The following is a 110,340-nucleotide window of genomic DNA, read 5'->3' as shown; positions in this document are numbered from 1 at the left end:
GGCGCCCGCCGCGACCACGCCTATCGCCGCACCGGCGATGCTCGCGCGGCGCCAGTTGCCCGTGGCCTCGGCCACGACCACCGCGGCAGCTTCGGCCACGTCCCCCGTGCTGGTCTCGTTCACCGTGCCGCTCTCCTACTCGTGGAAGCCCTCGGGGCCCTGGTCCTCGTTCACGTCCTCGTTCACATAGACGCGCGGAACCCGGGTTCCGATGCGCGTCACGATCTCGTACGCGATGGTGTCGGCGGCCTGTGCCCAGTCCTCCGCGGTCGGCTCGCCCCGGTCGCCGGGACCGAACAGCACCGCTTCCGTGCCCGCCGGAAGCGTCTGCCCGCCGAGATCCACGACGAACTGGTCCATCGCGACCCGCCCGGCCACCCGCCGCCACTCGCCCGCGACCAGGACGGGCCCTCTGCCCGAGGCGTGACGCGGGATGCCGTCCGCGTATCCGACGGGGATGAGCCCGAGGGTCGTCTCGTCGGCCGTGACGTAGTGATGCCCGTAGCTGACTCCGTGCCCCTCGGGAACGTGCTTGACGAGGGCCACGGACGCGGCGAGCGTCATCACCGGACGCAGCCCGAAGTCGGCGGGGGTGCCCAGCTCGGGGCTGGGCGAGATGCCGTACATCGCGATGCCGGTCCGCACGAGGTCGAAGTGCGCTTCGGGGATGGTGAGCGTCGCCGGGGAGTTGGCCATGTGGCGCACTTCGGGCTCGATGCCCGCCTTCTCGGCGTGGTCGAGCATGTCGTGGAAGACGGCCAGCTGCGCGGCGATCGAGGGGTGCCCGGGCTCGTCGGCGCACGCGAAGTGGGACCACAGGCCGGTGACGTCGACGAGGCCGTCGTCCTCCGCCGCTCGGGCGGCCGCGACCAGCTCGGGCCAGTCGGCGGGCTGGCAGCCGTTGCGGCCGAGTCCGGTGTCGGCCTTGAGCTGGATACGGGCGGGGCGGCCCGCCGCCTTCGCCGCGGCGGTGACTTCCTCGAGAGCCCACAGGCCGCTCACCGCCATGTCGAGGTCCGCCTCGATGCCCTCGCGCCATGGGCCGCCGGGGGTCCACAGCCAGCTCAGGATCCGGCCTTCGACCCCGGCGTCGCGGAGCGTGAGCGCCTCCTGGGGGGTGGCGGTGCCGAGCCAGGTGGCTCCGGCTGCACGGGCCGCGCGGGCGCAGGGCAGCATGCCGTGGCCGTACGCGTCCGACTTCACCACGGCCATCAGCTCGGCGTGCGGCGCGCGGGCGCGCAGGGTCCGCACGTTGGCGCGCAGGGCTGCGAGGTCGATCTCGGCACGGGCGCGCAGTGGTGCGGTTCGGCTGCTCGGTGCTGTGTGACTCATCGCGCCCAGTGTCTCAGAGCCGAACGGCCGGATTCGTACACCGGGCGGTCGTGTGCGTCACGGCGCGGACTGTCGTGGAATGGCGTGGCCCCGCAGGTACCGTCCCCGTTCGCCCCCGGGAGTCACACCGCCCGGACGTCGCGCCACGCGGCCGGGAGCGCCTCCGCCACCTCGAGCGCCGTGATCGGCGCGCCCCGCGCGGCCGCATGACGGGCCGCCAGGCCGTGCAGGTACGCGGCGGCCGAGCCCGCGTCGCGTGCGCCGAGGCCGGTGGCGAGCAGCGAACCGGCCAGGCCGGACAGCACGTCCCCGCTGCCGGCCGTCGCCAGCCACGAGCTGCCCATCGGATTGACCCGGACCGGTGACCGCTCACGGTCGGGCGCGGCGACCAGGGTCGTCGACCCCTTGAGCAGGACCGTGGCGCCGAACCGGGCCGCCAGCTCCCGTACCGAGTCGAGCCGCGCGGCCTCCACCTCCTCGCGCGGAACGCCCAGCAGCGCCGCCGCCTCCCCCGCGTGCGGCGTCAGGAGCGTCGGCGCGGCCCGGCCCCGTACGGCCGCGGCGTCCAGCAGGCGCAGCCCGTCGGCGTCGACCAGTACGGGCACGTCGGACGCGAGCACCTCCCGTACCGCGTCCGCGTTCTCGCCGAGTCCCGGGCCGACGACCCAGGACTGGACCCGGCCCGCCTTCTTCGGGGGGCCCGCGTGCACGAGGCACTCCGGGAAGCGGGCGATCACCGCGTCGGCCGCCGGGCCCACGTACCGCACCGCCCCCGACCCGCCGCGCAGCGCGCCCGCGACCGAGAGGACGGCCGCGCCCGGGTAGCGGGCGGAGCCGGCGACGACGCCGACGACACCCCGCCGGTACTTGTCGCTCTCCGCGGCCGGTACCGGCAACAGCTGGGCGAGGTCCTCGTGTTGGAGGGCCTCCAACTCGGGCACGGAGGGAAGGTGGTCCTCGAGACCGATGGGGACGAGTCGCACTGTGCCCGCGTACTCCTTGGCCGGGTCGACGAGCAGCCCCGGCTTGTACGCCCCGAACGTGACGGTCGCGTCGGCGCGGAGCGCCTCGCCTCGCACTTCGCCCCTGTCCGCCTCGACGCCGCTGGGCAGGTCGACGGCGACGATCACGGCATCGGATCCGCGGGCCGCCCGCGCGACGGGGACGGCCTCCGGTCGCAGGCCGCCGTGGCCGCCGATGCCGGTGATCCCGTCCAGCACCAGGTCTGCGGAGGCGAGCACCTCGAACGGGTCGTCGGCCACGTGCCCACCCGCGCGGAGCAGCGCCGCGAGACCGCCGCGGTGGACACGGTCGCCTCCGAGCAGCACGGCGACGACCCCGGCCCCGCGGCGCGCCAGCCCGGCGCCGGCGTACAGGGCGTCGCCGCCGTTGTCTCCGCTGCCGACAAGCAGTACGACCCGTGCGCCGTACACCCTCCCCAACAGTCCGGCGCAGGCTGCCGCCAGCCCCGCGGCGGCCCGCTGCATGAGCGCACCCTCCGGCAGTCCGGCCATGAGTTGTGCCTCGGCGTGCCTCACGGTCTCCACGCTGTACGCAGTACGCATGCCCCCGAGTCTGCCGCACCCGCCGCCGTACGGCGCGCAGTTGCCGCCGGGGCGGTCCCCCCGCCCCGCCGCTCCGCGCGGAGACGGGCTCAGGCCACTGGGGCCTAGCCCTCCGCGATGACCACCGCCGATGCCACACCCGCGTCATGACTGAGCGACACGTGCCAGGAACGCACACCCAGTTCGGCCGCGCGGGCCGCGACCGTGCCATGCACGCGCAGCACGGGGCGGCCGGAGTCCTCCACGCACACCTCCGCGTCCGTCCACAGCAGCCCGGCCGGTGCGCCGAGCGCCTTCGCGAGCGCCTCCTTCGCGGCGAACCGAGCGGCGAGGGAGGCGTACCCCCGCCGCTCACCGCTCGGGAGCAGCAACTCTCCTTCCAGGAAGAGCCGTCCGGCCATCGCCGGTGTCCGCTTCATCGACGCGGCGAACCGGTCGATCTCGGCCACATCGATCCCCACCCCGATGATCACGCGTTCACTCCACCGTCACGGACTTCGCCAGGTTGCGCGGCTGGTCGACCTCGTTGCCGCGGGCCGTCGCCAGCTCGCAGGCGAAGACCTGGAGCGGCACGGTGGCGACCATCGGCTGGAGCAGCGTCGGTGTCGCCGGAATCCATACGAGATGGTCCGCGTACGGCACGACCGCCTCGTCCCCCTCCTCCGCGATCACGATCGTCCGTGCGCCGCGCGCCCGGATCTCCTGGATGTTGGAGACGATCTTGTCGTGGAGCACCGAGCGGCCCCGCGGGGACGGCACGACGACCACCACCGGCAGGTCCTCCTCGATCAGCGCGATCGGGCCGTGCTTGAGCTCGCCCGCGGCGAATCCCTCCGCGTGCATGTAGGCCAGTTCCTTGAGCTTCAGCGCACCCTCCAGGGCGACCGGATAGCCCACATGACGGCCCAGGAACAGCACCGTGTTCTTGTCGGCCAGGGAGCGTGCCAGCTCCCGCACCGGCTCCATCGTCGCCAGGACCCGGTCGACCTCGCCGGAGATGTGCGCCAGGTCGCGGACGACGGCCCGGATCTCGTCGGCCCACTTGGTGCCGCGGACCTGCGCCAGATACAGCGCGACGAGATAGCAGGCCACAAGCTGGGTCAGGAACGCCTTGGTCGAGGCGACCGCGACCTCCGGACCCGCGTGCGTGTAGAGCACGGCGTCCGACTCGCGCGGGATCGTCGACCCGTTCGTGTTGCAGATGGCCAGCACCTTGGCGCCCTGCTCGCGCGCGTGCCTCAGCGCCATCAAGGTGTCCATGGTCTCGCCGGACTGCGAGATCGCGATCACCAGCGTCCGCTGGTCGAGGATCGGGTCCCGGTAGCGGAACTCGCTCGCCAGCTCCACCTCGCACGGGATACGGGTCCAGTGCTCGATGGCGTACTTGGCGATCATGCCCGAGTGGAAGGCCGTGCCGCAGGCGACGATGACGACCTTGTCCGCCTCGCGCAGCACGGACTGCGGGATGCGCACCTCGTCGAGGCTCAGTGACCCCGACGCGTCGATGCGGCCGAGGAGGGTATCGGCGACAGCCTTGGGCTGTTCGGCGATCTCCTTGAGCATGAAGTAGTCGTAGCCCCCCTTTTCCGCCGCGGAGGCGTCCCAGTCCACGTGGTAGGACCGCACTTCCGCCGGCTCCCCGGCGAAGCCGGTGATCGTCACTCCGTCCCGGCGGAGCTCCACCACCTGGTCCTGTCCGAGCTCGATCGCGGACCGCGTGTGGGCGATGAACGCGGCCACGTCCGACGCCAGGAAGGACTCCCCCGCTCCGACGCCCACCACCAGCGGCGAGTTCCGCCGGGCGCCGACCACCACGTCCGGCTCGTCCGCGTGCACGGCGACCAGCGTGAATGCGCCTTCCAGCTGCCGGCACACCATCCGCATCGACTCCGCGAGGTCGCCGCACGAGGAGAACGACTCCGCGAGCAGATGGGCGACGACCTCGGTGTCGGTCTCCGACTCCAGGTCGTGGCCCCGCTCGGCGAGCTCGGCGCGCAGAACGGCGAAGTTCTCGATGATGCCGTTGTGCACGACGGCGACGCGGCCCGCGTTGTCCAGGTGAGGGTGGGCGTTGGCGTCGGTGGGCCCGCCGTGGGTGGCCCAGCGGGTATGCCCGATGCCGGTGGACCCGCTCGGCAGCGGCCGTTCCACCAGCTCCTTCTCCAGATTGACGAGCTTGCCCGCCTTCTTCGCCGCGGCGAGTCCCCCGTCGGCGAGTACCGCGACTCCGGCCGAGTCGTAGCCGCGGTACTCGAGCCGCTTCAGGCCGGCGACGACCACATCAAGCGCCGACTGTCCGCCGACGTAACCCACGATTCCACACATGTCGGCAGCCTACGGCTCCTGCCGGTGGGGCACCGGTCGACCGAACCAGCCCGCACGCGCGTCGACGACGCCGCCCGGGACGGACCCCGTCGCCTGCGCAGCGGCCGCTCATGCGGACGTCGGACCTGCCGGCTCGCACCCGCCGCCGATGCCCTGCCGGTCTCCCGTCCCCGCCGTGGCACGTCCGGCGGGGTCGGCGAAGTGCCGTCGGACCGATGCGTCCAGAAGGGTCAGCTCGGCGCGGACCGCGTCGTGGTGACTGGCAGGCAGCGTGTCGAGCAGGCCCTCCAGCAGCGCCCGCAGCCGCCGGCAGGCCTGGGTGGAGGTCGCCCCGTACTCACGGATCTCGGTGACGGCAAGCTGGAGGTAGTTCTCCCAGGTCCGGCCGGGTACGATCACGAGCGGCCGGCCCCGCTCCCCGGCCACCACATGGCTGCGGCGCAGTGCGGACCGGCCCACCGCGTGCAGGAACACGTCGATGTGGTTGAGGACCTGAACGGCGGTGGTGGGGTCGTTCACGGCCGGGGAGAGCGCTCTGATGGCAATGTCCACGAGGATGCGCAGCGCGAAGGCGGGGTCCTGGTCGACGGTCCGTTCCGGCCCCAGGGCGATGTACCCCTGCAACTGGCGGGGGTCTGGCGCCGATACGCCGCCGCGTACCTCGATCAGAGGCGTGCCGGGCACCACGAAATCGCCCACCGGCGGGTGAGTACGAGCGTGCAGCGGTGGCGAGCCGCGGCATCCCGCAGACCCGCCACGTGGAACGCCTGGATGGCGCCCCCCCCGTTCGGACCGGATCACGGTCGTCTCGGCACCGGACATGGGCACCGTACCGCCGTCGCCTTCCCGGTCCCCGTGGCGGGCGCTCTCCGCGGCCCACCGGGCCGGCACGCACTGCCCGCGACGGACGACGAGGTCGGCGATCGCCACCGGCCTGAGGTTGTGGGTGAAGCGGTTGAGATGGACGAGCAGGAGCAGCAGGCTCACGGCCACGGCCAGGCCGGCCAGTGTGACGCCCAGGTCGGGGACGGAGTCGGACTCGATGGACCGCAGGAGGGAGAAGGCGAACGCGAACGTTCCGGTGAACGTGGCGAGTACGGCCTTCTGCAACCGGTCCCGGTACCAGAGCCGCATGTACCGGGGGGAGGGTGTCCCGGTCGCCTGCTGAACGACGAGCACGCCGATGGTCACGACGAAGCCGAGCAGGGCGATCATGGATCCCACGATCGAGCTGAGCACGCTGCTCGCCGTCGACGCGGAGTAGCGCCAGTCCGCCGGCAGCCGGCCCGCCCCGTCCACCTGCACGGCGAAATGGGCGAAGACCGTTCCGAAGATAATGCCGCCGAGCGGGACGATCCACAGGCTCGCCTTGATGTATTGCCGCAGCCGGAAGCCTGTCGCCCAGGACATCACGGCTCCCTCCCCTCCGGGCCGGTCGTCGGGGCGCCGAGCAGGACGACGGTGTCCCCCTCGGCGATCGAGGCCGGCGGCGTCGCGGTGACCGGGTCCAGCCGGCCGTCCGCCCGTACGACGAACAGCGGCTCGTCCTCCGGTCCCAGTGGTCCGGACGCGGGCTTCGCCCGGAAACGGGCGCCCTGCGCGTAGCGCTCCGACTGAGTGCGCCGGGTCGTCCCCCGGCCGAACAGGATGTCACCGCCGCCCGCGTAGGGGGCGACGGCACCGTCGTCGTCGGACAGCGGGGCAACGCGGTGGACGGGCCCGTCGACGGTGTCCCGCACCATCATCGAGACGACTGCGTTGAAGTCGTCGTCGGTGAGGAGGAGCACCGCCGTGATCCCTTCGAGCTGCGCCGGGTCGCCGGCCGCCGCCACCAGCTCTCCGGCGGCCAGCTCGATCCCTGCTTCCCGAATCCGCTGCCGCTGCTCCTGCGGCCCTGCCCACATCAGCACCTCGAGCCCTGCGGACCGCAGTGCGCGCCCGAGGTCGACGGCCCAGCCGTCGCCGCCGACCAGCAGGGGGCAGGCACGCGCCGATCGGGCGACGCCCAGCCGGCGGGCCACCGGGACGGCGGTCAGCGAGTAGATCAGGACCGTTCCCACAATGACGAGAAAGGTGATCGGCAGGATCTTGCCGGCCGAGTCGAGCCCCGCGTCGGCCAGCGGGGCGGAGAACGCGGCCGCCGTGGAGGCGGCGACGATTCCGCGGGGCGCCATCCATCCGATGAAGGCACGCTCTCCGGCGCCGAGGCCCGTTCGCGAGGTGGAGAGCCAGGCGGTCAGCGGTCTCACGACGAGGACGAGGACGGCGACCAGGGCCAGGGAGGGAAGGAGTACAGGCGTGACCAAGACCGGGGTGACGGTGGCCGAGATGGAGACGAAGAGAAGCCCGATGATCAGCTGGACGAGCGTCTCGAAGAACTGTCTCCGGGCCGGCAGGTCGAGTCCGGGCAGATTGGCGACCGCCAGCCCCATGACGATCGCGGCGATCAGCCCGGTGTCGTCGAACAACAGGTCGCAGCCCGCCGACACGGCGACCACGACGGCCAGTTGGGCGAGCGTGCCGAGCAGCTCACCAAGGCGGAGGACGCGCAGCGCCAGCCACAGCAGCCCGGTGCCCACCAGGCCGCCCGCGAGGCCGACTGCCGTGCCGGTGAGGAATCCGCCGATGGCGTACACGTCCGGTGGCTCGGACCCGGCGGAGACGAGCGCGTGGAAGGCGAGCGCACCCAGGATTCCGCCGACCGGATCGATCAAGGTCCCTTCTCAGACCAGGACGCGGCGCACCTTGTCCGTCGGCCGGACGTAGTCGAGCAGCGGGCCCACGACCGTGGGCCCGGACACCACGAGGATCACGGCGACCTCGAGCGGAACGCCGAAGAGCACCGGGCCGATCCCGGCCGTGGCACCCGCGGTGAGGACCACGCCGAGCAGCAGCAGTCTCGTGACGATCCGCCGGGTGCTGTCCCTGAGGTGTCTCAGGTCGAGCCCGAGCCCGGCGTCGTAGAGGATCACTGCCACGGACAGCGAGACCATGGGCGAGAAGGCCTGGCCCAGCAGCCGGTTCGGATCGATGTCCTCGGTCAGTGCCCCCGCGGCGAACCCGACCGGCAGCAGCACGATCAGCGCGGGTACGCGCAGTCTGCTCGCCAGGACCTGGGAGCCGACGGCGAGCAGGACGGTCAGTCCGATACCGAGAAAGATCTCGTCGTCGCTCAGAGCGGCTGCCTCCTCGGATTCCGCGCGTTCGCTCAGCCGGCGGCCGGCCGGCCGACGTCCGTCGGGCCGTCACCGCCCGGGCCATCGCCCCGCAGGTCGGCGTCGGTGAGGGCTTCCAGCTCGCCGTGGGTGTCGAGCCAGTACAGGAAGGCGACGGCCGGAGCGATCAGCACCACGGCGACCAGGGTGACCAGCGCCAGCCAGCGCAGTGTCGTCGAATCGCCCGCGCCTTCGGCGACGGTCAGCGACGTGGGAATCAGATAGGGGCGCTGCGCCATCCCCCAGGCGACGACGGCAGCGCCGACCACACCGACGGCGGTGACCCTGGACCAGTTGCCTGCCACGCGCAGGAGCCATCCGCTGGCGGCGGACAGCACGGCGGCCGCGACGACGAAGGCGAGGCCCCATCCGTGGGTGAGCCCGTGCCACACATGGGGTGCGTCGTAACGGGTGACGGCGAGCGTGCCCACGGAGAAGGCGGCGAGGACGGCGAGGCTGACGAGCGCCCGTCGGCGGAAGTACCCGACGAGGTCGGGAGCGCCGAACCGGGCCGCGTCGGCGGACAGGGACACGGCCCCCAGAAACGCCGCCGAGACGATGGCGAGCAGTCCGAAGAGGAGGGACGTCGGATTGGCCCAGGCATCCGAAGATGCCTCGGTGCCCGGTGCGACCCGGCCGGACGCGACCCCGCCGACGGCTGCGCCCAGGAAGAACGGGGTGACCAGGGACGCGACGGCGAACGCGGCGCCGTAGACGCGTCGCCCGGCGAGGCTGCGCGTGGGCTTGCGCAGCGCGAACCCGGCGCCGCGCAGGACCATGCCGACGGCGGCCAGCGCCAGGGGCAGCCACATCGCGGAGAACACCGTCTGGAACAGCGTCGGGAAGCCGGTCCACATGATGACGAAGATGAAGATCAGCCAGACGTTGTTGACCTCCCAGACAGGGGCCATGGCGTGGTCGATCAGCCGACGGGCGCGCGCGCCCCGTTCCGCTCCGCCGGCGGTCAGATCCCAGAAGCCGGCACCGTAGTCGGTTCCGCCGGCGCAGGCGTAGGCGGTCACGGCCAGCAGCAGCACCACGGCGATGAGGTCGGCGGTCACGGGCGCCCGCCGTCCTCTGCCCCGCTGCCCCCGGGCGCCGGCGCGTCTCCGGCCGGCACCCGTGCGCGGGGACCGTACGGGGTGGCGGTCTCGGGCTCCCCGCCCGGGTGGCCGGCCCGGTGCTCGTCGGCGAGCCGCCATCCGGTGCGCATCTTGAGCAGTACGGCGAGGAACGCGCCGAAGACGAGTACGTAGACCACGATCACCAGCCCGAGCATGATCCACAAGCTGGTGGACCGCGTCGACGTCACCGCCTCGGCGACCCGCATGTTCTGGTAGACGATCCAGGGCTGGCGTCCCACCTCGGTCGTGATCCAGCCGCATTCGACGGCGACGACCGAGGCGACGCCCGCGCAGGCCGCGCTACGGAAGAACCAGGGGGAGGCGGGCAGCCGTCGGTGCCTCAACCAGACCCACGCGTACCAGAGGGCGAGCAGAGCCAGCAGCGAGCCGATCAGCACCATGATGTCGAAGGCCCAGTGCGCGATCGTGGCCTGGACGGCCGTGGGCCGGTCGCTCGCCGGTACCGACGTCAGGCCGGTCACCTTCGTGTCGGCCCGGAAACCGGCCAGAATGGAGTCCAGTTGGGGGATCTTCAGGCCGCCCGAGATGCTCCCGTCCTCGTTGAGACGGCCGAAGAGATACTCGGGCACATGGGTGTCGGTCTCCCAGACGATCTCCATCGCGGCGAACTTCACCGGCTGTTCGTGGAAGACGGAGCGGGCGATGGAGTCGCCGAGGACGAACTGCACCGGGGTGAACACGGCAGCAACGGTGAACGGGACCGTGAAGCCGAGCCGGTGGTAGTGGTCTCTGCGCCCCCGCAGCCAGCCGACGGCGTAGACACCGGCCACGACGAATCCCGCGGTCACCAGCATCGCCACCACGAAGTGCCAGTACTGCGGACCGAACATCGGAGTGAAGATCGCCTTCCAGATGTCGACGTCGACAGGGTTGCCCTCGGAGTCGAGCGAGAACCCCCGCGGCGTGTTCATCCAGGAATTGGCGGCCAGGATCCCGAACGCCCCGAGCAGTGCGGCTGCCGGAAGTGGCAGCGCGAGCAGGAAGTGGGTACGGGGCTTCAGCCTGCGCCAGCCGTAGAGGTAGATGGCGATGAGCACGGCCTCCAGGAAGAAGGCCCAGGCCTCGACGCCGAATCCGATGCCGAACACATCGCCCCAACGCCCCATCAGCCCCGGCCACAGCAGTCCGAACTCGAAGGACAGCACGGTGCCGGTGACGACGCCGATGGCGAACTGGACCGCCATGACCGCCGACCAGCGTCTGGCGAGCAGCAGGGCAACCGGGTCGTTCCGGCGCAGCCCGCGCCAGTGCATCACCAGCGTGATGAGCGGCAGTGCGACGCCCATCGGCACCAGGATGATGTGCGAGGCCAGGGTGAACGCCATGAGTTGTCTGGCGGGAAGCAGTTGGGCGGGGACGTCCGCCAGCAGATGGACCGTGGTGTGCATGTGCGCCTTTGCTGCTCGGGTACGTCCTGGGGCGAGGGTCAGCCGCCGGTGGCGAATCCCGGGAAGAGGGTCATCCCGCCGTCCACGAAGAGCGTGGTTCCCACCACGTAGTCCATGAGGTCGGAGGCGAGACCCACGACGGCATGGGCGATGTCCTCGGGATCCCCGATGCGGTCGTAGGGGATCAGCTTCAGCAGGTCGTCGCGCGCCTCGGGCGTCTCCCATGCGCTGCGGTTGATCGGCGTCCTGATGGCTCCGGGGGCCACGGCGTTCACCCGGATTCCCATGGGCGCGAGTTCCTGCGCCAGGGTCTGCATCATCATCATCACGCCGCCCTTGGACGAGGCGTAGTTCACATGACCCGCCCAGGGGATGAGCTGGTGCACCGAGCTCATGCAGATGATCTTCCCGGCCGCGCGTGACACCTCGGGCACCACACCGCGCCGCAGGAATTCCTTGGTCACCTCGCGGGCACACAGGAACTGGCCGGTGAGATTGACGTCCAGCACCTTCTGCCACTGGGCGAGCGTCATGTCCGTGAAGCGGGCGTCGCGTTGCAGGCCCGCGTTGGCCACCAGGATGTCGATCGTCCCGAAGTCCTGGACCATCCGGTCGACCATCGCGGTGACCTGCGCCTCCTGGGACACATCGGCCTCGATCGCCGCGGCCCGCACCCCGAAGCCCTTGATCTCCTCAACGACCTGCTCCGCCGCGTCGCGGTCGGCCACGTAGTTGACGACCACGTCTGCGCCGGCCCGGCCCAGTCCGATCGCCGTCGCCTTGCCGATGCCGGAATTGGCGCCCGTCACGAGCGCTTTCTGACCCTTCAGCAGGTGTGCGGGGATCACTCCCCGCGGGGCACCGGCGGTGGAACTCACGATGGCCTGCCTCCTCGTACCGATATGAGCCGACTCGCCAGACAAGCACCGCCGCACGGCGGAAACGCGTATTCATGCGCCGTCTTGGGCCGTTGGGCAGAGGTTGTTCGCCCGGTCGGCCGATCGGTCAGCTCAGCCGATCGACGATGTGGTCGCCGACCCGCAGGGCGTTGGCCATGGCCGTCAGGGACGGGTTCACCGCGCCGATGCTGGGGAAGAAACTCGTGTCCACCACGTACAGGTTGTCCAGGTCGTGCGCCTTGCAGTGGACGTCCAGGGCCGAACTGCCGGGGTCGTCGCCGAACCGGACCGTGCCCGCCTGGTGCGCAGTGGCCCCGATGGGCATGCCCTTGTGGAGATAGATGCTGTGCGGCAGCAGATGCTGCTCGTGCATGCCCAGGTGCCCGAGCATGCCCTGCAGCTTGTGCCTCAGGCGCTTCAACCCGGCCGTGTTGTTCTTCTCGTCGAGGGAGAGGTGGATCCTTCCCTCTCCGTCCAGCGTGACGCGGCTGTCCGCAAGAGGAAGGTCCTCGCCGCACAGCCAGAAGTCCACGGCGTGATGGGCCAGCACCTCGAACGGCATGTCCGGCATCACCGCACCGGCCCAGCGCGGGGCCTCGCCGTGGATCTGCTCGGCGTCCGACTTGCCAAGCATCTGGATCCCGCCCAGCGGGTAGTCCCAGTCGTCCGCGCCCAGGTACCAGTCGTGCAGCGCGAGGGTTTTCTGGAACTGGGTGTCGTTGGGCTCCTGCGACACCGCCATGAGCGCGAGGTTGTTGTGCCGCATGTAGTGCCGGCCGACCAGGTCGGAGCTGTTGGCCAGCCCCCTGGGATGCCGGTCGTTCGCCGAGGCCAGCAGCAGTGCGGCGGAGTTCACCGCGCCGCACGCCACGACGACGATGTCCGCCTCGTACCGCGCCGGTGTCCCGTCGGCCAGCTGCGCCACGACCGTGCTGACGCTGCGTCCGGTGCCGTTGGTCTCCAGCCGCGTCACCCGGGCACCGGTGATCATCTCGACGCCCGGATGCGCCAACGCGGGCTCGACGCATACCACTTGCGCATCGGACTTGCCACGGACGAGGCAGGGGAAGCCGTCCACCCGGTTGCAGCGGATGCACACGCTGGAATGTGTCGCGCGGCCCTGTTCGTCCTGGCTGAGATTGACCCCGATCGGCAGGTGGAAGGGGTGCAGCCCCTGCTTCTCGAGGTCGTCGCTCAGCTGCTGGATCCGCGGCTCGTGCTCGACCGGCGGATACGCGTACTGCGCGCTCACCGCCCCTTCGCCCGGGTCCTCGCCGTGCCGGCCGTGCACGAGATAGAGGTGCTCGGCCTGCGTGTAGTACGGCTCCAGGTCCTCGTAGCGGATCGGCCAGGCCGGCGAGACGCCGTCGTGATGGCGAATCTCGCCGAAGTCCTCGGGGCGCAGCCGGAAGAGGGCGGCGCCGTAGAACTTGGTGTTGCCGCCGACGTAGTAGTTGACCTCCGGCGGGAAGGCGTCGCCGTGCTTGTCGATCCAGAACTCCGGGGCGCGGTACTTGCCCTTGACGAACACGGCCGTCGAGTCCCAGTTGTCCCGTTCGCGCGGAAGATAGTCACCGCGTTCGAGAATGAGCACCCGTTTCCCGGACGGCGCAATGCGGTGGGCCAGCGTTCCGCCGCCTGCTCCGGTACCGATGACAATCACGTCGTAGTGCGGGGCGTCGCCCACGGCGACCACCGTCCTTGCGTATCGTCCGTACAAGACGTCCCTCTTAAAACGTATCCCTCCTCCCGGCCCCCGGCGACCGGACCGGAGGCGGGAGCGCACATGCGGGCACGGCCGGACAGACGGACGCTGCAAGCAATCCGACCGGCATACGCAAGTTGTCCGGTCCGTCGGCCGTAACAAGCCGAGGGAACGCTCCATGGTCACTCATACGGCATGGGCGGGAAGGCAGCAGATCGCACGGCAGCGGCGCCGCCGAGGGGATGACGTTCGCGGGCGTCCTCATGGTGGTGGGCGGCATCGTGAGCGTCTTCTCGGACATCTCCGCCATCGCCGACGACGACGTGTGCGTCGCCACGCGCAACTGCATCTTCGGGCTCAGCCCGACCGGTTGGGCCGGCTCCACCTGATCCCGGGCGTCGTGCTCGTGCTCGCCGGATTCGCGTTGTTCAGGGGTGCCGTCCAGGTCCGTGCCCTCGGCATCGCGCTTGCCGGTCTCGGCCTGATCGCGAACTTCCTGTGGTTGCCCCACCACCCGTTCCGGGCACTGGCGCTGATCGCGCTCGACGTGTTCGTCATCCGGGCGTTGTGCCTCTCGCCCTGGCCGGGGAGGTTCCGGGCCGTTGTGCCTCTCGCCACGGCCGGGGAGGTTCCGGGCGTTGTGCCTCGCGCCACAGCCGGGGAGGTTCCGGGCGTTGTGCCTCGCGCCACAGCCGGGGAGGTACTGACACCTCGCCAGTCCCGGGCGACCGCTCCGGTCGCGGGATGAGGCGGGAGCGCTTTTCCTGGACGGGCGACGGCTGCTCCGCCGCCCGCGGGCCCCGTCGCACCTGACGAAGGAGCGCTCCATGGCACCCCACGCAGCTTCGGACCGGATCCGTCCGGCACAAATGGCGGTGGCTCGCGCCCGCCTGACGACCGGGAACGGCTGGAGGACCTGCAACGCCGCATCACGGACCTGGAAAGCTCCGGCAACCGCCGCCGGCACAGGGGGCGGTCGGTGCTCTCCGCCGTACTGGTGGTCCTGGCCGCCGTCCTGTCCGTGCTCTCGGTCGTCGCCGTGTGGGCCGACAGCATCGTGGAGGACACCGACCGCTACGTGGAGACGGTCGCGCCGCTCGCCAAAGATCCGGCCGTACAGACCGCGGTGACCAACCGGGCCACGACCGAGATCCTCGACCGGATCGACGTGAAGGCCCTGGTGGCGGACCTCTCGGCCACGGCGAAGCAGGACGGGGTGCCTCCCGCCGCGGCCGAACTGATCGGTGGTCTCAGCGGACCGATCGAGAACGGGCTGAAGGAGCTGATCAGCAGCACCGTCCGGCGTATCGTCTCCGGCCCCGCGTTCCAGACCCTGTGGATCGACGGCAACCGGGCCGCGCACAGGACGCTGAACAAGGCGCTGACAGGAAAGGGCGGGGGCACCGTCTCGTTGGAGAACAACGAGGTCGTCGTCGACCTGGGCCCCGTCGTCGACAGAGCCAAGGACGAACTGGTGAAAGCCGGATTCGCCCCTGCCGCGAATATCCCCGAAGTGCACACCCACTTCGTGGTGTTCGCATCCGAGGACCTCGGCGAGATCAAGACGTACATGCGGATCCTGCAGATCGTCGGCACATGGCTGCCGGTCGTGACCGTTGTGATCGCCGCCGCCGGTGTACTCCCTGGCGGCGCACCGCCGCCGGGCCCTCATCGCGGTCGCGCTGAGCATCGCGTTCGCCATGCTGGTCCTGGGTGTCGGCCGCACCATCTTCCGCAGCATCTATCTCGACCGCCTGCCACCGGGCGTCTCCCAGCCCGCGGCAACCGCCGTCTTCGACACACTCGTCAGATTCCTGCGTGCCTCGGTGCGCGCCCTTGGCGCTGTGGCCCTGGTGACCGCCATCGGCGCCTTCCTCACCGGGCCCTCCAAGACGGCGGGCACGGTGCGACGGGCCTGCGTCACCGGGATCGGGGCCGTGCGCGGGGTCGCCCTGTCGGCCGGGCTGCGGCTGGGCCCGGTGGGGCGGTTCACGCACCGCTACAAGCCGTGGACCGGCGGCGCCATCCTGCTGGTTGCGGTGCTGGTGCTGGTCACCTGGTCCTACCCGACCACGGCGGTGGTGCTCTGGATCGTGGTTGCGTTGCTCGCCGCATTCGCCATCCGTGAGTTCCTGGACGCCGCGGAGGACGGCGCTACCGCCCGCGACGCGGGCGGCGGAACCGGACCGCCCGGAGCCGACAGCATGCTCCGGCCGTCGTGACGGTACGCGCGGACAGCACGGCCGGGCACGGGCCGCGGCGTGCGCGGCCGCTGCCGGCGGTGGCGATCGGCGGGTCGTCCCGGCAGTGGCCGCGGGTACGGCAGCGGCGACGACGTGCGCCCCTGCGGCTGCCCGTCAGCAGCGTGGTCCTCGTGGTCCTGCTACTCGGGAACGCCGACTCGACACCCGTGGTGGTCCGGGCCGCCGTGGTCGCCTTCGCCACGACCGAGCTCCTGCCTACCGGACCGTCGGCCGAGCTGCCACCCCCGCGGAAGCCGGGCAAGCGGGACAGGTCCACGGGCGGGAGCGCGACGGCCTGACACGGGCGCCCCCCGCGACTGGCGGGGACCCGCGCGGGCGCCCGCGGCGCCCGGCGGTCTCACAGGATCGCGAGGGGATTCACCGGCGACCCGGTTGCCGCGGGAAGCCGGAGCGGGGCGATCACGCACAGGAACGACCAGCGGTCCTCCTCCTCGCAGAGGGGCACCAGGTCCTCGAACTGCAGATAGTCCAGCAGGTGCAGGCCCATCGCGTGGACCCCCAGGACATGTACGGGGAAGCCGACGCCCTCGACCGCGCTGGGGGCCGTGTCGTTGTTGCCGTCACCGCCGAGTACGGCCACTCGCCGGTCGGCCAGGAACGTCATGGCGGTGGGATGGAGACCGGCCCTCGCCTGCGCCGCGTTCCACGCCCCGAGGCTGCTGCGGCGACGGCGGTGTCCCACCCGGACGAAGAGCAGGTCCCCCGCGGTGACCTCGATGTGCTGGGCCTTCTCGGCAGCGGCCAGGTCCGCTCCGGTGACGTGGTCGCCCGGCTCCAGCCACGGGACACCACGCAGCCGGGGGATGTCGAGCAGCACCCCTCTGCCGACGATCCCGTTCCGTGCCAGGTCGACGGAGAGGGCGCCCGCTCCGTCGACGGTGAGCGTGTCCGCGGGGACCCCACCGTGCAGGGTGCCGTCGTAGACGACGTGGCACAGAGCGTCGATATGGCTGTCGGCGTCACCGTGCACGTTCATCGCGAATCGGTCCCGCGCGAACCCGAGCCCCCGCGCGGCGACCGCACCGGTCATCCGGTGGGAGCAGGCGTCGGGGTTGTCCGGTCCCGGCACCGCCTCCACGGCCGCGGCGAGCGTCACCGTCCGCCCCGACCTCACCTGCCGGGCAGCCTGCCGGACCGTGTCCGCGGTGATCCTGTCCAACGCTCCGCGGCCGGCCTCCGCCGTCGAACGGACGTCGCGCCGAAGCCGTTCGTACAGCCGCGCGAACGCGGGGCCGTCGAGTGGGGCGCCCCGACCAAACTCTCCCTCGTGTGCCATGTGCCGCGGGTCCTCAGATGAATACGGGCCGCACCGGCGGCACCACATGCCCCGATTGCTGATTGAGGGCGTCGTCGAGGGTGGTGGCGGCCATGATCAGGGACAGGTGGGTGAACGCCTGTGGGAAGTTGCCGAGTTGTTCGCCGCTCGGGCCGATCTCCTCGGCGAACAGGCCGACATGGTTGGCGTACGTGTGCATCTTCTCGAAGGCATACCGCGCCTGAGGGATGCGGTCGGCCCTGGCGAGCGCGTCGACATAGAGGAACGTGCACAGGCTGAACGTGCCCTCGGAGCCGCGCAGGCCGTCGGGGGAGGCCGCGGGGTCGTAGCGGTAGACAAGACTGTCCGAGACGAGCCTGCGGTCCACGGCGTCGAGCGTCTGCAGCCATCCGGGGCTCTTGGGTGCCAGGAACCGGAGGCGCGGGATGAGCAGCAGCGAGGCGTCCAGCACATCGTCGTCGTAGTGCTGGACGAGCGCCTTCTCCTTGGTGCTCCAGGCCCGCTCCATCACCTGCTCCAGGATCGCGTCGCGTGCGGCGGTCCATCGGACGGTGTCGGCGGGCCTGCTGAACTCCGCCGCGAGGCACAGTCCGCGGTCGAAGGCGACCCAGCACATCACGCGGCTGTAGGTGAAGTCCTTGCGGCCGCCCCGGGTTTCCCAGATGCCCTCGTCCGGCCGGTCCCAGTTCTCGGCGAGCCAGTCCAGCGTGGCGGCCAGCCCCTTCCAGCCGTGGTATCCGGTCTGGACCCCCACCTCGCGCCCCTCCGCCATGGCGTAGAGCGCCTCACCGTAGATGTCGAGCTGGACTTGGTCCATCGCGGCGTTCCCGGCCCGTACCGGGGACGAGCCGCGGTAGCCCTCGAGATGGCCAAGGATCTCCTCCGGGATGTCGGGATCCCCGTCGACCCGGTACATGATCTGAAGGCGTTCGCCCGGCAGGTCCGCCCGGTCGCGCATCCGGTCGCCGAGCCAGCGGGTGAACCGGGCGGCTTCCTCGACGAACCCCAGGTCCAGCAGTGCCCGCACCGACAGCGACCCGTCACGCACCCAGGTGTACCGGTAGTCCCAGTTGCGCTCGCCGCCGACCTGCTCGGGCAGCCCCATCGTCGCCGCGGCGACGGGAGCACCCGTGGGCGCGTAGGTCAGCAGCTTCAGCGTGATGGCCGAGCGGTTGACCATGTCGGACCAGCGGCCGTTGTACCGGGAGGTGTGCAGCCAGTCCTGCCAGAACGCACCTACGGCGAACATCCGGTCGGCAAGTCCGTCCACGGTGACGGGAGCCGGCAGTTCACCGTCCCGGTCGCAGACGGTGAACGCGGTCGCCGCCGCCTCGCCCGCCCGCAGTGTCACCTCGCCCCGGACGTCCGTCCCGTCGCTCTGCAGGGGGAAGGTGGCCTGGAGGTAGGCGGTCTGCTCCGGTGCCCGGAAGGCCGCGGCCTCCGGGCGCAGGTCGAGCTCGTGCGTTGCCCGGCCGTAGTCGAACCGCGGTCGGCACTCCAGCCGGAAACGCACCGTACCGCGTACCGACCTCACGACCCGCACCAGTGTGTGCCGGTCGGTCGGTGTGAGTGTGCGGTCCGGCTCCATGCAGTCGATGACCTCGCCGACGCCCTCGGGCGACATGAACCTGGTGACCAGGATTGCCGTGTCCGGGTAGTAGATCTGTCTGCAGGCAGGGTCGGATGCGTCCGGAGCGAGCACGAAGTATCCGCCGCGGTCGTGGTCGAGGAGAGCGGCGAAGACGCTGGGCGAATCGAACCGGGGAGCAGCGAACCAGTCGACGACACCCTGGAACGACACCAGCGCAGCTGTCTGCAGGTCACCGATCAGACCGTGATCGGCGATGAGGGGATAGCGGTCCATGGCGACTCCGACGGGGCCGGGGGTTCGTTCAGGAGTTGAGAAGGCGGCTCTTCTGGGCCTCGAACTCGGCGTCGGAGAGAACCCCTTGCGCCTTGAGGTCGGCCAGGTCCTTCAGCTGGGCGATCCTGCCTTCCATCGAGGACTCCGGCGGAGGGGGCGCGCCGTAGCCCGGCGGCGGCTCGGCGGGGGTCCCCGCACTGTCCTGCTGCGCCCATCGGCCGGCCTGGCGGCGCGACACTCGCTTGGACACCGCGGTGGCAGTGCCGGCGACGACGGCGGTGCGTGCGACTCCACGAAGTAGACCTGGCATGAGATGCGTCCTTGTCGTAGGGGCAGCCCCTGCGGGCCGCCTCAGGCGGCGGACCGGGCCTCGGCCGCGTCGAGGGAAGCCAGGAGGTCCTGGACCGGGATCCGTCCGTTGGCCACCATCCGGGCGCCGCTGCGCCGCAGCGCAGCCGTCAGGGGCCCGGCCCACACGTTCTCGTAGACGATGATGCCCGCGGAGTTCCCCGGTTCGAGGACGGATGCGGCGTCCTGGATGTCCTCCTCGTCCAGCAGTCCCGAAGAGGCACCGTCGAAGACCGCCAGGTCGAGTTCGCCGTCGCCGTCGAAGTCGGCGAGCTCCAGCCCTCTGACCGTCCCGTCCGCGTCCCTGCCGACGAACGTGAGGTCAAGGATCCGGATGATGTGCCGGTCCTCGAGCTCGAGGAGCAGCGGCAGTGCCTCGCCCGTCATCCGGTTTCCGGGAAACTCCAGGACCAGATAGTCGACAGGTCCCATTTCGGCGGATTCATCGACACTCATACCGACTCCTCGCGTGGCTCGGTTTCGGCTGGTGCGCGTGGCTCAGTTCGACGGGGTGGCCGGGAAAACCTCCGCTGTGCGGGCGGCCGGGCCGCCGGATCCACTGCGTCACCGCATTTCATTGCATCATCGCGGGGAACTCCACGCACCTCGGACCGGACCGGCGAGACCGGACGGCTGCGGCCCGTCGCCTCCCAACGGGCGGCCAATTCTGGCGCTCCCCCCGGGCTCGTGTCTCGCTGGGCTCGGGGCGGGCAGCGTCCCCACGCCAGGCAGGTGGGCCCGCCCGGGGGAACACGCCTCGAGCAGCTGGCGTGGATCGCGGGCTGGCTGCTCGTCGTTCTGGTCCAGGGCCCGCTGCACGACGGCTTCGGCGTCGGTCCGTGGCTGGGCATTCCCGTGACGACGATCGCGCTGACAGCAGTCTGGTGGTGGGCCCAGCATCTGCTGATGGCCGGTCGGGTGCGCTGGCTGCCGCTGCTGCCCGGTGCGTTCCTCACCGCGGCGGCGCTGACGGTCCTGTCGGCCACCGCCCGCATCTACATGCCGCACGCGCTCAACCGCAGCATCCAGGAGTACGGTTCGGTCGGCTCGGTCTTCACCATGCCCTCGTGGCTGATCGTGGTCTGCGCCACGATCGCCGTCTGCATCACGATCGGGGCCGTCCTGGCGGAGGAGCCGTGGTCGGCCCGGCGCCTGGGGCCCGGGCCGGGCACGGCCGCCGGCGGCTAGTTCCGTACGCCGCGTGTCGGTTCCCACCGAGCGGACCGGCCCGATCCGAATAAACTCCGCGGCCCGGCAACCCCGCCCTGATCACCCACAACGGTGACTTCCTCCCGGGTGACGGCATTCAGGACCTGATGGCCCGTATGCCGGACGGAAAGCTCTACATCTACCGGGGCGACGGCTACGGCAGCGTCGACGTCTCCAAGCGGGTCGAGGTCCGCATGCCGACGGGCGCTCCCGACACCGCCGCCCTGACACAGATCCTCGCCGCCGGCGACATCACGGGCGACAAACGCCCCGAGGTGTTCGCCACGGCAGGCGATGCCCTCTGGGTGTTCACCGGCTACACCGGCGGCGCTTTCGGCAGCGCGATCCGGCTCTCGGGCAGCGCCTGGACCGCACGCGACGTGGTCGCCGTGGGCGACTACAACAAGGACGGTGCCGCGGATCTGGTCTACCGCTCCTTCACCTCCGGCCGCCTGCTGCTCCGCCACGGCAAGCCGCACGCCGAGACGGTCACGGACCTGCCTTCCATCGGGAGCGCGGCGGCCTCGCTGAAGGGCGTCGACGCGGCACCGGCTGGACCAGCACCAACATCCTGATGATGACGGGAACGCCGGACGTCACCGGTGACGGCATCCCGGACATCTGGGCGCTGGAATCGGCGGGCAAAGTCCGGTTCTACAAGCCGTCGGCGACCGATACGGGCGCTGGCACCACCGTGATCATCGGCGGCTGGGAGGCGAAGAAGGCCTTCGCTGACCTCGCGCCGAACCGCATGACCGCACTCCGAACCGCAAGAAGTGGGCGCGTCCACCACACCCGGTGGGCGCGCCCCGCGCGTTTCCGCGCCCTACCGCATTGCAGCGCCCCGCGGCGACCCGGTCGCACCTTCGCCCGGTACGCCCGCGTCGCCGGCGGACAGAACACCAGCGAGATGCCGGCCGCCCGCACCACGGCCCGGCCACCGGCCCCATGGCTGTGATGCACACCACTGCATCCGCCGTGGAGCTCCCGGCCCCCGCGTGACCGAGCACACCACCCATAACCGAGCCGTACGCACGACAATGACCCTGTGATCACTTCGCCGCCACGAAGCGCCCACCGCCGGGCCGAGCACGCGTCGACGCCGTACGTCGACCTCACCCGCGCGGAGTGGAGCGCCCTGCGCGAGAAAACGCCGCTGCCCCTCACCGCCGAGGAGGTCGAGCGGCTCCGCGGGCTCGGCGACGTCATCGACCTCGACGAGGTGCGGGACGTCTACCTCCCGCTGTCACGCCTCCTCAACCTCTACGTCCAGGCCAGCGCCGGGCTGCGCGGCGCGCTCAACACGTTCCTCGGCGACGCCGGGAACGGGCACGGTGCGCAGCGCGGCACGCCCTTCGTCATAGGGGTCGCCGGATCCGTCGCCGTCGGCAAGTCCACCGTGGCCCGGCTTCTCCAGGCCCTGCTGGCACGCTGGCCCGAGCATCCGCGGGTCGAGCTCGTCACCACCGACGGGTTCCTGCTGCCGATGAAGGAGCTTCAGGCCCGCGGCCTGATGTCCCGCAAGGGCTTCCCCGAGTCGTACGACCGACGGGCACTGACCCGGTTCGTCGCCGACATCAAGGCCGGCAAGGACGAGGTCACCGCGCCCGTCTACTCGCACCTGATCTACGACATCGTTCCGGACGAGCGCCTGACGGTGCGCCGCCCCGACATCCTGATCGTCGAGGGGCTCAACGTCCTGCAGCCCGCGCTGCCCGGCAAGGACGGCCGCACCAGGGTCGGTCTCGCCGATTACTTCGACTTCAGCGTGTACGTCGACGCGCGGGCGGAGGACATCGAGACCTGGTATCTCAACCGTTTCCGCACGCTGCGGGAGACGGCGTTCCAGAACCCGTTCTCGTACTTCAGGAAGTACACCCAGGTCTCCGAGGAGGAGGCGCTCGACTACGCCCGCACCATGTGGCGCACCATCAACAAGCCCAATCTGCTGGAAAATGTGGCGCCGACGCGCGGCCGCGCCACACTGGTGCTGCGCAAGGGCCCTGACCACAAGGTGCAGCGGCTGTCACTGCGCAAACTCTAGGAGCTCCTGCGTGCTGCATCTGCGGCTGATCACCCCGGCCGACCGCACCACGGAAGTGGTCGACCTGCTCGAGAAGACCGTCGGCACGACGCATCTCGCGGTTGTCCCGGGTGCCGCCCGTGACCCCGAGGGCGACCTGGTCATGTGCGACGTGGCGCGTGAGGCGGGCGACGAGCTGCTCGCGGGGCTGCGGGCGCTGGGCATCGACGAGTGCGGTTCGATCGCCGTCGAGAACATCGACCTCTCGCTGTCGGAGCGCGCGGAGAAGGCCGAGAAGGAGGCCCCGGGCGAGGCCGCGGACGCGGTGCTGTGGGAGCAGCTGTCGGACGCGACGCACGAGGAGTCGACACTCAGCGTCACGTTCATCGCGTTCCTGGCGCTGGCGACGATGATCGCCGCCTGCGGTGTGGTGCTGGACAACGCGATCCTGATCGTGGGCGCCATGGCGGTGGGACCGGAGTTCGGGCCGCTGGCCGGCTTCTGCACGGCCGTCGTCCGGCGCGCGCCGCGCCTCGCGCTGCGGTCGTTCGTCGCCCTGATCGCCGGGTTCGCCGCGGCGATGCTGGTGACGGTGGGCTTCAGCTACTTCATGGACGCGGTGCATCTCTTCGAGGAGTCGAGGCTGCAGGCCGAGCGTCCCAACACGAACTTCATCTACCGACCCGACTGGTTCTCGTTCGTCGTCGCGCTCCTGGCCGGCTCGGCCGGGATGCTGTCGCTGACCTCGGCGAAGTCCGGCGCCCTGGTCGGCGTCGCGATCTCCGTCACGACGGTCCCGGCGGCGGCGAACGCGGCCGTCGCCTTCAGCTACGGCTCCTACAAGCAGGCGTGGGGCTCGGCCGAGCAGCTGCTGCTGAACATGCTGGGCATCGTCCTCGCCGGGACACTGACGCTGATCACGCAGAAGTACTTCTGGCATCTGAGCCGGAAGAGGGCCCGTACGTGACCGTACGAGCCCTCCACCCGGCGCTGTCCTTCGACAGGTCTGGCTCCTAGCCGAGCGCGGACTTCACCACGTCGGCCAGTCGGCCCGCCACGCTCCGCGCCTGCTCGATGTCGGCGGCCTCCACCATGACGCGCACCAGGGGCTCGGTGCCCGAGGGGCGCAGCAGGACGCGGCCGGTCGAGCCGAGCTCGCGCTCCGCCTCCGTGACGGCGTGCGCCAGCTCCACGGAGGTCTGCACCCGGGACTTGTCCACGTCGGGAACGTTGACGAGGACCTGCGGCAGGCGCTCCATCACGGCGGCCAGCTCGGCAAGCGAACGGCCCGTCGCGGCGAGACGGGCCGCGAGCATCAGTCCGGTCAGCGTGCCGTCGCCGGTCGTCGCGTGGTCGAGCACGATGACGTGGCCGGACTGCTCGCCGCCGAGGCCGAAGCCGCGGGCCTTCATGGCCTCCAGGACGTACCGGTCGCCGACCGCGGTCTGCACCAGCTCGACGCCCTCGCGCTCCATCGCCAGTTTGAAGCCGAGGTTGGACATGACCGTGGCGACGACCGTGTTGCCGCGCAGCGTCCCGGCCTCGCGCATGGCGAGCGCCAGGACGGCGAGGATCTGGTCGCCGTCGATCTCGTTGCCCTGCGCGTCGACCGCGAGGCAGCGGTCCGCGTCGCCGTCGTGCGCGATGCCGAGGTCGGCGCCGTGCTCGACGACGGCGGCCTTCAGCAAGTCCAGGTGTGTCGACCCGCAGCCGTCGTTGATGTTGAGGCCGTCGGGCTCTGCGCCGATCGTGACGACCTCGGCCCCGGCCCGCGCGAACGCCTCCGGCGACACGCGGGAGGCGGCGCCGTGCGCCTCGTCGAGGACGACCTTCAGGCCGTCGAGCCGGTTCGGTAGTACGGCGATGAGGTGCGCGACGTACTTGTCGAAGCCCTCGTCGTAGTCCGTCACACGGCCGACGCCGGCGCCCGTCGGCCGCTCCCACGGCTCGCCTGTCCGGTGCTGGTCGTAGACCTGCTCGATGCGGTCCTCGAGCTCGTCGGCCAGCTTGTGGCCGCCGCGGGCGAAGAACTTGATGCCGTTGTCCGGCATGGCGTTGTGGCTGGCGGAGAGCATCACGCCGAGGTCGGCGCCGAGCGCGCCGGTCAGGTACGCGACGGCCGGGGTCGGCAGCACGCCGACGCGCAGCACGTCGACGCCCGCGCTCGCCAGGCCCGCCACGACGGCGGCCTCCAGGAACTCTCCGGAAGCGCGGGGGTCGCGGCCGACGACCGCGGTCGGGCGGTGGCCCGCGAACGTACCCGCTTCGGCGAGCACATGCGCCGCCGCGACCGACAGACCGAGCGCGAGCTCAGCCGTCAGATCGGCGTTCGCGACACCGCGTACACCGTCCGTGCCGAAGAGTCGTCCCACAGTTGTCCTCCGAGAATGCTGAATGCTCGAACCGTTCTCGTCCGAGGCAGTCGATAAACGAACGCCCCGGCAGCACGAGTGCCGCCGGGGCGAACGAAAAGCCGTACAGGGATCTGCAGGCAGCCTGCGATTTAGCGCTTGCTGTACTGCGGGGCCTTACGGGCCTTCTTGAGACCGGCCTTCTTGCGCTCGACCGCACGGTCGTCGCGGGAGAGGAAGCCGGCCTTCTTGAGCGCGCCGCGGTTGTTGTCCACGTCCGCCTCGTTCAGCGCACGGGCCACACCGAGGCGCAGGGCGCCGGCCTGGCCGGAGACGCCGCCACCCGAGATGCGGGCGATGACGTCGTAGCGGTTGTCGAGCTCGAGCACCTTGAAGGGCTCGTTGACTTCCTGCTGGTGCACCTTGTTCGGGAAGTAGTCCTCGAGGGTGCGACCGTTGATCTTCCACTTGCCGGTGCCCGGAACGATCCGGACGCGGGCAATGGCGTTCTTGCGACGGCCCAGGCCGGCGGCCGGCTGGGGCTCGCCGAAGCGGGAAGCCATGGACTCGGAGGTGTACTCACCCTCGACCGGGGCGTCCGACTCGAAGGTGGTGACCTCCGCGTAGGTCTCTTCGCCCTCGACGGGGGTCTCAACAGTGGTCTCGGCCACGATTCTCCTCAGATTCTTTTCGTCTTAGGGGGTGGCCGGACTTACTGCGCGACCTGGGTGATCTCGAACGGGACCGGCTGCTGGGCAGCGTGCGGGTGGTTCTCGCCCGCGTAGACCTTCAGCTTCGAGAGCATCTGACGGCCCAGGGTGTTCTTGGGGAGCATGCCCTTGACGGCCTTCTCGATGGCCTTCTCGGGGCTCTTCTCGAGCAGCTCGTCGTAACGGATGGAACGCAGACCACCCGGGTAGCCGGAGTGGCGGTACGCCATCTTCTGGGTCCGCTTGTTGCCGGAGAGGTGCACCTTCTCCGCGTTGATGATGATGACGAAGTCACCAGCGTCAACGTGCGGCGCGTAGATCGGCTTGTGCTTGCCCCGGAGAAGGGTAGCGGCGGTGGTCGCCAGACGGCCCAGGACGATGTCCTGCGCGTCGATGATGTGCCACTGGCGCGTCACATCGCCGGGCTTGGGGCTGTACGTACGCACGGTCGTAGCCTTCGCTTCTTCAGTGAGTGTGGTCCTGACAAGGCCACCCGGACGATCACGACAGCCCTGGCCGCACGCGGGGACGCAACCCGAATGCCTGCCGCTGGTCATCGGCCCGGTGGACCGGCGTAAGGGCCCCTCACGTGAGATAGAGCAAGCCAATACGCATAACGAACCAGCAGAATACCCGCGCTGCACCCGGCGGGTCAAAACCGGGTCCGGCTCGCCCTCCGCGAACCCCTCCGGCAGCGGAACTACCGCGCCCGCTCGACCCTGCGCTCGTCCCACACCGGCGCCGGCGTCTCCCGGACCACGCCGTCCGAACCGAACACCAGATACCGGTCGAAGGAGCGCGCGAACCAGCGGTCGTGCGTCACCGCCAGGACGGTGCCCTCGTACGACTCCAGGCCCTCCTGGAGCGCCTCCGCGGACTCCAGGTCCAGGTTGTCCGTCGGCTCGTCCAGAAGCAGCGCGGTCGTGCCTTCGAGCTCCAGCAGCAGGATCTGGAAGCGCGCCTGCTGGCCGCCCGACAGCTTCTCGAAGGGCTGATCGCCCTGCCGTTCCAGCTCGTACCGGCGCAGGACCGACATCGCCCCGCCCCGGTCCTTTGCGTGCTCCGTCCACAGGATGTCCACCAGGGTGCGGCCCAGCAGCTCCGGGTGGGCGTGGGTCTGGGCGAAATGGCCGGGCACCACGCGGGCGCCGAGCTTCCACTGCCCCGTGTGCGCGACCGTGTCCCCCGCCAGCAGCCGCAGGAAGTGCGACTTCCCGGAGCCGTTCGAGCCGAGGACCGCGACCCGCTCGCCGTAGAAGATCTCCAGGGAGAACGGCTTCATCAGACCGGTGAGCTCGAGATCGGTGCAGGTCAGTGCCCGGACGCCGGTCCGTCCGCCCTTGAGCCGCATCGTGATGTCCTGCTCGCGCGGCGGCTCCGGCGGCGGGCCGGCCTCCTCGAACTTCTTGAAGCGCGTCTGCATCGCCCGGTACCGCGAAGCCATGTCGGGGCTGTTGGCCGCCTGCTGCCGCAGCCGCAGCACCAGGGCCTTCAGCCGGGCGTGCTCCTCGTCCCAGCGCCGCTTCAGTTCCTCGAAGCGGGCGAAACGCTCCCTTCGCGCCTCGTGGAACGTGGCGAAACCGGCTCCGTGCACCCACACGTCCGACCCGGCAGGACCGGGCTCCACGGCCACGATCCGCTCGGCCGCCCGCGCCAGCAGCTCCCGGTCGTGGGAGACGAAGAGAACCGTCTTGCGGGTCTCCTTCAGCCGGTCCTCGAGCCACCTCTTGCCCGGCACGTCCAGGTAGTTGTCGGGCTCGTCGAGCAGCAGCACCTCGTCGGGCCCGCGCAGCAGCGCCTCCAGCACGAGCCGCTTCTGCTCGCCCCCGGACAGCGTCCGCACCTGGCGCCACTGCGCCTTCTCGTACGGCACGCCCAGCGCCGCCATGGTGCACATGTCCCAGACGGTCTCCGCCTCGTACCCGCGCGCCTCCGCCCAGTCGCTCAGCGCCTGCGCGTACCGCATCTGCGCGGCCTCGTCGTCGACGGTCATGATCGCGTGCTCGGCGGCGTCGACCGCGGCCGCCGCCTCCGTGATCCGCGGTTGGGCCACCGAGACGAGCAGGTCCCGGACCGTGCGCTCGTCGCGGACCGAGCCGACGAACTGCCGCATCACTCCGAGCCCTCCGCTCACGGTGACAGAGCCACCGTGCGGCTGGATCTCCCCCGCGATGAGCCGCAGCAGCGTCGTCTTGCCGGCGCCGTTGGCGCCCACCAGGGCCGCGACCGCGCCGTCACCGACCCGGAACGACGCATCCGAGAGGAGCACCCGCCCATCCGGTAGGTAGTACTCCAGATGCGCCGCTTCCACATGTCCCATGGCCCGATTCTGACCGCAGACCCCGGTTTCGCCCAACAGGTTTAGGATGCGCGGCATGAGCTTTGGGCACGGGGGACCTCAGTGGGGTTCCGGCGGACAGAACCAGGACCCGTACAACCAGGGCCAATTCGGGCAGAACCAGTACGGCCAGGGACAGTACGGTCAGCAGTCCTTCGACCCCTTCGACAGCCGGTCCGACAGTGACGCGGGCACGCCGGACTGGGCCGCGCTCGCCGACGCCTCCGCCACCCGTGCGCGCCGCAGGCGTTGGCTCATGATCGGTGGCGGCGCGCTCGCGACCGCGCTCGTCGCCGGCGCCGTCGCGACCGCCATCGTCTCGTCCAACAAGGACAGCGACAACAGCGCCTCCGACAAGAGCTCCAGTCTTCCCGCGCCGCCCGAACTGCCCGCGGACACGACCCAACCGGAACCGTCCTTCTCCTCCGTGGCCCCGCTGCCCCCGCCGAACCCCAAGGAGTTCATCTCCGAACGGAAGAAGGACACGCTGCCACTGAGCGCCGAATCCCTCTTCCCCGGCAAGAAGTTGACGATGGGCGACCGCGTCTACGACAAGGGCGCCACGTCACGCACCGGCAACTGCGGCTCCGTCACCAAGGGCGCCCTCGGCTCCGTTCTCGAGAAGAACGGCTGCGACCAGGTCTTCCGCGCCACCTACAGCAAGGACGGCATCGCGGTCACCATCGGCGTCGCGACCTTCGAGAACGAGGCGAAGGCCAAGAAGGCCGTGGAACAGGCGTCGGGCAGCGTGGTGCCCCTGACGGGCTCCGGGGTTCCCGCATTCTGCAAGGGGGGCCCGGTCTGCCGGTCCACCTTCAATTCGTACGGGCGGTACTTCTACGCCACCATCACCGGCTACACCAAGGCCAAGTCCGTCACCAAGGGCGACACCGCGGCCTACGAGACCGGCGACGACCTGGGCGAGTTCACGTTCCGCCAGATACGGCGACGCGGCGAGGCGCAGGCCTCAGCCGCAGCCGGCGCACCCGCCCAGTAGCGGGACGGAACGAGCCCCCGGCAGCGAACGCCGGTTGCGGGCCTCCAGGTTGCGGGCGGCCAGCAGCTCGTCCGCCGGGTAGCCGACCTCCTCGAGCGTGAGCCCGTGCGGCCGCACGACATGGACGGCCGAGTCCCGCACCCCCGCGGCCAGCACCTTCGCGGGCCACTCCACCGGCCGGTGTCCGTCGCCGACGAACAGCAGCGCGCCGACCAGAGAGCGCACCATGTTGTGGCAGAAGGCGTCGGCCTTCACGGTGGCGGTGATGACCCCGGAGGCGTCCCTCTCCCAGGACAGTTGCTGCAGGGTGCGGATGGTCGTGGCGCCGTCGCGCTTCTTGCAGTAGGCCGCGAAGTCGTGCTCGCCGAGCAGCCCTTGCGCGGCAGCGTTCATCGCCGCCACGTCCAACGGCCAGTCGTGCCACAGGACATGACTGCGCAGCAGGGGGTCGACGCCGCCGGGGTTGTCCGTCACGCGGTACGCGTACCGCCGCCAGATCGCCGAGAACCGCGCGTTGAAGCCCTCCGGCGCCTCTGCCACGCTCCAGATGCGCACATCGCGTGAGAGCCGCCCTGCAAGCCTCTTGAGCAGCTTGTCGCGGTGCTCGGCCCAGACGTCCTCCGGCAGGTCCACGTGCGCCACCTGCCCACGCGCATGCACCCCGGCGTCCGTACGCCCGGCGACCGTCAGCTCGTACGTCCGGGACGAGCGCGTCACCGTGCGCAGCGCGTCCTCGATCTCGCCCTGCACGGTGCGCCGCCCGCCGGCCTGCTTCGCCCAGCCGGAGAAGTCCTTGCCGTCGTACGAAAGATCCAGTCGCACCCGGACGTGCCCGGGCTCCACCTCGTCGCTCACGCGATCCATCCTCTCAAGCAGAACGGGCCCGTACCCCCGAGGGGAATACGGGCCCGTCCGTCAGCCTTCAGAACGCGGTTCAGGCGTCCTTCGACTCGGCCGGAGCCTCGGCAGCCTCGTCGGCCTTGGTGTCCTCGGCCTTGGCCTCCTCGGACTCCTTGACCGCACGCTTGGTGGCGGCCTCGGCCTCGGCGACGGTCGCCTTCTTCGCGATCTCACCCTCGACCAGCTCGATCACAGCCATCGGGGCGTTGTCGCCACGACGGTTGCCGATCTTGGTGATGCGGGTGTAGCCGCCGGGACGCTCCGCGTAACGCGGGGCGATCTCGGTGAAGAGCGTGTGCACGATGCCCTTGTCCGTGATCGTCTGCAGCACCAGGCGACGGTTGTGGATGTCGCCCTTCTTCGCCTTGGTGATCAGGCGCTCGGCGACCGGACGCAGGCGGCGGGCCTTGGCCTCGGTCGTGGTGATGCGGCCGTGCTCGAACAGCGACTTCGCCAGGTTCGCGAGAAGCAACTTCTCGTGAGCGGCGCTGCCACCGAAACGGGCTCCCTTGGTGGGACGCGGCATGGGTTTCTCCTTGTGATCTGCACCGGCCGTATCAGGTACCGGTGTCAGTTACCGGCGGACGGGCGCCCGCCGGAAGTGGGGGCCGGGCCCGAAGGCCCGGCTCGAACTCAGTACTGCTCGGTCTCGACGAACCCGGCGTCCGCGTCGTCGTCGGCGCCGAAGGCGTCGGCGGCGGCGGTCGGGTCGAATCCGGGCGGGCTGTCCTTGAGGGCCAGGCCCATGCCGGCCAGCTTCGCCTTGACCTCGTCGATCGACTTCGCACCGAAGTTGCGGATGTCGAGCAGGTCGGCCTCGGAGCGCGCCACGAGCTCACCCACGGAGTGGATGCCCTCACGCTTGAGGCAGTTGTACGAGCGAACGGTGAGCTCGAGCTCCTCGATCGGCAGCGCCAGGTCGGCGGCAAGGGCGGCGTCCGTGGGGGACGGGCCCATGTCGATGCCCTCGGCGTCGATGTTGAGCTCACGGGCCAGACCGAACAGCTCGACCAGGGTCTTGCCTGCGGACGCCATGGCGTCACGGGGGCGCATGGCCTGCTTGGTCTCGACGTCGACGATCAGCTTGTCGAAGTCGGTGCGCTGCTCGACTCGGGTCGCCTCGACCTTGTAGGTGACCTTGAGGACCGGCGAGTAGATGGAGTCGACCGGGATACGGCCGATCTCCTGGCCCACCTGCTTGTTCTGCACGGCGGAGACGTAACCGCGACCGCGCTCGACGGTCAGCTCCATCTCCAGCTTGCCCTTGCCGTTGAGCGTGGCGAGCACCAGGTCCGGGTTGTGCACCTCGACACCGGCCGGCGGGGCGATGTCAGCAGCGGTGACCAGGCCGGGGCCCTGCTTGCGCAGGTACATCACGACCGGCTCGTCGTGCTCCGAGGAGACGACCAGCTGCTTGATGTTCAGGATGAGGTCGGTGACGTCCTCCTTGACGCCCGGCACGGTGGTGAACTCGTGCAGGACACCGTCGATGCGGATGGACGTGACCGCCGCACCCGGGATCGAGGAGAGGAGCGTACGGCGGAGGGAGTTGCCGAGCGTGTAGCCGAAGCCCGGCTCCAGGGGCTCGATGACGAACCGCGAGCGGTACTCGTCAACAACCTCTTCGGTCAGCGAAGGGCGCTGAGCGATAAGCATGGTGTTGTTTCCTTCAGTCGTGGACGCCCGCTATTTGACGTCCTACAGGTACTGCCTACAGCAAGGGTACGGGCGGCTCGGCACAGAAGCACCGAACCGCCCGAATCCGAACAAGCAGCCGTGCGTCAGACGCGGCGACGCTTGGGCGGACGGCAGCCATTGTGCGGCGTGGGGGTGACGTCCTGGATCGAGCCGACCTCGAGGCCGGTGGCCTGGAGGGAGCGGATCGCGGTCTCACGGCCGGAGCCGGGACCCTTGACGAAGACGTCGACCTTGCGCATGCCGTGCTCCTGCGCGCGGCGGGCGGCCGACTCGGCGGCCATCTGCGCGGCGAAGGGGGTGGACTTGCGCGAGCCCTTGAAGCCGACGTGGCCGGCGGAGGCCCAGGAGATCACGTTGCCGGTCGGGTCCGTGATGGACACGATCGTGTTGTTGAACGTGCTCTTGATGTGCGCGTGGCCGTGAGCGACGTTCTTCTTTTCCTTGCGGCGCACCTTCTTGGCAGCGCCCTGACGACCCTTGGGGGGCATCTATAACTCCTACGGGGAGGTGGTCGGTCCTACAGCGAAGACCGCTGGTAAAGCGTGTCCGCTGAGGACTACTTCTTGCCCGGCTTCTTCTTACCGGCGATGGCGCGACGCGGACCCTTGCGGGTGCGGGCGTTCGTGCTGGTGCGCTGACCGTGGACCGGCAGGCCGCGGCGGTGACGCAGACCCTGGTAGCAGCCGATCTCGACCTTGCGGCGAATGTTGGCCTGGATGTCGCGGCGGAGGTCACCTTCCGTCTGGAAGTTGACATCCACGTACTCGCGGATCTTGACCAGGTCCTCTTCGGCCAGGTCACGAACGCGGACGTTCGGGTCGACACCGGTGGCGGCGAGGGTCTCCTGGGACCGAGTGCGGCCGATGCCGAAAACGTACGTGAGGGCGACCTCGATGCGCTTGTCGCGCGGGAGGTCAACGCCTTCAAGGCGTGCCATTCATGGCTCCTGATGTATGCGGAGGTCTTCCGCAGAGTCGTTCCGTGGCCGCCGACCCTTGATTGAAGAGAGGGTGGTGCGGACCAGGTCCCCGGCCTCCACCGGGGGTGTCGCCGGCCGAAGCCAGGCGGACCCTGCGTATGTACATGTTTTTACGTGCGTCGCGCGAAGAACTGCGAGTGCAGGTGGTCGTGCGTCAGCCCTGGCGCTGCTTGTGGCGCAGGTTGTCGCAGATGACCATGACCCGGCCGTGACGGCGGATCACCTTGCACTTGTCGCAGATCTTCTTGACGCTCGGCTTGACCTTCATGGGATGTGAGGTTCTCCGGGTCAGTGCCGACACCCCGCGAGGGGGGTGCGACAAGATCTACTTGTACCGGTAGACGATCCGGCCACGCGTCAGGTCGTACGGAGAGAGCTCCACCACGACCCGGTCGTCCGGGAGGATACGGATGTAGTGCATCCGCATCTTGCCGGAGATGTGCGCGAGGACCTTGTGACCGTTCTGGAGCTCCACCTTGAACATGGCGTTCGGGAGAGACTCGATCACGGTGCCCTCGATTTCGATGGCACCTTGCTTCTTGGCCACGCTTCGCCTTTCGAATCGGCTACCTTGATCGACTCCCGTCACCGTGTGCGGACACACGGGTACACGAGAGCCGACGCATCAGTCTACGTCAGGGGCATCCAAAAGACGAATCCGCCAAGTCTGCCCATGCGTGAAGATCGTTAAGCCCCGCGGGTCAGGCGAGCGGATCCGGGGCGGCGGTGACGCCCAGCTCCGCCAGCTTCGCCTTGCCTCCGTCGGGGGCGGTCAGCACCAGCGGCCCCTGCTCGGTGAGCGCCACCGAGTGCTCCCAGTGGGAGGACCAGGTGCCGTCCGTCGTGATGACGGTCCAGTCGTCGGAGAGCACCTCGGTCTGCGCCGTGCCGAGGGAGACCATCGGCTCGATCGCCAGGCAGAAACCGGGCACCAACTTCGGCCCCTTGCCGCGCTTGCGCGAGACGTAGTTCAGCAGGTGCGGGTCCATGTGCATCTCGGTACCGATGCCGTGGCCGCCGTAGTCCTCGATGATCCCGTACTTGCCCGTCGCGGGCCGGGGCTGCCGGCGGATGTACGTCTCGATGGCACGGGAGACGTCGACGAGCCGATTGCCGTTCTTCATCGCGGCGATGCCCGCCCACATCGACTCCTCGGTCACCCGGGAGAGCTCCAGGAGCTCCGGCGCGTGGCCGCTGCCCACGAAGGCGGTGTACGCGGCGTCGCCGTGCCAGCCGTCGATGATCGCGCCGCAGTCGATGGAGATGATGTCGCCGTCCTTGAGCACGGTCTTGTCGTCGGGGATGCCGTGGACGACGACCTCGTTGACCGAGGTGCAGATCGTCGCGGGGAAGCCGCCGTACCCGAGGAAGTTCGACTTGGCGCCGTGATCGGCGATCACCTTGCGCGCCACCTCGTCGAGGTCCTTGGTCGTGGCGCCGGGCACCGCGGCCTCGCGGGTCGCCGCGTGGATGGCGGCGACGACCAGTCCCGCCTCGCGCATCTTCGCGATCTGCTCGGGGGTCTTGATCTGCACCATTGCGGCTCGTGCCTTTCTCGACAAGGGTTCGGGGCTTATCAACGATACGGCCGCGGCGTCCGAAGGACACCGCGGCCGTAACTGTCGGACTGTGCGAACAGGTCAGGCCTGTGCGGCCTTGTCGACCTTGAGCGCTTCCATCGCCCGGGCGGTCACGTCGTTGACCTTGCCGAGCGCGGAGATGGTGACCACCAGGCCCTGGGCCCTGTAGTAGTCGATGATCGGCTCGGTCTGCGTGTGGTAGACCTCGAGCCGCTTGCGGACGGTCTCCTCGGAGTCGTCGTCGCGCTGGTACAGCTCGCCGCCGCACTCGTCGCAGACGCCCTCTGCCTTCGGCGGGGAGTACGTCACGTGGAAGACGTGCGCGCTGTTGTTGCGGCAGACGCGACGGCCGGCGATCCGCTTGACCACCTCGTCCTCGGGAACCTCCAGGTCGAGCACGGCGTCCAGCTGGACGCCCTCGCCCTTGAGCATCTCGTCGAGCGCCACGGCCTGGCCCACGTTGCGCGGGAAGCCGTCCAGCAGGAAGCCGTTCACCGCGTCCGGCTGGGACATGCGGTCCTTGGCCATCCCGATGGTCACCTCGTCGGGGACCAGGGTGCCGGCGTCCATGTACGCCTTGGCCTGCTTCCCGAGCTCGGTGCCCTGGGAGATGTTGGCGCGGAAGAGGTCGCCCGTGGAGATGTGCGGGATCGACAGGTTCTTGGCAAGGAACGCGGCCTGCGTTCCCTTCCCGGCACCGGGCGGCCCGACGAGGACGATTCGCATCAGCGGAGGAACCCTTCGTAATTGCGCTGCTGGAGCTGGCTCTCGATTTGCTTCACGGTCTCCAGACCCACACCCACGATGATGAGGATGCTCGTCCCGCCGAACGGGAAGTTCTGGTTCGCGCCTCCGAAGCCTGCCAACGCCATCGTCGGAACAAGAGCAATCAGACCCAGGTACAGCGAGCCCGGCCAAGTGATCCTGTTGAGCACGTAGCTCAGGTACTCGGCAGTAGGTCGACCAGCCCGGATACCCGGGATGAAGCCACCATACTTCTTCATGTTGTCCGCGACTTCCTCGGGGTTGAACGAGATCGCCACATAGAAGAAGGCGAAGAACACGATCAGAAGGAAGTACGTGACGATGTAGTAGGGGTGATCACCCTTGACGAAGTGGGCTTCGATCCAGGTTTTCCAGGCCGACTGCGAGTTCGAGAACTGCGCGACGAGCGCCGGGATGTAGAGCAGCGACGAGGCGAAGATGACAGGAATCACACCCGCCTGGTTCACCTTGAGCGGGATGTAAGTGGACGTACCGCCGTACGACCTCCGCCCGATCATGCGCTTCGCGTACTGCACGGGGATGCGCCGCTGGGCCTGCTCGACGAAGACGACGAGCGCCACCATCACGAAGCCGATCAGGATCACCGTGCCGAACTCGATCCAGCCCTGGGCGAGCTTGCCGCTCTCCTTGATGGCCCACAGGGCACCCGGGAAGCCGGCGGCGATCGAGATGAACATGAGGATCGACATACCGTTGCCGATGCCGCGGTCGGTGATGAGCTCACCGAGCCACATGACGGCGGCGGTACCGGCCGTCATGGTGATGACCATCACGGCGGTGGTGAAGATCGACTGGTCCGGCACGATCTCGTTGCCGACCGGGCAGCTGGCGAACAGCGCGCCGCTCCGGGCGGTGGCGACGAGGCCGGTTCCCTGCAGCACGGCCAGCGCCACCGTCAGGTAACGCGTGTACTGCGTGATCTTCGCCGTGCCGGACTGACCCTCCTTCTTGAGGGCCTCCAGCCGCGGAATGACCACGGTCAGCAGCTGCAGGATGATGCTCGCCGTGATGTACGGCATGATGCCGAGCGCGAAGATGGTGATCTGCAGCAGCGCTCCGCCGCTGAACATGTTCACCAGCCCGAACAGGCTGTTATTGCCCTTCGTGGCCGCATCCACACAGATCTGGACGTTCTGGTAGTTGACTCCGGGAACCGGGATATGCGATCCGAGTCGGTACAGAACGACGATGGCAAGTGTGAAGAGCAGCTTCTTGCGCAGGTCGGGCGTCTTGAACGCCCGGGCGAACGCGGTGAGCACGGTGCCTCCTGCGACCCCCGCGCTACTGCGTCAGAGGTGACGGTATTGAGGATCGACGAATACGTAACAGGCAAATCCGCTCGGCCTGCCAGTAGGCACACCGGGCTGAAGTTAACAACTCACGACACCTTACCGGCGACGGTGCCCGCCTAGGAACGACCAACCGGGGATGCCCCGTTTAGGAGGCATCCCCGGTCGGATGTTCAGGCCATCGAGACGTCTCAGACGAGCTCGGTGACGGTGCCGCCGGCAGCGGCAATCTTCTCCTTGGCGGAGCCGGAGACGGCGTCGACCGTCACCTGCAGCGCCACGGAGATCTCGCCCTGGCCCAGGACCTTGACGAGGCTGTTCTTGCGCACGGCACCCTTGTCGACCAGGTCGGCGACGGTGACCTCGCCACCCTGCGGGTACAGGGCCGCGAGCTTGTCCAGGTTCACGACCTGGTACTCGGTGCGGAACGGGTTCTTGAAGCCCTTGAGCTTCGGGAGACGCATGTGGAGGGGCATCTGCCCACCCTCGAAGCGCTCCGGAACCTGGTAACGGGCCTTGGTGCCCTTGGTACCACGACCGGCCGTCTTACCCTTCGACGCCTCACCACGACCGACACGGGTCTTCGCGGTCTTGGCGCCGGGGGCGGGACGGAGGTTGTGGACCTTCAGCGGCTTCTGCTCCGCCATGTCAGTCGACCTCCTCGACCGTCACGAGGTGGCGGACGGTGTGCACCATTCCGCGGAACTCGGGGCGGTCCTCCTTGACAACCACGTCGTTCAGGCGCTTGAGCCCGAGCGAACGCAGGGTGTCACGGTGGTTCTGCTTGCTGCCGATGTACGACTTCGTCTGCGTGATCTTGAGGCGGGCCATTACGCAGCACCCGCTCCCGCACGCGCACGCAGCAGAGCCGCGGGGGCGACGTCCTCGAGCGGCAGACCACGGCGAGCCGCGATCTCCTCGGGACGCTGCAGACCCTTCAGGGCCTCCACGGTCGCGTGCACGATGTTGATCGCGTTGGACGAGCCGAGCGACTTCGACAGGATGTCGTGCACGCCCGCGCACTCGAGCACCGCACGCACCGGGCCACCGGCGATAACACCGGTACCGGGGGAAGCCGGCTTGAGCAGGACGACGCCTGCAGCCTTCTCGCCCGTGATCGGGTGCGGGATGGTGCCCTGGATACGGGGGACCTTGAAGAAGTGCTTCTTGGCCTCCTCAACACCCTTGGCGATGGCGGCCGGCACCTCCTTGGCCTTGCCGTAGCCGACGCCTACCGTGCCGTCACCGTCGCCCACCACGACCAGCGCGGTGAAGCTGAAACGACGACCACCCTTGACAACCTTGGCGACGCGGTTGATCGCGACAACGCGCTCAACGTACGCGGTCTTCTCGGCGGCAGCTGCGCCACCGTCGCGACCCTTCCGGTCCCGCCGCTCGCCGCCACCGGCACCGCTTCCGCGGCGCTGGGGTCCAGCCATTGGATTTACCTCTCTCTGTTACGTCCGTTAGTCCCGGAACCGGGGCTCAGAACTTCAGCCCGGCTTCGCGGGCGGCGTCAGCCAGAGCGGCAATGCGCCCGGCGTACCTGTTGCCACCACGGTCGAACACGACGGCCTCGACGCCGGCGGCCTTGGCGCGCTCGGCGACCAGGGCACCGACCTGCTTGGCCTGGGCGCTCTTGTCGCCCTCGCCACCGCGGATCGAGGTGTCCAGGGTCGACGCAGAAGCGAGCGTGTGGCCCGCGATGTCGTCGATGACCTGCGCAACGATGTTGCGGTTGGAACGCGTCACGACCAGGCGCGGACGCTCCGGCGTACCGGAGACGTTCTTGCGGACGCGGATGTGGCGGCGCTTGATGGCGGCGCGCTTGTACGCGTCACCCTTGGCGATCTTCACACCGTATGCCATGGCTTACTTACCCGCCTTTCCGACCTTGCGGCGGATGACCTCGCCCGCGTACTTGACGCCCTTGGCCTTGTACGGGTCGGGCTTGCGCAGCTTGCGGATGTTCGCGGCGACCTCGCCGACCTTCTGCTTGTCGATGCCCTCGACCGAGAACTTGGTCGGCGACTCGACCTTGAAGGAGATGCCCTCGGGCGCCTCCACCAGGATCGGGTGGCTGTAGCCGAGCTGGAACTCCAGGTTGGAGCCCTTCGCGGCAACGCGGTAACCGACACCGCTGATCTCGAGCGCCTTGGTGTATCCCAGGGTCACACCGGTGATCATGTTCGCCACCAGCGTGCGGGACAGGCCGTGCAGGGCCTTGTTCTGACGCTCGTCGTTGGGACGGGTGACGTTGAGCACGCCCTCCTCGCCCTTAACAATCTCGATCGGCGCGGCAACGGTGTGCGTGAGGGAGCCCTTGGGACCCTTCACCGCGACCGTACGGCCATCGATGGTGACGTCCACACCGGCGGGAACCTGGATAGGCAGCTTGCCAATACGCGACATTAGCTATTCCTCCGTTCCCGACTACCAGACGTAGGCGAGGACTTCCCCACCTACGCCCTTCTTGCCTGCCTGCTGACCGGTCAGGAGACCGTGCGACGTGGAGATGATCGCCACGCCGAGGCCGCCGAGGACCTTGGGCAGGTTGGTGGACTTCGCGTAGACCCGGAGACCGGGCTTCGAGATCCGCTTGATGCCCGCGATGGAGCGCTCACGGTTCGGACCGAACTTCAGCTCGAGAACGAGGTTCTTGCCGACCTCGGCGTCCTCGACCTTCCAGCCGGTGATGAAGCCCTCCTGCTGGAGGATCTCCGCGATGTGGGACTTGATCTTGCTGTGCGGCATGGTCACGGAGTCGTGGTACGCCGAGTTCGCGTTACGCAGACGCGTGAGCATGTCTGCGATGGGATCAGTCATGGTCATGAATTGGCCTTCGGCCTCTCTCGCCGGGGTTTCCTGTATGCGCCATCCCTCTCCCCACACAGGGGCGGGACGGGTGCGGCGCGGGGACCTACGGCGTAGTAAGTCGTACGGGCGGCAGACGCCCAACCCTCCTAGCCTAAGCCATGGAGAGAAGGGCCCCTGCCAACCCTCTGCTTACCGAGAGACTCCGGTCATCCCAAGTGAGGGATTACCAGGAGCTCTTGGTCACGCCCGGCAGCTCGCCACGGTGAGCCATCTCACGAAGGCACACGCGGCACAGGCCGAACTTGCGGTACACGGAGTGCGGACGGCCGCAGCGCTGGCAGCGGGTGTACGCACGCACACCGAACTTGGGCTTACGAGCAGCCTTGGCAATGAGAGCCTTCTTCGCCATCTCGCTTACGCCTCCTTGAACGGGAAGCCGAGGTGACGCAGAAGGGCACGGCCCTCGTCGTCGTTGGTCGCCGTGGTGACCACGGTGATGTCCATACCCCGGACGCGGTCGATCTTGTCCTGGTCGATCTCGTGGAACATGACCTGCTCCGTGAGACCGAAGGTGTAGTTGCCACGGCCGTCGAACTGCTTGGGGGACAGACCACGGAAGTCGCGGATGCGCGGAAGCGCGAGCGACAGGGTGCGGTCCAGGAACTCCCACATGCGGTCGCCACGAAGCGTGACGTGGGCACCGATCGGCTGGCCCTCACGCAGCTTGAACTGCGCGATGGACTTACGGGCCTTGGTGACGGCCGGCTTCTGGCCGGTGATCGTGGTGAGGTCCTTGATGGCACCGTCGATCAGCTTGGAGTCGCGGGCGGCGTCGCCCACACCCATGTTGACCACGATCTTGACGAGGCCGGGAACCTGCATGACGTTCTCGTAGGAGAACTCCTCACGCAGCTTGCCCGCGATCTCCTCGCGGTACTTCGTCTTGAGACGCGGAGTGGTGGTGGTAGCCATCAGATGTCCTCACCCGTCCGCTTGGCAACGCGGATCTTGTTGCCCTCGTCGTCGAAGCGGTAACCGACGCGCGTGACGACCTTGTTGCCGTCCTTCTCCACGACGAGCTGAACATTGCTCACGTGAACAGGGGCCTCGGTCGTGACGATGCCGCCGGTCTGCGAACCGCGAGCGGTCTGTCCGGCCTTGGTGTGCTTCTTGACCCGGTTGACACCCTCGACCAGGACGCGGTCCTCGCGGGGGAAGGCCGCGATGACCTTGCCCTGCTTGCCCTTGTCCTTGCCGGTGATGACCTGAACCAGGTCGCCCTTCTTGATCTTCATGCTTACAGCACCTCCGGCGCGAGCGAGATGATCTTCATGAACTTCTTCTCGCGCAGCTCACGGCCCACCGGGCCGAAGATACGGGTGCCGCGGGGGTCGCCGTCGTTCTTGAGAATGACAGCGGCGTTCTCGTCGAAGCGGATGTACGAGCCGTCCTGGCGGCGGCGCTCCTTGACGGTGCGAACGATGACCGCCTTGACGACGTCACCCTTCTTCACGTTGCCACCGGGGATCGCATCCTTGACGGTGGCGACGATGACGTCACCGATGCCCGCGTAGCGGCGACCGGAGCCACCGAGAACACGGATGCAAAGGATCTCCTTGGCACCAGTGTTGTCGGCGACACGCAGTCGCGACTCCTGCTGGATCACGTCTATCTCCTGATTGTCTGCCGGTTCCCGGCGGGGGCTCTCCTCCTAGGAGGTGAAGCCCCCACCGAGCCTGGCGGAACGAACTCGAGGGAAACCCCTCAAGTAATTACTTGGCCTTCTCGAGGATCTCGACGATGCGCCAGCGCTTGGTCGCCGACAGCGGACGCGTCTCCATGATGAGGACGCGGTCGCCGATGCCGGCAGCGTTCTGCTCGTCGTGCGCCTTGAGCTTGTTCGTACGGCGGATGACCTTGCCGTACAGCGCGTGCTTCACACGGTCCTCGACGGCGACGACGACGGTCTTGTCCATCTTGTCGCTGACGACGAGACCCTCACGGGTCTTGCGGAATCCGCGCGCTTCCTTGTTCTCAGTCACGTTGCTCTCGCTCATCAGGCGCTCTCCACCGTCTCGATGCCCAGCTCGCGCTCACGCATCAGGGTGTAGATCCGGGCGATGTCCTTGCGGACGGCCTTCAGCCGGCCGTGGTTCTCGAGCTGGCCCGTCGCCGCCTGGAAGCGGAGGTTGAACAGCTCTTCCTTGGCCTCGCGGAGCTTGGCAACAAGCTCCTCGTTGCCCAGCTCGCGCAGCTCGGACGCCTTGGTACCGGCCGACATCACGCTTCACCTGCCTCGCGCTTGACGATCCGGCACTTCATCGGCAGCTTGTGGGCCGCGCGAGTCAGAGCCTCACGTGCGATCTTCTCGTTCGGGTAGGACAGCTCGAACATGACCCGGCCCGGGTGCACGTTCGCGACCCACCACTCCGGGGAACCCTTACCGGAACCCATGCGGGTCTCGGCGGGCTTCTTCGTCAGCGGGCGGTCCGGGTAGATGTTGATCCAGACCTTGCCGCCACGCTTGATGTGGCGGGTCATCGCGATACGAGCCGCCTCGATCTGGCGGTTGGTCACGTACGCCGGAGTCATGGCCTGGATGCCGTACTCGCCGAACGCAACCGTCGTACCACCCTTGGCCATACCGCGGCGCTTGGGGTGGTGCTGCTTGCGGTGCTTGACCCTACGGGGGATCAGCATGTCGGTCAGGCCTCCGTTCCGGTGCTCTCAGCAGCCGGAGCGGCGGCGGGAGCCTCGGCCTTGGGGGCCTCGGCAGCCGGAGCCTGCTGCGGCTTGCGACCGCGACCGCCACGCTCGCCACCACGGCCACCGCGACCGGCCGGGCGGTCAGCGCCACCACGGGCCGGGCGGTTGCCCGCACGGGCAGCAGCGTTCTCGGCGCGGACCTCGGCGATGTTCTTGACGTCGCCCTTGTAGATCCAGACCTTCACGCCGATGCGGCCGAAGGTCGTCTTGGCCTCGAAGAAGCCGTACTCGACGTTCGCGCGCAGCGTGTGCAGCGGCACACGACCCTCGCGGTAGAACTCCGAGCGCGACATCTCCGCACCGCCGAGGCGGCCGCCACACTGGATCTTGATGCCCTTGGCCCCGGCCTTCATCGCCGACTGCATGCTCTTACGCATGGCGCGGCGGAAGGAGACGCGGGAGGACAGCTGCTCGGCAACGGCCTGCGCGACCAGCTGAGCGTCGACCTCGGGGTTCTTGACCTCGAGGATGTTCAGCTGAACCTGCTTGCCCGTGAGCTTCTCGAGGTCGCCGCGGATGCGGTCGGCCTCGGCGCCACGGCGGCCGATGACGATGCCGGGACGCGCGGTGTGGATGTCCACCCGCACGCGGTCACGGGTGCGCTCGATCTCAACCTTCGAGATGCCGGCGCGCTCCATGCCGGACGTCATCATCCGACGGATGGCGACGTCTTCCTTGACGTAGTCCTTGTACAGCTTGTCGGCGTACCAGCGGGACTTGAAGTCCGTGGTGATACCGAGCCGGAACCCGTGCGGGTTTACCTTCTGGCCCATTACCGGGTTCCTTCCTTGCTGCTGACGACCACGGTGATGTGGCTGGTCCGCTTACGGATCCGGTAGGCACGGCCCTGAGCACGCGGACGGAACCGCTTCAGGGTCGGGCCCTCATCGACGTACGCCTCGCTGATGACCAGCGAAGAGGCGTCGGTGTGGTCGTAGTTGTGTGCAGCGTTGGCAATGGCGCTGTCCAGCACCTTGCCAACCGGCACGCTCGCGGCCTGCGGGGCGAAACGCAGGACCGCCTGAGCCTCCGTGGCATCCATGCCACGGATGAGGTCCACCACGCGGCGGGCCTTCATGGGCGTGACGCGGATGTACCGCGCCTGGGCCCTGGCTTCCATGGTTGTCCCTTCGGTGTAAGTCATAGTCGTTCCACCCCGCGTTAGCGGCGCTTCGACTTCCGGTCGTCCTTGACGTGGCCGCGGAAGGTGCGAGTCGGCGAGAACTCGCCGAGCTTGTGGCCGACCATGGACTCGGTGACGAACACCGGGACATGGATCTTGCCGTTGTGCACCGCGATCGTGTGGCCGAGCATGGCCGGGATGATCATCGAGCGACGGGACCAGGTCTTGATGACGTTCTTGGTGCCGGCTTCGTTCTGGGCGTCCACCTTCTTGATCAGGTGGTCGTCGACGAAGGGCCCCTTCTTGAGACTGCGCGGCATCTAAACCCGCTCCTAGCGCTTCTTGTTCGTCTTGCGGCGGCGGACGATGTACTTGTTCGAAGCCTTCTTCGGCGAACGAGTACGACCCTCCTTCTGACCCCACGGGGAGACCGGGTGGCGACCACCGGAGGTCTTGCCCTCACCACCACCGTGCGGGTGGTCAACCGGGTTCATCGCGACACCGCGGACGGTCGGGCGAACGCCCTTCCAGCGCAGACGGCCGGCCTTGCCCCAGTTGATGTTCGACTGCTCGGCGTTGCCGACCTCACCGATGGTGGCGCGGCAGCGGACGTCGACCAGGCGGATTTCGCCGGACGGCATACGCAGGTGGGCCATCTGGCCCTCCTTCGCCAGCAGCTGCACGGAGGCACCCGCGGAACGGGCGAACTTCGCACCGCCGCCGGGCCGCAGCTCAATGGCGTGGATGGTCGTACCGACCGGGATGTTGCGCAGCGCCAGGTTGTTACCGGGCTTGATGTCGGCGGCCGGGCCGTTCTCGACACGGTCGCCCTGGCTCAGGCCACGCGGCGCGATGATGTAGCGCTTCTCGCCGTCTGCGTAGTGCAGGAGCGCGATGCGCGCGGTGCGGTTCGGGTCGTACTCGATGTGAGCGACCTTGGCCGGCACGCCGTCCTTGTCGTGACGACGGAAGTCGATCACGCGGTAGGCGCGCTTGTGGCCACCGCCCTGGTGACGGACGGTCACACGACCGGTGTTGTTACGGCCGCCCTTGCTGTGCAGGGGGCGGACCAGCGACTTCTCCGGCGTGGACCGCGTGATCTCGACAAAGTCGGCGACGCTGGAGCCACGACGGCCCGGGGTCGTCGGCTTGTACTTGCGGATACCCATGTTCTCTCAGTCCTCGGAAGAATTCCGGATCCTGGACGTCTCGACCTCCGTCAGGAGGTCGGGCCGCCGAAGATGTCGATACGGTCGCCCTCGGCAAGGGTCACGATGGCGCGCTTGGTGTTGGCGCGCTTGCCGAAACCGGTGCGGGTGCGCTTGCGCTTGCCCTGGCGGTTGATCGTGTTGACCCCGGTGACCTTGACCGAGAAGACCGCCTCGACGGCCTGCTTGATCTGGGTCTTGTTGGAGCCGGGCGCGACGATGAACGTGTACTTGTTCTCGTCGAGCAGGGCGTAGCTCTTCTCGGAGACAACCGGCTTGACGAGAATGTCGCGCGGGTCCGTGAAGGTCTTGCTGGTTACGGTCGCCTCGGACATCAGGCGTCGCTCCCTTCGGTCTCAGCGGCCTTGGGGCCAGACACGAAGGACTCGAAGGCGGCCTTGGTGAAGACCACGTCGTCGGAGACGAGCACGTCGTACGTGTTCAGCTGGCCCGGCTCCAGGATGTGCACCTGGGGCAGGTTGCGGGCGGAGAGCCACGCGGCCTCGTCGGCGCGGTCGACGACCAGGAGCAGGTTCTTGCGCTCACTGATCTTGCCGAACAGCGTCTTCGCGGCCTTGGTGGAGACCTCGCCCTCGACCACGCCGGAGACGACGTGGATGCGGGAGTGACGGGCCCGGTCGGTGAGGGCACCGCGCAGGGCGGCGGCCTTCATCTTCTTCGGGGTCCGCTGCGAGTAGTCACGCGGCACGGGGCCGTGGACGACGCCACCGCCGGCGAACTGAGGCGCACGGGTCGAACCCTGACGGGCGCGGCCGGTGCCCTTCTGGCGGTAAGGCTTCTTGCCACCACCGCGGACCTCGCCACGCGTCTTGACCTTGTGCGTGCCCTGACGGGCCGCGGCCAGCTGCGCGACGACGACCTGGTGGATCAGCGGGATGCTGACCTTGGCGTCGAAGATCTCGGCCGGGAGCTCAACGGTCCCGGACTTGTCGCCTGCGGGCGACAGAATGTCAATGGTGCTCATAGTCCTCAGGCCCCCTTGGCCGCAGTGCGGACCAGGACCAGGCCGCCGTTCGGACCAGGAACCGCGCCCTTGATCAGGAGCAGGCCCTTCTCCGCGTCAACGGCGTGAACGGTCAGGTTCTGGGTGGTGACCCGCTCGTTGCCCATGCGGCCCGCCATGCGGAGGCCCTTGAACACACGGCCCGGGGTGGCACAGCCACCGATGGAGCCGGGAGAGCGGTGCTTGCGCTGGGTGCCGTGACCGGCGCCGAGGCCCTTGAAGTTGTGACGCTTCATGACACCGGCGAAGCCCTTGCCCTTGCTCTTGCCCGTGACGTCGACCTTGACGCCGGACTCGAACACCTCGGCAGTGATCTCCTGGCCCAGCGTGTACTCGCTGGCGTCAGGCGTGCGGAGCTCCACCAGGTGGCGGCGGGGGGTCACGTCGGCCTTGGCGAAGTGGCCCTTGAGGGGCTTGTTCACCTTGCGAGGGTCGATCTCGCCGAAGGCGATCTGGACCGACTCGTAGCCGTCGATGTCGTTCGTACGGACCTGGGTAACGACACAGGGCCCGGCCTTGACGACGGTCACCGGGACGACACGGTTGTTCTCGTCCCAGACCTGGGTCATGCCGAGCTTCTCGCCCAGGACGCCCTTGATCTGCTTTGCCATCTCTTCCGCGCCTCTCAGAGCTTGATCTCGATGTCAACGCCGGCCGGAAGGTCCAGGCGCATCAGCGAGTCAACGGTCTTGGGCGTCGGGTCGAGGATGTCGATCAGGCGCTTGTGCGTGCGCATCTCGAAGTGCTCGCGCGAGTCCTTGTACTTGTGCGGCGACTTGATGACGCAGTACACGTTCTTCTCAGTGGGCAGCGGCACCGGGCCTGCGACCGACGCACCAGTGCGGGTCACCGTCTCGACGATCTTCTTCGCCGAGGAGTCGATGACCTCGTGGTCGTAGGCCTTGAGCCGGATGCGGATCTTCTGTCCCGCCATGGCTACTCAGTAGTCCTTTGTCTAGTGAAACGCTCTGGTACTCGGTGGGTCTTGCTCTCTTCTCCGACCCACGCGGTCGGGCGTGTCGCAGTCCCTCTACGAAGATCTCCCGAAGGATTTCCCAACCAAGGGGTGCGGGCCCGATGACCGCGGAACGGGGGAAGAGCTCCCGCCGAGTGCCTGGCCGGTACCCCGCTGACACTTCCCGGAAGATTCCCGTACGTCCGACCCGCGTGGGGTCGACGAGTACTGTGGGACTCGCTTCCGGTCCTCCCGGCGGGAGGCGCGCAGCATCGGCACTCAACCGAGCAACCCGGACAGTCTGCCACACGCTCCCGCGCCCTGGCCAATCGAGCCGAAGACATTACCCCGAGGGGGTTGCGTGTCAAACACGGGACGCGGAAGCCTGACCCGCTGACAACCCGGCGGGTTCGGGGCCCAGCCGGACCGCGCCCGCGCGCCAGGTGGCGGAGGCGTCCACTCCGCCGGCCGGCGAAACTGTCTACTCGCGATCCGGACTCGGCTCGGCAGCGCCACCCGACGTCGGTTCGGCTTTGGTGTGGAGGACCTCGCGGGCCTGTTCCGAGGCGCGGGTCATGCTCTCGGAGACGAAGTCGAGAAAGCGGGCGATGTTCTCGAGGCGGGCGGCGGCCGGCGTGTCGGGGCCGAGGATCCCGACACCCTGCCGTGCGGTCTCGATGATCCGGGCGTTGGCCTGGGCACTGGCGATCATCGCCTGGTACCAGATGTCGTCGTCGACGACGTAGCGCTCGCGACGGCGTTCGTCGCGTTCCCGGCGGACGAGGCCCTGGCTCTCGAGGAACGCGATCGCCTTGGAGATGGACGCCGGGCTGACCTGGAGACGCTGGACGAGTTCGGACGCGGTGAGGCTGCCCGCGTCGGTGATGTAGAGGCAGGCCATCACCCGGGACATCATCTTGGGCGTACCCGCCTGCATGAGGACCGTCGAGAACATCTCCTCGTACTCGCGCACGGCCTCGGCGTCGCGCCCGTGGGCCTGCGGGGGCGCCTCCGCCCCTCGGGGCGCGGCCCGGCTGCGCCGGCGGGCGCGCTGTTCGGTGGCGCGGTGGGCGAGGTCCGCCCGGTAGGCGGTGGGGCCACCGTTGCGCATCACCTCGCGCGTGATCGTCGAGGTGGGACGGTCGAGGCCTCTGGCGATCTCCGCGTAGGCGAGGCCGTCGGCCAGTCCCAGCGCGATCTGCTGACGTTCCTGCTGGGTGAGTCTGCCTCCCGGCATCGCGGTCTCCTTCTTGGGGCGTGAGTGCCTCCACCATAGCGTTCACGCCCAATCCATTGCAACGAACGAGCCCAGGGACGTTGCGTTAGCTTCGAAGCCATTGCAACAGTTCTCCGCGCTTGAACTGCACTTATGGCCTGACAACGCAACTACCCTGTTGCCGGACTCGTGAATGCAACGTAGCGTTTCCATCATCAGAAACGGCGGGCCGACGGAGTGCCACGCCGCTGGAGAAGGAGAACGCAATGCAGAAGTTCGACACCCCCGCCCCGGTCTCCGCCGTTCTCGACATCCCCGCGGGACGCATCCGGTTCATCGCCGCCGACCGGGCCGACACCACGGTCGAGATCCTGCCCGCGGACGCCTCGAAGGGCCGCGACGTGAAGGCGGCGGAGCAGATCACGGTCGAGTACCACGAAGGCGTCCTGCGGATCGAGGCTCCACCGGCGAAGAACCGGATCCTCGGCAGCTCCGGATCCACCGAGGTGACCATCCAGCTGCCCGCCGGCTCGCGCGTCGAGGCGAAGGCGGCCGCCGGCGAGCTCCGGGGCGTCGGACGGCTCGGCGACATCGCCTTCGAGGGGGCGCAGGGCTCGGTCAAGCTCGACGAGGCCGCGAGCGCCCGCCTCACCCTCCTCGCCGGCGACGTCTCGGTCGGCCGCCTGGGCGGCCCCGCCGAGATCAGCACCCAGAAGGGCGACATCCGCATCGCCGAGGCCGTGCGCGGCACGGTCGTGCTGCACACCGAGGCCGGCGAGCTGTCGGTCGGCGCCGCCCGCGGGGTCTCCGCCTCCCTGGACGCCGGCACCGCCTACGGCCGGATCCACAACACGCTCAGGAACACCGACGGCGCCGCCGCCGACCTGAACATCCACGCGACCACCGCCTACGGCGACATCGTCGCCCGCAGCCTCTGAGGAGCACCCACCATGACCAACTTGGCCATCGCGGCGAACGGGCTGCGCAAGTCCTACGGCGACAAGGTCGTGCTCGACGGCATCGACCTGGCGGTGCCGGCCGGCACCATCTTCTCCCTGCTCGGCCCGAACGGCGCCGGCAAGACCACCGCCGTCAAGATCCTCTCCACCTTCATCTCCGCCGACGCCGGCGAGTTGCACGTCGGCGGCCACGATCTGGCCGCAGACCCGCAGGCCGTGCGGGCCGCGATCGGCGTCACCGGGCAGTTCTCCGCCGTCGACGGCCTGATCAGCGGCGAGGAGAACATGCTCCTCATGGCGGACCTGCACCACCTGTCCAAGCGCGAGGGACGGCGGGTCGCCGCCGAGCTGCTGGAGCGCTTCGACCTGGTCGAGGCCGCGAAGAAGCCCGCAGCCAGCTACTCCGGCGGCATGAAGCGCCGCCTCGACATCGCCATGACGCTCGTCGGCAACCCGCGGATCATCTTCCTCGACGAGCCGACCACCGGCCTCGACCCGCGAAGCCGCCACAACATGTGGGGGATCATCCGCGAGCTGGTCTCCGGCGGAGTCACCGTCTTCCTCACCACCCAGTATCTGGAGGAGGCCGACGAACTCGCCGACCGCATCGCGGTACTGAGCAACGGCAAGATCGCCGCCGAGGGGAGCGCCGACGAGCTGAAGCGGCTCATCCCGGGCGGGCACGTGCGGCTGCGGTTCTCCGACCCGTCCGCGTACCAGTCCGCCGCCGCCGCCCTCCGCGAGGTCTTCCTGTCCCACAGCGCCTTGCGCAGGGGAGCTGCCCCCGTCGACGAAGCGCTGTCGCTGCAGATCCCCAGCGACGGCAGCCAGCGCGAGCTGCGCTCCATCCTCGACTGGCTGGACTCGGCCGACATCGAGGCGGACGAGCTGACCGTGCACACCCCCGACCTCGACGACGTGTTCTTCGCCCTGACCGCCGGCAATGTGCCGGCTCAGCCCGACCAGCCCAAGGAGACAGTCCGATGAGCTCCCTCTCCCTCGCCGTGCGCGACTCCTCCACGATGCTCCGCCGCAACCTCCTGCACGCCCGGCGCTACCCGTCCCTCACGCTGAACCTGCTCCTCACCCCGGTGATGCTGCTGCTGCTCTTCGTCTACATCTTCGGCGAGGTGATGAGCGCCGGCATGGGCGACGGCGCCGACCGCTCCGAGTACATCGCCTACGTCGTCCCGGGCATCGCGCTGATGACCATCGGCAGCACCGTCATCGGGGCCGCGGTGTCCGTCGCCACCGACATGTCCGAGGGCATCATCGCCCGCTTCCGCACGATGGCGATCCACCGCGGTTCCGTGCTCATCGGGCACGTCGTCGGCAGCGTCCTGCAGTCGATCGCCAGCGTGCTCCTCGTCGGCGCCGTCGCCGTGGCCATCGGCTTCCGGTCCACGGACGCCACGGCCCTGGAGTGGCTGGCGGCGTTCGGGCTGCTCGCGCTCTTCGCCCTGGCGCTCACCTGGATCGCGGTCGGGATGGGCATGGCAAGCCCGAACGCCGAGGCGGCCAGCAACAGCGCCATGCCGCTGATCCTCCTGCCGCTGATCTCCAGCGCGTTCACCCCGATCGACGCGATGCCGGGCTGGTTCCAGCCGATCGCCGAGTACCAGCCGTTCACGCCGGCCATCGAGACCCTGCGCGGCCTGCTGCTCGGCACCGAGATCGGCCACAACGGATGGCTCGCGGTCGCCTGGTCCATCGCCCTGGCCGCGCTCGGCTACCGCTGGTCGACGGCATCGTTCAGGCGCGACCCGAAGTAACCGGCAGGAGCACGCGGGCCACCGCCCACAGCTCGTCCCGCCCGAGGGCGGCGCACTCCGACACCGCGTCGGCGTACGCCGCCCCGTCGGCGTCCTCGGCCATCCGCCTCACTCGCTCCGCGGACATCGCCGGCTGGAACTCCCTGGGTACGCCCAGCCGTTCGGCCGACGCGAGCAATCGCATTGCGGAAGGGGCGCCACCGGCCAGGGACGACAGGGCGAGCCCGTGCAGGACGATGCCGCAACTTCCGCCACGCAGTTGTCACTCCCCACGCGGCAGGCGATCAGCGCGGACCCGCCCCCCTCCCCCTCCCCCTCACCCCGGTACCGACGTCCGCTCCCGGGGCAGCGCCGACAGGGCCAGGCCCAGTGCGAGAACGAGCCCGGCCGGGACGGCCAGCACCACCGCCGGATGGACCGACCGATCCAGCAGCCACGCGCCGAACAAGGCGCCGGAGAACATGGCGAGGATCGACGAGAGCCGCCGCGACTCCTCCCCAGCGCCCGAGCCGACCCGACTGTCGGCCGCCAACGGGTGGAGCACGACGAGCAGCCCGGTCAGGGCTGTGGTGACCACCGTGGTGGAGATGCCCGGCTCCTTCACCCGCAGCGTCGTCACATTGCGCACACCCATGGCACAGGCCACCATGCTGATCGCCGCGAGGTGGCGCCCGTCCACCGGGCCGCCGGAGCGCTCGATGCCGATGCGCCAGACCACGAATGCCGACGCGCTCAGCAGGAGGCCCTCCCCCACCAGGGCGGCGGTGAACCAGCGCCGGCCCCGGCCGTCGATCGCCGACTCCGCCCGCGAGCCACCGACCGCCCCCACCGCGAAACCCGCCAGGGAAGCCGCTGTCGCGGTGATCGAGATGCCGGCGGTCCCGGCGACGGCGAACCCGAGCAGCAGCAGGCTGCCGGTCTGAACGGCCGCGAAGACCGGACCGAGGACGAGGAACGAGACCGCCTCGATCATCCCGGTCGTCACGGTGAGCAGAACCATGACGACCGTCAGCGCCCGCCCCGGTTTGGGTTTCATACCGGGACGGTACGGTCGCCGGACCGCCCCGACAGAACAGCGCCGGACCCGCCTCACCCCTGCGGGTGAATGCTTCCGCGGGAGGAGAGCAGACTGAATCTCGAGCGTTTCCGCGACAGACCCCCAGGCGCGTAAATGCTTCGAAGCACCTCCCCGCCGCCACCTACAGTGACGGCGGCAGCAGCAGACACGGGGGGCGGCCACCATGCGTACGCACTATCCACGGACCCGGCATCTGCCGTGGTCGCCCGGTGCGACCGCGGACGATGTCCGGGTCACCGACCTGGTCGGGCTGCGCGGTCGCGAAGTCGTCGTCACCGAGAAGCTCGACGGCGAGAACACCACCCTGTACCGCGACGGGCTGCACGCCCGTTCGCTCGACTCGGCGCATCATCCGTCGCGGACATGGGTGAAGGCCCTCCAGGGGCGGATCGGGCACCACATCCCCGAGAGCTGGCGGGTATGCGGGGAGAACATGTTCGCCCGGCATTCGATTCGGTACGACGGTCTGGACAGCTACTTCTACGGGTTCTCCGTGTGGGACGAGCTCGGCTGGTGCCTCGACTGGGACCGGACCGTCCAGTTTCTGCGCGACCTCGGGATTCCCGTGCCGCGGGTGCTGTGGCGCGGCGTGTTCGACGAACGGGCGCTGCGGCGACTGACGCTGGACCTCGGTCGGCAGGAGGGGTTCGTCGTACGGACCGTCGACGGCTTCATGGCCCAGGAGTTCGGGCGGCGGGTCGCCAAGTGGGTGCGGGCCGGGCATGTGCGGACCGATACGCACTGGATGCACGCGGCCGTCGTCGAGAACGGGCTCGGGCCGGCGGCGGCGCTGTGGGACGTGCGGTCCGGGGCCGCGGCCGACGTGAAGGCACTCGGCCGGGCCGTCGGTATCGCCGACTGGGACACCGAGGCCCTCGCCGGGCTGGACCTGGGCGGGCGGACCGGCGACGACCGGCTCGCCGGGGTCCTGGCCGCGATGCTGCACCGCCACCGCCGGGCCGCGCTCGCAGCGAAGCTCGCCTCCCCGCTCGGGATGCCGCTCGCGCGGCACGTCGCGGACCTCGTCGGACTGCATCCGGCGCTGCACCGGCCGTACCCGGACGAGAGCAGGCGGGCCGGTCTGGTGCGGCTGTCCCACGCCGTCGACCTCGGTGTGCTGCACGCCGTCGCCCGTGCGACGGCGTACACGCAAGAGGCGCGTGAGCAGGTGGCGTGGTCGTCGCTGCACGCCGAGGACATCGGCGGGCTGGACGACGCCGGGCTGCGGGACGCGTTCGCCGGTCTTGCGCCGGATGCCGCCGACCGCTGCCGCGCCGAAGCACGCGAGGCGTATGCCCAGGGGCGGATCCGCACTGTCGAGGAGGCCGTCGCCGCGACCTGGCGCTGGCGGTCCGGCGACTTCCCGCGTCTGATCCAGATGGTCGGCCCGTCGGGCAGCGGGAAAAGCACTTTCGCCCGCGGGATCGCCGGAGTGGATGCGTACGTCAGTCTCGACGACCTGCGCGAGGCCCGCGGCTCCCGGGCCGACCAGAAGGCCAACGGGGCCATCCTGCGCGCGGGCCTGGACCGGCTCGACGCGGCGCTCGACGCGGGCGGCACCGTGGTGTGGGACGCCACGTCCCTCAACCGGCAGCAGCGCTCGCTGGTGCACACGGTCGCTCAACGCCGCGACGCCCTGGTCACGCATGCCGTCGTCCTCGTCGACGAGGACGAGCTGACCGGGCGCAACGAGCGTCGCGAGCACCCCGTCCCGCCACAGGTGCTCACCACCCAGCTGCACCGCTTCGGCCCGCCGTACCCGGGGGAAGCCCACCGCACCTGGTACATCGGGATGAGCGGAACCGTCGAGGAAGAGGCCTGACCGGTGCGTACGAGCGACGAGATCTACCACCGAGTGCGCTGGGACGCACGGTTCGACCCGGCCCGCTTCGTGATCGGCGTCCTGCAGCGCGGTGCCGCCCCCAAGCGCGTACCGCTGCCCGCGTTCGTGCCCGGCGGCGAGATTCCGTGGCACCGGGTCCTGTTCTTCGAGGCGGACGGCGAGCTCGTATGGGACCGGTCCACCGGCGTGGACCGCATCGACGACACCGACGCCGGGCGGGTACGGGAGGCGCGGCGGCTGCGGGCCCCGTTCTTCACCGCACGGACGCCGCACATCTGGGAGACGGACGGCTGGGTGCCCGCACGGACACCCAAAGGCGCGCGGGGAGGCCTGCGCGTACTGACCTGGAACACGCTCTGGGACCGCTACGACAGCGACCGCATCGACACCGTGCTGCGCCGGCCACTGCTGGTCGACGCCCTCCGCGACGCCGACGCCGACGTCATCGCCCTGCAGGAGGTGGAGCCCGCGCTCCTCACCCTGCTGCTGCGGGCGCCCTGGGTGCGCCGCGAATACACGCTCGGGACGGACCCCGCGGGGCGGGACGTCGACGAGTGCGGGCTGCTGCTGCTCAGCCGGCTGCCGGTTCGGGAGGTCGGCCACCACGTCCTCGGCCCGCACAAGGCCGTGACCGCTCTTGTCGTCGAAACCGGCCGCGGGCCGGTCACAGTCGCCGCGACGCACCTCAGCAGCGACCACTCCGAGGAAGGCGCGGCCCGGCGGGACACCGAACTGGCCCGTATCGCGGAGGGTTTGGCGAGTCTGGACGGGGACGTCGCCCTCGTGGGCGACTTCAACGACGGCGGCGACGGACCGACGACGGCCCTCGGTATGCGGGACGCCTGGAGCGATGTGCACGGAGCCGGGGACCGTACGCCGACGTTCGACCCGGTCACCAATCCCCTGGCCGCCGTCTCGTCGCTGTCGGGGCGGGTGTCGCGGCTGGACCGCGTACTGCTCCGGGCCGACGGCCTGAGGGCGGACTCCGCCGTCCTGCGCGGCCGGACTCCGACACCGCAAGGGCTGTTCATCTCCGACCACTTCGGAGTGGAGGTCGAGCTCGTTCCCGTCGGCGAGGGGCCGGCGGGCGGCGTCCTCGACGTACGGCCCACGGCCCGGACGGCCGTGGCATGGATCCCGCCCGCGGAGCTGTGGCCGCCGCTGCAGAACATCCGCCGCGACCACGACCCGCAGATCCTCCGCTGGCCGCCGCACGTCAACGTGCTCTTCGGCTTCGTCCCCGAGTCCGACTTCGAGGCGGCGGCCCCGCTGCTCGCCGAGGCGGCGACGGCGGTCGCACCGTTCGAGGCCCGGCTCGAAGGCGTGCACAGCTTCGGCCACCGGGAGGACGCGACCGTCTGGCTCGACCCGGCGGCGGCCGGGGAGCAGCCGTGGCAGGAGCTGCGCCGGACCCTTGAGCAGCGGTTCCCGCGTTGCCGGGGCCGCCGGGAGGGCTTCACTCCGCATCTGAGCCTGGGCCGGACGAAGGACCCGCAGCCGTTGACCGCCGAGTGCGCGGGCCGGCTGCCGTCACTGTCCGCCCGTGTGGGCGAGCTGGTCCTCCTGTCCCGCCGCGGCGACGAGCCGATGCGGGTACGGGCGACGGTGGCACTGGGCACGGGCGAGGTGCGGTGGATGCCGGACGAGGCTCCGCCCGTACACCGGGCCGGGGACGCGACCCGTACGGCGCGGCACGTCACGGAGGCGCTGTCCGAAGGGGCCGTCCATGTCGTCGGCTCACGGCGAATGGGCTGCGCTCTGCCGGGCGCCGACCTCGACCTGGTCTCGGCGCTGCCCGGCACACCGGAACTCGCGGATGTACGCGCCCGGTTGACGGCAGCCCTGCCCGAGGCGACGGACGTGCGGGAGGTGGTCGGCGCACGCGCCCCCGGGCTGCGGCTAAACGCCGGCGGGCTGAACGTGGACCTGGCCGTCGTCGCCACCGGGCCGGTCGCCCCGGACGAAGCGGTCGCCTTGCGGGATGAGTTGGGCGAGGACGCGGCCATCGCGCTGAGCGCGGTGAGCGACGCCGACGCGCTGCTCACCGCGGTCGGCGACCGTCGCGCAGCGTTCTCGCGGCTGGCGCGCGACGTCAAGGCGTGGGCGAGGGCCCGGGGCCTGGACTCGGCCCCGTTCGGCGGGCTGCCGGGCCTCGCGTGGTCCGTACTCGCGGCCCGTACCGTCCGGGAGGCCGATGACCCGGCGCCCGACGGACTGCTCCGCCAGTTCTTCGCGACGTGGGCGGCCTGGGACTGGCGCGAGCCGGTCGGCGGCGACGCGCCGCGTCCCGGCCTGCCGGTCACGATCTGGACCCCGACCGAGCCGGTACGCCCCTGCTCCGACCAGGTCACTGCCGGTATGCGCGACCTGATCGGCCAAGAGCTGTTCCGTGCCTGGGAGTTGCTGGAGTCACCCGCCCCCGCCGAACCGTTGCTCGCGCCACCCCCGCTGCACCGCCGCCACACGGCCTGGGCAGTGGTGACCGTCGCCGGCCCGGAGGAGGAGGGCCGGGTCCGCGGCCGGATGCGAGCCCTCCTGTCGGCGCTCCCCGAACCGGGCGTCCACGCCTGGCCCCGCTCCTTCGCGCACTCCCCCACCCGCTACGCCATCGGCCTCGGCCCGACCCCGCCGGACGCGGCCCGGCTCGCGGAACGCGCGGCCCCGTGGCTGCGGGGACTGGCGCGGACGACGGTGACGTACGCACCCGGCGGCGAGGTCCCGACGCTGCGCTGACGCACGGCGGACAAGCGCTGCCGCCCGGGCATAACACCGTGTTATGGCAGAACGCTATTACCCGACTCCGCCGTCCCTTGGCGATCCTGATGGCTCCTGGACACCCCCACGCGTCCCCGCGCGTGTCTTCGGAAATGAGGAGCCTTGCGAATAGCCAGGTTATTCAGGGCACTTGCGGCTGCCCTGCTGGCCGCCCTGACCATCGCGCCCACCGCTACGGCCGCCACGTCCTCGGCGCCCGTGCCCAGCGGCTCGCAGCCGATCATCGGCGGCGGCTATGCGCAGAACGCCCCCTGGGCGGCGCGCCTCTTCTCGAACGGCAGAGAGACCTGTTCGGCGACGATCACCGCGCCGACCTGGGTCCTGACCGAGCACTGCGTGACCGGCGGCGGACTGGCCTTCCGTATCGGCAGCCTCGACCAGCACAGCGGCGGCACCGTCGCGTACGGGACGCAGACCGTCACCCACGGCTCTGACCGGCGCTGGTCCGCCTCGACCACTCCGTGTCCGCGACCTACGCGCGGCTCGGGCAGCCGGGCTCGGTGTACGTCGGCCAGAACGTGCAGGTCTACGGCTGGGGCGCGACCTCCCGGTGCGGCTCCGAGGCCAACTGCCAGTCGCGCTACCTCAAGGTCGCGAACGTGACCGTCACCGGCGGATGCGGTGACGCCTACGGCGGCTCGGCGATCTGTGCCCGCCGTGGCGACGGCATCACCGCCGGCGGCGACTCCGGCGGCCCGATGATGGCGGGCGGCGTCCAGGTCGGCGTCGCCTCCACGAGCGACCGCCAGACCACTACGGCGTACACGAACGTCACGGCGTACCGCTCCTGGATCCGGTCCGTCGCGGGCGTGTGACCCCGCGCCCTGCAAAGTGGCCATCCGGCCCTCGCGTTGCCCCGCCCTCTCTCCCGGGCGGGGCAACTGCGGACTTTCTACTCCGATTCGAATCTTCCGTACGGCTGCAACTGCTCTCCAGAACCGCGCCATTCTCCGGGAGTCGGCTCGAAGGTGATCGGAACCTCGCTGTCCGTCTCGGCGATGAAATGCAGGTCCACCGTGTCCCAGACGAAGGCGTGTATGAAGTCGGCGAATCCTGCGTCAAAATGCCCGAGATCGAGACCTCGGCCGGGGCGGCCGGCGATCTTCCATTGGTCCGGATCTTCTGACGACACAACCCAATAGAGCACATCACCATTGCTCGTACGACCCCAAGGAAGCCAGCCGGACGGTTCAGGGTGAACAGGGAGGAGCACCGGAGTGCCGCTCAACTCACTCAGCGATGCGATCAACACCTGCTCATTGCGGAGGAGGCCACCCAGTTCGACATTAGCGTTCTCGATACCTGGGACCGCCACGAAAAGGTAGTCGTCGAAACAGCCTGGCCCGAACCAGTAGACGTACTCCTTGTAGTCAGCGGGAAGTCGGGTACCCAGCTCCCTCTCCGCTCGTTCCCAGTCCACGGCGTAACGCCGCGGGGCGGACAATCCGGCCGCCTCGGCCAGTTGGTCGATTCGCACAGCACCCCCCTTTAAGGCAGTCCATCCACCGATGGGCTGGACGGCCGGGACCAACGGCGACGCTTTCGGCATCGCACTGCCGCAACCGTAGTGGCCCTGATTCCGCAGCCGTGGTGGGGATCCGCAGTGGCTCCGATTCCGGCGCGGACCCCGCGCGGCGCGCCGAAGGGCAGCCGCCCCCGCGCCGCGAGTCAGATCGAACACATGGCAAACATCCAGGCAACCCCCCGCAGCCGCGCCCCGTCTAGTTGATCGCGGCTATCGGCTCGACCGACCCGGCCGCCACCTGGGGACATCACAGTACGCAGACGGGGGCACCGCCCGGCCGCTGCGGGGGGACCGGACGGAGCACCACACGTGGAAGACAGAGCTGTGTCAGGGCTGCGCGCAAGCAGGTCCCGGCCACGGCGGCGCAGTGTCGTCGCCGCGTTGACCGCCCTGACCGCGTCCGTCTCCGCCGCCGCGCTCACGTCGTGCTCGGTGCCCGCGCCCCGCCGCACCGGTCCGACCGCCGATCCCGCACCCGGCATGCCCATCGCCACCTCGCGGCGTGCGCAGCTGATGCAGATACTGGCGCACCCCGACGACGACCTGTACTTCATGAACCCGGACGCCCAGCAGATGCTGGATTCCGGCGTCCCCCTCGTATGCGTCTACGTCACCGCAGGCGAGCACAACGGTGTCAACCACATCCCCGGGCGGCCGGACGGCCCCGCCGACAAGGGGGCGTACTCCTCCGCCCGCCATCAGGGGCTGCGCCAGGCGTACGCGAGCCTGCTCGGCCTCGACAAGTTCACCGAGTGGCAGAAGGGCGTCGCCACCCTGCGCGGCGACCGGCGGGCCGAGATCAACACGCTCGCCGACGGCAACCGCCGCGTCGAACTGATCTTCCTGAACCTCTCGATGCACGCCCCTCGCCGCTGGACGGCCGTACCCAGCCTCTGGCAGGACCGTGCATCGAGCGTGCCGACCGCGATCACCGACGGCTCCCCCGTCCGGCGGGCCGACAGTTATGGCTACGACGACCTGACGGACGTCCTCGTCGGTCTGATGGAGCGGTACCGGCCCACCGTGATCCACACCCTCGATCCGGACCCGGACATCCAGTACAGCGACGAGGCGACCCGCAAGCGGGACAGCGAGCAGCCCGGCTACTCGGACCACGCCGACCACACCGCCGTCGCCTCGTTCAGCTGGGCGGCGATGGTGCGCTGGGTGGCTGCCGCCACCGAGGACGGCGGCGGCATACCGGCGTTCGTCGCCACCTCCTTCCGCGGCTACTACAACCGCCACTGGCCCAAGAACCTGCCGCCGCGGCTGATCGAGGAGAAGGCCGAGCATCTCGTCCCGTACGGCGGCGACCCCGCCTGGGAGTGCGGCAACAGCGGCGGCTGCGGCGACTACAACGTCGGCGGCCGGCGCCCGTTGACCAACAAGAAGGGCTGGGTGCGCTCGACCCACCACCGCTACCCGGGCGCCCGCCCCGCCGTTGCCACGGAGCCCGACGGCCGGCTCTCCGCGTACGGGGTCCTGGGCCTGCGGGCGGTCCGCTGGCGCGAGACCCTGCCGGGCAGCGGCCGGTGGAGCGAACCGGACGACCTCGGCGGCGGCCCGCTGGCGCCCGCGCTGGGAGCAACCGCCCTCGAGGACGGCCGCGAGCTCCTCTTCGCCCTGCGCTTCTCCGCGATCAGCGGACACGGCGGGAGCAACACCCGGGAGATCGTGCTGCTGGAGCAGCGCTCCGCGGGCGGCGCGTTCCGTGCCTGGCGAGGCCTCGGCAACCCGGAGCACACCGACGACCGGGGCCGGCGCATCGGCGTGCCGGTGGCCGTCACCGCACCCGACGGCCGTGTCCATCTGTTCGTGCGCAACGCGGACAAGGGCGTCAGCACCAGGGTCCGCGGCGCGGACGGCCGCTGGAGCGGCTGGCAGACACTCGACGGCGCCGCCGAGATACAGGACGGCCTGTCCACCGTGGTGGACGGCACCGGGCGGGTCCACGTCTTCGGCGCGGGCCACGACACCGTTCACCACTGGACCCAGGAGGCCCCCGGCCGTCCTCTGCGCCACCGGCCCGCCGGACGGCTGCCGGCCGCGGTCGGCACCCCCGCGGCGCTGGCCGACGCGGAGGGCTCCGTGCAGCTGCTGTACCGCACGGAGCTGCCCTGGAAGCGGGTCTCGAGCCGGGACTCGCGCGGCAGCGCCTCCCCGGAGCTGAGCCGGCTGAGCGCGGGCGGCGAACGGCTGCCCGCCGTCGCCTTCGAGGGGTACGGCCCGGTCGGCGCGGCAGGCGGCCCCGACGGGCTCGCCCTGCTCGGCAGGGACCTGCGCGGACGGATCCAGCTGCGCTTCGAGGGCCGGTTGTTGACGCGCGAGGCGGGGCCGGTGGCGCTCGACACCCCCACGCTGGACCTCACCGCCGCGGGGGTCACGGTCGTCGGCCTGGGACCGGACGCGCACCCGTGGATCTGGTCGCCGCCGACGGGCAGCGCGGCGGGATAAAGCCTCCCTGGGATGCTGCCGGGCTCGCGCGCCCCCGGCCGCAGGGCAGATGCGCGACCCGACCCCCCACCGACGCCACGCATGACGAAGGGCCCCGCACCTGACGGTGCGGGGCCCTTCTTGCAGCTCAGCGAGCTACCAGGTCAAACCACCGAACTACTTGGTGATCTTGGTGACCTGGCCGGCGCCCACGGTCCGGCCACCCTCACGGATGGCGAACTTCAGGCCCTCTTCCATGGCGACCGGCTGAATCAGCTGGACGGACATCTGGGTGTTGTCGCCCGGCATGACCATCTCGGTGCCCTCGGGGAGGGTCACAACACCGGTCACGTCAGTCGTACGGAAGTAGAACTGCGGACGGTAGTTGTTGAAGAACGGCGTGTGCCGGCCACCCTCGTCCTTGGACAGGATGTAGGCCTGGGCCTCGAACTCGGTGTGCGGCGTGACCGAACCGGGCTTGATGATGACCTGGCCGCGCTCGACGTCCTCGCGCTTGATGCCACGGAGGAGCAGACCGACGTTCTCACCGGCCTGGCCCTCGTCGAGCAGCTTGCGGAACATCTCGATGCCGGTGACCGTGGTGGTGGTCTTCTCCTGCTTGATACCGACGATGTCGACGGTCTCGTTGACCTTGAGAACACCACGCTCGATACGGCCGGTGACGACGGTGCCACGACCGGTGATCGTGAAGACGTCCTCGATCGGCATCAGGAACGGCTTGTCGACGTCACGCTCGGGCTGCGGGATCGCCTCGTCGACGGCGGCCATCAGGTTCAGGACCGACTGGCCCCACTCCTTGTCGCCCTCGAGAGCCTTGAGCGCCGAGACCTTGACGACCGGCAGGTCGTCGCCCGGGAACTCGTACTCGGAGAGGAGCTCACGCACCTCGAGCTCGACGAGCTCCAGGATCTCCTCGTCGTCCACCATGTCGGCCTTGTTCAGGGCGACGACAATGTACGGAACGCCGACCTGGCGGGCCAGGAGCACGTGCTCCTTGGTCTGCGGCATCGGGCCGTCGGTGGCCGCGACCACGAGGATGGCGCCGTCCATCTGCGCCGCACCCGTGATCATGTTCTTGATGTAGTCCGCGTGACCGGGGCAGTCGACGTGGGCGTAGTGACGCGACTCGGTCTGGTACTCGACGTGCGCGATGGAGATGGTGATACCGCGCTGGCGCTCCTCAGGAGCCTTGTCGATCTGGTCGAAGGCCGAGGCCTCGTTCAGGTCCGGGTACGCGTCGTGCAGCACCTTGGTAATGGCGGCCGTGAGGGTCGTCTTACCGTGGTCGATGTGACCGATGGTGCCGATGTTGACGTGCGGCTTAGTCCGCTCGAACTTCGCCTTCGCCACTGGGGTCCTCCTGGAGTGGTTCTGAACGCCTTGCTTCATCGGCGCCAGGTGATCTTTGCTGGGATGCCAGCCGCCGGGATCCGGTCCTCGGTTTCGGGGGCGAACCCCGGCGGATGGTGTCAAGCCTAAAGCGTGGGCTCGGAAGAGTTACTCGCCCTTGGCCTTCGCGATGATCTCCTCGGCGACGTTCCGCGGAACCTCGGCGTAGGAGTCGAACTGCATCGAGTAGCTTGCGCGACCCGAGGTCTTGCTGCGGAGGTCTCCGACGTAGCCGAACATCTCCGAGAGGGGCACGAGGCCCTTCACGACGCGAGCGCCGCTGCGCTCCTCCATGGCCTGAATCTGACCACGGCGGGAGTTGATGTCGCCGATGACCTCACCCATGTAGTCCTCGGGCGTGGTGACCTCGACGGACATCATCGGCTCGAGCAGTACGGGCGAAGCCTTGCGCGCGGCCTCCTTGAAGGCCTGCGAACCGGCAATCTTGAAGGCGAGCTCGGAGGAGTCGACCTCGTGGTAGCCACCGTCGAGAAGAATGACGCGAACGCCGGTCATCTCGTAGCCGGCCAGGATGCCGAACTGCATGGCCTCCTGCGCACCCGCGTCCACCGAAGGGATGTACTCCTTGGGGATGCGGCCACCGGTCACCTTGTTCACGAACTCGTACGAGGCGTCGCCGCCCTCGATCGGCTCGATCGCGATCTGCACCTTGGCGAACTGACCGGTACCACCGGTCTGCTTCTTGTGGGTGTAGTCGTGACGCTCGACGGTCTTGCGGATCGTCTCGCGGTAGGCGACCTGCGGCTTGCCGACGTTGGCCTCGACCTTGAACTCGCGGCGCATACGGTCGACGAGCACGTCGAGGTGAAGCTCGCCCATACCACCGATGATGGTCTGGCCGGTCTCCTCGTCCGAGTGAACCTGGAAGGAGGGGTCCTCCTCCGCGAGACGCTGGATGGCGACACCCAGCTTCTCCTGGTCACCCTTGGACTTGGGCTCGATCGCGACCTGAATGACCGGCGCCGGGAAGTCCATGGACTCCAGGATCACCGGGTTCTTCTCGTCGCACAGCGTCTCACCGGTGGTGGTCTGCTTCAGGCCCATGACGGCGACGATGTCGCCGGCGCCCACCGCGTCGATCTCCTCACGCTTGTTCGCGTGCATGCGGTAGATCTTGCCGATGCGCTCCTTCTTGCCCTTGACGGAGTTCAGCACCGAGGTGCCGGCCTCCAGGCGACCCGAGTAGACCCGGATGAAGGTGAGCTTGCCGAGGTGCGGGTCGCTCGCGATCTTAAACGCGAGGGCCGACAGCGGCTCGGACTCGGACGGCTTGCGCGAGACGACCTGCTCCGCGTCCTTCACGTCGTGACCCTCGATGGCCTCGACGTCCAGGGGGGAGGGGAGGTAGCGCACGACCGCGTCGAGCAGGGGCTGGACGCCCTTGTTCTTGAACGCGGTGCCACAGAACACCGGGGTGACCGTGGTGTCGCCGCCCTTGCCGGAGGCAATGGTGATGCGACGGATCGCGGCGTAGAGCTGCTCCTCGGTGGGCTCCTGGCCCTCGAGGAAGAGCTCCATGATCTCTTCGTCGTTCTCGGCGACGGTCTCGACCAGCTTGCCGCGCCACTCCTCGGCGGCCTCGGCGTGGGTGGCCGGGATGTCGACGACGTCGTACATCTCGCCCTTGGTGGCCTCGGCGGACCAGACAAGAGCCTTCATACGAACGAGGTCGACGACGCCCTTGAAGTCGGCCTCGGCACCGATCGGGAGCTGCATGACGATCGGGGTCGCACCGAGGCGGCTCACGATCATGTCGACACAGCGGTGGAACTCCGCACCGGTGCGGTCGAGCTTGTTGACGAAGCAGATGCGCGGCACGCCGTAACGGTCGGCCTGGCGCCACACCGTCTCGGACTGCGGCTCCACACCGGCGACACCGTCGAACACGGTCACGGCGCCGTCGAGGACGCGGAGCGAACGCTCCACCTCGACGGTGAAGTCGACGTGACCCGGGGTGTCGATGATGTTGATGGTGTGGTCGACGTCCTCGAGCGGCCAGTGACAGGTCGTCGCGGCGGACGTGATGGTGATGCCGCGCTCCTGCTCCTGCTCCATCCAGTCCATCGTGGCAGCGCCGTCGTGGACCTCACCGATCTTGTAGCTCACACCGGTGTAGAACAGGATGCGCTCGGTGGTCGTCGTCTTGCCCGCGTCGATGTGGGCCATGATCCCGATGTTGCGGACCTTGGCCAGGTCAAGCGAAGTGGTGGCCATAAGGCTCAATCTTCTCTCGGTCTCGATGTGGGTAGCGACTACCAGCGGTAGTGCGCGAAGGCCTTGTTGGACTCGGCCATCTTGTGCGTGTCCTCACGCTTCTTGACCGAAGCGCCGAGGCCGTTGGAGGCGTCGAGCAGTTCGTTCATGAGGCGCTCGGTCATGGTCTTCTCGCGGCGGGCGCGGGAGTAACCCACGACCCAGCGCAGCGCGAGGGTGGCGGCACGACCGGGCTTGACCTCGATCGGCACCTGGTAGGTGGCACCACCGACACGGCGGGACTTGACCTCGAGAGACGGCTTGACGTTCTCGAGGGCGCGCTTCAGCGTGATGACCGGGTCGGCGCCGGTCTTCTCGCGGAGGCCTTCCATGGCGCCGTAGACGATGCGCTCAGCGGTGGAACGCTTGCCGTTGAGCAGGATCTTGTTGATGAGCGAGGTCACCAGAGGAGAACCGTAAACCGGGTCGATGATGACCGGGCGCTTCGGGGCGGGGCCCTTACGAGGCATTCTTACTTCTCCTTCTTGGCGCCGTAGCGGCTGCGGGCCTGCTTGCGGTTCTTGACACCCTGGGTGTCCAGGGAACCGCGGATGATCTTGTAACGAACACCCGGCAGGTCCTTCACACGGCCACCACGCACGAGCACGATGGAGTGCTCCTGCAGGTTGTGTCCCTCACCCGGGATGTAGGCCGTGACCTCGATGCCGGAGGTCAGACGCACACGCGCGACCTTACGGAGGGCCGAGTTCGGCTTCTTCGGGGTGGTCGTGAACACACGCGTGCAGACGCCGCGGCGCTGAGGAGAACCCTCAAGTGCGGGCGTCTTGTTCTTCTCGACCTTGTCCTGCCGGCCCTTGCGGACCAGCTGCTGGATCGTAGGCACTACTTCTCCGGTTTCTGTGTGCCGTCAGTGAAGCTAACCTGGAACGTCGCCGACCCACGCGGTCGGGTGTGTCGAATACTGCGCACCCCCGCCGCCAGGGCGGAAAGGGCACAGATTGCGGTGGCCGGTCTAGGACTCGCCATGCGGCAGAGGACACGCACACGAGCCCAGGCACACCCCAGGCACAAGGTCTGAGCGTACCTACCGCATGGACTCCGGTCAAAACAAATGCCCACGCACGGCCGCCGTCTGCCCAGCGAGGACGTCCCGAGAGCCCCTTTCGGCCCTCTGCCAGGTGAAGGCGCGGGGCCAGGCGGGCCGTACCGGCACGGCCCGGTGCGGGCTCCACGGGTGGCGGAGGACGAGGTACGGGGTCCCCACCGGCTGCCGGGCCCGCGTCGGCTGCCAGCCGTACCCAGGCACCGCCGTCGTGCCGGAACGGCCTCACCGCACCGGTCCCCTGCCAACGCCGGAAGGGCGGCCACCCACGGGGTGACCGCCCTTCCTCACGCGCTTCTACTGGTTGTACGGACCGTAGTCGTAGTCCTCCAGCGGAACGGCCTGGCCGGAGCCCGTGCCGAACGGCGAGTAGTCGATGTCGTCGTAGCCGACGGCCGAGTACATCGCGGCCTTGGCCTCCTCGGTCGGCTCGACCCGGATGTTGCGGTAGCGGGACAGGCCCGTACCGGCCGGGATGAGCTTACCGATGATGACGTTCTCCTTGAGGCCGATCAGGGAGTCGGACTTGGCGTTGATCGCCGCGTCCGTCAGAACCCTGGTCGTCTCCTGGAAGGACGCCGCCGACAGCCACGACTCGGTCGCCAGCGAGGCCTTGGTGATACCCATCAGCTGCGGACGGCCGGAGGCGGGGTGACCGCCCTCGGTGACCACACGACGGTTCTCGGTCTCGAACTTCGAACGCTCGACCAGCTCGCCCGGCAGCAGCTCCGCGTCGCCGGACTCGATGATCGTCACACGGCGCAGCATCTGCCGGATGATGATCTCGATGTGCTTGTCGTGGATCGACACACCCTGCGAGTTGTAGACCTTCTGGACCTCGCCGACCAGGTGGACCTGGACCGCGCGCTGACCGAGGATCCGCAGCACGTCGTGCGGGTTGGTGGCGCCCACGGTGAGCTTCTGGCCCACCTCGACGTGGTCGCCCTCGCCGACCAGCAGACGGGCACGCTTCGAGATCGGGAACGCCGTCTCGTCGCTGCCGTCGTCCGGGGTGACGACGATCTTCTTGGTCTTCTCGGTCTCCTCGATACGGATGCGGCCGGCCGCCTCCGAGATCGGGGCGACACCCTTGGGCGTACGAGCCTCGAAGAGCTCGACGACACGGGGCAGACCCTGGGTGATGTCGTCACCGGCCACACCACCGGTGTGGAAGGTACGCATCGTCAGCTGCGTACCGGGCTCACCGATGGACTGGGCGGCGATGATGCCGACCGCCTCACCGATGTCGACCAGCTTGCCGGTCGCGAGCGAGCGGCCGTAGCAGTACGCACAGGTGCCGACAGCGGATTCACAGGTCAGGACCGAACGGGTCTTGACCTCCTCGACGCCGGCCGCGACGACCGCGTCGATGAGCACGTCGCCCAGGTCGACGTTGGCAGGCGCGATGACCTTGCCGTCGACGACGACGTCCTCGGCGAGCATGCGGGCGTACACGGAGGTCTCGACGTCCTCCGCCTTGCGCAGCACGCCGTCGGCGCCGCGCTCGGCGATCCGCAGCTTGAGGCCGCGGTCGGTGCCGCAGTCCTCTTCGCGGATGATGACGTCCTGCGAGACGTCCACCAGACGACGGGTGAGGTAACCCGAGTCGGCGGTACGCAGAGCGGTGTCCGCCAGACCCTTACGGGCACCGTGCGTGGAGATGAAGTACTCCAGCACGGACAGACCCTCGCGGAAGGACGCCTTGATCGGACGCGGGATGGTCTCGTTCTTGGCGTTCGACACCAGACCACGCATACCGGCGATCTGACGCATCTGCATCATGTTTCCACGAGCACCCGAGTTGACCATCATGAAGATGGGGTTGGTCTTCGGGAAGTTCGCGTTCATCGCCTCGGCAACCTCGTTGGTCGCCTTGGTCCAGATCGCGATGAGCTCCTGGGTGCGCTCGTCCTTGGTGATCAGACCGCGCTCGTACTGCTTCTGGACCTTCTCGTCCTGCTCCTCGTAGCCCTTGACGATCGCCTTCTTCGCCTCGGGAACGACGACGTCGGAGATGGCCACGGTGACACCGGAACGGGTCGCCCAGTAGAAGCCGGCCGCCTTCAGGTTGTCGAGCGTCGCCGCCACGATGACCTTGGGGTAGCGCTCGGCGAGGTCGTTGACGATCTCGGAGAGCTGCTTCTTGCCCACCGAGTAGTCGACGAACGGGTAGTCCTCGGGCAGCAGCTCGTTGAAGAGCGCGCGGCCCAGGGTCGTGCGCAGACGGAACGAGTCCCCCTGCTGCCACGTGCCCTCGCCGGCCTCGTCCTCGTCCGCCGGCGGCGTCCAGCCGCGCGGCGGGATGGTGCCGACCGGGAAGCGGATGTCGATCTTCGCCTGGAGCGAGAGCTCCCGGGCGTCGAACGCCATGATCGCCTCGGCGGTGGAACCGAAGGACCGGCCCTCGCCGATGACCTTGCGCTCCTCCTCGTCCGTGGTGAGGAAGAAGAGGCCCAGCACCATGTCCTGGGTCGGCATGGTCACCGGACGGCCGTCGGCCGGCTTGAGGATGTTGTTCGAGGACAGCATCAGGATGCGGGCCTCGGCCTGCGCCTCCGCGGACAGCGGCAGGTGCACGGCCATCTGGTCACCGTCGAAGTCCGCGTTGAACGCGGTGCAGACGAGCGGGTGGATCTGGATGGCTTTGCCCTCGACCAGCTGCGGCTCGAAGGCCTGGATGCCGAGGCGGTGCAGGGTGGGCGCACGGTTCAGCAGCACCGGGTGCTCGGCGATGACCTCTTCGAGGACGTCGTACACGACGGTGCGGCCACGCTCGACCATGCGCTTGGCCGACTTGATGTTCTGCGCGTGGTTCAGGTCGACCAGGCGCTTCATCACGAACGGCTTGAAGAGCTCCAGCGCCATGGCCTTGGGCAGACCGCACTGGTGCAGCTTGAGCTGCGGGCCGACGACGATGACGGAACGCGCCGAGTAGTCGACTCGCTTACCGAGCAGGTTCTGACGGAAGCGGCCCTGCTTGCCCTTCAGCATGTCGCTGAGGGACTTCAGCGGACGGTTGCCGGGGCCCGTGACCGGGCGACCACGACGGCCGTTGTCGAAGAGGGCGTCGACCGCCTCCTGGAGCATCCGCTTCTCGTTGTTCACGATGATCTCGGGGGCACCGAGGTCGAGCAGACGCTTCAGACGGTTGTTGCGGTTGATCACACGGCGGTACAGGTCGTTCAGGTCGGAGGTTGCGAAGCGGCCACCGTCGAGCTGCACCATCGGACGCAGGTCCGGCGGGATGACCGGCACGCAGTCGAGCACCATGCCCTTGGGGCTGTTGCTGGTCTGCAGGAACGCGGAGACGACCTTGAGGCGCTTGAGCGCACGGGTCTTCTTCTGGCCCTTGCCGGTACGGATGATCTCGCGGAGACGCTCGGCCTCCTCGTCGAGGTCGAAGGACTCCAGGCGCTTCTGCAGCGCCGCGGCACCCATCGAACCGTCGAAGTACGTGCCGAAGCGGTCACGCAGCTCGCGGTAGAGCAGCTCGTCGCCCTCGAGGTCCTGGACCTTGAGGTTCTTGAAGCGGTTCCACACCTCGTCGAGACGGTCGATCTCGCGCTGGGCACGGTCGCGCAGCTGCTTCATCTCACGCTCGGCGCCTTCGCGCACCTTGCGGCGCACGTCGGCCTTGGCACCCTCGGCCTCGAGCTCGGCCAGGTCCGTCTCGAGCTTCTTGGCGCGGGCCTCGAGGTCGGCGTCGCGGCGGTTCTCGACCTGCTGGCGCTCGACGGAGACGTGGGCCTCCAGCGAGGGCAGGTCACGCGTGCGGCGCTCCTCGTCCACGAACGTGATCATGTACGCGGCGAAGTAGATGACCTTCTCGAGGTCCTTCGGCGCCAGGTCCAGCAGGTAGCCGAGGCGCGACGGAACGCCCTTGAAGTACCAGATGTGGGTGACGGGAGCGGCAAGCTCGATGTGGCCCATCCGCTCACGGCGCACCTTGGCGCGTGTGACCTCGACGCCACAGCGCTCACAGATGATGCCCTTGAAGCGGACGCGCTTGTACTTGCCGCAGTAGCACTCCCAGTCCCGGGTCGGACCGAAGATCTTCTCGCAGAAGAGTCCGTCCTTCTCGGGCTTGAGCGTGCGGTAGTTGATGGTCTCGGGCTTCTTGACCTCGCCGTGGGACCAGGTCCGGATGTCGTCCGCGGTGGCAAGGCCGATCCGCAGCTCGTCGAAGAAGTTGACGTCGAGCACTGTGCGTCAATCCCTCTTTCGGGGTCGTGTCTCAATCAAGTGGTCTGATGGGGGTCCCTCCACGCCCGGGGGCGTAGGGGGAGGGTCCGGGGACGACCGGGGCTCCTTGGCGGGAGCCCCGGCCAGGCCCGTCAGACCTCTTCGACGCTGCTCGGCTCGCGCCGGGACAGGTCGATACCGAGCTCTTCCGCAGCGCGGAAGACGTCCTCGTCCGTGTCGCGCATCTCGATGGACATACCGTCCGACGAGAGCACCTCCACGTTGAGGCAGAGCGACTGCATTTCCTTGATGAGCACCTTGAAGGACTCGGGAATGCCGGGCTCGGGGATGTTCTCGCCCTTGACGATGGCCTCGTAGACCTTCACGCGGCCGGTCACGTCGTCGGACTTGATCGTCAGCAGCTCCTGGAGTGCGTAGGCGGCGCCGTACGCCTCCAGCGCCCACACCTCCATCTCACCGAATCGCTGGCCACCGAACTGGGCCTTACCACCCAGCGGCTGCTGGGTGATCATCGAGTACGGACCGGTCGAACGGGCGTGGAGCTTGTCGTCGACCAGGTGGTGGAGCTTGAGGATGTACATGTACCCGATCGAGATCGGGTCCGGGAACGGCTCGCCGGAGCGGCCGTCGAACAGGTTGGCCTTGCCGGAGGGCTGGACCATCCGGTTGCCGTCGCGGTTCGGGATCGTGGACTCGAAGAGACCGGCGATCTCGTCCTCGCGGGCGCCGTCGAAGACCGGGGTGGCGACGTTCGTGCCGGGCGCGACGTCGTCGGCGCCAATGGCCTGCAGCCGCTGCATCCACTCCTCGCTGCCCTCGACCTTCCAGCCCTGGCTGGCGAGCCAGCCGAGGTGGATCTCGAGAACCTGTCCCGGGTTCATTCGGGACGGGACACCCAGCGGGTTGAGGATGATGTCGACCGGGGTGCCGTCCTCCAGGAACGGCATGTCCTCGATCGGCAGGATCTTCGAGATGACGCCCTTGTTGCCGTGACGGCCGGCGAGCTTGTCACCGTCGGTGATCTTGCGCTTCTGGGCGACGTAGACGCGGACCAGCTGGTTCACGCCCGGAGGAAGCTCGTCGCCCTCCTCACGGTCGAAGACGCGGACGCCGATGACCTTGCCGGTCTCGCCGTGCGGCACCTTCAGCGAGGTGTCACGGACCTCGCGCGCCTTCTCACCGAAGATCGCGCGGAGCAGACGCTCCTCGGGGGTCAGCTCGGTCTCACCCTTGGGCGTGACCTTGCCGACGAGGATGTCGCCGGCGACGACCTCGGCACCGATACGGATGATGCCGCGCTCGTCGAGGTCGGCGAGGACCTCCTCGGAGACGTTCGGGATGTCCCGGGTGATCTCCTCGGGGCCGAGCTTGGTGTCACGGGCGTCGACCTCGTGCTCCTCGATGTGGATCGAGGAGAGGACGTCGTCCTGCACGAGGCGCTGCGACAGGATGATCGCGTCCTCGTAGTTGTGACCCTCCCACGGCATGAACGCCACGAGCAGGTTCTTGCCGAGCGCCATCTCACCGTTCTCGGTGGCGGGGCCGTCGGCGAGGACCTGGCCCTCGATGACGCGGTCGCCCTCGGAGACGACGACCTTCTGGTTGACCGAGGTGCCCTGGTTGGAGCGGGAGAACTTCGCGATGCGGTACGTGGTGTACGTGCCGTCATCGTTCGCGACGGTGACGTAGTCGGCCGAAACCTCCTGGATCACACCGTCCTTCTCGGCCTTGATGACGTCGCCGGCGTCGGTGGCACAGCGGTACTCCATGCCGGTGCCGACGAGCGGGGCCTCCGCCTTGATGAGCGGAACGGCCTGACGCATCATGTTCGCGCCCATGAGGGCACGGTTGGCGTCGTCGTGCTCGAGGAACGGGATCATGGCCGTCGCGACCGACACCATCTGGCGCGGCGAGACGTCCATGTAGTCGACCTCGGTCGGCGGCACGTAGTCGACCTCGCCACCACGGCGGCGGACCAGGACGCGGGCCTCGGTGAACCGGAGCTCGTCGTTCAGGGTCGCGTTCGCCTGGGCGATGACGAAGCGGTCCTCCTCGTCGGCGGTCAGGTAGTCCACCTCGTCGGTGACCTGGCCGTCGGTGACCTTGCGGTACGGCGTCTCGACGAAGCCGAACGCGTTGACCCGGCCGTAGGAGGCGAGCGAGCCGATCAGACCGATGTTCGGGCCTTCAGGGGTCTCGATCGGGCACATGCGGCCGTAGTGCGACGGGTGCACGTCACGGACCTCGAAGCCGGCCCGCTCACGGGACAGACCACCCGGGCCAAGCGCCGACAGACGGCGCTTGTGGGTGAGACCCGACAGCGGGTTGTTCTGGTCCATGAACTGCGACAGCTGGCTGGTGCCGAAGAACTCCTTGATGGAGGCGACGACGGGCCGGATGTTGATCAGGGTCTGCGGCGTGATCGCCTCGACGTCCTGGGTCGTCATGCGCTCACGCACGACGCGCTCCATACGAGCCAGACCCGTGCGGACCTGGTTCTGGATGAGCTCGCCGACGTTGCGCAGACGACGGTTGCCGAAGTGGTCGATGTCGTCGGTCTCGACAACGATCTGCGTGCCGGACTCGCCAACGGTCTCGGTCTCGCCGGCGTGCAGCTTGACCAGGTACTTGATGGTGGCGATGACGTCGTCGGTGGTGAGCACCCCGGCGTCCAGCGGCTCGTCGGCGCCGAGCTTCTTGTTCACCTTGTAGCGGCCGACCTTGGCGAGGTCGTAGCGCTTCGGGTTGAAGTAGAGGTTCTCGAGCAGCGTCTGAGCGGCCTCACGGGTCGGCGGCTCGCCCGGACGGAGCTTGCGGTAGATGTCGAGCAGCGCGTCGTCCTGGCCCTGGGTGTGGTCCTTCTCCAGGGTGGCGCGCATGGACTCGTACTCGCCGAACTCCTCGAGGATCTGCTCGGTGGTCCAACCGAGAGCCTTGAGCAGGACGGTGACGGACTGCTTGCGCTTGCGGTCGATGCGGACACCGACCATGTCGCGCTTGTCGATCTCCATCTCCAGCCAGGCACCCCGGGACGGGATGATCTTGGCGGTGAAGATGTCCTTGTCGGACGTCTTGTCGATCGAGGAGTCGAAGTAGACACCCGGCGAGCGGACGAGCTGCGACACGACGACACGCTCGGTGCCGTTGATGACGAAGGTGCCCTTGTTGGTCATGAGCGGGAAGTCGCCCATGAAGACCGTCTGGGACTTGATCTCGCCGGTCTCGTTGTTGGTGAACTCGGCGGTGACGAAGAGCGGGGCGGCGTACGTGAAGTCGCGCTCCTTGCACTCGTCGATCGAGTTCTTCGGAGGCTCGAAACGGTGGTCGCGGAAGGTCAGCGACATCGACCCGGAGAAGTCCTCGATCGGGGAGATCTCCTCGAAGATCTCTTCCAGACCGGACTTGGTGGGGACGTCCTGTCCGCTTTCGAGAGCCGCCTCGACACGAGCCTTCCATGCGGCATTGCCGAGCAGCCAGTCAAAGCTCTCGGTCTGCAGCGCGAGGAGGTTCGGAACCTCGAGGGGCTCCTTGATCTTTGCAAAGGAGATGCGCAGCGGGGCAGTGCTTGCGCCGTTGTTCGTATTCGCGGTCGAGGCGTTGCGCGAGGCGGCCAAGAGGGGGTCCTTCCGAGGGCTCGGACTCACTACGCGCGTACCGGTCCCATGCTGTGCACGGAGGGAGAAGCCCCAGCTGGGGGGTGTCTACATCCGATGCTCAAACGTGGGGGTGCCCCTGGTGACGGGCAGGAGGCAGCTAACAGGCAGCGCAAAGGGTCAGTGTAGCCACTCGGCACACTGATGTCCAGTGCGGGTTTTCGAGACCCTCGATACCCTCGTTTTTCTCAACTCCGCGAACCCCATGCGCCGTGAGGCGCACATCGATACTGCCCGTTCGGTCGTCGATCCATGCCTCGGAACCTGGATCGTCTCGACGACGCGTCCTGAGAATTGCGCGCTGCGTGCGGTTCGTCAAGGCCCCAGCCCCTGAGCTGCTGCTCCGGGGATCCTCGTCGGCCGCCGTGAGGGGCGCACGGCGAAGATCACCATACTCGCCGCTGCCCGGAGAGCAAGGCAAGCCGGGCGGGGGGCGGGCACGCCGAAGGGCGACCACCCGCTTGGGTGATCGCCCTTCAGTGTGTGCGCGTTACAGCGCGGGAGTCAGCGGACTCCGTGGGGTCACTTGACCTCGACGGAGGCGCCGGCGGCCTTGAGGGACTCGGCAGCCTTCTCCGCGGCCTCCTTGGCGACCTTCTCGAGGACCGGCTTCGGGGTGCCGTCGACGAGGTCCTTGGCCTCCTTCAGACCCAGGGAGGTCAGCTCGCGCACGACCTTGATGACCTGGATCTTCTTCTCGCCGGCGCCGGTGAGGATGACGTCGAACTCGTCCTGCTCCTCAGCAGCCTCGGCGGCGGCGGCCGGACCGGCCGGGCCGGCGACGGCGACGGCCGCAGCGGCGGTGACGTCGAACTTCTCCTCGAAGGCCTTCACGAACTCGGAGAGCTCGATGAGGGTCATCTCCTCGAACTGCGCGAGCAGGTCGTCCTGGGACAGCTTCGCCATGATGGCGTCCTTCCACTAATTCGGCAGGTGCCGGATGTACATGTAGGCGGGCGTACGTTCGGCCCGCTGCGACCGACGCCCTAGTGGGCGGCGATCAATGCGCGAGCCGAATTACTCGGCACCGCCCTGCTCGGCCTGCTTGGCACGAAGCGCCTCCGCGGTGCGGACGAACTTCGAGGGAAGCGCCTGGAAGAGCTGAGCAGTCTGGGTCTGCTTGCCCTTGAAGGCGCCCGCCAGCTTGGCGAGCAGAACCTCGCGGGACTCGAGGTCCGCAAGCTTCTTGATCTCATCGGCGGACAGCGCCTTGCCATCAAGGACACCGCCCTTGATGATCAGGTTCGGGTTGTCCTTGGCGAAGTCACGAAGACCCTTCGCCGACTCCACCGGGTCACCGGTGATGAAGGCAACCGCCGTCGGACCAGTGAACTGGTCGTCGAGCGAGGTGATCCCGGCCTCGTTGGCCGCAATCTTGGTCAGCGTGTTCTTCACCACGGCGTACTGGGCGTTCTCACCGAGCGAACGGCGCAGCTCCTTGAGCTGAGCCACGGTGAGACCCCGGTACTCGGTCAGCACGGCGGCATTCGAGCTGCGGAACTGGTCCGTCAGCTCGGCTACCGCGGCAGCCTTGTCGGGCCTTGCCATGAGCGTCGGCCTCCTTCCGGGTGATGAGGACCGCTCAGAAGGGGCTGAACAAAACGAAACGCCCCGGCGCAGGCGCACGGGGCTGAGCTCGACCGGAATCGCTTCCGGGAACTTGTCCAGAGTCACCTGCGCGGGTCGTCCGCTGCTGAGCGGATCCTTCGGCCACCGGACCCTCGGAAGGAGAGCACGGCAACGACCAGCGGTCTTTGGCTTCCTCGGAAGAGTACGCGACCGTATCGCCGCCAGGCAAATCCGCCCTTACGCCCTCGCGGGCGCCGCCGCCGGCCGGGAAGCGGCGCCGGGCGGATCCGCCTCTCCCGGCTGTCGTAGGGGCCGACGTACGGCTCCTGTGCGCCCCCTCGCGGCCGCTGGGCGCGGTGTGCGGGCCGACGCGCGCGGGCGGTCGCAGCGGAAACAGAAACGGCCCCCGCGGCCTCGGAAGAGGCGCGGGGGCCGTTCTCACAACACGCGGACCGGCAGGCCCTGAGCGTCAGGCTCAGACCGCGGCCGGGTCCTCCTCGACGAGGAGGTTGCGGGTGCGGTTGGAGTCCAGCGGGATGCCGGGGCCCATCGTCGTGGTCAGGGTCGCCTTCTTGATGTAGCGGCCCTTCGCGGCGGACGGCTTCAGACGGAGGATCTCCTCCAGCGCCGCCGCGTAGTTCTCGACCAGCTTCGTCTCGTCGAAGGAGACCTTGCCGATGATGAAGTGCAGGTTCGAGTGCTTGTCGACGCGGAACTCGATCTTGCCACCCTTGATCTCGTTGACGGCCTTGGCGACGTCCATGGTGACGGTGCCGGTCTTCGGGTTCGGCATCAGACCACGCGGACCGAGCACGCGGCCGAGGCGGCCGACCTTGCCCATGAGGTCCGGGGTGGCGACAACCGCGTCGAACTCGTTCAGGCGGTTGCCCTTGGAGATCTCGTCGATCAGTTCGTCGGAGCCGACGATGTCGGCGCCCGCGGCTTCCGCGGCCGCAGCACGGTCACCGGTCGCGAAGACCAGGACCCGGGCGGTCTTACCGGTGCCGTGCGGAAGGTTCACGGTGCCACGGACCATCTGGTCGGCCTTGCGCGGGTCAACGCCCAGACGGAAGGCGACCTCGACAGTGCCGTCGAACTTGGTGGCGGCGGTGTCCTTGGCGAGGCGGACGGCCTCGAGCGGGGCGTAGTTGCGCTCCCGGTCGATCTTTGCGTCCGCAGCGCGGAGAGTCTTGCTGCGCTTCACTTCTGCTCCTGATGTGTTGAGCGTGGAGTCGTGGTGCGGGCCAGCGCCGGCCCTACCACTGGGGGCTTTGGGGCTGTCAGCCCTCGACCGTGATGCCCATGGAACGGGCGGTGCCGGCGATGATCTTCGACGCGGCGTCCAGGTCGTTGGCGTTCAGGTCGGGCAGCTTGACCGTGGCGATCTCGCGGACCTGGGCGCTCGTGAGCTTCGCGACCTTGGTCTTGTGCGGCTCGCCGGAGCCCTTGTCCACACCCGCGGCCTTGAGGATCAGCTTGGCGGCCGGCGGAGTCTTGGTGATGAAGGTGAAGGAACGGTCTTCGTAGACCGTGATCTCCACCGGCACGACCATGCCACGCTGCGACTCGGTCGCGGCGTTGTAGGCCTTGCAGAACTCCATGATGTTGACGCCGTGCTGACCCAGCGCGGGGCCGACCGGCGGAGCCGGGTTGGCCGCGCCGGCCTGGATCTGGAGCTTGATAAGCCCCGTGACCTTCTTCTTCTTGGGAGGCATTGCTCTCTCCGGGTCCTAGTGAGAGTTATCCGCCTGCCACCCGATCATCCGGATGGAGGCATACCGCACAACGATAACGGGTATCCATGCGCGGCCAAAAACCGAGCAGGTCAGACAGCCTGCGAAAGGCGGTCTGACCTGTTCGGAAACCTGGTGCCCAGAAGCTGCTAGTTCTTCTGGATCTGGTCGAAGCTGAGCTCGACCGGGGTCTCGCGGCCGAAGATCTCGACGAGGCCCTTGACCTTCTTCGAGTCGGCGTTGATCTCATTGATCGTGGCCTGCAGCGTGGCGAACGGGCCGTCGGTGACGGTGACGGAGTCGCCGACCTCGAAGTCCAGCACCTGGACCTCGACCTTGCGGGCCGGAGCCGGCTTGCCCTCGGCCTCGGCGGCCTCGCGGGCGGCCTTCTCCTCGGCCTCCGGGGCGAGCATCTTGACGATCTCGTCCAGGGTCAGCGGGTACGGGTCGTAGGCGTTGCCCACGAAGCCGGTGACACCGGGGGTGTTGCGGACGACACCCCAGGACTCGTTCGTCAGGTCCATGCGGACGAGCACGTAGCCGGGCAGCTTGTTCTGCCGGACGTTCTTGCGCTCGCCGTTCTTGATCTGGACGATCTCTTCCTCGGGGACCTCGGCCTGGTAGATGAAGTCCTCGACGTTGAGCGAGACGGCACGCTGCTCGAGGTTCGCCTTCACGCGCTTCTCGTAGCCCGCGTAGGTGTGGATCACGTACCACTCGCCCGGGAGGCCGCGCAGCTCGTCGCGGAGGGCCGCGATCGGGTCGGCCGGGGCCGCGGGGGCCTCTTCGGCCTGCTCCTCGGCGACGTCCTCGTCACCTTCGGCAGCCTCGGCGGCGTCCTCGTCACCTTCGGCGGGCTCGGCGGCGTCCTCGACGTCCGCCTCGTCCTCAACGCTCTCGACGTGCAGGGCCTCTTCCTCGGCCGGCTTGCCCGCCGCGGAGTCGGCAGCCTCGGCCTGGTCCGGCTCCACAGCGTCCGCCGCCTCGACGATGTCGAGCTCGTCCTCGGCGGACTCGAAGCTCTCGCCGGAACGGTCGGCGTCGTTCAGGTTCGGGTCAGACACGGTGGCTGCTTCTTCCTGGATACAGATGGGGTGGAACATGCGAAAGGGGCGCCGAGTACGGCGCCCTCCGCGGATCAGCCGAAGACGTACTTGACTGCTTCCTGGAAGCCATAGTCAATCACGGTCACGAGGCCGATCATGATGACGACGAAGATAATCACCACTGTGGTGTACGTCGTCAGCTGATGACGAGTCGGCCAGACGACCTTGCGCAGTTCGGCGACGATCTGGCGGTAGAAGAGGGCCAAGCGACCCAGCGGGCCCTTCTTGCCGCGCTTGCCGCCCTTGCGGGCCTTCTTCTTCGACTCCGGGCTCTCGTCCTCGGCGTCAGGCATGTCGATGGAGCCTACGGCGTCCGTCACGATCTCTCACCTGATTCCCGGGTCGTGGCCGTGCCGCGCCCGGTGGAGCCGCACGGCGGTGCATAGAAGACTTACATGCGCTGCGCACACAACCTGGCGAAGGTGTGTGTAGCAGGGCCGGAGGGACTTGAACCCCCAACCGCTGGTTTTGGAGACCAGTGCTCTACCAATTGAGCTACGACCCTTTGTGGTTCCCCCAACCTACCGCATCCGTCCGGGTGCACTACGTGCCCGGCTCCGACGTGGCTGGTGAGGGCCAACAGCCAGTGAGTGTACGTGTTCCCAGGCCCGGCGTCGAACACAAAGCCCCGCGGTCCGCTTCCGGCCCGTCGTACCGTCCGCTCCCAGCCGGTCGAGGACGCGGCGGCCGGCCGGAGATGTCCGGTCCGCGAAACCTGTGTGCCGCGTGTCTTCGGCGTCTGGGAGCATGGGCCGCATGAGCGCTGCAACCCCTCCCACCGAGCGCCGGGTCTCCGCGCGCATCGGCGCGATCTCCGAGTCCGCAACCCTCGCCGTCGACGCCAAGGCCAAGGCTCTCAAGGCCGCCGGGCGTCCGGTGATCGGCTTCGGCGCGGGTGAGCCCGACTTCCCGACTCCCGACTACATCGTCGAGGCCGCCGTCGAGGCCTGCCGCAACCCGAAGTTCCACCGCTACACGCCGGCCGGCGGCCTGCCCGAGCTGAAGAAGGCCATCGCTCAGAAGACGTTGCGCGACTCCGGCTACGAGGTCGACCCGGCCCAGATCCTGGTGACCAACGGCGGCAAGCAGGCGATCTACGAGGCGTTCGCCGCGGTCCTGGACCCGGGTGACGAGGTCATCGTCCCGGCGCCGTACTGGACCACCTACCCCGAGTCGATCCGCCTCGCGGGCGGCGTCCCGGTCGAGGTCGTGGCGGACGAGACCACCGGCTACCGCGTCTCCGTCGAGCAGCTCGAGGCGGCGCGTACGGAGAAGACCAAGGTCGTCCTCTTCGTCTCCCCGTCCAACCCCACCGGCGCCGTCTACAGCGAGGCCGACGCCCTGGCGATCGGCGAGTGGGCCGCCGAGCACGGTCTGTGGGTGCTGACCGACGAAATCTACGAACACCTGGTCTACGGCGACGCGAAGTTCACCTCGCTGCCCGCACTCGTCCCGGCGCTGCGCGAGAAGTGCATCGTGGTGAACGGCGTCGCGAAGACGTACGCCATGACGGGCTGGCGCGTGGGGTGGATCATCGGCCCGAAGGACGTTGTGAAGGCGGCGACCAACCTGCAGTCACACGCCACGTCGAACGTCTCCAACGTGGCGCAGGTCGCCGCGCTGGCCGCTGTCTCCGGCGACCTGGCCGCCGTCGCGAAGATGCGTGAGGCCTTCGACCGCCGCCGCCAGACGATCGTGCGCATGCTCAACGAGATCGACGGCGTGCTCTGCCCCACCCCCGAGGGCGCGTTCTACGCGTACCCGTCCGTGAAGGGCCTGCTGGGCAAGGAGATCCGCGGCAAGCGCCCGCAGGACTCCGTGGAGCTCGCGGCCCTGATCCTCGACGAGGTCGAGGTCGCGGTCGTCCCGGGCGAGGCCTTCGGCACCCCGGGCTACCTGCGTCTTTCGTACGCCCTGGGCGACGAGGACCTGGTCGAGGGCGTCTCCAGGATCCAGAAGCTACTGGCCGAGGCCCGCGACTGATCCCCTCCTGCGCGGGACGGGCCTCCGGCTTCGGCCGGGGGCCCGTTTCTGCGTTCGGGCAAGGACCCGATCGGGGAAAGGGGCTGCCCGGGACGGGTTTCGTACGGCAGGATCCCTGAATGCTGCACTCTTCAGACCCCCCGCACGTACGAGACGTCAGCCTGCTGCCGAAAGCCCATCTGCACCTGCACTTCACCGGGTCGATGCGGCCCGCCACCCTCCTGGAACTCGCCGACAAGTACGGCGTGCACCTGCCGGAGGCGCTCACCGGCGGCGAGCCGCCCAAGCTGCGCGCCACGGACGAGCGGGGCTGGTTCCGCTTCCAGCGGCTGTACGACATGGCCCGCTCCTGCCTGCGCGAGCCGGAGGACATCCAGCGGCTGGTGCGCGAGGCGGCGGAAGAGGACATCAAGGACGGCTCGGGCTGGCTCGAGATCCAGGTTGACCCCACCTCGTACGCGCCACGGCTCGGCGGTCTGCTCCCGGCACTGGAGATCATCCTCGACGCCGTGGACAGCGCCTCGCGGGAGACCGGTCTCGGGATGCGGGTGCTCGTCGCCGCGAACCGGATGAAGCACCCGCTGGACGCCCGTACGCTCGCCCGGCTCGCGGTGCGCTACGCGGACCGGGGCATCGTCGGCTTCGGCCTGTCCAACGACGAACGGCGGGGCATGGCCCGCGACTTCGACCGCGCCTTCGCGATCGCCCGCGAGGGCGGACTGCTGGCGGCCCCGCACGGCGGCGAGCTGACCGGCCCCGCGTCCGTACGGGACTGCCTCGACGATCTGCACGCCTCCCGGATCGGCCACGGCGTGCGTGCGGCGGAGGACCCGCGTCTGCTGCGGAAGCTGGCCGAGCGCGGCGTGACGTGCGAGGTCTGTCCGGCGTCGAACGTGGCCCTCGGCGTCTACGAGAAGCCGGAGGACGTACCGCTGCGGACACTCTACGAGGCGGGTGTCCCGATGGCCCTCGGTGCGGACGACCCGCTGCTCTTCGGCTCCCGCCTCGCGGCCCAGTACGAGTTCGCCCGCCGCCACCACGGTTTCGCGGACGCCGATCTCGCCGAACTGGCCCGCCAGTCGGTGCGCGGTTCCGCGGCACCGGAGGACGTCAGGCGAAAGCTGCTCTCGGGCATCGACGACTGGCTGTCGGGACCGGTCGTCCGAGAGGTGACGGACCGGTGAGCCGGCGGCGCCTTTGACGAGGAGCTCGGGCAGGTGCCCCGGGCCCGGGCAGGACCTCGGCGAGGATCTCAGGCCGGGGAGATGCCGCGCAGCAGTGTGCGCGCGAGGGCCGCTGCGAAGTCGTCGAGCTGGGGCGGTCTGCCGTCCGCAGCCATCTCGTAGGCGAATGCCCGCTGTGCGCAGGCGCCGAGCAGCAGGGAGGCGGCGGCCCGGGTGTCGGCGTCGGCGTTGATGCGGCCCGCGTCGCGCTCGGCGCGCAGATAGGCGTCGAGACCCTCGATCGGCTTGTGCGGCCCCACGTCCAACTCGCGCATGGCCGCCTCGTGGCGGCGTTTGAGCTGGGGGTCCGCGTACAGGGACGCGGCCATCGGAAAGGTCTGCTCGTAGAAGAGCGCGGCCTGTCGGGCGATGTCGGTGAGGTTCTGCTCGACGCTCGCGCCGCCGGGGTCGGCGGCCAGTGTGCCCAGCAGTGCGCCGAGCCTCGGCAACCGCTCGCCGAGCACCGTCACGAACAGCTCCTCCTTGCTGGAGAAGTGCTTGTAGAGCGCCGCCTCCGAACAGCCGGCGGCCTTGGCGATCTCCTTGGTGGTCGTGCGCGCCAGGCCCAGGGAGAGCATCAGTTCGCGGGCGGCGTCGAGGATCCGTACGCGGGTCGGCTTCTGTTCCATGCACGCTCCAGAGCGGGCTTGACGGGCGGGTGAGTGCACACTCACTGTAGAGGTGAGTGAACACTTACCCACCTGAGGAGGGTGTGCACGATGAAGCTCACAGTGTTCGGCGCGACCGGCGGGATCGGCCAGGAGATCGTCAAGCAGGGGCTGGCGGCCGGCCACCAGGTCACGGCCGTGGTGCGCGATCCCGCGTGGTTCACGGTGACGGGCCCAGGGCTCGAGGTCTTCCGCTCGGACTTGGCGGACCCGCCGGCGCTCCGCCCGGCCGTAGCCGGACGGGACGCTGTGCTCTCCGGTCTCGGCGCCCGGAAGAAGACCGATGCGGGGATCGCGGCCAGGCTGACGCGTTCGGTGCTGGAGGCGATGGAGGCCGAGGGGGCCCAACGGCTGCTCGTGGTGAGTGCGGGACCGCTCGGACCGGTGCCGGAGCGAGCGCCGCTGCTCGACCGGGCCGTGCTCTCCGTCGTCAACTCCGTGTTCAAGGACATCTACGCGGATCTGCGGGTCATGGAGGACGAGCTGGCCCGCAGCGCCACCGACTGGACCTCCGTACGGCCGCCCAGGCTGCTCGACAGGCCGCTGACCGGCAGCTACCGCACGGTTGTCGGCGGCACCCCGCGCAGTGGCCGGACCATCGGCCGGGCGGACGTGGCGCACGCGATGATCGCGATGATCGACGACCCGGCGACGCTCAAGCAGGGCGTGGGCGTCGCCTATTAGGGGCTGCCCGGCACCGCCCGGCACCGGGGACCGCCCGCATCAGGGCCTGTCCGGGTATCTACAGGCTGACGCCGAGTATCTACAGGCTGACGCCGACCGTCACCGGCTCGTTGACCAGGGTCACTCCGAAGGCGTCCCGCACTCCCGCAACCACCTCGCGGGCCAGCGCGAGCAGGTCCTCCGTGGTGGCCTCGCCCCTGTTCGTCAGAGCCAGGGTGTGCTTGGTCGAAATGCGGGCCGGGCCGGAGCCGTACCCCTTGGTGAAGCCTGCCTTGTCGATCAGCCACGCGGCCGACGTCTTCGTAAGGCCGTCGCCGGACGGGTAGGCGGGCGGGGCGATGCCGTCGCCGAGCCGGTCGCGTACGCGGACGAGGAAGGCCTCGTACTCGGCGGCCGTGAGGATCGGGTTGGTGAAGAAGGACCCGGCCGACCAGGTGTCGTGGTCCTTGGGATCGAGCACCATGCCCTTGCCGGCGCGCAGCCCGAGCACCGTCTCGCGAGCGGTGGCGGCCGGGACGCGGTCGCCCACCTCGACGCCGAGGACGCGCGCGGTCTCCGCGTACTTCACCGGCGCGGACAACCCGCCCGCGTCCTCCAGCAGGAAACGGACACGCAGCACGACATAGCGGTCGGGGTCCTGCTTGAAGCGGCTGTGGCGGTAGGAGAAGCCGCATTCGGCGTTCGCGAGGGTGACCGTTTCGCCGCCGTGGCGGTCGTAGGCGATCACCTCGGTGATCGTCGAGGAGACCTCCTGGCCGTACGCGCCGACGTTCTGGATCGGGGTCGCGCCCGCGGAGCCGGGGATGCCGGCCAGGCACTCGATGCCCGCGAGGCCCGCCTCGACGGTCCGGGCGACGGCGTCGGTCCAGGTCTCCCCCGCGCCCAGCTCCAACCGGGTCCCGTCGAGCTCGAAGCCGCGGGTCGCGATGCGCAGTGCGGTGCCCTCGAAGCCCTTGTCGCCGATGACCAGGTTGCTGCCGCCGCCGATGATCAGCAGCGGCGTACCGGCCTCGTCCGCCTCGCGCACGGCGGCGATCACCTCGTCGTCGGTGGTGGCCGTGACGAGGCGTGTCGCGGGACCGCCGAGCCGGAAGGTGGTCAGGGGGGCGAGGGGGGCGTCGTGAAGTTCCTGCACGGGGACAAGAGTACGGTCCGCGCCCCCGCCGCTCGGGCGGGGCCGCGGACCGAGGTACCGGCCGGGCTCGGACAGCGAGGTACCGGCCGGCTCGGATCGCTGAGGACGGCCGACTCGGACCGCGACCGGTGCGCGTTCGCCGTCGACGGCGGCGGACCCGGGGGTGTCGGCCGCCGTGGACAGCGGTAAGGGGACAGCGGTAAGGGGCACCCCGCCCTTGGCGGAGCACCCCTTGCAACGTCCGTCCGCCGCGCCCGTCAGACGAGCTGCACCACCGCGCGGGACATGCCCAGAACCTTCTGGCCGTCGCTCATCGCGACGAGGTCCACGCGCACTCGGTTGTCGTCCAGCTTCACCGCGACCTTGCCGCTGACCTCGATCAGCGCACCCTTGTCGTCGTTCGGCACGACGACCGGCTTGGTGAACCGCACCCCGTACTCGACGACCGCGCCCGGGTCGCCGACCCAGTCGGTCACCACGCGGATCGCCTCCGCCATGGTGAACATGCCATGCGCGATCACGTCCGGCAGCCCGACCTCCGTGGCGAACTTCTCGTTCCAGTGGATCGGGTTGAAGTCGCCGGAGGCACCCGCGTACTGCACCAGCGTGCCGCGCGTCACGGGGAAGCTCTGGGCCGGCAGCTCGGTTCCGACCTCGACGTCCGCATAAGAGATCTTCGCTGCCATCACGCCTCCTCGGCGGCGCGCGCCACCAGCTTCGTCCACGCCGTCACGACCAGTTCACCGGTCTCGTCGTGGACCTCACCGCGGATGTCCATGATGTCGTTGCCCGCAAGGGACTTGACGGCCTCGATCGTCGACGTGACCGAGAGCCTGTCCCCCGCTCGCATCGGCCGCGCATACGCGAACTTCTGGTCGCCATGCACCACACGGCTGTAGTCCAGCCCCAACTGAGGGTCCTGGATGACCTGCTCGGCAGCCTTGAAAGTGATCGTGAAAGCGAAAGTCGGCGGAGCGATCACATCGGCGTGCCCGAGGGCGCGCGCAGCCTCACGGTCGGTGTAAGCGGGATTCGCGTCACCCACCGCCTCTGCGAACTCGCGGATCTTTTCCCGGCCCACCTCGTAGGGCGCGGTGGGCGGATAGGTCCGCCCCACGAAGGACTGGTCGAGCGCCATGGACTGGCTCCCTTCTGATATTGACCACAACGGAATGACGGCACGACAAACGACACGAGGCCGCCCCCAGTGGGGGCGGCCTCGTATACGAGCCTGATTCAGCGCGTTTCGCGGTGCGCCGTGTGCGAGTTGCAGCGCGGGCAGTGCTTCTTCATCTCAAGACGGTCCGGGTTGTTACGCCGGTTCTTCTTGGTGATGTAGTTCCGCTCCTTGCACTCCACGCAGGCCAGCGTGATCTTCGGGCGGACGTCGGTGGCAGCCACGTGAGTGCTCCTTGGACGGATAGGACGGATGAACGCATAAAAGAGTAGCCGATCGGAGGACCGACCCCACAATCGGCTACTGTGTGTAGCGGTGACCGGACTTGAACCGGTGACACAGCGATTATGAGCCGCTTGCTCTACCGACTGAGCTACACCGCTGCGATGCTGGATCTCCTCACCCGAAGGTGAGGATCACCGAACACCAGAGCCCCAATACGGAATCGAACCGTAGACCTTCTCCTTACCATGGAGACGCTCTGCCGACTGAGCTATTGGGGCGAGCGATGAAGACATTACACGGTCGGCCGCCGTTCGCCCAAATCCGTTTCCACGCGCCCCGTCGGCCGCCTTCCGGCCCGCTCCCGTCCCACGCACCGGCCTTCGCCGCGGCCCTCGCCGGCCGCCCGCTGCCGTCCGCTTCCGCCCGGCGGACGGACGTGCGCCGCCGGGCCGCCACCCGGGCGCCGGGCTGGTGCGGCACGCCGTTCTCGACGGCACCCCGCGCGTGACGCGTACCGTTCCCGGTGGCGCCCCGCGCAGGACCCACAGCGTTTCGACGGCACCACGCCCGCCCCGCACGCCACTTGTGACCACACCGGTACGACTATTGCGCTCCTCCTCGAAGCTCATCGCGTGCGCCCCTACGCTCGACTCACGCTGTGTGATCCTTTCCGGCTCCCACGCCGCGGCTCCCACACCCGCCCGGGCGCCGCTCGCCGTCCGAGCCCGACCGCCCCACCCAGGAGCGCGATGCCCGACAGCCAGCCGCAGCCCCCCGACGGCGCCACCGGCGACTCTGCCGCGCTGCTGCTCTGCGGCGCCCGGCTCACGGACGGCCGCACCGTCGACGTCCGGCTCAGCGGCGGCCGCATCGAGGCGGTCGGCACCGCGGGAAGCCTCCCGCCGCACTCCTCCCGCCTGGATCTGACCGGGTTCCTGCTGCTGCCCGCCCCCGCCGAACCCCACTTCCACGGCGACACAGCTCTCAGCGCGGAGACCCCCGGGCCCGTCTCCTACGACACGGAGGACGTCCAGCGGCGCGCCACCGAGGCAGCGCTGCTGCAGCTGGGACACGGGGCGACGGCGCTGCGCTCGCACGTGCGGATCGGGGACGTACAGGGCCTCGACTCCCTGGAGGCGGTGTTGCAGGCGCGGCGTTCCCTGCGTGGCCTGGCCGATCTGACCGCCGTGGCGGTGCCCCGGCTGCTGACAGGCCTCGCGGGGGCCGACGGCCTGTCGGCCCTGCGGGACGCGATGAAGATGGGCGCCGGCGTGGTGGGCGGCTGCCCGGACGCCGACCCCGACCCGACCGGTTATGTCGAGGCGGTCCTCGAGATCGCCGCCGAACACGGCTGCCCCGTCGACCTGCACACCCACGGCGACGACCCCGCACGGCTGGCGCGCCTGGCCGCGATGGCCGGCGGGCTGCGGCCGGGCGTGACGATCGGGCCGTGCGCCGGGCTCGCCCGCCTGCCGCGCGACATCGCCTCCAGAACCGCCGACCAGCTCGCGGCAGCCGGCGTCACCGTCGTCTCACTGCCCCAAGGCGGCTGCGCGGGCGTCGATCAGCGCGGCAACGCGCCGGTGCGGCTGCTGCGCTCGGCGGGCGTGCGGGTCGCGGCGGGCAGCGGTGCGCTGCGGGACGTGTGCAACCCGGTGGGCCGGGGGGATCCGCTGGAGGCCGCGTACCTGCTGTCGTCGCAGGCGGGAATACGGCCTTCCGACGCCTACGGATGCGTGGCCGGCACGGCCCGCGAGGTGATGGGGCTGCCCGAGGTGCGGGTCGAGGCCGGTTTCCCGGCCGAGCTGCTCGCGGTGCGCGGCGAACGGATCTCGGGCGTGCTGTCGCTCGCGTACAGCCGGATCGTCATCCACCGCGGGCGGGTGGTGGCCCGCACGAGCGCGGTGCGCGAGTACTGCGACTCGGCAGCCGAGGTCGCCTTCGAACTGCCGCGCCAGGGGCGCCCCGACCCCGGGCCCGGATCCGGCCCGGGGGCGGGCGCGGGACCCGGTCCTGGCTCCGGGCCCGGCTCCGGCGCCTGATTCCCTTGAGCGCCGTCCCCGGTTCGGACGTACCGTCGTAGGCATGCGCATTGTCATCGCTGGAGGACACGGTCAGATCGCTCTCCGTCTCGAACGGTTGCTCTCGGCGGGCGGGCACGAGGTCGCGGGCCTCATCCGAAATCCGGACCAGGGCAACGACCTGCGGGACGCGGGCGCCGAACCGGTGCTGCTGGACCTGGAATCGGCGTCGGTGGAAGAGGTCGCCGCCGTACTGCAGGGCGCGGACGCCGCGGTCTTCGCCGCGGGCGCGGGGCCGGGCAGCGGCGTCGGCCGCAAGGACACGGTGGACCGCGGCGCAGCGGTGCTCTTCGCCGACGCGGCCGAACGGGCGGGCGTACGGCGGTACATCGTCGTCTCGTCGATGGGCGCCGACGCCGAGCACGAGGGCGACGAAGTGTTCGACGCTTACCTGCGGGCGAAGGGCGCCGCGGACGACTACGTACGGTCCCGTCCCGGCCTCGAGTGGACGATCCTGCGCCCCGGCGTGCTGACCAACGACGCGGGCAACGGCCTTGTACGGCTGGAGGCCTCGACGGGACGCGGCCCGGTGCCGCGCGACGATGTGGCGGCGGTGCTCGCGGAGATGGTGGAAACCCCGGCGACGGCGGGGCTGACGCTGGAGCTCGTCAGCGGTTCGACGCCGGTCACCGTCGCGGTGAAGGACATCGCGGGGAACTGACGCCTCCTCCCCCGCCCCCGTTCCGCCCTCCGCTGTCTTCTCTCGTCCGATGAATTCCTTTCGTCCGTGGAGTCATTGAGGTCATGAGCAATCACACACAGGACGTCCGGCCGGTGATCGAGGAGCGCGAGGAGCAGCTCTACGCGTACATCCGCGGGTCCGTGCGGATGGACGCCTTCGCGCTGATCGCCGACCGGCTGCCCGAGCTGGTCAACTGGCTGACAGGCAAGGGTGCGGAGTTCGCGGGCGCACCCTTCTTCCGGTTCAACGCGTTGGACATGCAAGGGGAGTCGGTGGTCGAGGCGGGCATACCGGTCGCCTCGACCCCGGAGCCGGAGGGAGACATCGGGGTGGCCGTACTCCCCGCCGGCCGCTACGCGACGGTCACCCACGTCGGCCATCCCGACCAGCTTTTCGCGGTCGTCACCGCGATGCGCGAGTGGGCGGCGCGGGAGGGCCTGGAGTGGGACATGACGATGGTCGACGGGGTGGAGCACTGGGGCTGCCGGACCGAGTCGTACCTGACCGATCCCCGGGTGGAGCCTGACATGTCGAAATGGGAGATTCAGCTGGCGTTCCGGTTGGCGGACTGAGTCGCGGCCAGTCCAGGGGTGTGCCCGGAGTGCGGCCTGTTTCGTCCACGCTCCCGTGACCTGCGTCGTTCACGCTCCCGTGACGACTGCGCCCTGGCACATCGGGCACCGGTCGGGCCCGCCTCGGCGCATGCCTCGACCTGGTGACGGTAGACGGCGACGACAAGATCCGACCGGGGCGGGAAGTGACGGTAGATCGTCCCCGTCCCGACGCCGGCTCTGGCCGCGATCTCACGGATCGGCGCATCGACGCCGGAGGTGACGAACACGTCGGCGGCCGCGGCAAGCAGCGCCTGCGCTACGCAAGGGCAGCCGGCGCCGCCTCTGCTGACTGCGAGCGGGCGCAGCGTCCTGGCCACACTTACACAGAACGGCCCCTGATCGGCGTTTCCGCAGATCAGGGGCCGTATCTATCGCGTGGCGGCGCCAGGATTCGAACCTGGGTAGGCTAAGCCGACGGATTTACAGTCCGCTCCCATTGGCCACTCGGGCACACCGCCATGGGATGTCGCGCGGGAGGCAACCGCTGTGGGGCGGCGCTCCGTGGCAACGACGTAAACGATACCTGATGCGTGGGGGTGCTTCGCCACCGGATTGATCAGCGCCCTGGGCGGGCACGGGTGGCTAGGCTTGCCCGAGCGGTCCGGCTCGCGGGCCGCGCCTCCACGCACCCGATACAAGGAGCCACAGGACATGGCCGACTCCAGTTTCGACATCGTCTCGAAGGTCGAGCGGCAGGAGGTCGACAACGCCCTCAACCAGGCGGCGAAGGAGATCTCGCAGCGCTACGACTTCAAGAACGTCGGTGCCTCGATCGCCTGGTCCGGCGAGAAGATCCTGATGGAGGCGAACTCCGAGGACCGCGTCAACGCGATCCTGGACGTCTTCCAGACCAAGCTCGTGAAGCGCGGAATCTCGCTGAAGGCGCTGGACGCCGGCGAGCCGCAGCTCTCCGGCAAGGAGTACAAGATCTTCGCGTCCATCGAGGAGGGCATCTCTCAGGAGAACGCCAAGAAGGTCGCGAAGGTCATCCGTGACGAGGGCCCCAAGGGCGTCAAGGCGCAGGTCCAGGGCGACGAGCTGCGGGTCAGCTCGAAGAGCCGGGACGACCTGCAGGCCGTGCAGGCGCTGCTCAAGGGCCAGGACTTCGACTTCGCGCTCCAGTTCGTGAACTACCGCTGACGTCGGCGGGCGCGCCGGGGCACCCGGGGGCGGAGCGGCTTGGGCGCTCCGCCCCCGCCCTGTGCCCGCCGATGCGGGGTCGCATCGGGCACCGCCGGGCGTGGTGTCCGATTTCCGCCAGCTTCACGAGCGCCGCAGACGCAGACTCGTAGGAGCGGGACGGACGGAACCTCCCGCGAGAGGCAACATCCGCAAGGAGGGACGCACGCCATGACCAGGCTGTACGACACCGTCGCCAGTCCGCTGGGCGAGCTGCTGCTGGTCGGCCGGGCCTCGGCCACGGCGAAGGGCGGCACAGCACTGGCTTCGCTTTCGCTGCCGGGGCAGAAGGGCGGCGCCGTCATCGAGGACAGCTGGCGGCGCGATCCGGAGGCCTTCCAGGAGATCAACCGTCAGCTGTCGTCGTACTTTGCCGGCCGGCTGACCCGATTCGACATCGAGTACGTCGATGCCGGGACCGACTTCCAGCGCCGCGTCTGGCAGGCGCTGGAGAACATCCCTTACGGAGCGACGACCACGTACAAGGAGATCGCCGACCGGGTCGGCACCTCCGCGGTGGGCGTCCGGGCGGTGGGGACGGCGATCGGGCGCAATCCGCTGCTCGTCGTGCGTCCCTGTCACCGGGTGATCGGCGCGGACGGCGCGCTGCGCGGATACGCGGGCGGTCTTGAGTCCAAGGCGCGGCTTCTTGGGCTCGAGGGCGCGCCGGCACTGTGAGCGGAACAGCCTCATGAGCGGTGCGCTGTTCCCGCGCGAACGAGCCGTCGTCTCGCCCGGCGCCGTCCATGTGCCCGACTGGCTGCCGGTGGAGCGTCAGCGGGAGCTGGTGGTCGCCTGCCGTGACTGGGCCCGCGGGCCGGTACCGATCCGGCACACGGTCCTGCCGGGCGGCGGCGTGATGTCGGTACGCACCGTATGCGTGGGCTGGCACTGGCAGCCGTACCGGTACTCCCGCACGGCGGACGATGTGAACGGCGCCCGGGTGGCCGGATTCCCGGACTGGTTGGTGCAGTTGGGCCGCGAGGCGCTGGTCGAGGCGTACGGCGACCATCATGGGTACACACCGGACACGGCACTGATCAACTTCTACGACGGTGCGGCACGGATGGGGATGCACCAGGACAAGGAGGAGCGGTCCAGCGCGCCTGTGGTCTCGTTGAGCATCGGCGACTCGTGCGTGTTCCGGTTCGGGAACACCGAGACACGGGGCCGCCCCTATACGGACGTGGAGCTGGCGTCCGGTGACCTGTTCGTCTTCGGTGGCGTCTCACGTTTCGCGTACCACGGCGTGCCGAAGGTGCTGTCCGGTACGGCCGACCCGGCGACGGGCATGAGCAGCGGGCGGCTGAACATCACCCTGCGGGAGACCGGACTTCCGCGCTGATCCGACCCGTCGGCGCGGCTGCCCTCAGCGCGAGCGTGAGTGGCCGAAGAATATGCGGTAAGCGATCAGCAGGACGAGCGAGCCGCCGATGGCCGCGATCCACGTAGGTCCGTCGTAGAACTGGTTGGCGATCTCCCGGTCCAGGAACCGGGCGGACATCCATCCGCCGAGGAAGGCCCCGGCGACGCCGATGACCGTGGTGCCGATCAGCCCGCCCGGGTCCCGGCCCGGGAGCAGGACCTTGGCTATGACCCCGGCGATCAGCCCGAGAATGATCCAGCTGATGATGCTCATGCCGTGAACCTGCCTTTCTTACGGTGTCGTTGTCGAGGACGCGAGCCGCCCTGTGTGCGGTTGCGCTGCCATTGTGGTGCGACGCATGACACGTGAACTGCGGCGATCGTGGCGGCGCGCCGTCGCGGCGGCGCTGGACCAGGTGCCGCACCGCGGGGAGGTCGCAGGGGCGCCGTCGTCGCGGTGGTGGCGGCAACGGTGGACCTGCGCGGGGCGATCGGCTTCTCGTCGTTCGTAGCGCTCGTCTACTGCACAATCGCCAACGCCTGGGCTTGGACACTGAGTTCCAGCCGAGGCGGTGATACACACGTTCGCGTGACGGGGTCTCCCACCTGCCGTCACGGAGCGCGTCGGGCCGGATGCCGACCGAACGGGGAGCCGCGCTCAGCGCGTTGCGAACGGCTGCTCAGTCGGGACGATTTCCCTGCCCAGCGGCATCAGGGAGACGGGGATCAGCTTGAAGTTGGCGATGCCGAAGGGGATGCCGATGATCGTGATGCACAGCGCGAGGCCGGTCACGATATGGCCGAGCGCGAGCCACCAGCCGGCCAGGATCACCCACAGGACGTTGCCCACAAGTGAGGGCGCGCCGGAGTCGCGGCGGTCCACTGTCGTGTAGCCGAAGGGCCAGAGGGCGTAGACGCCGATCCGGAATGCCGCCAGGCCGAACGGGATGCCGATGACGGTGATGCAGAGAATCACTCCCGCCAGCAGGTACCCCAGAAACAGCCAGAAGCCGCTCAGGACCAGCCATATGACGTTCAGGATTGTCTTCACGGGCGACGACCTGCCATCTGCTCGAGTCGGGTGATTCGTTCCGCCATCGGCGGGTGGGTCGAGAACAGTTTGGAGATCCCGCGGCCGGGGCCGAAGGGGTTGGCGATCATCATGTGGCTCGCGGTTTCGAGCCGCGGCTCCGGCGGCAGGGGCAGTTGCTTCGTGCCGGCGTCGAGCTTGCGCAGGGCGCTGGCCAGAGCCAGTGGGTCGCCGGTGAGCTGGGAGCCGGACGCGTCCGCCTCGAACTCCCGGGAGCGGCTGACCGCCAGCTGGATCACGGAAGCTGCCAGGGGGCCGAGCAACATGATCAGGAGCATGCCGATCAGGCCGGGGCCTTCGTCGTCGTCGGAGCGGCCGATGGGGATCAGCCAGGCGAAGTTGACCAGGAACATCACCACGGATGCGAGCGCTCCGGCGACCGAGGAGATCAGGATGTCGCGGTTGTAGACATGGCTCAGCTCATGGCCGATCACACCGCGCAGCTCGCGCTCGTCGAGGATGCGCAGGATTCCTTCGGTGCAGCACACCGCCGCATTGCGCGGGTTGCGGCCCGTCGCGAACGCATTGGGGGCCTGGGTCGGGGAGATGTAGAGACGCGGCATGGGCTGTCGGGCCGCTGTGGAGAGCTCGCGGACCATGCGGTAGAGCGCAGGGGCCTCGAACTCGCTCACGGGGCGGGCGCGCATGGCCCGCAACGCCAGCTTGTCGCTGTTCCAGTAGGCGTACGCATTGGTGCCGAGCGCCACGACGAGCGCGACGAGCAGCCCTGTCCGGCCGAAGAAGCTGCCGATGACGAGGATGAGTGCGGACAGTCCCCCGAGGAGTACGGCGGTCTTCAGCCCGTTGTGCCGGCGGTGCACGGTACGCCCTCCAAGTGGTGCGGCAGGGGACCCTTTACGTGGTGGTGCTCCACTCTCCAGTGGACCCTTCTGTACTGGTCAACGCCAGGCGAAGGACACTGGTTCCCTTGCACGCCACGGCCCCGGCATGGGCCGTTCGGGTGGGGCGTCAGAACAGGCTGGTGGCGGCGAAGCGCAGGACCAGCTGGGGGTATCCGGAGAGCACGACACCGGCGGCCGCCGCCAGGGCCACGGCGACAGTGACCGAGGCGGGGGTGCGCCTCCTGGTGGGTTCCGCCGCCGTTTCCGCCGCCTCGGGGGCGCGGAACAGGACCGCCGTCCACTGCAAGTAGTAGTACAGGGCGATCACCACGTTGACGCCCATGACGACGGCCAGCCAGCCGAGGCCGGCGTCGACGGCCGCGGAGAAGACGGTCACCTTGGCGAAGAGGCCCACGATGCCCGGCGGGAGTCCCGCCAGGCAGAGCAGGAAGAAGCCCATGGCGAGGGCCGTGAGCGGGCGTGTGGCGTACAGGCCCCGGTAGTCGGAGATCCGGTTCAGCGGCCGGGTGCGGGCCACGAGGGCGGCCACCGCGAAGGCGCCCAGGTTCACCACGGCGTACATCAAGGCGTACGCGACCGTCGCACCGATCTGGACATCGCTGGAGTAGGCAGCGGCGGCGATCGGGACCAGCAGGTAGCCGGCCTGCGCCACGGAGGACCAGGCCAGGAGGCGGACCGCGCTCCACGCGCGTGTCGCCGACTGGCGCAGGGCCGCGACATTGCCGGCGGTCATCGTCAGGGCGGCGAGGACGGCGAGGGCGGGGCCCCAGATGTCGGCGTATCCGGGGAAGGCGATGACGGTCACCAGGATGAGCCCGGTGAAGCCGACGGCCTTGCCCACGACGGACAGGTAGCCCGCGATGGGCAGCGGCGCTCCCACGTAGGTGTCGGGCACCCAGAAGTGGAAGGGCACCGCGGCCGTCTTGAAGGCGAAGCCGACAAGAGTCAGCGCGACACCCGCCTTGGCGAGCGTGTCCAGCTGGCCGGGCACGTCCTCGAGACCCGCGGCGACCTGGGTGAGGTGCATGGTTCCGGTCGTGGCGTACACGAAACTGACGCCCAGCAGCGTCACGGCCGTCGCGGCGACGGATGACAGGAAGAACTTCAGCGCGGCTTCGCTGGAGAGCCGGTCGCCCCGCCTGAGACCGACCAGCGCGAACGCCGGAAGCGAGGCGACCTCCAGCGCGACCACCAGGGTGGCGAGGTCGCGTGAGGCGGGCAGCAGCGCCGCTCCCGCCGCGGAGGAGAGCAGCAGGAACCAGAACTCTCCTGCCGGGAGCTTCCTCCGCGTCTCGGTGAGGGAGAGCAGTGCAGTCAACAGTGCGCCGCCGAACACCAGGAACTGGATCACCAGGGTGAAGTGGTCGGCGGTGTAGCTGCAGGCCGCTGCGTTGTCGGTCAGGCAGAAGGTGGAACGGTCGCCCTTGCGGAGCGGCACGAGCGCGAGCAGCGAGGCGACAAGACCGGTGACGGCGGCGACGCCCAGCAGCGGCTTGCGCCGTTGGTCGATGAAGAGATCGGCGACCAGGACGATCAGGGCGACGACCGCCGTGATCGTGGGCGGCGCGACGGCGGCCCAGTCGACGGACTGGACGAGGCTGGTGACGCTGTCTGCTGCCACGGTCACGACTTGCCTCCTGCGAGGAGCTTCTGCACGGCCGGGTCGGTGAGGCCGAGGAGGGCCGCGGGCCACAGGCCGGCGAGGACGGTGAGGGCGACGAGCGGCGTCCAGGCGGCGAACTCGTACCCCCGGACATCGGAGAGCGGCTCGGCCTCGGCCCGGTCCGCCGGCGGCCTCGCTCCCATGCACACACGCCGCACGACGACGAGCAGGTACGCGGCCGTGAGCAGGGTGCCGAAGGCGCCGACCGCCATGAAGGTGAGGAACGCGGGGCGGCTGAGGCCGTCGGCAGGATCGAACGCCCCGAACAGGGTGAGCATCTCGCCCCAGAAGCCCGCGAGTCCCGGCAGCCCCAGCGACGCGACCGCGGCGAAGGCGAGCAGACCGCCGAGGCGGGGTGCGCGGCCGTACAGCGCGGCGCCCGTCGCACCGGCGAGGGCATCGAGGTCGGCAGTGCCATAGCGGTCCTTGACCGCGCCGACGAGGAAGAACAGCAGTCCGGTGATGAGGCCGTGGGCGATGTTGGCGAAGAGGGCACCGTTCACGCCGGTGGGCGTCATCGTCGCGATGCCGAGCAGCACGAAGCCCATGTGGCCGACGGACGAGTACGCGATGAGCCGCTTCAGGTCGCCGCCCGCGCCGCTCCTCGCGAGGGCGAGGCAGGCGAGGGAGCCGTAGATGATGCCGACGACGGCGAACGCGGCGAGGTACGGCGCGAAAGCGCGCATGCCGTCGGGCGCGATCGGCAGCACGATACGGACGAAACCGTACGTTCCCATTTTCAGCAGGACGCCCGCGAGGAGGACGGAGCCAACCGTCGGAGCGGCGGTGTGGGCGTCGGGCAGCCAGGTGTGCAACGGCCACATCGGCGTCTTCACCGCGAGGCCGAGACCGATCGCCAGAACGGCGATGACCTGCACGGATGCTGTGAGTCCCCGACCGTTGTCAGTGGCGAGTGCCACCATGTCGAATGTGCCGGCCTTCAGCCCGATGAGCAGGAGGCCGAGCAGCATGACGACCGAGCCGAGCAGTGTGTAGAGGATGAACTTCCAGGCGGCAGGCTGCCTCGCCTCTCCGCCCCAGCGGGCGATGAGGAAGTACATCGGGATGAGCACGATCTCGAAGGCCAGGAAGAACAGCAGCAGGTCGAGGACGGCGAAGGTCGCCAGAGTGCCGGACTCCAGGACGAGAAGCAGGGCGACGAACGCCTTCGGGGACGGGCCCGCAGGCATTTTGAAGTAGCTGTAGAGCGCGCAGAGGAAGGTCAGCAGCGCCGAAAGAACCAGAAGGGGGAGCGAGATGCCGTCGACGCCGAGGTGGATCCGCACATCGAGTGCCGGGATCCAGCTGATGTCCGTCGTGGCCTGCATCTTCGACGGTTGGTCGTGGTCGAAGCCGAGCGCCAGGACCACGGCCGCGACCAGGACCGCGCCCGTGACGGTCACGCCGTGCCGTAGAACCGCCTGGTCCGGACCGCTGCCGCGCAACCCGGGCGGGGCGGGCAGCAGGGCGGCGGCGGCTCCGACGAGCGGGCCGACGACGATGAACGCGAGAAGGAACTGCATCACGGACGCGCTGATATCGATCACGGCTCACGATCCGGCGTTGACGTTGGAAAGGACGACGGCGGCGATCGCCAGGACGACGGAGCCGGCGAGCAGCGCGCTCAGGTAGGTCTGCACGTTGCCGGTCTGCGCGCGGCGGACCGCCGCGCCGAGCCAGCGCGTGCCCGTGCCGGAGCCACGTACATAGGTGTCGACGACCTCACGGTCCAGGAAGCTGACCAACTGGGCGGCCGCCCGGACGGGACGGACGAACATCGCGGTGTAGAGCGCGTCGACGTGGAAGCCCGCGGCGGCGTGCCGGTGGAGTGGGCCGAGCAGCAGCCGGGCCGGGTCGGCCGGATCGGGGGCCGCGGCGATGTCGCCGTAGGCGGGCTTGTGGGTGGCGATTGCCTCTGCCTCGGAAACGGCAGGTTCGGCGTCCGGGTGCGCCGCGACCGCGCCGATTGGGGGAGGGGCGGTGACCGCGGTGGAGTGCCGCCAGGCTGCGTAGGTGATCAGCCCACCGACGAGGGCGACACCGGTGCCGAGGACGGCGGTGGTGAGGGTCGGGGCGAGTTCGTGGCCGTCGAACCAGCGGGGCAGACCGCCGGCGGTCAGCCCGAAGGCGAGCGACGGGACGGCGAGCACCCACAGCACGCTGGTCATCGCGATGGGCTGCCGGCCGTGGTCGGGGGCCTCGGTGCCGCGTCCCCGGAAGGCGAGCAGCCACAGCCGGATCGCGTATGCGGCGGTGAGAAGGGCGGTCACCAGAGCGGCGACGAGCACGAACCAGCCGGCGGCGGTGGGCGCGACGACCGAGTCGCCGAGAGCGGTGTGCTCGGCGGCCACGAGGACGGCTTCCTTGGAGAAGAAGCCGGCGAAGGGCGGGATCGCGGCGAGGGCGAGAAGCGCGACGGTCATCGTCCAGTACGCGTCGGGGACGCGCTTGGCGAGTCCGCTCATACGCGACATGGCGGCGAGCGAGTTGGTGCCGGCGGCGTGGATGATCACGCCGGCGGCGAGGAAGAGCAGCGCTTTGAACGCACCGTGGGACAGGAGGTGGAAGACAGCGGCGCCTCGGTCTCCGACGGCCAGGGCACCCGACATGTAGCCGAGCTGGCCGATGGTCGAGTAGGCGAGGACCCGCTTGATGTCGTCCTGGGCGAGCGCGGCGAGCGCCGAGCCGACCATCGTCACGGCAGCCATCACGGCAAGCACGGTCATGGCGGCCGCGGAGGCCGCGAAGAGAGGAAGGAGCCGGGCCACGAAGTAGATACCGGCCGCGACCATCGTCGCGGCGTGGATCAGCGCGGAGACGGGGGTGGGGCCCGCCATCGCGTCGGGCAGCCAGGTGTGCAGCGGGAACTGCGCCGACTTGCCCGCCACGCCCGCGAGGAGCAGCAGGGCGATGAGAGTGGGGTGCTCGACGGCGCCGGCGGCGACGGCCCCGAGGATCCCGGTGATCCGGAAGGTGCCTGCGTCGGCCGCGAGCGCGAACAGACCGATCAGGAAGGGGACATCGCCGAGCTTGGTGACCAGGAACGCCTTGAGGGAGGCGGCGCGTGCCTCGGGCGTCTCCCAGTAGTGGCCGACGAGGAAGTACGAGCAGATGCCCATGATCTCCCAGCCGACCAGCAGCACCATCAGGTCGCCGGAGTAGACGACGAGCAGCATCGCGGAGGTGAACAGCGAGACGAGAGCGGCGTACGAGGGGTAGCGCGGGTCGTCGCGCAGGTAGCCCGTCGAGTAGATCTGCACGCACGAGGCGACGACACCGACCAGGACGGCCGCGAGGACGGCGAAACCGTCGAGGTACAGGGCGAGGTCGATCGGGATCGAGCCGGTGGGCGTGAGCTGCGTCGAGGCGGCGATCGCCTTGCCGCCGTCCTGGCGCACGGCGACGAGGACGGCGAGCACGGCCGCGGCGAGCGTCGGCAGCACGGCCAGCGGACGCACGAAGCCCGGTGCGCTGCGACCGAGCAGCAGTCCGGCGACGGCACCCAGGAAAGGAAGGAGGGGTACGAGGACGGCGAGGGTCGTGGTGGTCACGCGGTGGCCTCGGCCTTCTCCTCGCGGTCTGGGGGTGTCTCGCCGGCATCACCGTGGCCGGCGCCGGGGCCTTCGGGACCGTCCGCCGTTTCCGCGGTGTCGCGGAGACGGTCGACGTCCGAACTGCCGCGGTTGCGGTACACCATGAGCACGATCGCCAGGCCGATACCGATCTCCGCCGCGGCGATGGCGATGGTGAACAGAGTGAGAGCCTGGCCGGCGTGCAGGGTGTCGCGCAGCCACACGTCGAAGGCCACGAGGTTGAGGTTGACCGCGTTGAGCATCAGCTCGACGGACATCAGGACGAGGATCGCGTTGCGGCGGGCGAGCACCCCGTACAGGCCGACGCTGAAGAGGAGCACGGCCAGCACGGCTGGATAGGCGAGGTGCATCAGCTGTTCCCCTCTCGGGCCGTTCGGTCCGCACCGCCGGTGGGGGGCGTGGCGGCCGGCTCTGCGTCCCTGCGGGACAGGACGATCGCGCCGACGAGTGCGGCGAGCAGCAGTACGGAGAGCGCCTCGAACGGCAGCACCCAGTGCCGGAAGAGGATCTCACCGGACACCTTGGTGGACCCCTGGACCGGCCCGTCGAGGTCGATCCAGGTAGTGCGGAAGGCGTCGACGACGACCCAGACCAGGGACGCCGCGGCGGCGAGCGCCACAGCGAGAGCGACCACTCGGTTGCCGGAGTCGGCATCGGGTGAGCGGCCGATGGGTGCCTTGGTGAGCATCAGCCCGAAAAGAAGGAGGACAACCACCGAACCGACGTAGATCAGGACCTGCACCCACGCGATGAACTCGGCGGTGAGCAGGAGGTACTCCACGGCGAGGCCACCGAGCGCCACGACCAGCCACAGGGCGGCGTGCACCAGTTGCCTGGTCGTGACGGTGATGACCGCCGCGCCGAGCGTGGCGATGCCCACGAGCAGGAAGGCGATCTCGACCCCCGTGGGGGACAGGAACCCGTGCGTCGCGGCGGCGGCGAGCGTCATGCCGGACCTCCCTGACCCGAGGCCGGGCCGTCTTCGTCCCCGGTGGGGCGTTCGCCGGGCGGCGGCGTGTCCTCCCGGGCCTCCGGGACGGACGGGGCCGCGTGGCCCGGCGTGCCCTGCTGGGCGGACGGGGCCGTCGGAGGCGTGGCGTCCGCTTGCGCAGCTGCCAGCTTCTCCGCCGCCTTGCGGGCCGCGGCGATCTCCTTCGGCTCCTCCGCGCCGGGGTCCAGCGCGGGCGGTGCCGGAACGGTCCACATCCACTCGCGGAGCTTGTCGCGCTCGTGGGTGAGTTCGCGGATGTCCGTCTCCGCGTACTCGAACTCGGGCGACCAGAACAGCGCGTCGAAAGGACACACCTCGATGCAGATACCGCAGTACATGCAGAGGGAGAAGTCGATGGCGAACCGGTCGAGGACGTTACGGCTGCGCTCCCTGCCGCCAGGGGCGGCGGCCGGGACCGTCTCCTTGTGGGAGTCGATGTAGATGCACCAGTCGGGGCACTCGCGGGCGCAGAGCATGCAGACCGTGCAGTTCTCCTCGAACAGCCCGATCACGCCGCGCGTGCGGGGCGGGAGTTGGGGCTGGACGTCGGGGTACTGCGCGGTGACGGTCTTCTTGGTCATCGTCCGCAGGGTGACGGCCAGGCCCTTGGCGAGACCGGATCCGGGGATCGGGGACACGACTAGATCACCACCTTGACGATGCCGGTGAGGGCGATCTGGGCGAGGGCGAGTGGGACGAGGACGGTCCAGGCGAGCTTCTGCAGCTGGTCCTCGCGCATCCGGGGGTAGGTCACGCGCAGCCAGATGACGATGAAGGCGAGCACGGCGGTCTTGAGGAGGGTCCACACCCAGCCGAGACCGTCCGCGCCGAACGGACCGTGCCAACCGCCGAGGAAGAGGACGGTGGTCAGACCGCACAGCACGACGATTCCGGCGTACTCGGCGAGCAGGAAGAGCGCGAAGCGCAGGCCGGTGTACTCGGTGTACGCGCCGAAGATGATCTCGGAGTCCGCGACCGGCATGTCGAAGGGAGGGCGCTGCAGCTCGGCGAGGCCGGCGACGAAGAACACGATGGCACCCACGATCTGCCAGGGCAGCCACCACCACTCGAAGGCATTCAGGATGCCCGGCAGGGAGACCGTGCCGGCCGCCATCGCGACGGAGGCGGCGGTCAGCAGCATCGGCAGCTCGTAGGCGAGCAACTGGGCCGCCGTGCGCAGACCGCCCAGCAGGGAGAACTTGTTGGCCGAGGCCCAGCCCGCCATGAGCGAGCCGAGCACACCGACGCCCATGACGGCCAGGACGAAGAAGATGCCGGCGTCGACGACCTGACCGACCGCGCCCTCGTCCGGTCCGATCGGGATCGCGACGAGTACGAGGAGGTAGGGCAGGAGCGCGACGGCGGGAGCGAGTTGGAAGACGCGGCGGTCGGCGTCGGCCGGGACCACATCCTCCTTCTGCGCGAACTTCACACCGTCCGCGACGAGCTGGGCCCATCCGTGGAACCCGCCGGCGTACATGGGGCCGAGACGGCCCTGCATGTGGGCCATCACCTTGTGCTCGGTCTGCCCGATGACAAGGGGGAGAACGAGGAACACGGCGAAAACGACGATGAGCCGGAGGGCGACGTCCAGTGCGTCGTTCACGCGGGCTCGCCTCCGGCAGGTCGGTTCGGCTCGCCCTCGGGCCCATCGGTGGACCCGGTCGCGGGCCGGGGGGTCTCGGTTTCTGGGGAGTCGCCCTCGGGGGCGGCGGGTTCCTCTGCCGCGGCGGGGACAGCGGGTTCCTCTGCCGCGGTGGGCTCAGTGGCTTCGGCCGCCGTCTCGGGGGCAGGGGGTTGCTCGGGCGCCTTCGGGGCACGGGGCTGCTCGGGTGCCTTGGGGGCACGGGTTTCGTCCGCCGGCTCAGGGCCGGCGGCTTCGTCGGCCGCCTCGGGCGCAGTGGCGTCGTCGGCCGCCGCAGGGCCGGCGGGTGCCGGCGGTTCCGCTGCGCCTGCGTCGGGGGGCGTCGCTGCGGAGTCCGAGTCGTCGAACGCCGGCCGGGCGTGGTGCCAGGGCGCGTCGGCGCTGCGGGAGCGTGACGGCGTGGCCGGGGTCGGGGTCGAATCCGTGGCCCCGGCCTCCGAACCGGAGGGCTGCGACGCCTTGGACGCCTCGCTGGACGGCGGCGTGGCGGCCGCGTCCGGCGCCGGGGACGCCTGGGACGCCTCGGGCTTCTCCGGCGTTTGCGACGGAGTCGTTGCTTCCGCGTTCTTCGTCTGCGAGGGAGTCGGCGTCTCGGGCGTTCCGGCCGGCTCGGCCGGCGTCGTGTCCCGCGGGCTGCGCAGGCTCGCCGACCCCTCGCCCGCGCTCTGCGCGCGGCGCGGAGCGGCCGGGGCCTGCGGCTCCCCAGCGGCTGCCCCACTCTGCGACGCCGAGCCCTCACTCGCGCTGCGGGAGCGGCGTGGAGCGGCGGGAGCCGCCCCACCCTGCGACGCCGAGCCCTCGCTCGCGCTCCGCGTGCGACGCGGCGGGCGTTCGCCCGCCGCTGCCGCGGCTCCGGCGGCGCGGGGTGTGCGGGCGGGGCGGGCGGGGGCGGGCGGGAGCTGGCCCTTGAGGGGGCCCCACTCGTTCGGGTCCGGGACACCCGGCGGCAGCATCTGGCGGCGCTTCGGCCCGCCGTGCCCCGACTCACCCGGTTCCTTCGCGCCCGGCCACGCCTTGGCGACCCGGGCGGCCAGCACGAAGTCCTTGCGCAGCGGGTGGCCTTCGAAGCCGTCCGGCAGCAGCAGCGGTGCCTGGTGGGGGTGGCCGGTGAAGTCGACACCGAACATCTCGTGGGTCTCGCGCTCGTGCCAGCTCGCGCCCGCGTAGATCTCGACCGCGGTCGGCAGCGACGGAGCCGTGTGCGGAACGGTCGTGCGCACCAGCAGCCGCCGCACGGCGCGGCCCTCCAGCGAGACGACGTGCGCGCAGACGCGGAAGCCGGTACCGGGCTCGTCGACTGCGCTGAGCCAGTCGAAATAGGTGCAGCCCAGCTTGTCGCGTGCGATCTCCAGGGCCGCGATCCAGGAGCCGGCGGGGACGTCGACCGTGAGCAGGTCGTAGGCCCGCTCGGCCGTCGCCTCCTCGCCGAAGATCTCGGTGACGGCGTCGGGAAGCCGGTCGTACTGGTTCACCGCGTCGCCCCCTCGGCGTCGCCGGGCGTCGGAGGCGGCGTGACCAGCCCGCTTGTCAGGGCCGTGGCGGAGGGGCGGACGCCGGCGTTCTTCCCACCGTGTCCGTAGCGCTCCCCGAGCGACTCTCGAGCGATCTTCTCCTGGAGCTTCAGGATTCCCTGCAGCAGCGCCTCCGGGCGGGGAGGGCAGCCGGGTACGTAGACGTCGACGGGGATGATCTGGTCGACGCCCTTGGTGACGGAGTACGAGTCCCAGTACGGGCCACCGCAGTTGGAACAGGCGCCGAAGGAGATGACGTACTTGGGCTCGGGCATCTGCTCGTACAGACGCTTCACCGCCGGCGCCATCTTGTCCGTCACCGTGCCGGACACGATCATCAGGTCCGCCTGGCGCGGTCCCGGTGCGAAGGGGATCACCCCGAGCCGGATGAAGTCGTGGCGTGCCATCGAGGCCGCGATGAACTCGATGGCGCAGCAGGCCAGTCCGAAGTTGAAGACCCAGAGGCTGTAGCGGCGGCCCCAGTTGAGGACCACCTTCATCGGTTCGGGCGCCAGCCGCGCGAGTGCTCCCAGTCGCCGCGGCTCCGGAAGCAGCTCCGGAGCAGGAGCCGGGGCCGTGTTCGGCTCGGTGGGCGGGGTCGGGGTCACGTCCATGTCAGGACCCCCTTCTTCCATGCGTAGAGCAGTCCCACGGCCAGGAAACCGAGGAAGATGAACATCTCCACGAGAGTTGTCGCGCCGTATCCGTCGGCGGCGAAGACCGTCGCCCACGGGAAGAGGAAGATCGAGTCGATCGCGAAGATCACGTACAGGAAGGCGTAGACGTAATAACGGACCTGGGTGTGCGCCCAGCCCTCGCCGACCGGGTCGACTCCGCACTCGTACGTGAGCATTTTCTCGGGCGTCGGGACGACGGGCCGCAACAGCCGGCCGGCGGTGAAGGCAACGGCGACGAACAGCACGCCGATCAGCGCGAGCAGCCCGACGACTGAGTAGCTCTCGAAGTAGTCCGCCGCGAGGACGACTACGGTCGGTTCCGGCACGTCCGCCCCTCGCTCCCTGTCGATCGGTACGCACGGGAGTCTAGGCCCTGCTAAAGAGAGGGTAAGCAGTTGTGTCACGCATCGGTCGACCCCGGGTGGGGTTATCCCTACTTCGCCCCCACCCATGTACCCCATGGCGTGCGACGGCCCCGCCCGGCAGGCTGGCCTCCATGACCGCGAGCATCACCGCCCCCGACAACGACCGGCCGCCCTCTGCGCGCTTCGTCTTCGACCGCCATACGCGGAAAGAGATCGCGCATCTGCTCGGCAACCTCCCGGCCGCTCTGCTCGCGTTCGTCTATGCGACGGTCACGGTCAGCGTCGGCGCCGGGCTCTCCGTGACGGTGATCGGCCTGCCCCTGCTGGCACTCGGGCTCGCGGGTGCACGCATGCTCGGACGGGCGGAGCGGGCACGGGCCCGTGCGCTGCTCGGCGTACGGGTCGACGAGCCGAGCCCGTTGTTCGGGCCTTCGCGCGGCAGGGGCCTGATCACCTGGGTGTGGTCCCACCTGAAGGATCCGGTGGCCTGGCGCACCGTGCTGTACTCGGTGATCCGGCTGCCCTGGGGCGTCTTCACCTTCACCGTCATGGTGGTGAGCCTGTTCGTGCTCTGGCCCGTACTGCCCTTCATCGCGCGGGGGCTGTCCAACGCCGACCGCGCGATGGTGCGGGGGCTGCTGTCGCCCTCCGACGATCTGGAACGGCGCATCGCCGAGCTGGAGTCCGACCGTGGCGTGGTCGTCGACACGGCCTCCGCGGACCTGCGCCGTATCGAACGCGACCTGCACGACGGCGCCCAGGCCCGGCTGGTGGCCCTGGCCATGGGGCTGGGCCTCGCCAAGGAGAAGCTCCTGGAGGACCCGGACGCAGCGGCGACCATGGTGGACGAGGCGCACGGCGAGGTGAAGCTCGCGCTCAAGGAACTGCGTGACCTGGCCCGTGGGATCCACCCCGCCGTACTGACCGACCGCGGCCTGGACGCCGCGCTCTCCTCCGTCGCGTCGCGCTGTACTGCTCCGGTGACGGTCACCGTCGACATGGACACGCGACCCGCCGCGGCAATCGAAGGCATCGCCTACTTCACCGTCTCCGAGCTGCTGCAGAACGTCAGCAAGCACGCTCGCGCCACGCACGCCTCCGTTGACGTGTGGCGGTCGGCCGACCGGCTCATGCTCCAGGTCGTGGACGACGGCAGGGGCGGGGCCCGGCTGGACGGAGGCACGGGCATGGCCGGGCTGGCGGAGCGTTTGGGCGCGGTGGACGGAGTCTTCGCCCTGGACTCGCCCGTCGGCGGGCCGACGACGGTCACGGCGGAGCTGCCGTGGCGGGAACGCGAGGAGCTCCGGGCCCGCGCCTGAACGCGCCGTGGCTCGTCCTTCCCGCCCCCGCCATGAACGCGTCCGGCGCCCCGGCGATCCGCCGCCCCGCCTGCCCGACCCGGCCGCGCCCCCGCCGCCCCGCCACGAACGCGACCCCGGCAGGCCGCCCCGCCACCCCGCCGCCCCCGCCATGAACGCGATCCCGACGCCGGGCGCCACCCAGCCCCCGCGGCGTGGTGGGGAAAACCCCCCGCCCAAGACGGCTACCGGCCGCATGGTGCACGTCGCCCCGTCACAGCAGGCTTGAGGACATGACAGCGCGCCCCCCAGAACGCCGCCCCGCAGAACGGACGACTTCGATGGCCAGCACGGATTACGGATACGGTCCCCCGGTACCCCGGGAACACTTCTTCCCTCCCGTACTGCGCGCTCCCTTCGAGGGCCGGGCCTGGCGCGAGTTCGGGTATCTGGTGCTCAGCCTGCCCCTCGCCACCGCGGTCTTCACGTTCGCGGTCACCATGACCTCGTTGGGCGCCGGACTGCTCGTCACGTTCCTGGGGATCCCCGTATTCGCGGCCGGCCTTGCCGGCCTGCGCGGTTTCGGCGCCCTGGAGCGGGCACGAGCTCGGGCGCTGCTCGGGCTGGACGTTGCCGCGCCGGAGCCGGTGCGGAGCACTCTGGGCCCCAATAACAAAGGCGTCGCGGCCTGGATGGGCGGCATCCTCAAGAGCGGGGCGTCCTGGCGTCACCTTCTCTACGCGCTCATCCACTTCCCGTGGGCCGTCTTCGGCTTCTGCGTCGCCGTGACCCTGTGGGTGACCGGCTGGGCGCTGCTGCTGTACCCGCTGTGGCAGTGGGCGTTCCCGATGTGGGGCGGCGTGGACGGTCTGCAGCTGTACGGGGACGGGACGCACAACTTCTACCTCGACACCCCCCTCGAGATCGCCGCCACCAGCGCCGTCGGCCTCGTGCTCACGATCGCCACCCCGTGGATCATGCGTGCTCTGACCAGCGTCGACCGCCTGTTCGTGGCCGGGCTGCTCGGGCCGTCCCGCCTCGCGACCCGTGTCGTGGAGCTGGAGTCGGACCGTGGCGTCGTCGTGGACACGGCGGCCGCCGACCTGCGCCGTATCGAACGCGACCTGCACGACGGCGCGCAGGCCCGGCTCGTCGCCCTCGCCATGGATCTCGGGCTCGCGAAGGAGAAGCTGGCGCAGGACCCGGAGGCCGCCGCACGGATGGTGGACGAGGCGCACGGCGAGGTGAAGGTCGCCCTGCAGGAGCTCCGGGACCTGGCCCGCGGAATCCACCCCGCCGTACTGACCGACCGCGGCCTGGACGCCGCACTCTCCTCCGTAGCGTCACGCTGCGCCGTGCCCGTGACGGTCGAGGTCGACCTGGACCGGCGGCCGGCGCCCGCCATAGAGGGCATCGCCTACTTCACGGTCTCCGAGCTGCTGCAGAACGTCAGCAAGCACGCTCGCGCCACCCGCGCCTCCGTTGACGTGTGGCGGTCGGCCGACCGGCTGATGCTCCAGGTCGTGGACGACGGCAGGGGCGGGGCCGACACGGCGGCCGGCAGCGGGCTGGCCGGTCTCGCGGAACGGCTGAGCGCGGTGGACGGCGTCCTGGCCGTGGACTCCCCTGCCGGAGGCCCGACGACGGTGACGGCGGAACTCCCCTGGCGCGGCTGAACCGCACGGCCGTGCCTGAACCGCACGCCGTGTCGCACGGCCGACACGGGCGAACACCGGACCGGCCGCACCGGCCGGCTGCCCCTCGTGGCAACCCGCCGAACCCGCAGCAACCAGGGCAACCCCCACCCCCGTTTCTGCGTCCCCCGGCGCGGTGACCGGGAAAACCGCGGCCCGGCCCCGAGCCTGTCCTGATCCTGGAATGCTGGTGGGCTCAAGGCTCGGGAAGCACATCTACAGGGGGGCTACAGGGTTGTGGAGGACAGAGTGCGGGTGGTCATCGCCGAGGATTCCGTACTGCTTCGGGAGGGCCTGACCCGGCTGCTGACCGACCGGGGACACGATGTGGTCGCCGGAGTGGGTGACGCGCAGGCCCTGCTCAAGACGGTCGACGCCCTTGCGGCGCAGGACGCGCTGCCGGACGTCGTGGTCGCGGACGTACGGATGCCACCCACGCACACCGACGAGGGCGTGCGGGCCGCTGTGCAGCTGCGGCGGGAGCATCCCGGCGTCGGCGTGCTGGTCCTGTCGCAGTACGTGGAGGAGCAGTACGCCACGGAACTGCTCGCCGGCAGCACCCGGGGCGTGGGCTATCTGCTCAAGGACCGGGTGGCCGAGGTGCGCGAGTTCGTGGACGCCGTGGTGCGGGTCGCCCAGGGCGGTACCGCGCTCGACCCCGAGGTGGTGGCGCAGCTGCTGGGCCGGAGCCGTAAGCAGGACGTGCTCGTCGGCCTCACGCCCCGCGAGCGGGAGGTGCTCGGGCTGATGGCCGAGGGCCGCACGAACTCGGCGATCGCCAAGCAGCTCGTGGTGAGCGACGGGGCCGTGGAGAAGCATGTAAGCAACATCTTCCTGAAGCTGGGACTGTCCCCCAGCGAGGGCGACCATCGTCGCGTGCTCGCGGTGCTGACTTATTTGAATTCGTGACCACCCACCTACACGTCCTGATGTCCCGAGTCACCCGAATGCCACGAAATGACCGACCGGATCCACTCGGTGGCGGAGTGGATACGGGGGCTCCACCGACACACCGTCGGCCGTCGAGTGGCGCATTAGCCCCAGGCCCAAAGAATGAACCGGGAACGTCTTCCCGGAAGTCCGGGTTACACAGAAGGCAGGACAAGACAGACGTCGCGGCGTCTCGGCAGGACGTCCGACATGTGAGCGGTCCGGGGAAGGCCACCCTTACCGTCGTAGGGTTGCCAATGGGCCGGCCGGTGGGCCGGTCGGGCCCGAGGAACCGCCTCGAGGGAGGTCCAGTTCAGTGACCAGCCAGGTCAGTAGCCCGGCCGAGCAGGCCGATGAGGTCAACGGGTCCGATGAGGCCCTCGTCGGAGAGCAGCGCAGGCGCGCCGGCGACAAGGAGATCCGCCGTCTGGACCGGGTGATCATCCGTTTCGCGGGTGACTCCGGGGACGGCATGCAGCTCACCGGTGACCGGTTCACCGCGGAGACGGCATCCTTCGGCAACGACCTCTCCACCCTTCCGAACTTTCCGGCCGAGATCCGGGCGCCTGCCGGGACGCTGCCGGGTGTCTCGAGTTTCCAGCTGCACTTCGCCGACCACGACATCCTGACCCCCGGCGACGCACCGAACGTGCTGGTCGCGATGAACCCCGCCGCGCTGAAGGCGAACATCGGCGATGTGCCGCGCGGCGGCGAGATCATCGTCAACACGGACGAGTTCGCGAAGCGGGCCATGGCGAAGGTCGGATACGAGACCTCCCCACTCGAGGACGGGTCGCTGTCCGCCTACCAGGTGCACCCGGTGCCGCTGACGACGCTGACGATCGAGGCGCTGAAGGACTTCGGGCTGTCCCGCAAGGAGGCGGAGCGCAGCAAGAACATGTTCGCGCTCGGCCTGCTGAGCTGGATGTACCACCGGCCCACGGAGGCCACGGAGCGCTTCCTGCGACAGAAGTTCGCCAAGAAGCCGACCATCGCCGAGGCGAACATCGCCGCCTTCCGGGCCGGCTGGAACTTCGGCGAGACCACGGAGGACTTCGCGGTCTCCTACGAGGTCGCTCCGGCGAGCACGGCGTTCCCGACGGGCACCTACCGCAACATCTCCGGCAACCTGGCCCTGTCGTACGGCCTGATCACCGCAAGCCGGCAGGCGGATCTGCCGCTCTACCTGGGCTCCTATCCGATCACCCCGGCCTCCGACATCCTGCACGAACTCAGCCGCCACAAGAACTTCGGCGTGCGGACCTTCCAGGCGGAGGACGAGATCGCGGGCATCGGGGCGGCGCTGGGTGCCGCGTTCGGCGGCTCCCTCGCGGTCACCACGACCTCCGGTCCGGGCGTGGCGCTGAAATCGGAGACCATCGGTCTCGCCGTTTCCCTCGAGCTTCCCCTGCTGGTCGTCGACATCCAGCGCGGCGGCCCGTCGACGGGCCTGCCGACGAAGACGGAGCAGGCTGACCTGCTCCAGGCGATGTACGGCCGCAACGGCGAGGCACCGGTGCCGGTCGTGGCGCCGCGCACGCCGGCGGACTGCTTCGACGCGGCCCTGGACGCAGCGCGGATCGCGCTCACGTACCGCACACCCGTGTTCCTGCTCTCCGACGGCTACCTGGCGAACGGTTCGGAGCCGTGGCGGATCCCGGATCTCGACGAGCTGCCCGACCTGCGGGTCCAGTTCGCGACCGGCCCCAACCACGAGCTGTCCGACGGCACCGAGGTGTTCTGGCCCTACAAGCGCGACCCGCAGACCCTGGCCCGCCCCTGGGCCGTGCCGGGCACGCCGGGGCTCGAGCACCGCGTCGGCGGCATCGAGAAGCAGGACGGCACGGGCAACATCTCGTACGACCCGGCGAACCACGACTTCATGGTCCGCACCCGCCAGGCCAAGATCGACGGCATCGAGGTGCCGGACGTCGAGGTCGACGACCCGGACGGCGCCGACACGCTCGTGCTCGGCTGGGGCTCCACGTACGGGCCGATCACCGCCGCGGTGCGTCGTCTGCGTGCGGCCGGCATCGCCATCGCGCAGGCCCATCTGCGCCACCTCAACCCGTTCCCGAAGAACCTCGGCCCGATGCTGAAGCAGTACGACAAGGTCGTCGTGCCCGAGATGAATCTCGGCCAGCTCGCCACCCTGATCCGGGCGAAGTACCTGGTCGACGCACGCTCCTTCAACCAGGTCAACGGCATGCCGTTCAAGGCGGAGCAGCTCGCCACCGCGCTCAAGGAGGCCATCGATGACTGAGGCGCTCAAGCTCGTGCCCAAGGCCGAGGCCAAGCAGTCGATGAAGGACTTCAAGTCCGACCAGGAAGTGCGCTGGTGCCCCGGCTGCGGCGACTACGCGGTCCTCGCCGCGGTGCAGGGCTTCATGCCCGAGCTGGGCCTGGCGAAGGAGAACATCGTCTTCGTCTCCGGCATCGGCTGCAGCTCCCGCTTCCCCTACTACATGAACACCTACGGGATGCACTCCATCCACGGTCGCGCGCCCGCCATCGCTACGGGGCTGGCCTCTTCCCGGCGCGACCTGTCCGTCTGGGTCGTCACAGGTGACGGCGACGCGCTGTCCATCGGCGGCAACCACCTGATCCACGCCCTGCGCCGCAACGTCAACCTGAAGATCCTGCTGTTCAACAACCGGATCTACGGGCTCACCAAGGGCCAGTACAGCCCGACCTCGGAGGTCGGCAAGATCACCAAGTCCACGCCGATGGGCTCGCTCGACGCGCCCTTCAACCCGGTCTCGCTGGCGATCGGCGCGGAGGCGTCGTTCGTCGCCCGCACCGTGGACTCCGACCGGAAGCACCTCACCGAGGTGTTGCGCCAGGCCTCGGAGCACCAGGGCACGGCGCTCGTGGAGATCTACCAGAACTGCAACATCTTCAACGACGGCGCCTTCGAGATCCTGAAGGACAAGGATCAGGCGCAGGAAGCCGTCATCCGTCTCGAGCACGGGCAGCCCATCCGCTTCGGGGCCGACAGGGACAAGGGCGTCGTGCGTGACCCGTCCACGGGCGACCTCGAGGTCGTCGCCGTCACGGCGGAGAACGAGTCGCGGATCCTGGTCCACGACGCGCACTCGACCTCGCCGACCACGGCCTTCGCGCTCTCCCGCCTGGCCGACGCCGACACGCTGCACCACACCCCGATCGGCGTGCTCCGCAGCGTCGAGCGCCCGGTCTACGACGTCCTGATGTCCGACCAGCTCGACACCGCGGTCGAGAGGGATGGCAAGGGCGACCTGGCCACGCTTCTCGCCGGTAACGACACCTGGACGGTCGTCGGCTGACCCACAGCGGGCCCTGACGGGAGGCGGCGAAGGATGCCGCCTCCCGTTTGCGTGCCCCGGCCTGTTCCCGGACTCGTGGCCCACCAAGATCGGTCATGACCGTATGGCGATACGGGCATGACACCCCGGCCCCGCTCGGCGTACCTTCTCACAAGACGTGCGTGGGACAGGAGGGCCAGTGAAGTCGCAGAACGAACAGCGGGCAGGGCTGCTGTACGGGATCGGCGCCTACGGGATGTGGGGGCTGGTCCCCCTTTTCTGGCCGCTGCTCAAACCGTCCGGCGCCGGCGAGATCCTCGCCCACCGGATGGTGTGGTCACTGGCCGTCGTGGGGGTCGCGCTGCTCGCGCTCAGGCAGTGGGGCTGGATCCGCGAACTGCTGCGCAGCCCCCGGAAGCTGGGCCTGATAGCCGTCGCCGCTACGGTGATCACCGTCAACTGGGGCGTCTACATCTGGGCCGTGAACTCGGGCCATGTCGTCGAGGCCTCGCTGGGCTACTTCATCAACCCGCTGGTCACGATCGCCATGGGTGTCCTGCTGCTCAAGGAACGGCTGCGGACGGCCCAATGGGCGGCCGTCGCCATCGGCTTCGCGGCCGTGCTGGTCCTGGCGATCGGCTACGGCAGGCCGCCGTGGATCTCGCTGACGCTCGCGTTCTCGTTCGCGATCTACGGTCTGGTGAAGAAGAAGGTCAACATCGGCGGCCTGGAGTCGCTGGCGGCCGAGACCGCGATCCAGTTCCTGCCGGCCCTCGCCTTCCTGCTCTGGCTCGGCGCCGACGGCACGGCGACCTTCGGAGCGCACGGAGCCGGGCATGCCGCGCTGCTCGCCGCGACGGGCATCGTGACGGCCGCGCCACTGGTCTGCTTCGGGGCGGCGGCGATCCGAGTGCCACTGTCCACTCTGGGGCTGCTGCAGTACCTGGCGCCGGTGTTCCAGTTCGCGCTGGGCATCCTGTACTTCCGTGAGGCGATGCCCGCCGAGCGGTGGGCCGGGTTCGCGCTGGT

At 69.4% G+C, this 110,340-nt stretch carries 117 protein-coding genes, 4 tRNA genes and 3 pseudogenes (2 of these 124 running past the window's edge); 33 read left to right on the top strand and 91 right to left on the bottom strand.

All coding sequences use genetic code 11. The features are described from left to right. The 12 genes from ACIQ7Q_RS01185 to ACIQ7Q_RS01130 all read right to left on the bottom strand — a co-directional run. Window positions 1-123 carry the 5' portion of an alpha/beta fold hydrolase gene (locus ACIQ7Q_RS01185; RefSeq protein WP_403854965.1) on the bottom strand. It extends 1,119 nt beyond the left edge of the window, so 123 of the gene's 1,242 nt are visible here — the first part of the coding sequence; the start codon lies at window positions 121-123; the stop codon falls past the left edge of the window. Window positions 124-135: 12 nt separating this feature from the next. Further along, complete coding sequence (alr, locus tag ACIQ7Q_RS01180) at window positions 136-1,332, bottom strand: alanine racemase (RefSeq protein WP_403854964.1); 1,197 nt, start codon at window positions 1,330-1,332, stop codon at window positions 136-138. 122 nt (window positions 1,333-1,454) lie between these two features. Further along, window positions 1,455-2,897: an NAD(P)H-hydrate dehydratase gene (locus ACIQ7Q_RS01175; protein ID WP_403854963.1), complete on the bottom strand. Its 1,443-nt coding sequence runs from the start codon at window positions 2,895-2,897 to the stop codon at window positions 1,455-1,457. Window positions 2,898-3,001: 104 nt separating this feature from the next. Then, window positions 3,002-3,370, bottom strand: a complete 369-nt coding sequence (locus ACIQ7Q_RS01170; RefSeq protein WP_403854961.1) for a holo-ACP synthase — start codon at window positions 3,368-3,370, stop codon at window positions 3,002-3,004. Between the two features lie 4 nt (window positions 3,371-3,374). Then, on the bottom strand, window positions 3,375-5,222 hold the full coding sequence (gene glmS / locus ACIQ7Q_RS01165; RefSeq protein WP_403854959.1) for a glutamine--fructose-6-phosphate transaminase (isomerizing): 1,848 nt from the start codon (window positions 5,220-5,222) through the stop codon (window positions 3,375-3,377). 108 nt (window positions 5,223-5,330) lie between these two features. Next, a complete protein-coding gene (locus ACIQ7Q_RS01160; protein WP_403854957.1) occupies window positions 5,331-6,632 on the bottom strand; it encodes a DUF2254 domain-containing protein in 1,302 nt (433 codons plus the stop codon). After that, window positions 6,632-7,936, bottom strand: a complete 1,305-nt coding sequence (locus ACIQ7Q_RS01155) for a sodium:proton exchanger (protein WP_403854955.1) — start codon at window positions 7,934-7,936, stop codon at window positions 6,632-6,634. The genes ACIQ7Q_RS01160 and ACIQ7Q_RS01155 overlap by 1 nt, the downstream gene beginning before the upstream one ends. Window positions 7,937-7,945: 9 nt before the next feature. Next, a complete protein-coding gene (locus tag ACIQ7Q_RS01150) occupies window positions 7,946-8,356 on the bottom strand; it encodes a cation:proton antiporter (RefSeq protein WP_403856377.1) in 411 nt (136 codons plus the stop codon). A 74-nt stretch (window positions 8,357-8,430) separates the two neighbouring features. Continuing rightward, window positions 8,431-9,498: a cytochrome d ubiquinol oxidase subunit II gene (locus ACIQ7Q_RS01145; RefSeq protein ID WP_403854953.1), complete on the bottom strand. Its 1,068-nt coding sequence runs from the start codon at window positions 9,496-9,498 to the stop codon at window positions 8,431-8,433. Next, window positions 9,495-10,970 (bottom strand): cytochrome ubiquinol oxidase subunit I, encoded by a 1,476-nt coding sequence (locus ACIQ7Q_RS01140; RefSeq protein WP_403854951.1) that lies wholly within the window; start codon window positions 10,968-10,970, stop codon window positions 9,495-9,497. Before ACIQ7Q_RS01140 ends, ACIQ7Q_RS01145 begins: the two co-directional genes overlap by 4 nt. Before the next feature lie 38 nt (window positions 10,971-11,008). After that, window positions 11,009-11,848 (bottom strand): SDR family oxidoreductase, encoded by an 840-nt coding sequence (locus tag ACIQ7Q_RS01135; RefSeq protein ID WP_403854949.1) that lies wholly within the window; start codon window positions 11,846-11,848, stop codon window positions 11,009-11,011. A 127-nt stretch (window positions 11,849-11,975) separates the two neighbouring features. Next, window positions 11,976-13,556, bottom strand: coding sequence for a GMC oxidoreductase (locus tag ACIQ7Q_RS01130; RefSeq protein WP_403854947.1), 1,581 nt, complete (start codon window positions 13,554-13,556; stop codon window positions 11,976-11,978). A 260-nt stretch (window positions 13,557-13,816) separates the two neighbouring features. Here ACIQ7Q_RS01130 and ACIQ7Q_RS01125 point away from each other — a divergent pair, with 260 nt between their 5' ends. Both ACIQ7Q_RS01125 and ACIQ7Q_RS01120 read left to right on the top strand, forming a co-directional pair. Further along, a complete protein-coding gene (locus ACIQ7Q_RS01125; RefSeq protein WP_403854945.1) occupies window positions 13,817-13,963 on the top strand; it encodes a hypothetical protein in 147 nt (48 codons plus the stop codon). A gap of 11 nt (window positions 13,964-13,974) precedes the next feature. After that, window positions 13,975-14,322: a hypothetical protein gene (locus ACIQ7Q_RS01120; RefSeq protein ID WP_403854943.1), complete on the top strand. Its 348-nt coding sequence runs from the start codon at window positions 13,975-13,977 to the stop codon at window positions 14,320-14,322. 326 nt (window positions 14,323-14,648) lie between these two features. Here ACIQ7Q_RS01120 and ACIQ7Q_RS01115 read toward each other — a convergent pair whose 3' ends face one another. After that, entirely contained in the window at window positions 14,649-15,038 is a 390-nt protein-coding gene (locus ACIQ7Q_RS01115) for a hypothetical protein (RefSeq protein WP_403854942.1), read from the bottom strand. A gap of 170 nt (window positions 15,039-15,208) precedes the next feature. Here ACIQ7Q_RS01115 and ACIQ7Q_RS01110 point away from each other — a divergent pair, with 170 nt between their 5' ends. Together ACIQ7Q_RS01110 and ACIQ7Q_RS01105 are read left to right on the top strand one after the other, a co-directional pair. Further along, window positions 15,209-15,796 carry a hypothetical protein gene (locus ACIQ7Q_RS01110; RefSeq protein WP_403854940.1) on the top strand — a complete coding sequence of 196 codons (588 nt, stop codon included), beginning with the start codon at window positions 15,209-15,211 and terminating at the stop codon, window positions 15,794-15,796. Further along, window positions 15,793-16,116 carry a hypothetical protein gene (locus ACIQ7Q_RS01105; RefSeq protein WP_403854938.1) on the top strand — a complete coding sequence of 108 codons (324 nt, stop codon included), beginning with the start codon at window positions 15,793-15,795 and terminating at the stop codon, window positions 16,114-16,116. The genes ACIQ7Q_RS01110 and ACIQ7Q_RS01105 overlap by 4 nt, the downstream gene beginning before the upstream one ends. A gap of 59 nt (window positions 16,117-16,175) precedes the next feature. Here ACIQ7Q_RS01105 and ACIQ7Q_RS01100 read toward each other — a convergent pair whose 3' ends face one another. The 4 genes from ACIQ7Q_RS01100 to ACIQ7Q_RS01085 are packed head-to-tail and all read right to left on the bottom strand — an operon-like array spanning window position 16,176 to window position 19,782. Beyond that, window positions 16,176-17,114, bottom strand: a complete 939-nt coding sequence (locus tag ACIQ7Q_RS01100) for a cyclase family protein (protein ID WP_403854936.1) — start codon at window positions 17,112-17,114, stop codon at window positions 16,176-16,178. Between the two features lie 13 nt (window positions 17,115-17,127). After that, window positions 17,128-18,978 carry a glycoside hydrolase family 15 protein gene (locus ACIQ7Q_RS01095; protein ID WP_403854934.1) on the bottom strand — a complete coding sequence of 617 codons (1,851 nt, stop codon included), beginning with the start codon at window positions 18,976-18,978 and terminating at the stop codon, window positions 17,128-17,130. Between the two features lie 28 nt (window positions 18,979-19,006). Then, on the bottom strand, window positions 19,007-19,288 hold the full coding sequence (locus ACIQ7Q_RS01090; RefSeq protein ID WP_403854932.1) for an SHOCT domain-containing protein: 282 nt from the start codon (window positions 19,286-19,288) through the stop codon (window positions 19,007-19,009). 41 nt (window positions 19,289-19,329) lie between these two features. Beyond that, window positions 19,330-19,782: a DUF6325 family protein gene (locus ACIQ7Q_RS01085; RefSeq protein WP_403854930.1), complete on the bottom strand. Its 453-nt coding sequence runs from the start codon at window positions 19,780-19,782 to the stop codon at window positions 19,330-19,332. A 276-nt stretch (window positions 19,783-20,058) separates the two neighbouring features. Here ACIQ7Q_RS01085 and ACIQ7Q_RS01080 point away from each other — a divergent pair, with 276 nt between their 5' ends. The 5 genes from ACIQ7Q_RS01080 (at window position 20,059) to ACIQ7Q_RS01060 (ending at window position 23,525) form a co-directional block, all read left to right on the top strand. Further along, window positions 20,059-20,514 (top strand): hypothetical protein, encoded by a 456-nt coding sequence (locus ACIQ7Q_RS01080; RefSeq protein WP_403854928.1) that lies wholly within the window; start codon window positions 20,059-20,061, stop codon window positions 20,512-20,514. 128 nt (window positions 20,515-20,642) lie between these two features. Continuing rightward, the gene (locus ACIQ7Q_RS01075; protein WP_403854926.1) at window positions 20,643-21,110 is read left to right on the top strand and encodes an FG-GAP repeat domain-containing protein; all 468 of its coding nucleotides are present in this window, start codon (window positions 20,643-20,645) and stop codon (window positions 21,108-21,110) included. Beyond that, window positions 21,110-21,493 carry a hypothetical protein gene (locus ACIQ7Q_RS01070; RefSeq protein WP_403854924.1) on the top strand — a complete coding sequence of 128 codons (384 nt, stop codon included), beginning with the start codon at window positions 21,110-21,112 and terminating at the stop codon, window positions 21,491-21,493. The genes ACIQ7Q_RS01075 and ACIQ7Q_RS01070 overlap by 1 nt, the downstream gene beginning before the upstream one ends. A 90-nt stretch (window positions 21,494-21,583) precedes the next feature. Beyond that, window positions 21,584-22,579: a type I pantothenate kinase gene (coaA, locus tag ACIQ7Q_RS01065; RefSeq protein WP_403854922.1), complete on the top strand. Its 996-nt coding sequence runs from the start codon at window positions 21,584-21,586 to the stop codon at window positions 22,577-22,579. A gap of 10 nt (window positions 22,580-22,589) precedes the next feature. Next, window positions 22,590-23,525: a DUF389 domain-containing protein gene (locus ACIQ7Q_RS01060; protein WP_403854919.1), complete on the top strand. Its 936-nt coding sequence runs from the start codon at window positions 22,590-22,592 to the stop codon at window positions 23,523-23,525. Window positions 23,526-23,571: 46 nt separating this feature from the next. Here the strand turns inward: ACIQ7Q_RS01060 and glmM are convergent, their stop codons facing one another. The 4 genes from glmM to ACIQ7Q_RS01040 form a co-directional block, all read right to left on the bottom strand. Beyond that, entirely contained in the window at window positions 23,572-24,930 is a 1,359-nt protein-coding gene (gene glmM / locus ACIQ7Q_RS01055; protein ID WP_403854916.1) for a phosphoglucosamine mutase, read from the bottom strand. Window positions 24,931-25,061: 131 nt separating this feature from the next. Further along, entirely contained in the window at window positions 25,062-25,580 is a 519-nt protein-coding gene (gene rpsI, locus ACIQ7Q_RS01050) for a 30S ribosomal protein S9 (protein ID WP_356631638.1), read from the bottom strand. Window positions 25,581-25,621: 41 nt separating this feature from the next. Next, the gene (gene rplM, locus ACIQ7Q_RS01045) at window positions 25,622-26,065 is read right to left on the bottom strand and encodes a 50S ribosomal protein L13 (RefSeq protein WP_356631640.1); all 444 of its coding nucleotides are present in this window, start codon (window positions 26,063-26,065) and stop codon (window positions 25,622-25,624) included. 254 nt (window positions 26,066-26,319) lie between these two features. After that, a complete protein-coding gene (locus ACIQ7Q_RS01040) occupies window positions 26,320-27,939 on the bottom strand; it encodes an ABC-F family ATP-binding cassette domain-containing protein (protein WP_403854912.1) in 1,620 nt (539 codons plus the stop codon). A 55-nt stretch (window positions 27,940-27,994) separates the two neighbouring features. Between ACIQ7Q_RS01040 and ACIQ7Q_RS01035 the strand changes: the two genes are divergently transcribed. Further along, on the top strand, window positions 27,995-28,954 hold the full coding sequence (locus ACIQ7Q_RS01035) for a hypothetical protein (RefSeq protein WP_403854909.1): 960 nt from the start codon (window positions 27,995-27,997) through the stop codon (window positions 28,952-28,954). On the opposite strand, the gene truA is transcribed toward ACIQ7Q_RS01035, so the two are convergent. The 32 genes from truA to ACIQ7Q_RS00875 all read right to left on the bottom strand — a co-directional run bounded on the left by truA (window position 28,925) and on the right by ACIQ7Q_RS00875 (window position 47,316). Then, window positions 28,925-29,809 carry a tRNA pseudouridine(38-40) synthase TruA gene (truA, locus tag ACIQ7Q_RS01030; RefSeq protein ID WP_403854906.1) on the bottom strand — a complete coding sequence of 295 codons (885 nt, stop codon included), beginning with the start codon at window positions 29,807-29,809 and terminating at the stop codon, window positions 28,925-28,927. The genes ACIQ7Q_RS01035 and truA overlap by 30 nt on opposite strands. A 79-nt stretch (window positions 29,810-29,888) precedes the next feature. Next, window positions 29,889-30,380, bottom strand: a complete 492-nt coding sequence (rplQ, locus tag ACIQ7Q_RS01025; RefSeq protein WP_403854903.1) for a 50S ribosomal protein L17 — start codon at window positions 30,378-30,380, stop codon at window positions 29,889-29,891. Window positions 30,381-30,487: 107 nt separating this feature from the next. Next, window positions 30,488-31,510 carry a DNA-directed RNA polymerase subunit alpha gene (locus ACIQ7Q_RS01020; RefSeq protein ID WP_003956430.1) on the bottom strand — a complete coding sequence of 341 codons (1,023 nt, stop codon included), beginning with the start codon at window positions 31,508-31,510 and terminating at the stop codon, window positions 30,488-30,490. 125 nt (window positions 31,511-31,635) lie between these two features. Next, window positions 31,636-32,040 carry a 30S ribosomal protein S11 gene (gene rpsK / locus ACIQ7Q_RS01015; RefSeq protein ID WP_003948617.1) on the bottom strand — a complete coding sequence of 135 codons (405 nt, stop codon included), beginning with the start codon at window positions 32,038-32,040 and terminating at the stop codon, window positions 31,636-31,638. Window positions 32,041-32,108: 68 nt separating this feature from the next. Further along, entirely contained in the window at window positions 32,109-32,489 is a 381-nt protein-coding gene (gene rpsM, locus ACIQ7Q_RS01010; protein ID WP_159688557.1) for a 30S ribosomal protein S13, read from the bottom strand. Between the two features lie 196 nt (window positions 32,490-32,685). Then, on the bottom strand, window positions 32,686-32,799 hold the full coding sequence (rpmJ, locus tag ACIQ7Q_RS01005) for a 50S ribosomal protein L36 (RefSeq protein WP_003956441.1): 114 nt from the start codon (window positions 32,797-32,799) through the stop codon (window positions 32,686-32,688). 57 nt (window positions 32,800-32,856) lie between these two features. Continuing rightward, complete coding sequence (gene infA / locus ACIQ7Q_RS01000; RefSeq protein ID WP_003956442.1) at window positions 32,857-33,078, bottom strand: translation initiation factor IF-1; 222 nt, start codon at window positions 33,076-33,078, stop codon at window positions 32,857-32,859. Window positions 33,079-33,232: 154 nt separating this feature from the next. After that, on the bottom strand, window positions 33,233-34,069 hold the full coding sequence (gene map, locus ACIQ7Q_RS00995) for a type I methionyl aminopeptidase (protein ID WP_403854900.1): 837 nt from the start codon (window positions 34,067-34,069) through the stop codon (window positions 33,233-33,235). Window positions 34,070-34,171: 102 nt separating this feature from the next. Then, a complete protein-coding gene (locus tag ACIQ7Q_RS00990) occupies window positions 34,172-34,837 on the bottom strand; it encodes an adenylate kinase (RefSeq protein ID WP_403854897.1) in 666 nt (221 codons plus the stop codon). Beyond that, window positions 34,837-36,156: a preprotein translocase subunit SecY gene (gene secY, locus ACIQ7Q_RS00985; protein WP_403854894.1), complete on the bottom strand. Its 1,320-nt coding sequence runs from the start codon at window positions 36,154-36,156 to the stop codon at window positions 34,837-34,839. The genes ACIQ7Q_RS00990 and secY overlap by 1 nt, the downstream gene beginning before the upstream one ends. Window positions 36,157-36,377: 221 nt before the next feature. Then, on the bottom strand, window positions 36,378-36,833 hold the full coding sequence (gene rplO, locus ACIQ7Q_RS00980) for a 50S ribosomal protein L15 (RefSeq protein ID WP_403854891.1): 456 nt from the start codon (window positions 36,831-36,833) through the stop codon (window positions 36,378-36,380). A 1-nt stretch (window position 36,834) separates the two neighbouring features. Further along, the gene (rpmD, locus tag ACIQ7Q_RS00975; protein WP_005313525.1) at window positions 36,835-37,017 is read right to left on the bottom strand and encodes a 50S ribosomal protein L30; all 183 of its coding nucleotides are present in this window, start codon (window positions 37,015-37,017) and stop codon (window positions 36,835-36,837) included. After that, window positions 37,017-37,625 (bottom strand): 30S ribosomal protein S5, encoded by a 609-nt coding sequence (gene rpsE, locus ACIQ7Q_RS00970; RefSeq protein ID WP_010354225.1) that lies wholly within the window; start codon window positions 37,623-37,625, stop codon window positions 37,017-37,019. The genes rpmD and rpsE overlap by 1 nt, the downstream gene beginning before the upstream one ends. 46 nt (window positions 37,626-37,671) lie before the next feature. Then, window positions 37,672-38,055: a 50S ribosomal protein L18 gene (gene rplR, locus ACIQ7Q_RS00965; protein WP_384709983.1), complete on the bottom strand. Its 384-nt coding sequence runs from the start codon at window positions 38,053-38,055 to the stop codon at window positions 37,672-37,674. 3 nt (window positions 38,056-38,058) lie between these two features. Beyond that, window positions 38,059-38,598 carry a 50S ribosomal protein L6 gene (gene rplF, locus ACIQ7Q_RS00960; protein ID WP_403854886.1) on the bottom strand — a complete coding sequence of 180 codons (540 nt, stop codon included), beginning with the start codon at window positions 38,596-38,598 and terminating at the stop codon, window positions 38,059-38,061. Between the two features lie 21 nt (window positions 38,599-38,619). Next, window positions 38,620-39,018 (bottom strand): 30S ribosomal protein S8, encoded by a 399-nt coding sequence (gene rpsH / locus ACIQ7Q_RS00955; RefSeq protein WP_015035585.1) that lies wholly within the window; start codon window positions 39,016-39,018, stop codon window positions 38,620-38,622. Between the two features lie 208 nt (window positions 39,019-39,226). Continuing rightward, the gene (locus ACIQ7Q_RS00950; RefSeq protein WP_003956452.1) at window positions 39,227-39,412 is read right to left on the bottom strand and encodes a type Z 30S ribosomal protein S14; all 186 of its coding nucleotides are present in this window, start codon (window positions 39,410-39,412) and stop codon (window positions 39,227-39,229) included. A 5-nt stretch (window positions 39,413-39,417) separates the two neighbouring features. Continuing rightward, the gene (gene rplE, locus ACIQ7Q_RS00945) at window positions 39,418-39,975 is read right to left on the bottom strand and encodes a 50S ribosomal protein L5 (protein ID WP_356631657.1); all 558 of its coding nucleotides are present in this window, start codon (window positions 39,973-39,975) and stop codon (window positions 39,418-39,420) included. Beyond that, window positions 39,975-40,298, bottom strand: a complete 324-nt coding sequence (rplX, locus tag ACIQ7Q_RS00940; protein WP_142214201.1) for a 50S ribosomal protein L24 — start codon at window positions 40,296-40,298, stop codon at window positions 39,975-39,977. Before rplX ends, rplE begins: the two co-directional genes overlap by 1 nt. Window positions 40,299-40,300: 2 nt before the next feature. Next, window positions 40,301-40,669 carry a 50S ribosomal protein L14 gene (gene rplN / locus ACIQ7Q_RS00935; protein WP_003956455.1) on the bottom strand — a complete coding sequence of 123 codons (369 nt, stop codon included), beginning with the start codon at window positions 40,667-40,669 and terminating at the stop codon, window positions 40,301-40,303. Window positions 40,670-40,775: 106 nt separating this feature from the next. Beyond that, a complete protein-coding gene (gene rpsQ, locus ACIQ7Q_RS00930; protein WP_403854882.1) occupies window positions 40,776-41,060 on the bottom strand; it encodes a 30S ribosomal protein S17 in 285 nt (94 codons plus the stop codon). Then, window positions 41,060-41,284: a 50S ribosomal protein L29 gene (gene rpmC, locus ACIQ7Q_RS00925; RefSeq protein WP_017949657.1), complete on the bottom strand. Its 225-nt coding sequence runs from the start codon at window positions 41,282-41,284 to the stop codon at window positions 41,060-41,062. Before rpmC ends, rpsQ begins: the two co-directional genes overlap by 1 nt. Beyond that, on the bottom strand, window positions 41,284-41,703 hold the full coding sequence (gene rplP, locus ACIQ7Q_RS00920; RefSeq protein ID WP_005313579.1) for a 50S ribosomal protein L16: 420 nt from the start codon (window positions 41,701-41,703) through the stop codon (window positions 41,284-41,286). Before rplP ends, rpmC begins: the two co-directional genes overlap by 1 nt. 5 nt (window positions 41,704-41,708) lie before the next feature. Further along, complete coding sequence (gene rpsC / locus ACIQ7Q_RS00915) at window positions 41,709-42,542, bottom strand: 30S ribosomal protein S3 (protein WP_403854878.1); 834 nt, start codon at window positions 42,540-42,542, stop codon at window positions 41,709-41,711. After that, the gene (gene rplV, locus ACIQ7Q_RS00910; protein ID WP_004571827.1) at window positions 42,542-42,889 is read right to left on the bottom strand and encodes a 50S ribosomal protein L22; all 348 of its coding nucleotides are present in this window, start codon (window positions 42,887-42,889) and stop codon (window positions 42,542-42,544) included. The genes rpsC and rplV overlap by 1 nt, the downstream gene beginning before the upstream one ends. 41 nt (window positions 42,890-42,930) lie before the next feature. Continuing rightward, the gene (rpsS, locus tag ACIQ7Q_RS00905) at window positions 42,931-43,212 is read right to left on the bottom strand and encodes a 30S ribosomal protein S19 (protein WP_147987683.1); all 282 of its coding nucleotides are present in this window, start codon (window positions 43,210-43,212) and stop codon (window positions 42,931-42,933) included. Window positions 43,213-43,224: 12 nt separating this feature from the next. After that, complete coding sequence (rplB, locus tag ACIQ7Q_RS00900) at window positions 43,225-44,061, bottom strand: 50S ribosomal protein L2 (protein WP_142214206.1); 837 nt, start codon at window positions 44,059-44,061, stop codon at window positions 43,225-43,227. Between the two features lie 50 nt (window positions 44,062-44,111). After that, window positions 44,112-44,435, bottom strand: coding sequence for a 50S ribosomal protein L23 (gene rplW / locus ACIQ7Q_RS00895; RefSeq protein WP_403854874.1), 324 nt, complete (start codon window positions 44,433-44,435; stop codon window positions 44,112-44,114). Beyond that, a complete protein-coding gene (gene rplD / locus ACIQ7Q_RS00890) occupies window positions 44,435-45,085 on the bottom strand; it encodes a 50S ribosomal protein L4 (protein ID WP_356631663.1) in 651 nt (216 codons plus the stop codon). The genes rplW and rplD overlap by 1 nt, the downstream gene beginning before the upstream one ends. A 5-nt stretch (window positions 45,086-45,090) precedes the next feature. Beyond that, window positions 45,091-45,735 carry a 50S ribosomal protein L3 gene (gene rplC, locus ACIQ7Q_RS00885; RefSeq protein WP_005313592.1) on the bottom strand — a complete coding sequence of 215 codons (645 nt, stop codon included), beginning with the start codon at window positions 45,733-45,735 and terminating at the stop codon, window positions 45,091-45,093. 14 nt (window positions 45,736-45,749) lie between these two features. Further along, window positions 45,750-46,058, bottom strand: a complete 309-nt coding sequence (gene rpsJ, locus ACIQ7Q_RS00880; RefSeq protein ID WP_003948644.1) for a 30S ribosomal protein S10 — start codon at window positions 46,056-46,058, stop codon at window positions 45,750-45,752. A gap of 502 nt (window positions 46,059-46,560) precedes the next feature. Continuing rightward, window positions 46,561-47,316: a helix-turn-helix domain-containing protein gene (locus ACIQ7Q_RS00875; protein WP_403854869.1), complete on the bottom strand. Its 756-nt coding sequence runs from the start codon at window positions 47,314-47,316 to the stop codon at window positions 46,561-46,563. Window positions 47,317-47,561: 245 nt separating this feature from the next. Between ACIQ7Q_RS00875 and ACIQ7Q_RS00870 the strand changes: the two genes are divergently transcribed. From ACIQ7Q_RS00870 to ACIQ7Q_RS00860, 3 genes are read left to right on the top strand one after another with little or no spacing between them, the layout of a single operon-like run. Next, window positions 47,562-48,233 carry a DUF4097 family beta strand repeat-containing protein gene (locus ACIQ7Q_RS00870; protein WP_403854866.1) on the top strand — a complete coding sequence of 224 codons (672 nt, stop codon included), beginning with the start codon at window positions 47,562-47,564 and terminating at the stop codon, window positions 48,231-48,233. A 12-nt stretch (window positions 48,234-48,245) separates the two neighbouring features. Then, the gene (locus ACIQ7Q_RS00865; protein WP_403854863.1) at window positions 48,246-49,241 is read left to right on the top strand and encodes an ATP-binding cassette domain-containing protein; all 996 of its coding nucleotides are present in this window, start codon (window positions 48,246-48,248) and stop codon (window positions 49,239-49,241) included. Further along, a complete protein-coding gene (locus ACIQ7Q_RS00860; RefSeq protein WP_403854860.1) occupies window positions 49,238-50,026 on the top strand; it encodes an ABC transporter permease in 789 nt (262 codons plus the stop codon). The genes ACIQ7Q_RS00865 and ACIQ7Q_RS00860 overlap by 4 nt, the downstream gene beginning before the upstream one ends. On the opposite strand, the gene ACIQ7Q_RS00855 is transcribed toward ACIQ7Q_RS00860, so the two are convergent. Together ACIQ7Q_RS00855 and ACIQ7Q_RS00850 are read right to left on the bottom strand one after the other, a co-directional pair. Further along, window positions 50,007-50,210 (bottom strand): hypothetical protein, encoded by a 204-nt coding sequence (locus ACIQ7Q_RS00855; protein ID WP_403854857.1) that lies wholly within the window; start codon window positions 50,208-50,210, stop codon window positions 50,007-50,009. The genes ACIQ7Q_RS00860 and ACIQ7Q_RS00855 overlap by 20 nt on opposite strands. Window positions 50,211-50,342: 132 nt before the next feature. Then, window positions 50,343-51,062, bottom strand: coding sequence for a YoaK family protein (locus ACIQ7Q_RS00850; protein WP_403854854.1), 720 nt, complete (start codon window positions 51,060-51,062; stop codon window positions 50,343-50,345). Between the two features lie 205 nt (window positions 51,063-51,267). On the opposite strand from ACIQ7Q_RS00850, the gene ACIQ7Q_RS00845 reads away from it, so the two are divergent. The 3 genes and pseudogenes from ACIQ7Q_RS00845 (at window position 51,268) to ACIQ7Q_RS00835 (ending at window position 56,537) form a co-directional block, all read left to right on the top strand. Beyond that, entirely contained in the window at window positions 51,268-52,926 is a 1,659-nt protein-coding gene (locus tag ACIQ7Q_RS00845; protein WP_403854851.1) for an RNA ligase family protein, read from the top strand. Between the two features lie 3 nt (window positions 52,927-52,929). Next, the gene (locus ACIQ7Q_RS00840; RefSeq protein WP_403854848.1) at window positions 52,930-55,680 is read left to right on the top strand and encodes a poly(A) polymerase; all 2,751 of its coding nucleotides are present in this window, start codon (window positions 52,930-52,932) and stop codon (window positions 55,678-55,680) included. A 144-nt stretch (window positions 55,681-55,824) separates the two neighbouring features. Next, window positions 55,825-56,537 (top strand): annotated as a pseudogene (locus tag ACIQ7Q_RS00835) (S1 family peptidase). Window positions 56,538-56,614: 77 nt separating this feature from the next. Here ACIQ7Q_RS00835 and ACIQ7Q_RS00830 read toward each other — a convergent pair. Beyond that, window positions 56,615-57,199: a hypothetical protein gene (locus tag ACIQ7Q_RS00830; RefSeq protein WP_403854845.1), complete on the bottom strand. Its 585-nt coding sequence runs from the start codon at window positions 57,197-57,199 to the stop codon at window positions 56,615-56,617. Window positions 57,200-57,628: 429 nt separating this feature from the next. Here ACIQ7Q_RS00830 and ACIQ7Q_RS00825 point away from each other — a divergent pair, with 429 nt between their 5' ends. After that, window positions 57,629-59,701: a PIG-L family deacetylase gene (locus tag ACIQ7Q_RS00825; protein WP_403854842.1), complete on the top strand. Its 2,073-nt coding sequence runs from the start codon at window positions 57,629-57,631 to the stop codon at window positions 59,699-59,701. Between the two features lie 156 nt (window positions 59,702-59,857). Here ACIQ7Q_RS00825 and tuf read toward each other — a convergent pair whose 3' ends face one another. From tuf to ACIQ7Q_RS00760, 13 genes are all read right to left on the bottom strand, one after another. Then, window positions 59,858-61,051, bottom strand: coding sequence for an elongation factor Tu (tuf, locus tag ACIQ7Q_RS00820; protein WP_356631681.1), 1,194 nt, complete (start codon window positions 61,049-61,051; stop codon window positions 59,858-59,860). Window positions 61,052-61,198: 147 nt separating this feature from the next. Beyond that, on the bottom strand, window positions 61,199-63,325 hold the full coding sequence (gene fusA / locus ACIQ7Q_RS00815; RefSeq protein WP_356631683.1) for an elongation factor G: 2,127 nt from the start codon (window positions 63,323-63,325) through the stop codon (window positions 61,199-61,201). Between the two features lie 38 nt (window positions 63,326-63,363). Then, entirely contained in the window at window positions 63,364-63,834 is a 471-nt protein-coding gene (rpsG, locus tag ACIQ7Q_RS00810) for a 30S ribosomal protein S7 (protein ID WP_147987673.1), read from the bottom strand. A gap of 2 nt (window positions 63,835-63,836) precedes the next feature. Further along, on the bottom strand, window positions 63,837-64,208 hold the full coding sequence (rpsL, locus tag ACIQ7Q_RS00805; RefSeq protein WP_003948652.1) for a 30S ribosomal protein S12: 372 nt from the start codon (window positions 64,206-64,208) through the stop codon (window positions 63,837-63,839). 516 nt (window positions 64,209-64,724) lie between these two features. Beyond that, window positions 64,725-68,630, bottom strand: coding sequence for a DNA-directed RNA polymerase subunit beta' (locus ACIQ7Q_RS00800; protein WP_403854837.1), 3,906 nt, complete (start codon window positions 68,628-68,630; stop codon window positions 64,725-64,727). Between the two features lie 131 nt (window positions 68,631-68,761). Further along, window positions 68,762-72,244, bottom strand: coding sequence for a DNA-directed RNA polymerase subunit beta (gene rpoB, locus ACIQ7Q_RS00795; protein WP_403854834.1), 3,483 nt, complete (start codon window positions 72,242-72,244; stop codon window positions 68,762-68,764). Between the two features lie 561 nt (window positions 72,245-72,805). Then, on the bottom strand, window positions 72,806-73,189 hold the full coding sequence (rplL, locus tag ACIQ7Q_RS00790) for a 50S ribosomal protein L7/L12 (protein WP_403854831.1): 384 nt from the start codon (window positions 73,187-73,189) through the stop codon (window positions 72,806-72,808). Between the two features lie 111 nt (window positions 73,190-73,300). Next, window positions 73,301-73,831 carry a 50S ribosomal protein L10 gene (gene rplJ / locus ACIQ7Q_RS00785; RefSeq protein ID WP_403854828.1) on the bottom strand — a complete coding sequence of 177 codons (531 nt, stop codon included), beginning with the start codon at window positions 73,829-73,831 and terminating at the stop codon, window positions 73,301-73,303. Window positions 73,832-74,327: 496 nt separating this feature from the next. Further along, window positions 74,328-75,056 (bottom strand): 50S ribosomal protein L1, encoded by a 729-nt coding sequence (rplA, locus tag ACIQ7Q_RS00780; protein ID WP_005313630.1) that lies wholly within the window; start codon window positions 75,054-75,056, stop codon window positions 74,328-74,330. A 76-nt stretch (window positions 75,057-75,132) separates the two neighbouring features. Then, on the bottom strand, window positions 75,133-75,567 hold the full coding sequence (rplK, locus tag ACIQ7Q_RS00775) for a 50S ribosomal protein L11 (protein ID WP_356633362.1): 435 nt from the start codon (window positions 75,565-75,567) through the stop codon (window positions 75,133-75,135). Window positions 75,568-75,734: 167 nt separating this feature from the next. Beyond that, on the bottom strand, window positions 75,735-76,649 hold the full coding sequence (gene nusG / locus ACIQ7Q_RS00770) for a transcription termination/antitermination protein NusG (protein ID WP_403854824.1): 915 nt from the start codon (window positions 76,647-76,649) through the stop codon (window positions 75,735-75,737). 74 nt (window positions 76,650-76,723) lie between these two features. Further along, complete coding sequence (gene secE / locus ACIQ7Q_RS00765) at window positions 76,724-77,011, bottom strand: preprotein translocase subunit SecE (protein ID WP_356633358.1); 288 nt, start codon at window positions 77,009-77,011, stop codon at window positions 76,724-76,726. A 112-nt stretch (window positions 77,012-77,123) separates the two neighbouring features. Beyond that, window positions 77,124-77,196, bottom strand: a tRNA-Trp gene (locus tag ACIQ7Q_RS00760). A gap of 251 nt (window positions 77,197-77,447) precedes the next feature. Between ACIQ7Q_RS00760 and ACIQ7Q_RS00755 the strand changes: the two genes are divergently transcribed. Both ACIQ7Q_RS00755 and ACIQ7Q_RS00750 read left to right on the top strand, forming a co-directional pair. Then, on the top strand, window positions 77,448-78,674 hold the full coding sequence (locus tag ACIQ7Q_RS00755) for a pyridoxal phosphate-dependent aminotransferase (protein WP_403854820.1): 1,227 nt from the start codon (window positions 77,448-77,450) through the stop codon (window positions 78,672-78,674). 119 nt (window positions 78,675-78,793) lie between these two features. Next, on the top strand, window positions 78,794-79,858 hold the full coding sequence (locus ACIQ7Q_RS00750) for an adenosine deaminase (protein ID WP_403854817.1): 1,065 nt from the start codon (window positions 78,794-78,796) through the stop codon (window positions 79,856-79,858). Window positions 79,859-79,926: 68 nt separating this feature from the next. Here ACIQ7Q_RS00750 and ACIQ7Q_RS00745 read toward each other — a convergent pair whose 3' ends face one another. Further along, on the bottom strand, window positions 79,927-80,526 hold the full coding sequence (locus ACIQ7Q_RS00745) for a TetR/AcrR family transcriptional regulator (RefSeq protein ID WP_403854814.1): 600 nt from the start codon (window positions 80,524-80,526) through the stop codon (window positions 79,927-79,929). A gap of 90 nt (window positions 80,527-80,616) precedes the next feature. On the opposite strand from ACIQ7Q_RS00745, the gene ACIQ7Q_RS00740 reads away from it, so the two are divergent. Further along, the gene (locus tag ACIQ7Q_RS00740) at window positions 80,617-81,249 is read left to right on the top strand and encodes an NAD(P)-dependent oxidoreductase (protein WP_403854811.1); all 633 of its coding nucleotides are present in this window, start codon (window positions 80,617-80,619) and stop codon (window positions 81,247-81,249) included. A 79-nt stretch (window positions 81,250-81,328) separates the two neighbouring features. On the opposite strand, the gene ACIQ7Q_RS00735 is transcribed toward ACIQ7Q_RS00740, so the two are convergent. From ACIQ7Q_RS00735 to ACIQ7Q_RS00710, 6 genes are all read right to left on the bottom strand, one after another. Continuing rightward, the gene (locus ACIQ7Q_RS00735) at window positions 81,329-82,384 is read right to left on the bottom strand and encodes a UDP-N-acetylmuramate dehydrogenase (RefSeq protein WP_403854808.1); all 1,056 of its coding nucleotides are present in this window, start codon (window positions 82,382-82,384) and stop codon (window positions 81,329-81,331) included. A 257-nt stretch (window positions 82,385-82,641) separates the two neighbouring features. Beyond that, complete coding sequence (locus tag ACIQ7Q_RS00730) at window positions 82,642-83,070, bottom strand: MaoC family dehydratase (RefSeq protein WP_403854805.1); 429 nt, start codon at window positions 83,068-83,070, stop codon at window positions 82,642-82,644. After that, window positions 83,070-83,522, bottom strand: coding sequence for a MaoC family dehydratase N-terminal domain-containing protein (locus tag ACIQ7Q_RS00725; protein ID WP_403854802.1), 453 nt, complete (start codon window positions 83,520-83,522; stop codon window positions 83,070-83,072). Before ACIQ7Q_RS00725 ends, ACIQ7Q_RS00730 begins: the two co-directional genes overlap by 1 nt. Window positions 83,523-83,620: 98 nt before the next feature. Further along, window positions 83,621-83,785 carry a 50S ribosomal protein L33 gene (gene rpmG / locus ACIQ7Q_RS00720; protein WP_003956487.1) on the bottom strand — a complete coding sequence of 55 codons (165 nt, stop codon included), beginning with the start codon at window positions 83,783-83,785 and terminating at the stop codon, window positions 83,621-83,623. A gap of 86 nt (window positions 83,786-83,871) precedes the next feature. Continuing rightward, a tRNA-Met gene (locus tag ACIQ7Q_RS00715) sits at window positions 83,872-83,944 on the bottom strand. Window positions 83,945-83,991: 47 nt separating this feature from the next. Continuing rightward, window positions 83,992-84,064 (bottom strand) — tRNA-Thr (locus tag ACIQ7Q_RS00710). Window positions 84,065-84,535: 471 nt separating this feature from the next. On the opposite strand from ACIQ7Q_RS00710, the gene ACIQ7Q_RS00705 reads away from it, so the two are divergent. The 3 genes from ACIQ7Q_RS00705 (at window position 84,536) to ACIQ7Q_RS00695 (ending at window position 87,121) form a co-directional block, all read left to right on the top strand. Beyond that, window positions 84,536-85,828 (top strand): amidohydrolase family protein, encoded by a 1,293-nt coding sequence (locus tag ACIQ7Q_RS00705; RefSeq protein WP_403854799.1) that lies wholly within the window; start codon window positions 84,536-84,538, stop codon window positions 85,826-85,828. Between the two features lie 43 nt (window positions 85,829-85,871). Then, a complete protein-coding gene (locus ACIQ7Q_RS00700; protein ID WP_403854796.1) occupies window positions 85,872-86,528 on the top strand; it encodes an SDR family oxidoreductase in 657 nt (218 codons plus the stop codon). An 83-nt stretch (window positions 86,529-86,611) separates the two neighbouring features. Next, window positions 86,612-87,121, top strand: a complete 510-nt coding sequence (locus ACIQ7Q_RS00695) for a GyrI-like domain-containing protein (protein WP_403854793.1) — start codon at window positions 86,612-86,614, stop codon at window positions 87,119-87,121. Between the two features lie 113 nt (window positions 87,122-87,234). Here ACIQ7Q_RS00695 and ACIQ7Q_RS00690 read toward each other — a convergent pair. Then, window positions 87,235-87,468 (bottom strand): annotated as a pseudogene (locus ACIQ7Q_RS00690) (TetR/AcrR family transcriptional regulator); the annotation flags it as partial. A gap of 71 nt (window positions 87,469-87,539) precedes the next feature. Next, window positions 87,540-87,621 (bottom strand) — tRNA-Tyr (locus ACIQ7Q_RS00685). 193 nt (window positions 87,622-87,814) lie between these two features. Here ACIQ7Q_RS00685 and ACIQ7Q_RS00680 point away from each other — a divergent pair. From ACIQ7Q_RS00680 to ACIQ7Q_RS00670, 3 genes are all read left to right on the top strand, one after another. Continuing rightward, window positions 87,815-88,303, top strand: coding sequence for a YajQ family cyclic di-GMP-binding protein (locus tag ACIQ7Q_RS00680; RefSeq protein WP_403854790.1), 489 nt, complete (start codon window positions 87,815-87,817; stop codon window positions 88,301-88,303). A gap of 210 nt (window positions 88,304-88,513) precedes the next feature. Beyond that, window positions 88,514-89,020, top strand: coding sequence for a methylated-DNA--[protein]-cysteine S-methyltransferase (locus ACIQ7Q_RS00675; protein WP_403854787.1), 507 nt, complete (start codon window positions 88,514-88,516; stop codon window positions 89,018-89,020). Between the two features lie 13 nt (window positions 89,021-89,033). Further along, window positions 89,034-89,687, top strand: a complete 654-nt coding sequence (locus ACIQ7Q_RS00670) for an alpha-ketoglutarate-dependent dioxygenase AlkB family protein (RefSeq protein ID WP_403854784.1) — start codon at window positions 89,034-89,036, stop codon at window positions 89,685-89,687. Window positions 89,688-89,711: 24 nt separating this feature from the next. Here the strand turns inward: ACIQ7Q_RS00670 and ACIQ7Q_RS00665 are convergent, their stop codons facing one another. Beyond that, window positions 89,712-89,981, bottom strand: coding sequence for a GlsB/YeaQ/YmgE family stress response membrane protein (locus tag ACIQ7Q_RS00665; RefSeq protein WP_403854781.1), 270 nt, complete (start codon window positions 89,979-89,981; stop codon window positions 89,712-89,714). 139 nt (window positions 89,982-90,120) lie between these two features. Between ACIQ7Q_RS00665 and ACIQ7Q_RS00660 the strand changes: the two are divergent. Then, window positions 90,121-90,275 (top strand): annotated as a pseudogene (locus ACIQ7Q_RS00660) (amino acid permease); the annotation flags it as partial. Window positions 90,276-90,365: 90 nt separating this feature from the next. Here the strand turns inward: ACIQ7Q_RS00660 and ACIQ7Q_RS00655 are convergent. The 12 genes from ACIQ7Q_RS00655 to ACIQ7Q_RS00600 all read right to left on the bottom strand — a co-directional run bounded on the left by ACIQ7Q_RS00655 (window position 90,366) and on the right by ACIQ7Q_RS00600 (window position 102,066). Continuing rightward, entirely contained in the window at window positions 90,366-90,758 is a 393-nt protein-coding gene (locus ACIQ7Q_RS00655; RefSeq protein ID WP_403854778.1) for a YccF domain-containing protein, read from the bottom strand. Further along, window positions 90,755-91,618: a zinc metalloprotease HtpX gene (gene htpX / locus ACIQ7Q_RS00650; protein WP_403854775.1), complete on the bottom strand. Its 864-nt coding sequence runs from the start codon at window positions 91,616-91,618 to the stop codon at window positions 90,755-90,757. The genes ACIQ7Q_RS00655 and htpX overlap by 4 nt, the downstream gene beginning before the upstream one ends. Before the next feature lie 148 nt (window positions 91,619-91,766). After that, window positions 91,767-93,287 carry an NADH-quinone oxidoreductase subunit N gene (locus ACIQ7Q_RS00645; protein ID WP_403854772.1) on the bottom strand — a complete coding sequence of 507 codons (1,521 nt, stop codon included), beginning with the start codon at window positions 93,285-93,287 and terminating at the stop codon, window positions 91,767-91,769. Then, complete coding sequence (locus ACIQ7Q_RS00640) at window positions 93,284-94,870, bottom strand: NADH-quinone oxidoreductase subunit M (protein WP_403854769.1); 1,587 nt, start codon at window positions 94,868-94,870, stop codon at window positions 93,284-93,286. The genes ACIQ7Q_RS00645 and ACIQ7Q_RS00640 overlap by 4 nt, the downstream gene beginning before the upstream one ends. Window positions 94,871-94,873: 3 nt before the next feature. Next, window positions 94,874-96,874: an NADH-quinone oxidoreductase subunit L gene (locus ACIQ7Q_RS00635; RefSeq protein ID WP_403854766.1), complete on the bottom strand. Its 2,001-nt coding sequence runs from the start codon at window positions 96,872-96,874 to the stop codon at window positions 94,874-94,876. Beyond that, the gene (nuoK, locus tag ACIQ7Q_RS00630; protein WP_403854763.1) at window positions 96,871-97,266 is read right to left on the bottom strand and encodes an NADH-quinone oxidoreductase subunit NuoK; all 396 of its coding nucleotides are present in this window, start codon (window positions 97,264-97,266) and stop codon (window positions 96,871-96,873) included. Before nuoK ends, ACIQ7Q_RS00635 begins: the two co-directional genes overlap by 4 nt. Beyond that, the gene (locus ACIQ7Q_RS00625) at window positions 97,266-97,865 is read right to left on the bottom strand and encodes an NADH-quinone oxidoreductase subunit J (RefSeq protein WP_403854760.1); all 600 of its coding nucleotides are present in this window, start codon (window positions 97,863-97,865) and stop codon (window positions 97,266-97,268) included. The genes nuoK and ACIQ7Q_RS00625 overlap by 1 nt, the downstream gene beginning before the upstream one ends. Further along, a complete protein-coding gene (locus tag ACIQ7Q_RS00620; RefSeq protein ID WP_403854757.1) occupies window positions 97,862-98,545 on the bottom strand; it encodes a NuoI/complex I 23 kDa subunit family protein in 684 nt (227 codons plus the stop codon). The genes ACIQ7Q_RS00625 and ACIQ7Q_RS00620 overlap by 4 nt, the downstream gene beginning before the upstream one ends. A gap of 2 nt (window positions 98,546-98,547) precedes the next feature. After that, complete coding sequence (locus ACIQ7Q_RS00615) at window positions 98,548-99,513, bottom strand: NADH-quinone oxidoreductase subunit H (protein ID WP_403854754.1); 966 nt, start codon at window positions 99,511-99,513, stop codon at window positions 98,548-98,550. Next, window positions 99,510-101,024 (bottom strand): NADH-quinone oxidoreductase subunit C, encoded by a 1,515-nt coding sequence (locus tag ACIQ7Q_RS00610; RefSeq protein WP_403854751.1) that lies wholly within the window; start codon window positions 101,022-101,024, stop codon window positions 99,510-99,512. Before ACIQ7Q_RS00610 ends, ACIQ7Q_RS00615 begins: the two co-directional genes overlap by 4 nt. Beyond that, entirely contained in the window at window positions 101,021-101,677 is a 657-nt protein-coding gene (locus ACIQ7Q_RS00605) for an NADH-quinone oxidoreductase subunit B (protein WP_403854748.1), read from the bottom strand. The genes ACIQ7Q_RS00610 and ACIQ7Q_RS00605 overlap by 4 nt, the downstream gene beginning before the upstream one ends. Continuing rightward, window positions 101,668-102,066, bottom strand: coding sequence for an NADH-quinone oxidoreductase subunit A (locus ACIQ7Q_RS00600; protein WP_356634612.1), 399 nt, complete (start codon window positions 102,064-102,066; stop codon window positions 101,668-101,670). The genes ACIQ7Q_RS00605 and ACIQ7Q_RS00600 overlap by 10 nt, the downstream gene beginning before the upstream one ends. 170 nt (window positions 102,067-102,236) lie before the next feature. Here ACIQ7Q_RS00600 and ACIQ7Q_RS00595 point away from each other — a divergent pair, with 170 nt between their 5' ends. From ACIQ7Q_RS00595 to rarD, 6 genes are all read left to right on the top strand, one after another. Beyond that, on the top strand, window positions 102,237-103,424 hold the full coding sequence (locus ACIQ7Q_RS00595; protein WP_403854745.1) for a sensor histidine kinase: 1,188 nt from the start codon (window positions 102,237-102,239) through the stop codon (window positions 103,422-103,424). Window positions 103,425-103,744: 320 nt separating this feature from the next. After that, entirely contained in the window at window positions 103,745-105,079 is a 1,335-nt protein-coding gene (locus tag ACIQ7Q_RS00590; RefSeq protein ID WP_403854742.1) for a sensor histidine kinase, read from the top strand. Between the two features lie 267 nt (window positions 105,080-105,346). Beyond that, the gene (locus ACIQ7Q_RS00585) at window positions 105,347-106,006 is read left to right on the top strand and encodes a response regulator (protein ID WP_403854739.1); all 660 of its coding nucleotides are present in this window, start codon (window positions 105,347-105,349) and stop codon (window positions 106,004-106,006) included. A gap of 337 nt (window positions 106,007-106,343) precedes the next feature. After that, the gene (locus tag ACIQ7Q_RS00580) at window positions 106,344-108,290 is read left to right on the top strand and encodes a 2-oxoacid:acceptor oxidoreductase subunit alpha (protein ID WP_403854736.1); all 1,947 of its coding nucleotides are present in this window, start codon (window positions 106,344-106,346) and stop codon (window positions 108,288-108,290) included. Further along, a complete protein-coding gene (locus ACIQ7Q_RS00575) occupies window positions 108,283-109,332 on the top strand; it encodes a 2-oxoacid:ferredoxin oxidoreductase subunit beta (protein ID WP_403854733.1) in 1,050 nt (349 codons plus the stop codon). Before ACIQ7Q_RS00580 ends, ACIQ7Q_RS00575 begins: the two co-directional genes overlap by 8 nt. 178 nt (window positions 109,333-109,510) lie before the next feature. Then, a protein-coding gene (gene rarD / locus ACIQ7Q_RS00570; protein WP_403854730.1) for an EamA family transporter RarD crosses the window boundary here: on the top strand, window positions 109,511-110,340 show its 5' portion. The gene runs 262 nt beyond the window's last position; the window shows 830 of its 1,092 coding nt (coding positions 1-830); the start codon lies at window positions 109,511-109,513; its stop codon lies beyond the right edge, outside the window.

This window comes from Streptomyces sp. NPDC096176, from assembly GCF_044763255.1.
In the GTDB taxonomy this organism is placed as follows: domain Bacteria; phylum Actinomycetota; class Actinomycetes; order Streptomycetales; family Streptomycetaceae; genus Streptomyces.
This window is presented reverse-complemented; position numbering and strand designations above follow the sequence as displayed.

Bases quoted from the DNA above. Each gene is read 5' to 3' on its own strand.
- ACIQ7Q_RS00860 (WP_403854860.1), top strand. From the start codon at position 49,238: ATGAGCTCCCTCTCCCTCGCCGTGCGCGACTCCTCCACGATGCTCCGC.
- ACIQ7Q_RS01075 (WP_403854926.1), top strand. From the start codon at position 20,643: ATGGCCCGTATGCCGGACGGAAAGCTCTACATCTACCGGGGCGACGGC.
- ACIQ7Q_RS00705 (WP_403854799.1), top strand. From the start codon at position 84,536: ATGCCCGACAGCCAGCCGCAGCCCCCCGACGGCGCCACCGGCGACTCT.
- ACIQ7Q_RS00695 (WP_403854793.1), top strand. From the start codon at position 86,612: ATGAGCAATCACACACAGGACGTCCGGCCGGTGATCGAGGAGCGCGAG.
- ACIQ7Q_RS00595 (WP_403854745.1), top strand. From the start codon at position 102,237: ATGACCGCGAGCATCACCGCCCCCGACAACGACCGGCCGCCCTCTGCG.
- ACIQ7Q_RS00745 (WP_403854814.1), bottom strand. From the start codon at position 80,526: ATGGAACAGAAGCCGACCCGCGTACGGATCCTCGACGCCGCCCGCGAA.
- rpmC (WP_017949657.1), bottom strand. From the start codon at position 41,284: ATGTCGGCCGGTACCAAGGCGTCCGAGCTGCGCGAGCTGGGCAACGAG.
- fusA (WP_356631683.1), bottom strand. From the start codon at position 63,325: ATGGCCACCACTTCGCTTGACCTGGCCAAGGTCCGCAACATCGGGATC.
- rpmD (WP_005313525.1), bottom strand. From the start codon at position 37,017: ATGGCCCGCCTCAAGATCACGCAGACGAAGTCGTACATCGGCAGCAAG.
- ACIQ7Q_RS00850 (WP_403854854.1), bottom strand. From the start codon at position 51,062: ATGAAACCCAAACCGGGGCGGGCGCTGACGGTCGTCATGGTTCTGCTC.
- glmS (WP_403854959.1), bottom strand. From the start codon at position 5,222: ATGTGTGGAATCGTGGGTTACGTCGGCGGACAGTCGGCGCTTGATGTG.
- rplR (WP_384709983.1), bottom strand. From the start codon at position 38,055: ATGGCATACGGTGTGAAGATCGCCAAGGGTGACGCGTACAAGCGCGCC.
- rplL (WP_403854831.1), bottom strand. From the start codon at position 73,189: ATGGCGAAGCTGTCCCAGGACGACCTGCTCGCGCAGTTCGAGGAGATG.
- ACIQ7Q_RS01175 (WP_403854963.1), bottom strand. From the start codon at position 2,897: ATGCGTACTGCGTACAGCGTGGAGACCGTGAGGCACGCCGAGGCACAA.
- alr (WP_403854964.1), bottom strand. From the start codon at position 1,332: ATGAGTCACACAGCACCGAGCAGCCGAACCGCACCACTGCGCGCCCGT.
- rplW (WP_403854874.1), bottom strand. From the start codon at position 44,435: ATGTCCGAGGCGACCGTAACCAGCAAGACCTTCACGGACCCGCGCGAC.
- rpsE (WP_010354225.1), bottom strand. From the start codon at position 37,625: ATGGCTGGACCCCAGCGCCGCGGAAGCGGTGCCGGTGGCGGCGAGCGG.
- ACIQ7Q_RS01020 (WP_003956430.1), bottom strand. From the start codon at position 31,510: ATGCTTATCGCTCAGCGCCCTTCGCTGACCGAAGAGGTTGTTGACGAG.
- ACIQ7Q_RS01090 (WP_403854932.1), bottom strand. From the start codon at position 19,288: ATGCCAGGTCTACTTCGTGGAGTCGCACGCACCGCCGTCGTCGCCGGC.
- rplC (WP_005313592.1), bottom strand. From the start codon at position 45,735: ATGGCAAAGCAGATCAAGGGCGTCCTGGGCGAGAAGCTCGGCATGACC.
- rplJ (WP_403854828.1), bottom strand. From the start codon at position 73,831: ATGGCAAGGCCCGACAAGGCTGCCGCGGTAGCCGAGCTGACGGACCAG.
- rplK (WP_356633362.1), bottom strand. From the start codon at position 75,567: ATGCCTCCCAAGAAGAAGAAGGTCACGGGGCTTATCAAGCTCCAGATC.
- rplF (WP_403854886.1), bottom strand. From the start codon at position 38,598: ATGTCGCGTATTGGCAAGCTGCCTATCCAGGTTCCCGCCGGTGTGGAC.
- ACIQ7Q_RS00675 (WP_403854787.1), top strand. From the start codon at position 88,514: ATGACCAGGCTGTACGACACCGTCGCCAGTCCGCTGGGCGAGCTGCTG.
- ACIQ7Q_RS00665 (WP_403854781.1), bottom strand. From the start codon at position 89,981: ATGAGCATCATCAGCTGGATCATTCTCGGGCTGATCGCCGGGGTCATA.
- nuoK (WP_403854763.1), bottom strand. From the start codon at position 97,266: ATGCACCTCGCCTATCCAGCCGTGCTGGCCGTGCTCCTCTTCAGCGTC.
- ACIQ7Q_RS00605 (WP_403854748.1), bottom strand. From the start codon at position 101,677: ATGGACGTGACCCCGACCCCGCCCACCGAGCCGAACACGGCCCCGGCT.
- ACIQ7Q_RS01070 (WP_403854924.1), top strand. From the start codon at position 21,110: ATGATGACGGGAACGCCGGACGTCACCGGTGACGGCATCCCGGACATC.
- rplD (WP_356631663.1), bottom strand. From the start codon at position 45,085: ATGAGCACCATTGACATTCTGTCGCCCGCAGGCGACAAGTCCGGGACC.
- rplB (WP_142214206.1), bottom strand. From the start codon at position 44,061: ATGGGTATCCGCAAGTACAAGCCGACGACCCCGGGCCGTCGTGGCTCC.
- ACIQ7Q_RS00590 (WP_403854742.1), top strand. From the start codon at position 103,745: ATGGCCAGCACGGATTACGGATACGGTCCCCCGGTACCCCGGGAACAC.
- ACIQ7Q_RS01160 (WP_403854957.1), bottom strand. From the start codon at position 6,632: ATGTCCTGGGCGACAGGCTTCCGGCTGCGGCAATACATCAAGGCGAGC.
- ACIQ7Q_RS01140 (WP_403854951.1), bottom strand. From the start codon at position 10,970: ATGCACACCACGGTCCATCTGCTGGCGGACGTCCCCGCCCAACTGCTT.
- ACIQ7Q_RS00670 (WP_403854784.1), top strand. From the start codon at position 89,034: ATGAGCGGTGCGCTGTTCCCGCGCGAACGAGCCGTCGTCTCGCCCGGC.
- ACIQ7Q_RS00740 (WP_403854811.1), top strand. From the start codon at position 80,617: ATGAAGCTCACAGTGTTCGGCGCGACCGGCGGGATCGGCCAGGAGATC.
- rpsC (WP_403854878.1), bottom strand. From the start codon at position 42,542: ATGGGCCAGAAGGTAAACCCGCACGGGTTCCGGCTCGGTATCACCACG.
- rpsS (WP_147987683.1), bottom strand. From the start codon at position 43,212: ATGCCGCGCAGTCTCAAGAAGGGGCCCTTCGTCGACGACCACCTGATC.
- rplE (WP_356631657.1), bottom strand. From the start codon at position 39,975: ATGGCTACCACCACCACTCCGCGTCTCAAGACGAAGTACCGCGAGGAG.
- ACIQ7Q_RS00730 (WP_403854805.1), bottom strand. From the start codon at position 83,070: ATGGCAGCGAAGATCTCTTATGCGGACGTCGAGGTCGGAACCGAGCTG.
- ACIQ7Q_RS00700 (WP_403854796.1), top strand. From the start codon at position 85,872: ATGCGCATTGTCATCGCTGGAGGACACGGTCAGATCGCTCTCCGTCTC.
- map (WP_403854900.1), bottom strand. From the start codon at position 34,069: ATGGTGCAGATCAAGACCCCCGAGCAGATCGCGAAGATGCGCGAGGCG.
- ACIQ7Q_RS00875 (WP_403854869.1), bottom strand. From the start codon at position 47,316: ATGCCGGGAGGCAGACTCACCCAGCAGGAACGTCAGCAGATCGCGCTG.
- ACIQ7Q_RS01040 (WP_403854912.1), bottom strand. From the start codon at position 27,939: ATGGGACATGTGGAAGCGGCGCATCTGGAGTACTACCTACCGGATGGG.
- ACIQ7Q_RS01085 (WP_403854930.1), bottom strand. From the start codon at position 19,782: ATGAGTGTCGATGAATCCGCCGAAATGGGACCTGTCGACTATCTGGTC.
- rplP (WP_005313579.1), bottom strand. From the start codon at position 41,703: ATGCTGATCCCCCGTAGGGTCAAGCACCGCAAGCAGCACCACCCCAAG.
- rplX (WP_142214201.1), bottom strand. From the start codon at position 40,298: ATGAAGATCAAGAAGGGCGACCTGGTTCAGGTCATCACCGGCAAGGAC.
- ACIQ7Q_RS00755 (WP_403854820.1), top strand. From the start codon at position 77,448: ATGAGCGCTGCAACCCCTCCCACCGAGCGCCGGGTCTCCGCGCGCATC.
- rpsG (WP_147987673.1), bottom strand. From the start codon at position 63,834: ATGCCTCGTAAGGGCCCCGCCCCGAAGCGCCCGGTCATCATCGACCCG.
- rplV (WP_004571827.1), bottom strand. From the start codon at position 42,889: ATGGAAGCCAGGGCCCAGGCGCGGTACATCCGCGTCACGCCCATGAAG.
- ACIQ7Q_RS00625 (WP_403854760.1), bottom strand. From the start codon at position 97,865: ATGACGCTCGCCGCCGCCGCGACGCACGGGTTCCTGTCCCCCACGGGG.
- ACIQ7Q_RS01035 (WP_403854909.1), top strand. From the start codon at position 27,995: ATGAGCTTTGGGCACGGGGGACCTCAGTGGGGTTCCGGCGGACAGAAC.
- ACIQ7Q_RS00950 (WP_003956452.1), bottom strand. From the start codon at position 39,412: ATGGCGAAGAAGGCTCTCATTGCCAAGGCTGCTCGTAAGCCCAAGTTC.
- ACIQ7Q_RS00725 (WP_403854802.1), bottom strand. From the start codon at position 83,522: ATGGCGCTCGACCAGTCCTTCGTGGGGCGGACCTATCCGCCCACCGCG.
- rplQ (WP_403854903.1), bottom strand. From the start codon at position 30,380: ATGCCGCGTCCCACCAAGGGAGCCCGTTTCGGTGGCAGCGCCGCTCAC.
- rpsK (WP_003948617.1), bottom strand. From the start codon at position 32,040: ATGCCCCCCAAGGGTCGTCAGGGCGCTGCCAAGAAGGTGCGCCGCAAG.
- ACIQ7Q_RS00870 (WP_403854866.1), top strand. From the start codon at position 47,562: ATGCAGAAGTTCGACACCCCCGCCCCGGTCTCCGCCGTTCTCGACATC.
- rpsM (WP_159688557.1), bottom strand. From the start codon at position 32,489: ATGGCACGCCTTGAAGGCGTTGACCTCCCGCGCGACAAGCGCATCGAG.
- ACIQ7Q_RS00750 (WP_403854817.1), top strand. From the start codon at position 78,794: ATGCTGCACTCTTCAGACCCCCCGCACGTACGAGACGTCAGCCTGCTG.
- ACIQ7Q_RS00575 (WP_403854733.1), top strand. From the start codon at position 108,283: ATGACTGAGGCGCTCAAGCTCGTGCCCAAGGCCGAGGCCAAGCAGTCG.
- ACIQ7Q_RS00865 (WP_403854863.1), top strand. From the start codon at position 48,246: ATGACCAACTTGGCCATCGCGGCGAACGGGCTGCGCAAGTCCTACGGC.
- rpsJ (WP_003948644.1), bottom strand. From the start codon at position 46,058: ATGGCGGGACAGAAGATCCGCATCCGGCTCAAGGCCTACGACCACGAG.
- ACIQ7Q_RS00990 (WP_403854897.1), bottom strand. From the start codon at position 34,837: ATGCGAATCGTCCTCGTCGGGCCGCCCGGTGCCGGGAAGGGAACGCAG.
- ACIQ7Q_RS00680 (WP_403854790.1), top strand. From the start codon at position 87,815: ATGGCCGACTCCAGTTTCGACATCGTCTCGAAGGTCGAGCGGCAGGAG.
- ACIQ7Q_RS01100 (WP_403854936.1), bottom strand. From the start codon at position 17,114: ATGGCACACGAGGGAGAGTTTGGTCGGGGCGCCCCACTCGACGGCCCC.
- ACIQ7Q_RS00855 (WP_403854857.1), bottom strand. From the start codon at position 50,210: ATGCGATTGCTCGCGTCGGCCGAACGGCTGGGCGTACCCAGGGAGTTC.
- rpmJ (WP_003956441.1), bottom strand. From the start codon at position 32,799: ATGAAGGTCAAGCCGAGCGTCAAGAAGATCTGCGACAAGTGCAAGGTG.
- rplO (WP_403854891.1), bottom strand. From the start codon at position 36,833: ATGGCGGAGCAGAAGCCGCTGAAGGTCCACAACCTCCGTCCCGCCCCC.
- ACIQ7Q_RS00845 (WP_403854851.1), top strand. From the start codon at position 51,268: ATGCGTACGCACTATCCACGGACCCGGCATCTGCCGTGGTCGCCCGGT.
- ACIQ7Q_RS01095 (WP_403854934.1), bottom strand. From the start codon at position 18,978: ATGGACCGCTATCCCCTCATCGCCGATCACGGTCTGATCGGTGACCTG.
- ACIQ7Q_RS01125 (WP_403854945.1), top strand. From the start codon at position 13,817: ATGACGTTCGCGGGCGTCCTCATGGTGGTGGGCGGCATCGTGAGCGTC.
- rpsH (WP_015035585.1), bottom strand. From the start codon at position 39,018: ATGACCATGACTGATCCCATCGCAGACATGCTCACGCGTCTGCGTAAC.
- rpsQ (WP_403854882.1), bottom strand. From the start codon at position 41,060: ATGAGCGAGAGCAACGTGACTGAGAACAAGGAAGCGCGCGGATTCCGC.